Genomic DNA, 110,087 nt, shown 5'->3' with positions numbered 1-110,087 from the left:
TATTTAATTGGTGCCATCCTATTTGGCTCAGGCCTAAGATTAAAGGAAGCCCTAAAACTTAGGGTAAAAGATATTGACCTAACCACTAAATCTATCTTTGTGTACCGAGGAAAAGGGCAAAAAGATCGAGTTTGTATGCTTCCTAACGGATTGATTGATACTCTAAAGTCACAAATGAAACTGGTAAAAAAGCTCCACGAGACGGATTTGTCAGATGGCTTTGGACTTGCTTCATTGCCCATCTCTCTCATCAGAAAATATCGCAGTAATGCTTCTAAGTTTCATTGGCAACATATCTTTCCTGCTAGCCGCCGTTGCATGCACCCAAGTGACAACTACGTGTGCAGACACCATATTCATCCAACGGCTTTTTCACGAGCATTAAGGCAAGCTACCACTAACAGTGGTATAGATAAGCGCGTTACCGCCCATACTTTCCGCCATTCGTTTGCAACATCTTTATTACTCAAAGGCCATGACATTCGCACCATCCAGGAGTTATTGGGACACAGTGATGTCAAAACAACCGATATATATACCCATGTGATTGGTGGCCATCATACTGGGGTCATAAGTCCTCTTGATAGTCTTTAAGGCATACAACAAGACTAGCTACTAAAGCCATATCTTTTGCTTTCTGCATTAGTAAATATAAGGCAAACACAGAAACACAAAATTAGAATGAGTCATTGTTCTAAATGATAATGGGGCATAAATGAGCTACACACTCCTCTATCACTTTCGAACAAACACACCCGTTCATCAAATATCATATTCAAGTCGCTCAATGTATTTGAGTAATGCCCTAGCCTGAATATCCTTCCCATAGCGGCCGTAGGTGATGTTTGGGTTTGCGTGGCCAACTATCTGCGCCACAATATGCTCGCTGATATCCAACCGCTTAAACTCATCAATAAAAGTGTGTCGTAGACTATAAGCCGTTGGTCGTTGACTCGCTTTCATGCCAATGCAGGTTTGTAATATCGATAGGTGCTTACAATAGGTTTTTGACCAATCTTCCACTAACCCCACTGGTTTGTAATTAAACAACTGGGGATGTTTTTTACGTGTTTTTACAAATTCAATAAAGCCCTGCTCTATCAAGGTTTGGTGGATTGGAATACTGCGCCTTGCATTAGCATTCTTAATACGTTGCCCTTTGCCGCTGTCATCAACGTTAATGCAATGAATACCTTCGATTACGACGATGTCACTGGGCTTTAACTGACACGCCTCTGATGGCCTTAGGCCGCCATAAAGCATCAATCGGGTGACCCACTTAAAGTCCGCTGTTGAAGCTTTAAATTCGGCTGAATGTATCAGCCTTTTAAGTTCACTCGTATCCCAACGGTCTCTTTCTTGGTTGGCTTTAACTTTGGGCTTTTGCCCTACTGTCACGTTTTCAAAAGGGTTATGGCTGCAGTAGTTCATTAACTTGCACCACTTAAAAAACTGAAATACGGCCGCTAAGTATTCTTTATTACTTTTATAGCTTCTGCCCTGTGTAAGCAGTTCATCACGGTACTTCATCGCATCAGCCGAGGTAATATCGTTAGTGCAAATAGTTTGGGTGCTTTTTGGTGACCGGTTACCGATTGTTGGCAGTAACTTAATGAAGTGACAGGTTCGCTGTTCAAGTTGTTTAATAGAGAGTGGTCTAATGCCTGACTTCTCTTTTGAAGTAACAAAACCTGCTAGAGCATCATGTAACGTCACCACGGACATTGCTTGAGCTACAGCCGTGGTTTCACGGTGTTGTGACAGCTTAGTGTCTCTAATGGGGATGCTATAACTTGCTGGCTTTGTACTGATGGTTGACTTGTTTTTCTCAAATTCACTGCGAAGACTGTTAATCACTTCATCAACATAACGAATAAAGTCATTGATACAGGTTTGATGGTCTATGGTATTGATGATTTTTTTCAGCGTGCCTGCGACATCAATATTGCGAATAACCGCTTGTGCTCTGTCACGAGTCAACAAAGAAACTTTAATATCAAAAGGAAAGCCTTTATCGCGTAAAGATTTGGCTAAACAGATACGTGTGAAGTACACGCTATTAGGAGCTCTGCTAATGTAAAAGGCAGGTACATTGTCTGAGTCAATCCTCTCAGAAAGCCCCTCAAATGCCAGAAACAAAAAAGCCGTTGATAATCAACGGCTTTTCTATTATTTGATATGGCAAAGAGATAGCGTATTTCCGAAATAGGAACCCTTGGGTTCAAATGCTTTTAAAAGCAGATTAAACGAAAAAAGGCTCATCATTTCTGATGAGCCTTTCGTCTTAAATATGGCGGAGAGATAGGGATTTGAACCCAAGGTATTCGCCATAATAAAAGTTTAAAATACATTAAAATCAATAACTAATCGAGAAATCACATTTTAGGTAGTGAACATTCGTAGTCGATATATGACATTTAAGTATTTATTGCGTAGGTTGTCAATGATTAACGCTTTGCTAATCCTAAATTGTGTTGGCTTTGTGCAATCCGATTGAGCTACTTCTAGGATGAAGCCTAACGCCACTGTTAAAGTGGAAGGGTTAAAAAATTAACAGTTAAAATGCAGAACAAGAAAAGTATAAGGAGGTGCTAAGGTATTGATATTTTTTAGGTAACGAAATTAGCTGGCGATGCTAAGGGATCAATGCGTCTAGTGAAAAATGTTACTGCTCAACGCACACCGAAAAAGCGTAAGATCTTACGCCGTTATTTACACTATAAAGGTATCACTCGGGCTTGTTCAACAATCGGGATAAGGACGCGGCTGCGCGCGGCCTATCCTTATTTGTTATGTTTACTCTATGGGATATACCAGGTGCTCTTGAAAACATCGGGACTATCGTATAATGGCTGTGGCTTTATAGATTCATCTAGATATCGGCGAAGAACAACCTTGATGCCAAAATCTTGATATAACTCAAATCCAAGAGACACATAAAAAGTTACAAGATTTTCCTTAGTAACCTCACTACTTTCGTCAGGTAGTGCGATAATTTCTATGCAAGCTTGGTTACATTCTACTTGAATGTGTTCAATCGCAGTATTTAGTAAATCACGAGCTATCCCAGTTCTACGTAATTCAGGTAACACATCTATACGTTCGATTGAATAGAACATATTTTGATGGTCATCTTTTCTCCACATACAATAACAATCTTTAGGGTGTTCTTCGAGGTAGACAATGAAATCACCGTGAACCTCTTTGTATTTAATTGCCATAATTCTCTTCTCAAGACATCAGCTAGTTCTAGCTAACTTTTAGCAGATATCAATAAACATAACGCCTGCATAACACGTTTGCTACCATGCAGATTGAGACTAAATTTACCACTTAATACGGTAAACTCAAAGAAATCTAGAATGCCGAATGTAGTAAATCGTGTTGATGCATTTGTTAACTGCTATTCATGCGAAACAGGATATTGACTAATTTCAAATAGAATGGAATACCAGTGCACCCAATTATAGGTATACAAAGAAGTCTGAAATGAAAAAAAACACTGTAAAACCAAACACTAAAGAAATAACATTCACGCCAAAATTTAGTGGAAATTCAATTGTACAAAAAGTTGGTTCTTGTAAAGGATGCGGTGGAAAGATCACTTTTGCCATCAGTGTCGCATTAAGTTAATCCAGAGTTAAAGCTTATGTTGAAATTTACAAGCCGAAGCAATACAAAATATATTTATAATCAAGTAGATAACAATATATTTCCTATTTATGATAATTCAAGCTGGAAAACTATTACTAGTGAATTTAAGAAAGCATATCCTTCGACTAACATCAGCTTTATTGGGCCGGATAATAAACTATTTAATGAAGTAAAGTCAGAAGTACTTATTATAAACTTAACTGATAGTTGTAACTTACGCTGTACATATTGTGCATATTCAGAACACTATCCATTTGAGCGAAATCATAATAAAGCACAAATATCTTTTAATACCGCAAAAATAGCTATCGAGGAGTATTTATCTCGTTCTAATCATCTAATACGAAGACGCATCAACCTCTATGGTGGTGAGCCAACTATGGCTTCAAGTTTAGTTTATAAAATTATAAATTTTATAAACTCAAAAGCAGGAAATGTAGATTTTTCCATAAACACTAACGCCTACTCATTTACAAATGAATGGATTGATTTTGTTATAAAAATAACATTCAATTACAAATAAGCATAGATGGCGATCAATCTAGACATGATAAATATAGATTAAGTATCAATGGAAAAGGAACATTTAACAATATTTTTAAAAATTTAACTAGAATATATGATTCTTCTCGTGATTATTATGAAAACAATATTATTTTCCTTGCCACCCTATCTCCACCGTATCAATTATTGAATATTTACTCATTATTCAATTCCAATATATTATTTAAACAACCATGGGCTATAAATTATGTTCGGCCAATCGATACAACATTTATTACTAGTATCGATAAAGTAGATCAAATTTCAAAATATTCTGATCAGGAAATTATCATTGCAAATGATTTTATTGATGCTGCTATAAAAAATGAGGCTTCTACTCATTTTGGCCACTGGGTATTTAGCTCTGGCTTAAAAAAAATACATTTTAGAGATATGGTTCCAAATGCAAATGAATGGATAAATGGGTGTTGTACTCCTGGAGTTGACAAGTTTTTCGTTGATTCTACAGGCGAATATTATCCATGCGAACGCTCCGGAAAATTCATGAATATTGGTAATGTAAAATCTGGGTTAAATATACATAAAGTTACTAAAATAATTGAAGAGTACACTTCTGATTGCAATGATAATTGCAAGCTATGTCCAAACCTTCGATTTTGTGATACTTGTTATTTAGGTTCAAAGCGAGGTGTAGAACTTGAGCTTGAACGTAAATATGATTTTTGTTCTAAGCGTATTCAGAAGCTAAAACAAATGCTGTATATATATGTAAGTATTTTAGAAGAAAACCCATCATCATTAGATTATTTAAATATAAATGAATAAGTCTAACTAAGGCAGTTAACAGCTTATTGAAGGGCTTGCGCAGTAAAGTCAGCCCCTTAACTTATTAATTAATAATATCCTACATTTGCTATCTTATTGATGTAAAGCAATTAATTGTATCTAGCAGACACAAACAAACCGAGGTTGCGCGTAAAGTAAGATATGCCTTGATGGTAATAAAAATTAAAGATAACAAAATCAGAATATTACAATTTTTTAATTTTTAAACCGATACAACTAAAGCACTATTTTAAATCAATTTTTATCATAAATTGATGAAACACTATTATAACTGTACATAAAAACAGTGCAGACCATATAAAAGTGGTCATGCTGCTTTTGTCTTTAACGCTTTTGATTTTTTCACATGCGCAGCATGTGGCTGTTGGGTTCAAAGGGGTACTCCCCTTGCCCGTAGCTAGTATCCGACCTTTTTGGAACAAAAAGTGGGATACTAGCGTACCGGGTTACGCTGTTGTCCCACTTTCAAGTGGGCTAATCTTTCTCGCAGTCGAGGCTGCTGTGCCGCGCCTTTTACGCCCTCATTGAGTGCGTATTTAAGACGTTAGCTTTAATCTCTCATTAGATATAGTTAGCTCAAAGGCGATACTATCCACCACAGGCTTGAGCGTTTTCACATCAAACTTTTTGCCGTAACGGCCATAGGTGATATTTTGATACGCATGACCCACTATTTGTGCCACTAATGACTCTTCAACTTGCTGTTGTTTAAGCTCATCGATAAAGGTGTGTCTGAATGAATAAGCCGTTGGGCGCTTGCCTGCGATGTAGTTAAGGCTGTCCAGCAACTGGCCAAATTCACGACAAAAGGTTTGCGACCAATTGCCATCATGACTAGGTTTGTAGTTGAATATTGGTTTTGTTTTTGATGTCCGGTCAGCGCGTGTTTTTACAAAGTCCATAAATCCAAGTTCAATCAGTTGGTGGTGTATTGGTACTTTTCGCTTGGATTGCTCAGTCTTAACTTTTTGGCCTGCGATGGCGTTAGTGATAGTGATAGTGATAGTGATAGTGATAGTGATAGTGATAGTGATAGTGATAGTGATAGTGATAGTGATAGTCATCAATTTAAAGAACTTGAAGCATTTGTTTACACACTTTTTATTACTCAAAACTCTCAAAAACAAACATTATTTAATTTATTTTATATCAAATAAAGTTATATTTAACAGTAGCTTACGGCAAAAAAAGAATTGACAGCATGATAGGTTATCAGTAGATTACGAACGACACTAGATACTAATTTTTAGTAGTCGATTTATAAAGAAATGGAGATGATCACATGCTGTTAAAAAATTTCGATAAATCGCATCGATATATTTTCGATGTACCAAAGGAAACGTATTTTGATGTGCTTCGTGGTTATAATCGACCTGCAATGTATTTTGAAATTTCTCATGAAGCGAAAGTACTTCTATTGGACTTTATTGAGCGCAAAAGATACGGGCTCGTAATTAGTGAGTCACTACTTTCAAAAATTGAAGTGCAAACAGATTTTGTGAAAATGATAATTCAGCTGGCTGAGCATAAATATAACCACTCTGCAATTTGTGTTGGAAAATACACTGATGAAAACGGGCAGTTGGTTGACAACATTGTAGTCTTTGGTGAATCACGGTACAGAGCCGTAAAATTTCTACAGGAAAACGGACTTGATGACGTTGCACTTAGGGCTTTCAAACGTGAATTTAATTCAATATCAGATTTATTTAAAGAAAGGAAATCTGAAAACGAAGATCGCAACAACCTCTCTAACTGGAGTGAATGTGTTGCTGCTTATGACTCGATTGAACAGTACAAGTCCACGGGTTTATCTACAACCGATGCGAGATCTACTTTAATCAATAGCAACGTCAAGAATAGCAAACAGAAATTATCGAAACTGCTAACTTGCTATGAGTATTTAACAGCAGAGTGGATGGAGTCGCAGCAGACTTTTTCACTGTATGCATCTAAAAAAAACCTTTATGGTGCTGCTGCATTTATAAAAAAAGTAGATAAGTTATATAGAGAGCTTGAATGCGAACACTCAGGGCAAGATGCCAAGAAGCAACTGGCTGATTTTTTACAAAGATCGGGGTCAGTAGAGAACACGGACGGAGGAATTTCTAAATTCAACGCAAAAATAAAATCTTTCCTAGCTAAACTTGAATTACAGTTTTTTTCTGATAAGAGTACACCAAAGCCTGAATCAAAAAACTTTAATCTTCCGCACTCTATTGAAATCAAAAATTCAAAAGGTGAAATTAGAGAGTTAAAAATTGAAATTAGAGAGTTAAAAAAGAAACTAGCTAGCATTGAACAAAATAAAAAATGTCAATAAAAACAGAGGCTATATTAATTTTAGAATCAATGATCAATTTAGCTTTCAGCAGAAATCGTTAACTCAAAGTTGATTTTATCCACCACAGGTTGGAGCGTTTTGACATCAAACTTTTTGCCATATCGTCCGTACGTGATGTTTTGATACGCATGACCGACAATTTGTGCTACTAATGATTCTTCAACTTGCAGTTGTTTAAGCTCATCAATAAAGGTGTGCCTGAATGAGTAAGCCGTTGGGCGCTTGCCTGAGATAAAGTTAAGATTGTCCAACAATTTACCAAATTCACGACAAAATGCGAGCGACCAATTACCATCATGACTGGGTTTATAGTTGAATATCGGCTTTGTTTTTGATGTCCGGTCAGCGCGTGTTTTGACAAACTCCATAAACCCAAGTTCAATCAGTTGGTGGTGTATTGGTACTTTTCGCTTGGATTGCTCAGTCTTAACTTTTTGGCCTGCGATTGCGTTAGTGATAGTCATCACTGATATGCCGTCTTTGACTGCAATATCATGAGTATGAAGCTGGCACGCCTCTGCTGGGCGCAAACCGCCATACATCATCAATAGCGTTATCCATTTAAAGTCATGGCTTTTGTCAATAAAGGCGGTTGAATGCAATACCTGCTTTATCTGGCTCGGTTGCCAGCGCAGACGCGCTAAATCGTGCCCAGCCTGATTAGCCGGTTTAGTGAGTTTGACTTCATCAAACGGGTTTTCAGTGGTGTAGCGCATTAGCTTGCACCATTTAAAGAATTGCGACACAGCGGCTAAGTAGTCTTTGTTACTTTTATGGCTTCTGCCCTCCTCCAGTAAGCAGTCTTTGTATTCCATTGCTTCAGCGCTAGTCACAGCGCACACATCATCCAAATGAGTACGTTCAATAAAGTGACCAATACGTTGATTGAGCTGCTTTACCGTTAAGGCTGAGACAATCTGCTTTCGCTTAGAGGCGATAAACTTTGTTAGTGCACCATTTAATGTAATGTTATCTGCTGATTTAATTGACGTTTTATTGCCATCAGCCCTAGTTAGCTTTGGGTTTGAGCGATAGGGATGTGAGTCAATTGTCTCAGCCATTTGTGTGGGGCGAGTTGGGATAAACGAGGTCATTTCACGAACAGGTTTAGCCTGCTCATCTTGCGTTTCAGTTATGCCCATAAAGCCCTGTCGGGCATCATTAATCAGCCCATTGACCTTTGATTTAAACTCATCGGTATTAGATTGTGGGGTTAAACTACTGATTATAGGCCGCAATATACCCGCTATCACCAGGTTACGGCCAATAGCGATAGAACGTTGCTTAGTAAGGAGTGACACTTTGATGTCGGCAGAGAAGCCTTTATCACGTAGATAAACAGGCAATACCATGCGGGTATAGTAGGTGCAATTTGTGGCGCGAAATAAGTACATATGTCTCAGTCATCCGTTTTGGACCTGAAAACATGATTTCTCAAACGCTAGACAGCAAAAAAGCCATTGAAATTCAATGGCTTTTTTGCTTTAGAATATGGCGGAGAGATAGGGATTTGAACCCTAGATGGGCTACAAACCCATGCCGGTTTTCAAGACCGGTGCATTCGACCACTCTGCCATCTCTCCGAACGATCGAGATAATAGCTATCTCACTCGCTGCTGTAAAGCATAAATTTAAGATTCTTTACTGTTTGCTTAAGTTAGCATCAATCTGCGCTGTTTTTATTAGCGTGAAGTGCGATGCTAGCAGGATCTGGCTTTATGAAGTTATTTGTTACTGAAGCCCAACTATCATGCTTTGACAATAAATAGCCTAAGTAAGCAACAACAGCACTCAATACGATACCTAAACCGATAGTCACTTCATTATATTGTACGAACATCGCGACAATACTTGATGCGCCGAACGCCATACCAATCTGAAGGAAGTTTTGTAAACCTGCAGCTTTGGTGGCATTTTTACTGAACTGCTGTAAGGCATTGTTGACGACCAAAGGATAAGTCGCACCGTTAGCTGCAGCAAGTAATGAGAAGGTTACCAATAGCGGATAAATTGATTCCATTGGGATTACCAAAGTCGCTATTGCAATGGTTGCAACACAGAAGAAAAACAGTCCCAATAAATAATTAAGCGCCTGTGTGGTACCGAATTTTTTAACAAGTACTTTGCTCATGTAACCACCCACGATAAACATGATGGTTTGTGGAATAAAGCTCAAGCCAATGGCTTTAGCTTCATAACCAAATTTAATCATTACACTTGGCCATACCGTTAAATAACTAAAGAATGCTGCAGACAATGCACCAAATATAACCACGTTACCTAAAAACCGGGTGTTTTTTAAGATGGTTTTATAGCTGATGTTTTCTTGTGGTTCTGCTTGTTTGTTCTCTGGTGCAACTAACAGCTTGGTCATAACGATAAGCAAAACCGCAAGTATTGCTAAAGTAATGAAAACTGCTCTCCAGCCAAATGTATCAACAATTGATGCACCAATGAGAGGTGCAACAGCAGGTGATAGCGCAACTAAAGGCATGATGTTTGAAAACACTTTTTGCGCTTTTTCAGCATCATATTTTTCAACGACAATAGCTTGCCAAATTACACCAGCACTACAGGCACCTAACGCTTGGAAAAAACGTGCGATATTAAGCATAATAATCGAGTTACTGGCGACAATTAAGGCGCTGGCTGCTGCAAAGATAACTAAACCAATTATTAAGGCTTTTTGTTTGCCTACTTTTTCAACTAATGGACCATAAAGTAATTGGCCGATAGCTAAACCCGCTAAGAAAGACGTTAATGAAAAAGCGACGTTGTTTAAGCTGGTATCAAATGAGTCAGCTATGTTTTGAAATGCAGGTAAATACATGTCGGTGGCAATAAAGCCCAGCATACTTAACAGTGCTAAGTAGCCTAATAAAATAAAGTACTGCACATTGGCAGAGGTAGATGATGCTTTTTTCATAAAAAAAGTGTCCGAAAGTGGCTTAATTAAAAATCAGCGTGCAGTCTAATCACTTGCAAAAGCAATGTGAAACGTTTAGTTTTGATGACTGCATTCATAAATTTTCACAGCAAAGGATAGCAAGCTATGCTTTCAGAACAAGCATTGGAAATGATCGACATTGTCGCTCGCTTAGGTAGTTTCACGGCAGCAGCCAATCAATTACACAAAGTTCCTTCAGCAGTAAGTTATGCCGTAAAACAAATCGAAGATGAACTTGGTGTCATTTTGTTTGAAAGGCATCATCGCAGTGTCAGCTTAACGGAACCCGGTAAACATTTTGTCGCCCACGCAAGAGAGCTATTAGGTGACATGAATGACTTAAAGCGTAGCACTCAACGTGTCGCTAATGGCTGGCAACCCACCCTGTCTATCGCTTTAGACAATATTGTCCGCGCTGATCGTATTAGTGTACTAATTGCAGACTTTTATCGTCACTTTGACGATGTTGAACTCATCATCCGTATTGAGGTGTTTAATGGGGTCTGGGAAGCATTAGCAACAGGTCGCAGTGACATCGCCATAGGTGCAACCACAGCTATCCCTGTGGGCGGCGTATATCAGTATAAAGATATGCGCGAGATTCAATGGTCGTTTTTAGTCAGTCGTAACCACCCTCTAGCAGAAATTGATCGCCCATTAACAGACGATGAATTACGCATCTATCCCTCTATTTGTTTAGAAGATACTTCAAGGGAAATACCCAAACGCACAACTTGGTTGCTGGCCAATCAGCGGCGATTAGTGGTACCAGACTGGATAAGAGCGTTCAATTGTTTCCGTGATGGCTCAGGTATCGGCTATATGCCTAGAAACCTTGCAAAACCCTTTATCGACTCTGGGGTATTAATTGAAAAAACCTTAGAACATCCAAGAAATGCAAGCCCTTGCTGTTTAGCGTGGAATCAAGAAAAGATGTCACCTGCACTTGAGTGGGTTTTAGAATACTTAGGTGATACCGATAAGTTACATCAAGAGTGGCTCGCATAACCACAAAGCCAGCATCTTGATGACATTATTAACAAGTTGTAATGATAATTTAATGTTCAGTTCAGCTTTCTTAGTAAAAATGTTGTTTAGGACAATTTTTTATATGAACATGTGTCATTAAATAATAGTTAACATGACAGTGACACTTATATACCTTTAAGCTGTGTTAAAGCTAAGGTATTATAAATCTAAATAATTTAATAAATATCTTTTGTAGTGACTCTTATTGCGTCATTACAGTTTTTTTCGAGTCTATGGAGACTGTTATGAATCAACAAACTTTATCGGGCCATCAAGCTACAACGATGGAAACCAATAAACTGATCAAAAATACCTACATGCTATTGTCGATGACGCTTGCCTTTGCCGCTGTAATGGCTGGTGTAGCAATGATGATGAACATTGGCCCTTTCATGTCAATCGGACTATCACTTGGTAGTATCGTGGTGATGATGGTGACCCTGAAAAAAGCAGACAATGCTTCAGGGCTTGCATGGATTTTTGCCTTTACGGGTATGCAAGGTGCATCATTAGGATACATTTTAAACCACTACGCAGGTTTAGCTAACGGCCCTGAACTTATTATGCAAGCGTTTGGCTTAACCTCAGTTATCTTCATTTCTTTATCAGCTTATGCAATTAGCACTAAGAAAGATTTCAACTTCATGGGCGGCTTCCTTTTTGCTGGTCTGATTGTGGTTATCGGCGCATCACTGATCAACATGTTTGTTGGTAACAGTGTTGCATTTATGGCTATTCAAGCTGCTGTAGCAATGTTGATGGTAGGCTTAATCCTTTATGATACAAGCCGTATTGTAAATGGTGGCGAAACTAACTATATCCGTGCAACGATTTCGTTGTTCTTAAACTTCATCAACCTATTCATGGCGCTATTACACTTGATGGGCATGGGTAATGATGACTAGGCGTTAAGTTACTTGATTATTCATTTGGTTCTGACCTTGTGATTAATCGGCTTACTACGCTAAAATGGCTCCCTTACAGGAGCCATTTTTTATTGTTATGAATAAATTTATTATCCAAGTTAATGGCACGGTTTATGGCTCAACAGCGAGCTTTAGAGCGCTGCGCTTTACGACAAGTGTATTGTCATTAGGCCATCAAGTTACGCGTATTTTCTTTTATCAAGACGGCGTGACTAATAGTAGCCAATTAATCTGTCCTGCCTCTGATGAATATGACTTGCACCAAGCATGGAAAAACTTGGCAACTGAACACAATATTCAGTTGATAAATTGTGTGTCAGCAGCGCTGCGCCGCGGTGTGTTGTCACAGCAAGATGCCATCGAAAACACTAAATCACAGTTCAATTCTAGCGCCCCATTTGAAATGGGTGGTTTAGGTGAGCTGGTCACAGGTATTGAAACATCAGATCGATTAGTGTGCTTTTAATGCTGATTTTAAATTGCTTGGCAAGGTAACCACATGAAGCAAATTTGCGTTATTTTCAGACAAAGCCCGTTGGGCAATAGTTCCAGCCGTGAAGGCTTAGACTTTGCGTTACTCAGTGCCAGTTTTGAGCAACAAGTTAGCGTGGTTTTTACTGATGAAGCTGTGCTGCACCTGCTAGCAGATCAGCAGCCAGAATTAGTCGGCAGTAAAGATTACCTATCGACGTTTAAAGCTCTTAATATTTATGATATTGAAACCGTTTTAGTGTGTGAGCAGTCAGCAAAACAATTTGGCATCACTGAAGACAAGTTTAATTTTGAGGCGCAATTAGCTGATAGCAATGCCATTAAGCAATTATTAGCGCAAAGTGATGAAGTGGTGGTTTACTAATGATTTTACATCACATTCAAACCTCAGCCACCACTGACAACGCGCTAAATTGCTGCTTACGTTATATCGCTAGTGAAGACAGTATCATCCTTGCTGACGATGCGATTAATTGCTTATTACAAAGCCATTGGCAGCAAAAATTGCTAGATATACAGATTTATATATTATCTGAAGATATACAAGCTCGAGGCTTAACAGCACTTTTACCTAGCAGCGCTAATATCTCAATTATTGATTATGACCAGTTTGTACTGGCTACATTGAAACACACGAAGGTGATTACTTGGTAAATTCAATTGAATTTAATGGGCAACAAATAGAAGTTGATGCTCAAGGTTATTTAAAAAACGTTGCTGATTGGCAACCTGATATGGCAATTATTTTGGCTGCAGGTGAAGATATCGTATTAACCGAGCAACATTGGGAAGTGGTTAATTTTGTGCGTAACTTTTATCTTGAATACAAGACAAGCCCTGCTATCCGCGTGCTAGTGAAAGCCATAGGTCAGACGTTAGGGCCTGATAAAGGTAATTCAAAATACCTTTATACCCTCTTTCCTGTGGGCCCAGCTAAACAGGCGACTAAAATCGCAGGCTTACCAAAACCTGCTAAGTGCCTTTAACTATCATGTAACCAGACCTGCTAAATTTACGGCACAAAAAAACCAAACATGATGTTTGGTTTTTTTTAGGCTCAGATAACGCCTTAACGCTAGCGAAGACTTAGCCTATTTTTTCTAGGCCGCGCATATACGGACGTAATACGTCAGGCACGGTAATAGAGCCATCTGCATTTTGGTAGTTTTCAAGGATAGCAACTACTGTACGACCAACAGCAAGGCCTGAACCGTTTAAGGTATGAACCAAAGTTGGTTTCTTGTCATTAACACCACGGTAGCGTGCTTGCATACGACGTGCTTGGAAATCTTTCATGTTTGAACAAGAAGAGATTTCGCGGTAGGTGTTTTGCGCAGGTAACCACACTTCAATATCGTAAGTTTTCGAAGCGCCAAAACCCATGTCGCCAGTACATAAAATCACAGTACGATATGGAAGGCCTAGCCCTTCTAGTACTTTCTCAGCATGACCTGTTAGCTCTTCTAACGCATTCATTGAATCTTCAGGTTTAACAATTTGAACAAGTTCAACTTTATCAAACTGATGCTGACGAATTAGACCACGAGTATCACGGCCGTAAGAGCCCGCTTCACTTCGGAAACAAGACGTTAATGCCGTCATTTTAAGTGGTAAATCAGCTTCTTCAACGATAGTGTCACGTACTACATTGGTCAAAGGTACTTCAGCAGTTGGAATCAAGCTTAAGCCTTGGCCTTCTTCAGTGGCCGGTTTAGTGTGGAACAAATCTTCACCAAACTTAGGTAGCTGACCTGTGCCTAATAAGCTTTCTTCGTTAACCAGTAATGGCACATACATTTCTGAATAACCGTGATTTTCAGTATGTAGATCTAACATGTACTGACCCACAGCGCGGTTTAGGCGTGCGATTTGGCCTTTCATTACCACAAAGCGAGAACCGGTGATTTTAACGGCGTTTTTAAAATCTAACCCATCTAGATCTTCACCCAGTTTCACATGATCTTTTACTTCGAAATCAAATGTAGTTGGCTCGCCCCAAGTGCGGACTTCAACGTTATCATTTTCGTCAGCACCGGCTGGTACTGCGTCATCTGGTAAGTTAGGCATGCTCATAGCAATAGCATTTAACTCAGCTAACAATTCAGCTAGTTCAGATTTTTTCGCATCCAGTTGAGCACCTAAGTCCCCTACTTTAGCCATGATTTCACTGACATCTTCACCACGACCCTTTGCTTGACCAATGGACTTAGAAATTGCATTTCGGGATGCTTGCAATTCTTCTGTGGCCACTTGTAGCGACTTACGCTTTTCTTCTAAAGCGGTAAGGCGGCTAATATCAAGGATAAACCCACGCTTAGCTAACAGCTCAGCGGTGACTTCAAGTTCGTTACGCAAAAATTTTGGATCTAACATGTTTTATATTCTTAATAGTTAAATGCGAGAAAAAACTAGCTGCTGACCGACATATACCATGAAAATACACAGTACAACGTTCAACAACACGTTGAGAATAGCTTTTGCAAAAAGACCTTCTTGCATTAGCAATAATGTTTCATTGGAAAAAGTAGAAAAAGTCGTTAAGGCGCCTAACAATCCAACACCTATCATGGCTTTTAATTCAGGACTTAACTGGCTGGCTTGACCAATGGCATAAACCACACCCATCAAAAATGATCCCAATACATTTACCAACAGTGTACCAAAAGGGAAACTGCTTCCAAATAGCTGAAGCATGAAAATTGAGATTAGATAACGAAAAACAGCCCCAATTGAACCACCAAGGGCCACAAACATGATATTGCTCATGCTAATCATAGCGCTTTACCTCACTGGTTCGGTCTAGTTCTGCTAAATGGGCAAGTTTGTCTTTGATTCTTTTTTCAAAGCCGCGCTCGGTTGGATAATACAATTGGCTATCTTTTATTGACTCAGGGAAGTAATTCTCCCCATTTGCGTAGGCACCTGGTTCATCATGAGCATAGCGATACCCTGCCCCTAAACCTATATTTTTCATCAATTGAGTCGGTGCGTTACGTAAGTGATCTGGCACTGATTCATGACCTGTTTCGCTTGCAAGCATTCTTGCTGCTTTAAAGGCGGTGTAAACCGCATTACTTTTTGGCGCACTGGCCAAGTAAACAATCGCTTGGGCGATAGCACGCTCACCTTCAGCAGGACCAACGCGGTGATAACAATCCCAAGCATTAAGCGCAATATTCATTGCAGTAGGATCGGCGTTTCCTACATCTTCAGAGGCAATGGCTAATAGTCTACGTGCTACATAGAGAGGATCGCCGCCGCCTTCAAGTATTCGACAATACCAATACAAAGCAGCATCAGGAGCTGAGCCTCTCACGGACTTATGCACCGCAGAAATCAAATCATAAAATTGATCGCCATTTTTATCATAAGCGGCCATTTGATGCCCAGCGACTTGCGTCAGCATCTCTTGAGTAAATTCACCGTTATCAGCAACCAAGTCACTCATTAACTCGAGTAAATTTAATGCTTTGCGCGCATCACCATCACTAATTGAAGCTAACTGCTGCATTACTGTTTCAGGAATAGTAAAACCACGTTTACCAAAACCACGCTCAGTATCCATTAATGCTTGATTGATAATCGCGGCAATATCATCGCCATCTAAGCGATTGATTAAATAAACTCTGGCACGAGACAATAAGGCGTTATTGAGCTCAAAAGATGGGTTTTCAGTGGTCGCGCCAACAAAAATAACAGTACCGTCTTCGATAAAAGGTAAAAACGCATCTTGTTGGCTTTTATTAAAACGATGGACTTCGTCCACAAACAATAATGTACGCTGACCACGGCTTTGAGCTACCGCTTTAGCTTGCTCAATGGCGGCGCGAATTTCTTTAACCCCTGAGGTAACCGCCGAAATGCGCTCTACATGGGCATTGGCATAATGCGCCACCAATTCAGCTAAGGTGGTTTTACCTGTGCCAGGAGGGCCCCATAACAACATAGAGTGAGCTCGATTGGCCTCAAGTGCTTGGCGCAGTGGTTGCCCTTTACCGAGTAAATGCTGCTGCCCTACATACTCACTTATCTCCCTTGGGCGCATTCTTGCGGCTAAAGGACGAAAGTCTGGGGCAAAATCGAAACCTAAAGTAGACACTATAACCTACTGAGCTAGGCTTGAACGTTGATCGTCAATATCAACGTTTGCCGGTACGGTAAATTCAAATAAGCCGTTTTCGTCTGCCGCAACCTTGGTTTGATTTGTTAACGTGAACTGACTGTAATTGCCTTGCTCATCTAACAAATTAAAATCAGTAAGCTCTGCCTCATTGAAACACACAGTGACAGTCACCACACTTGAATCATCCGCTTTGGGCTTAATGGAATAACAGGCTTTAGCTGACTCTGGCTGAATTTGCTCAACACGATACTGAGACCAAGTTGTTTCATCGCGATGAACTAACAAAGCCATTGGAGATGCGTCAATAGCATCGGCAAAATCCATGACTGAAACTTCTTCAGCAAAAGGGTTATAAATCCATAAATCTTTACCGTCAGCCACAATGAGCGACTCATCAGGCTCAGTTAAATGCCAGTAAAATTTGTTTGGATAAGCAAGGGCAAATACCCCTTTACCTGACTGAATGACTTTATTGTTTATATCGGTAACTTGCTGGGTAAAATCAGCTTTTAATGAATCGGCTTTGGCTAAGCGATCACGCAATTGCGCTGATTCATCAGCTAACGCGTTGCCTGACAATAATAATGCTAAGGCTGTAACAACAGCAAAACGCTTGTTCATATAAATTCCTAATACTGTATTGCTAATTCTTAGCGATAAACTTTTAAGGCTAGTGGCTATGCTTTTTGTCACTAAGGCTTTTTCTTTATAAGGTTGATTATTAATGGCTTCATTATAACGGTTTATTTGGCCAAACTGGCTATAAGCGCAGTGATTGTTATGTTCGGTCCGAGGTTAGTTTCTCGGTGGCGGAGGAGCTAAAACCTCACGATTACCATTATGACCTTGTGTACTGACAATCCCCTGGGTTTCCATCATTTCGATAATCCGCGCCGCGCGGTTATAACCAATTTTAAACTTACGCTGCACACTTGAAATTGAACCTCTGCGGGTTTCAGTGACAAACGCAACCGCTTCATCATATAACTGATCAGTATCATCATCAGATTCTGCAGCTTCACCAGGCAGCAATACTTGCTCACCTTCACTGACGCCATTAAGGATTTCTTCAATATAACGTGGCTTACCACGAGCATGCCAGTCTGCAACGACTTTATGGACTTCATGATCGTCAATGAAAGCACCATGGACACGAATAGGTACGCTGGTACCTGGTGGCAAGTACAGCATATCACCCATACCGAGTAGTGTTTCTGCGCCTTGCTGATCTAAAATGGTTCTAGAGTCAATTCTTGATGACACTTGAAAAGCGATACGTGTTGGCACGTTTGCTTTAATCAAACCAGTAATGACATCCACTGAAGGTCTTTGGGTGGCTAAGATTAAGTGTATACCCGCTGCACGGGCCTTTTGCGCAATACGGGCAATCAGCTCTTCAACCTTTTTACCGACAATCATAATCATGTCAGCAAATTCATCGACCACTACCACAATAGAGGGTAATTTTTCTAACTCAGGGGCCTGTTCATCCATACTTTCAGATGACTTCCATAATGGGTCAACTATCGGTTCACCTGCTTCTATGGCTGATTTAATTTTAGCGTTATAACCTTTTAAATTACGTACGCCAAGCGCTGACATTAACTTGTAACGTCGCTCCATTTCACCAACACACCAACGTAGTGCATTAGCCGCTTCTTTCATATCGGTGACGACTTCACATAACAAATGTGGAATACCGCCATATACGGAAAGCTCCAACATTTTCGGATCAATCATGATAAAGCGCACATCATCAGGACCAGACTTATACAAGATACTGGTGATCATCACGTTGACGCCAACTGACTTACCCGAACCTGTAGTACCGGCAACTAATAAATGCGGCATTTTACCTAAATCAACCACCACGGGATCGCCAGCAATATCTTGTCCCAGCACCATGGATAAATCAGATTTACTTTCTTCAAAGGTTTTAGAGTCTAAAACATCGCGCATAAATACCGTTTCACGGAATTTATTAGGCAATTCAAGACCCACAAAGGCTTTACCTGGAATAACCTCAACAACGCGGACACTTTCTGCTAACAATGAACGGGCTAAATCTTTCGACAAATTAGTGATTTTTGAGGCTTTGACACCAGGGGCTAATTCAAGTTCAAATCGAGTCACCACAGGGCCTGGGAATACCCCAACAACATTAGCGACAATATTAAAGTCAGCCAGCTTAGTTTCAACCAACCTCGCGACAATATCTAGTTCTTCTTTGGTAATTGGGTTTTCTTTTCTATCAGGTACATCTAATAAGGTGATACTTGGCAGTGGCGGCATTTCAACTTTAGTTTGGCCATAAACTATTTGGGGTTCTTGGCCTGGCAACACCACAATTCCTTCAACAATACGCGCTTGCTCAACAGCTTTTGTAGTGGCAGGGTTTGGCTGCGAGGTCGCTGTTGCACCTGTGCTATTAGCTTGACTGAATGCTTCACCTAACGAGTCGCTATGACTAACATGAGCCTCAGACTGTTCACTTAAATGATGATTCGCTTGTGTGAAATCAGCTGCGGGGGCATCCCCTGATGCGATCCAAGCTGGGGTTAAATTATCATCGTCTTGGTGATCATTGCTGGCGTTTAATTTGGGTTCAAGTCTACCATTATGTGGCGTTAATTTAGCCTCATGGTCTATTTCAGCGCCAAAGCTTGGCTCTACATCTTGCTCTAAGTCACCTGCCAAATTAGTTTCTTCTTTGTCGCGACTGGGTTTCACTTTCGATTTAATACGGCTGAAAAGAGAGGGTTTTTCTTCTAATTCATCAGTTTCTATTGCTGCAGTAACTTCAGCCTCATTATGCGGCATACTAGTGAGATCAATTGCTGCAGCATCAAGCTCAGCTTTGTCATGCTTTACGTTGCCAGCATCGTCACCACGGTCCTGTTTAAATTTATCAACGACAGACATAAAGCCGCGGGTATCTTCGGTTTCGTTACTAGCTGATAAATAACTTGGGATACTAATGATCTTTTTAACACACCAAATAGTGGCTAGACCTGTACTTTCAATAACGGTTAGCCAGCTTATACCGGTAGTTAAAGTAAAGCCTGCGCCGATAAAACATAGCAGTAATAAAGTTGTTCCAAGGTTATTAAAGTAAGGCATCATTGCTTGGCTGATCACATCCCCTGCCACTCCGCCAGCAGAAAATACATACATGTCATCGGCATTCATACTCGCTAACGCTGCCAATGCAAATACCACCAGTAAAAAACCGATAATCCTTAAACCGACAGAAAAATAGTCGATTTCAAACAGCTTGTGAGTACGATTAAAAATGAACCAGCCAGAAGCAGCAATAATTATTGGTATGAGATAGGCTATGAAGCCGAAAAAATAAAATAGAACATCTGCTGTCCATGCGCCAACTGCGCCAGTTAGATTACTGATTTCACCTTGGAAATGCGACTGGCTCCAGCCGGGATCATTAGGATCGAAGCTGCTAAGTGCAATAAGAATATAAGTTGCAGTCATGCAACAAATGATCAACCCACCTTCCAAAAGACGCTGAAGGCCACTAAGTGTTTGAAGACTATTTCCCTGAGACAAACGAAAACACCCAAATAAGATTTAAAAAGAATGATAACAATAACAGAATATCAATGTGTATGCAGTGATTATGCAACGCGCGGATGCCAAGCTCAACCTAATGTTTTCAGATAGATGACTGTAGAAGATAAATAATTTTAATCTGGCTTAAGTTGGTTACTTTTAAGCCTAAGATTAAGCTTGCTGTAAATTTTTGGCAAAAAAATAAAGGGCAATGCCCTTTATTTTTATTGGTTATTAAATTTAGTAAGTATCAGCTAATAAATTTAAGGCAACTTTATTAGTTTGCTTAACTTCTTCCATAACCACGTAAGTACGAGTATCAGAAACTGATGGTAACTTAAGTAATGTCTCACCTAACAAACGACGATAAGCTGACATATCTGATACGCGGGTTTTTAGTAGGTAATCAAAATCGCCAGAAACCAAATGACATTCTTGAATATCATCTAACAACTGAACGGCTTTGTTAAAGCGTTCAAAAATATCAGGGGTATCTCGAGTTAAGGTGATTTCCACAAATACAAGTAACGATGCACCTAAGTAATGAGGATTAACTAATGCAGTGTAGCCATTAATGTATCCTTGTTTCTCAAGACGTTTAACTCGTTCTAAACATGGTGTTGGACTCAGGCCAACACGCTTAGATAACTCCACATTTGATATGCGACCATCAATCTGAAGTTCGTTGAGGATATTACGGTCAATCCGATCTAAATCTTTCACAGAATTTTTCTTATTATTTGCCATATTATTAACCTTGCTTTAGCACAAAAACAACATATTCATCTTTTAATGTGTAAAGTTTAGCAGCATAAACTGCGTCAGGGGCACTATACTAGACTTCCCTGAAATAAGCACGTTCAGGTCATCGAATATAATAACTACTGGCTCGTAAAAACGAGTAAAAATCAATTAGAGGCTCAAAATGATTATTGGTATCCCTACTGAAATCAAAAACCATGAATACCGTGTTGGTATGGTTCCTTCAAGCGTTCGTGAATTAACAATTAAAGGTCATGATGTATTTGTTCAATCAGATGCAGGTATTGGCATTGGATTTACTAACCAAGATTATATTGATGCCGGTGCAGAAATCTTAGCAACCGCAGCTGAAGTGTTTGCTCAATCAGATATGATAGTGAAGGTTAAAGAGCCACAAGCTATTGAGCGCGCCATGCTGCGTGAAGACCAAATTCTATTCACTTATTTACACCTTGCACCAGACTTACCACAGACTGAAGATTTGATAAAAAGTAAGGCTGTTTGTATCGCCTATGAAACCGTAACAGATGACCGTGGTGGCCTTCCTTTATTAGCGCCAATGTCAGAAGTTGCTGGGCGTATGTCGATTCAAGCAGGCGCGCGTGCACTTGAAAAATCACTAGGCGGCCGCGGTATGTTACTGGGCGGTGTTCCAGGTGTTGAACCAGCCAAAGTAGTTATTATTGGCGGCGGCATGGTCGGTACTAATGCTGCACAAATGGCTGTAGGCATGGGCGCTGACGTGGTTGTGCTTGATCGTAGCATCGATGCTCTACGTCGTTTAAATGTACAATTTGGTTCTGCAGTTAAAGCCATTTACTCTACTGCTGATGCCATTGAACGCCACGTATTAGAAGCAGACTTAGTCATTGGTGGTGTACTGGTTCCTGGCGCTGCTGCGCCAAAACTTGTGACCCGCGATATGATTACCCGTATGAAGCCTGGCAGCGCAATTGTTGATGTCGCAATTGACCAAGGTGGTTGTGTTGAAACATCTCATGCAACCACTCACCAAGAACCAACTTATATCGTTGATGATGTAGTTCATTATTGTGTTGCAAACATGCCTGGCGCTGTGGCTCGCACCTCTACTTTTGCATTAAACAATGCCACGCTGCCTTACATTATTAAGCTTGCAAACTTAGGTTATAAGTCTGCATTGCTTCAAGATAAGCACCTACTAAATGGCTTAAATGTCATCCACGGAAAGCTTGTTTGTAAAGAAGTTGCTGAAGCATTAGCACTTGAGTTTACCGAGCCAACAAGCCTGCTAAACTAATCAATATCTGATGGTTTAAGTACTAAAAAGCTGCTCAATGAGTAGCTTTTTTTATGGATTAAACAATTATGCAACAATTTGTATCTTAAGCTGTTTACAAACAATATCCATCCAGAATCGTTCACTTTATCAGCACCACTGAGCAAGCACTTTGCTAACTTAATAAAATGCGCAATTTTAGTTAGCGTTTATTAATTAAAACCAGTGAGCACCTCAAGCCAACACTCAGCAAGGGTTACAGTAATTACAATGGCTAATATGAGTCATTTTAGTCATACTTTATGCTTACAGTTCATTATCCTACTACAATGTTTAAAATTAGTGCTTTCTACTGTTGGTCAAATCGCTGAAATTCACTACAATTCATCATCAAAATAGCGATTAAAAGCAGACTTATATGTGGTACCAAAAACAAATATCATTAAAGCCAAAAGCTCGTGGCTTTCATTTAATTACTGAAGAGGTATTAACTCAATTACCCGAATTAGCAAGGTTTGATATTGGCTTAGTGCACATATTGCTGCAACACACCTCAGCTTCCATTACTGTAAACGAAAATGCAGATCCAACTGTTCGGCAAGACTTTGAAGCATACTTTAATAATGTGGCGCCAGAGAATGAACCATATTACATCCACACTTATGAAGGCAGTGACGATATGCCAGCCCATTTAAAATCAAGTTTACTGGGCTGTGAATTAACCCTACCCATCACCCATGGTCAATTAGCATTAGGAATGTGGCAAGGGCTGTATTTAGGTGAACATCGCAATCATGGCGGCAGCAGAAAACTACTTGTCACAATACAAGGAGAGTAGTTTTACTGTATTACTATTGCTGAATTTATTGTGCGAGTAATTCGATGAGCGCCTGTTTAGGCAAAGGCTTATAGAAATAGTAGCCTTGAATAGCATCAACATTGTTTTGCTTAACAAAATCCAGCTGTGCTTGGGTTTCAACACCTTCTGCAGTGACTGATAAATCAAGTGCATGGCTCATGGTCGTAATTGCTTCCACTAGCGCCTTATGTCTAGGACCCTGCTCAATTTTTTGAATAAAACTTTTATCGATTTTGATTTGATCTACCGGAAAGTTAGCTAAATAGGATAGAGAAGAATAGCCGGTGCCAAAGTCATCAACGGATATTTTGATACCCCAATTTCTTAATCGGCTTAGAAGTTGTTCAACATTCTCATGCTGCTCCATCATTACTGACTCAGTTATTTCTATGGTTAATAAATGAAATGGAAAGTTTGCTACGGATTTTTCCAGCAGATACTCTTCAAAAAAGCTAATGAATTGTTGTTGTAACTCTGCAGTGATAAATTCACTAGTAGAGACATTTACTGACAAGCTAATCGCACGTCCTTGTTGCCAATAGTCATAAATTAAATCTAGCGCTTGTCGCCTAATCCATTTACCGATTGGGACAATCAGCCCTGATTGTTCAGCAATAGGTATAAATTCTTCTGGCGAAATGAACTCACCATTAAGCGGCCAACGAAGTAACACTTCAGCGCTATCAACATGCGTCGATTTAGCCGACAAAATGGGCTGAAAATACAGTTCAAAAGCATCATGACTTAAGGCTTTGTTTAATTCCATGTTTAAAAAAGCGGTTCTTTCTGCATTTTTCTGCATGCTTTGATCAAAAAATTGATAACCATTTCGGCCTTTAAGCTTAGCATTATGCATTGCTTGGCTAGCGCAATTAATTAAAGCATCAACCTCAGTAGAATCTTCAGGATAACGTGAGATACCAATGCTCATAGAGGCTTGGATAGCTTTACGATCAAGCCAAAAAACAGCGCTTACAACTTGATTGATTTGTTTGGCAAGTTCAATGAGTTCGTCTGCAGACACTTTACCTTGTATGAACACGCCAAATTCATCACCTGCTATTCGGGCAAAAGTGCACATATCAGGAAACAGCGGGGCTAATCTTTTGGTTACCTCAATTAATAATCGATCACCACACTCATGACCTAAGCTGTCATTTATCAGTTTAAAATTATCAATATCCATCAATATGATTGAGCAACCTACCCCAGTTTGCTTGCTGCGCTCTTGCTGCCAAACATAATCATAGATTTTCTCAACAAAGTAACGTCGATTAGCCAAACGGGTTAACGCATCATTATTGGCCTGAAAATGAATAAGCTTGCTGGCATCTTTGTGTTCACTGATATCAGCAATTAGCCAAGAAAAACAATTTTGTTCACCGTGGTAATCCCTAAATGAGGTTACCGTTACTTCAGCATCAAAGGTCTTGCCATTACGTTTGCGGCCTGTTAACTCACCTTGCCAAGTTTTACCGATAGCAAGGTTTTTCATTAAAGACGTGATATTTTCTTGCTGAGAATGTTCGAAAAAGCGCTTTGGTTCAAAGCTCTCTGAGTCAACAGTAATATCGCCACAGATACTTTTAAACTCAGGGTTAATAAACAAAATGGTATTGTTTTCGTTAACGATCAATAAGCCCATAGGCAGTTTATTGAATATTTTACTGGTGAGTGTTTGTAGGTGTAGTCCTTGGCTTCGTTCAATGGCAAGACTTGCCAATCGAGCGGCTTCTTGAATCAGTTCTAGATCCAATGCTGATGGTGACTTTTGGGTATCGTAATACATGGCAAAAGTGCCCAATACGTTGCCAGTAGAGTCGATAATGGGTTCTGACCAGCAAGCTTTTAGCCCTGTCTTTAACGGCAATTCTTTATAAGGTGCCCAATTCGGGTGAGTGGCGATATCTTCAACAATAACTCTTTCGCCGGTGGCTGCTGCAGCGCCGCATGAACCGACTATCGGCCCAATTTCAATGCCATTAATAGCTTGGTTATATTGTTCCGGTAAACTGGGGGCCGCTCCGGTTAACAACCTTTTCTTGTCATTGCTCATTAATAGCACTGACGCTCTGGTGCCAATCTTTTGCGCTTCGATTGATAAGACTAATGAATGGAGAATTTCTCGTAATGGGGAACCCGCTAAGAGCATGGTAAGAATTTGGCTATAACGGTCATTATTAGAAGCACATGTTGTTAACACATCATAGTTTGCTGATTGTGATGCAAAAGTTTGCCCGCTATCCATAAAATTCCTTTTGAGAATAAACCATCTGGCTTTATTACTTACGGTTAATGCAGATTATTCACTCTTAAGGTTAATTGCAACACTAAGCGAGTAACTATCTGTTTATTATGAATCTCTTCGACTAGTCACTAACATTTATCACTAAAGCAATGCTACATTTATTGGCTATATATCGCAGGCATAAAAAACAGTGAAGTTATCTAACTGCACTGTTTTTATTCGGTATGATTTTATTTTAAAACAATAAATTTACACTTCGCTTATGCGTTCCATTCTTGCTAAATAAAAACCATCAAAACCATGCTCAGCAACCAAGATTAATTCATCATCTAATAATGTAAAATGTGGGTTTGCAGCTAAAAAGGCATCAACTTGATTTCTGTTTTCATCAGGCATGATTGAACAGGTAGCGTAGACTAATATACCGCCCACTTTTACCATTCGGCTATAGCTTTGCAAAATGTCTTTTTGTAGCTCAATTAATACCGGTAATCTTTCTGGCGTGTCACGCCATTTAGAATCTGGGTTACGTTTTAACACCCCTAAACCTGAACAAGGTACATCGAGTAGGACTCTGTCAGCAGTCAACTTCATCCGTTTAATGGTTTTGCTGCTAGCGATAATGCGGGTTTCAACATTATGCGCGCCTGCTCTTCTTGCTCTAATTTTGAGGTTATCAAGTTTCCATTGCTCAACATCCATAGCAAGTAAACGACCTTTACCTTGCATTTGTGCGGCAATGTGCAAAGTTTTACCACCAGCGCCGGCGCAAGCATCAACAACTCGCATACCTGGTTTTGCATCAACTGCAGCAGCAACGAGCTGCGAGCCGGCATCTTGTTGTTCAAAATAGCCTTGTTTAAAGGCTTCAGTTTTGAATAATGCAGAATCTGAACGTATCTCTAACGCACTTTCAACGCCTTCAACCTCTACAGTAGCGACCAACTCTTTAGTTAACCGTTGCTTTAATTCTTCACGGGTGCCTTTTAAGCTGTTAGCGCGAATATAGCGTTTTGGCGCTGTTGCTAAAGCCGCTCTTTCTGCAGGCCATTTTTCACCCAGTTGGGCGGCACCTAACTCGTCTAACCATTCAGGGCAACCATCCCATAAAGCCGGTTGCGCTTTTGCGAGTTCTAGACGCTCAGCAAACTGTGCGCTATCAACTTGTAATGCATATTCCATCTTTGGTAAATCAAGATCGTGGAATAAATGCCAGCCGTTTAATAATTTAGAACCGGTACGTTCAATATCTTCTACTTTGATATCAACCAAATAGCAGTAAAGGTTCAAACGACGCAAAATATCACCAGTAACGAGAGTAATTCTTGCTAGCTCCGCAGGTGGATATTGCATACCTGAAAAGTTATGTGAATAAGCGCGATCTAAAGGTTTACCTTCAGTTAGCACCATAGTTAACACATTAATGACCAGTTCAGATGAACTGCCTGAGAGCGGGTAAGTTAGCATTGGGGGATCTCAACGAGTTATAGAAATAAGATAAAACAGAAAAAGCGCATGGATCATAGGAGTTAACCGCCTTTTAAGCAAGTATTGATTCCTATTTATTGGCGGCGAAATAACAAAAAGGCAACCGTTAGGCTGCCTGATATAAAGCGTCAGCTTAAAGGTTACATTTTAGAGCCTTTCGCGCCGTAAAATATGATAAATGCATAACACACTACAGGAAGAATAAACGCCGGTTGTATGCCCATGGTATCAGCCATTACCCCTTGTAATAATGGGATGATTGCTCCACCAACAATCGCTAAACATAAAAAGCCACTGCCTTGCGAAGTATGTGGGCCTAAGTCTCTTAAAGCCAAACTAAAAATAGTTGGGAACATAATGGAGTTAAATAAGCCAACCGCTAAAATTGCCCACATGGCCACTTCACCACTGGTATTAATAGCAACTAATACTAAGGTCGCAGCCATTAAACCATTAAAGGCTAACATGGTGCCTGCAGGTATTTTTTGCATAAGCGCTGAACCAATAAAACGACCAATCATCGCCCCGCCCCAGTAATAGGTAATGTATTTTGCTGCATCAGCTTCTTGCAGCCCTACAATGTGCTCTTCACCTAAAAAGTTAACCAAAAAGCTGCCAATTGATACTTCAGCGCCAACATAAACAAAAATGCCCACCGCGCCCAATACTAAGTGAATGCTTTGCAACGCGCTGGTTTTACCTTTGTAAGTAACCTTACCATCTGTTTCAACTGCGGTATGAGATTGGATAATAGGCAACTTTAATTGTGAAAAAATCACAGCTAAAACTGCTAACGTGGCAGATAAAAATAGATATGGCATTTTTACCACGTCAGCTTCAGCTTGTGCATGGCTTAACTCACCGACGGTACCCGTTGCGACTGAAAGAATCAACACAGCGCCAAAATATGGGGCGACAGTGGTGCCTAATGCATTAAAGGCTTGGGTTAAGTTTAAACGACTTGAGGCTGTTTCTTCAGAGCCTAGTGCATTTACATAAGGATTAGCGGCTACTTGTAAAATGGTGATACCTGAAGCCAAAACAAACAATGCCCCTAAGAATAACGCGTAAGTTTCCAATGCTGCAGCAGGGTAAAATAAGGCACAACCGATACTAGCAATAACTAAACCGGACACAATGCCTTTTTGATAACCAATCTTTTTAACCAGACTGCCAGCAGGTAATGACACTAAGAAATAAGCGCCAAAAAAACAAAACTGAATCAGCATGGCTTCAGTGTAACTTAATGAAAATACCGCCTTTAGATGAGGGATTAGTATGTCATTAAGACAGGTAATGAATCCCCACATAAAAAATAGTGAGGTTAACGATACTAGTGCGAAACGGTAACTACCGTCGCCAGTACTGCTAACTGTTGTTGAACCCGTTGGAATAGCTGAAGCCATAATATGAACTCTCTTGTTATCGTTGTTATCACCAATTACTAGCATGTCTACTGGCAACTGAATCTTGTTATTAAAAACCTACAACACAAATAAAAACAGCAACCGATTAAGCTGCTGTTTTATCGTTACATTATTTAATTAATGCGAAGAAACTTCCAAATGCGTTTAATGTTAGTTTAGCATCAGCTTGCAAAGATGCAGACTCAAGACCGTGATCATCTTTAACTGCAACAATGTCATATGCAGAGGCATCAAATGTATTGGCACTATTATCTAAGTTAAATACTACCAGCATTTTTTGAGTTTCAAAGGTACGTACAAATACCAAAAGGTTAGAATCCACATCAATAAAGCTAATATCACCCATCACCAATACAGGATATTGCTTACGCCATTTTAAAAAGCGGCGATAAGCATGTAGATTGGATTGTGTATCTGCTTCTTGAACATCTGCAGCCATAGCTTTATGTGCAGCAGGAATAGGTAACCAAGGTTTACTGCTGTCAGAAAAACCCGCTTGTTGATGATCTTTCGACCACGGTATTGGGGTTCTGCAGCCATCACGGCCTTTAAACATTGGCCAGAAGGTAATCCCAAATGGATCTTGCAGCTCACTGAACTCAATAGGCGCTTCCGTTAAGCCTAATTCTTCACCTTGATAACTGCATACGCTGCCTCGCAGCGAAAACAACATCGCATTGAGCATTTTAACCATGGCGGGATTAGTTTCACCTTTGCCCCAGCGGGTCGCAACGCGTTGCACATCATGATTACCTATGGCCCAGCACGGCCAACCGTCACCAATACTGGCTTCCAGTTCTTCAACTGTTTGGCGAATATAAGCCGCGCTAAAATCATTGGTTAATAGCTCAAAACTATAGGCCATATGCAAACGATCATCGCCTTGGGTATATTCAGCCATGGTCGCTAAAGAATCTTCTGCTGACACTTCGCCTAAGGTCACGGCGCCTGGGTATTGATTAATAAGTGCGCGCAGCTCTTCAATAAAGCCGACAGTTTGTGGACGGGTATTATTGTAATAATGATATTGGTAGGCATAAGGGTTATCTTCACTAAAGCCACGACCTTGGCGTTGATCTTTGGGTTTAGCTGGATTATCACGCAGATGCTCATCGTGATAGCAAAAAGTAATCGCATCTAAGCGGAAACCATCAACGCCTTTTTTAAGCCAAAAATCGACATTTTCAAGCACTGCAGCGCGAACTTCAGGGTTATGGAAATTTAAATCAGGCTGACTTTTTAGGAAGTTATGCAAGTAATATTGCTGACGACGCGGCTCCCACTCCCAAGCACAACCACCAAAAATAGCTAACCAGTTATTAGGCGCGGTGCCATCTTCTTTAGGGTCGGCCCAAACATACCAATCAGATTTGTCGTTATCACGACTTAATTTACTTTGTTTAAACCAGGCATGCTCGTCAGATGTATGACTTAATACCTGATCGATGACTATTTTGATATTGAGCTTATGTGCCTTTTCAATCAGTTCGTCAAAGTCTTCCATTGTGCCGAACATAGGATCAACATCGAGATAATCACTGATGTCGTAACCAAAATCTTTCATTGGCGACTTAAAAAAGGGCGATATCCAGATTGCATCAACATTCAAACTAGCAATGTAATCAAGTTTGGTAATTATTCCTTGTAGATCACCGACTCCGTCGCCATTTGAATCCATTAAGCTTCGTGGATATACCTGATATATCACTCCGCCGCGCCACCATGATAACTGACTCATTACTCGCCCTCTGTAATAAAAGCATTAACCATATAGCTACCTCACCCATGGTTAACCCTATGTTGCGACCTAGTAACTGGTCGTCATTATTATTTAATTGCCTCGAGGATACGTGAATAGTGAAATCAGGTTCAATAGAGCTGCATACGTATGCAAAGAATTAATACAAATTTTAAAAATACAAACCAAGCACTTAAATGCTAAAATTCAACAACTTAACCAATACATAAACTATCTTTTGAATGTTAAAAAAAAGTAATAAAGTGGCCATTTAAAGTCTACAAAAGCTTTGAATACGTATGCATAACGTTGTCGATGAAAGAATGCTAGGAGTAGTATCTTTACTGTTCCGCAACAAAGTGGAAATAAACCTCAGCGCTTATGCAGTCATTTAAGCAAGCTGAAGTAAAAATACTATAAAGACTGTAATTATAAATAATAGAAATCTAGCAGCTCGACCTTATAAAAAGGGCTGCTGGCCATTCAGAAGGGGAAAGATGGATGTCGCTATTTAAACCAAGCTTACTAACGTTAGCAATGGTAGCTGCCAGTACAAGTATGTACGGTTACGCTGCTGAAGCAGAAGATGTTGCAACTGCTGATGAATCAATTGAAGTATTAAAAGTCACTGGTATTCGTCGTAGTTTAAAAGAATCACAATCATTAAAAATGTCTTCATCTTCAATCGTTGAAGCTATTTCTGCAGAAGATATCGGTAAATTACCTGATGTCAGTATCGCAGAATCACTTGCACGTCTACCAGGTGTTTCGGCTCAGCGCCTTGATGGCCGCGCAAACGTCATCTCAATCCGTGGCATGGGGCCGGATTTCACTACCGCGACACTTAATGGCCGCGAACAAGCGTCTGTTAACGATAACCGTGGTGTTGAATTTGACCAATACCCTTCTGAATTATTAAATCGTGTTGTGGTATACAAAACACCTGATGCAACCGTTATGGCTCAAGCTATTGGTGGCACGGTTGATATGCAAACAATCAGCCCGCTAACCCATGGTGAACAAACATTCGCTATTGGTTTACGTGGTGAAATGAATGACCTTGGTGCGTTAAATAGCGGTTCTGATGATACCGGTTACCGTGGCAGTATTTCTTATATTGACCAATTTGCTGATGACACTATTGGTATTGCATTAGGTTATGCTCGAATGATGTCACCTAACCAAGAAGAACGCTGGCAAGCATGGGGTTACCCTAACCTTGATTACGATGAGTCAAAACCATTTGTACTTGGTGGCGCAAAACCTTTTGTCCGTTCATCTGAATTAGAGCGCGATGGTTTCTTAGGTGTTATAGAATACGCTCCCAATGATGTATTTACCTCAAAATTAGACCTTTTTTATACCAAATTTACCGATGATCAACGTTTACGCGGTATTGAAATTCCAGGCCAATATGGTACCCCAAGTTGGAATACAGGAATAACGGAACTTGAAACCCAAAATGGTTTAATCACCAAAGGGGTCATTAATAATGCAGAAGTTATTGTCAGAAACGATGTAAATATGCGTGATGCAGAATCTGTATCATTTGGATGGAATAACCAATTTGCCGTTACAGATAATTGGATTGTTACTGCTGATTTAGGCTATTCTAAATCTGAACGAACCGACATAGGTATGGAAAGCTACAGTGGTACCGGTCGTGGTGCCGGAGTTGGAGCGCTCGATGATTTAGGTTTTACCTACAATGGCGATCAAGGTTATAACTTCAGTCACGATTTAGATTACTCAGACCCTAATGTTATCAAATTAGGTGATGCACTAGGATGGGGTAACCCACTGGGTGCTAACACTCAAGATGGTTTTATCAACAAACCAGAAATTGAAGATGAATTACAGTCTTTACGTTTAGCCGCTGAATACGTGTTTGATGACGGTGCTATTCGTAGCATTGAGTTTGGTGTTAATTACACTGAGCGTGAAAAATCAAAATTAGATAAAGGTTACTTCCTAACGCTTAAAGGCTTTGACGGCACCGATCCTAACTACCTAATGACAGTCCCTGACAAGTATTTATTAAGTCCTACCTCATTAGATTTCTTTGGCATGGGTGATGTACTAAGCTATGACTCTTTAGCTTTCTATAATGATGGCAACTACATTGAAACTGATGTCGCAGATGTAGATTCAACCCGTGCTGTAAACTCATGGGATGTTACAGAAGAAGTAACTACCGCTTTTGTTATGGCAACCATAGATACCGATGTTTACGACGTACCTTTAACAGGTAACTTTGGTATTCAAGCGGTTCAAACAGACCAAAGCTCTAATGGTACTGCGTCAACTTTACAGGATGGCGAACTGGTGACTAACGCTAACTACGACAGCGCATCTTATACTGAATGGTTGCCAAGCTTTAACTTAGGTTTTGAAGTTGCTGAAGGTCAAATGTTACGTGTATCTGCTGCACGTACCTTAACCCGTGCTCGTATGGACCAAATGAATTCCAACATTGGTTATAGCTATGAAGAAAAACCAACAACGGGTGTGAATTGGACTGGTGAGGCGGGTAACACGCAGTTACGTCCATGGTTAGCCCGTCAATACGATATTAGCTATGAAAACTATTTCAGTGACCAAGGCTATTTCGCTTTAGCAGTATTCTATAAAGACTTAGAAAACTACACTTACAAGCAAACATCGTTTATCGACTTTACTGATATTGTTCCACCACAAAACCCAGATACAGATAACCCTATCGGTTCTTTTGAGCAGTGGCAAAATGGTCAAGGTGGCTATGTTCAAGGCATTGAAGCGTCATTCTCTATGGACTTTGGCTTGCTAGCTGATGCGCTAGAAGGTTTCGGTACGGTATTAAGTGGTTCTTATAACGACAGTGAAGTTAAAGAAACCTCTGATAGCGAGCCAACAACTTTACCAGGTCTTTCAGAGAAAACTTTCAATGCGACGGTTTACTATGAAAACTCAGGCTTTGAAGCACGTGTTAGCTCTCGCTACCGTAGTGACTTCTTAGGTGAAGTAACCGCAATCAGCTTAACCCGTCAAAATGTTAATGTTAAAGCTGAGACTGTGGTTGATGCGCAAATCGGTTATGACTTCTCTGAAAGTGGTATTGATGCCTTATATGGTTTATCAGTGTTATTTCAGGTCAGTAACTTAACTAATGAGCCATTCACTTCATACACAGGTGATGATGCTCGTCATGTGCGTGATTACCAAAACTATGGTCGTAACTACATGTTAGGCGCGAACTACAAGTTCTAATCTGCATAAGACCAAAAAGCCTCTGTAACCTGTTACAGGGGCTTTTTTACTTTATATCAACCCATTATTTAATGAGGCGATTACTATGAATAACAACAAAATAAAACACATTGTAATTGTAGGGGGTGGTACGTCAGGCTGGATGACCGCCGCCATGTTAGTTAAGCTATTTAAACAGCAGCTCTACATCACCTTAATCGAGTCTGAAGATATCGGCACCATTGGTGTCGGTGAAGCTACTATTCCTCCACTGCAAATATTTAATAATGTATTAGGCATTAAAGAAGCAGATTTTATCAAACAAACCCAAGCCACTTTTAAGCTGGGCATTGAGTTTGAAAATTGGGGCAACCAGCAACAAAGCTACATGCATGCTTTTGGCAATATCGGTAAAGATATTGGCTTTACTCAGTTTCATCATTATTGGAAAAAATCTAACCCAACCGATGTCAATCAATTCTGGGATTTTTCATTAAATTACCAAGCAGCTAAAAATAATAAATTCTCCATAATGGATCGCGTTCAAGGCACGCCATTAGCTGGTATCACCCACGCTTATCACTTTGATGCCAGCCTCTACGCTAAGCTATTACGTGACTACAGTGAAAAGCTGTCAGTTAAACGTATCGAAGGCTTAATCACCTCCGCAACTCTTGCCAATGACGGCAGCATTGAATCCGTGTCATTAAAAGATGGCCAGATAATTAGCGCTGACTTTTTTATCGACTGCTCAGGCTTTGCTGCCTTGCTCATTGAAAAGCAATTAGATGTCGGTTATGAAAACTGGCAGCATTGGCTCCCCTGCGACAGTGCTTATGCCGTACCTTGTGAACGAACTGAAGCATTAACCCCCTATACTCGCTCTATCGCCCATGATGCAGGTTGGCAGTGGCGTATTCCTTTGCAACACCGTACTGGTAATGGCTTAGTTTATTGCAGTCAATATTTATCTGATGAGCAAGCCAAAGCGTTATTGCTTGAAAACCTCGATGGAAAACCGCTGGCAGAGCCCAGAAAAATCAATTTTAAAACCGGACGCCGTGAAAAGCAGTGGCATAAAAACTGTGTTGCCATTGGTTTATCAAGCGGCTTTTTAGAGCCACTTGAGTCCACCAGCTTACATTTAGTTCAATCAGCCATCATACGTCTGTCTAAGCTGTTCCCCCACAATGGCGTTCAGCAAGCTAATGTTGATGAGTTTAACCGCCAATCAAAACTTGAGTTTGAACAAATTCGTGACTTCATTATTTTGCACTATCACCTGAATCAAAAAGACTCACACCATGATTTATGGCAGCAATGCCGTGATATGGCGATACCTGACAGCCTTAAACAAAAAATTGAACTATTTAAAGCCACTGGCACTGTCAGTCGCTACCAAGATGAATTGTTTACAGAAGCTGCTTGGATACAGGTAATGCTCGGCCAAGGCATTATGCCTAATGACTATAACCCGTTAGCTAATAGTGTAAGTGATGCTGACTTACATGATTATCTGGGCAATATTAAGCAAATCATCAATAGGGCTGTTGCTGCTATGCCGTCTCATCAACAATTTATTGATAAATTGTAATTTCATCAAAGGTAAACTTATGACTATTAGAAAACTTGCTCCGCTAGCCTTGATGGTTAATGTATTAATGACTAGCGCTGCTGCTACTGCTGAAATCAATAATGTCACCGTTGAACCACAATCTTGGTGGGCTGATATGCAAAACAGTCAATTGCAGTTATTAGTCTATGGCGAAGGTATTAGCGCCTATGAGGTCAAACTTGTTGAATCTGCCAATGTGGCACTTAAAGCGGTTCATCAGTCAGCAAGTAACAATCATCTTTTTATCGATTTAGACTTAAAGGATGCAAAGCCGCAAACCCTTGAAATAGGTTTGTTTGATAACAATCAGCTAGTTCAAACCCTTGAATACCCTATTCAGGCCCGAGCGGCAGATTCACGGCAGCGTGAAGGGTTTTCTAACAAAGATGTTATTTACCTCATCACTCCTGATCGTTTTGTAAATGGTAATCCTGACAACGATAATCACCCAGACATGTTAGAAACAGCCAATCGTAACGATAAAGATGGCCGACATGGTGGTGATATTCTCGGTATTCGTCAGTCACTACCCTACTTCAAAGATCTAGGTATCACACAGTTATGGATAAACCCGCTGCTTGAAAATAACCAAGCCCAGTATTCATACCATGGTTACAACACCACTAATTTTTATAAAATTGACCCACGTTTTGGTAGCAACGAAGAATACAAATCCTTAGTAGAAGAAGCGAAGCAGTTTGGTATTGGTATTATTAAAGATGTGATTGTTAACCATATGGGTTCGGGGCATCGCTGGATGGCTGATTTTCCAACTTCAACTTGGATAAATGGCCAACAAAAATGGCAACAAAACCCTCAAGACATCATGTATACCAGCCATCGCAGAACCACAGTTCAAGATCCATACGCTATGCCATCTGATACTGCAGAATTCGAAAATGGCTGGTTTACTGACACCATGCCTGACATGAATCAAGGTGATCAGTTTATGGCAAAATACTTAATTCAAAACAGTATTTGGTGGATTGAATATGCCGGCCTCAGTGGTATTCGCGAAGACACCTACTCTTATGCAGATAAAGGCTTTTTAACCACTTGGTCAAAAGCCATTATGGATGAGTATCCCAACTTTAATATTGTTGGTGAGGAATGGAGCGATAACCCCATTACAGTAAGCTACTGGCAGGCGGGTAAACACAATGCTGATGGCTATGTCTCACATACCCCGAGCATGATGGACTTTCCACTTTATGAGGTGCTCATTAAAAGCTTAACTGATGAAGAAAGTTGGGGTAGCGGACTTATTAATCTATATGAAACGCTCGCCAATGATGTAGTTTATGCCAAGCCTACTGATTTAGTTTTATTTGAAGGTAACCATGACACTAACCGTTTATACAGTCTGATGAACAATGACCTAGCCCTGTATAAAATGGCCATGGCCTATGTGTTAACCAGTAACCGCATTCCGCAAATTTTCTACGGTACCGAAGTTTTGATGCAAAGTCCGACAAAAGATCGTAATGACGGTTTAGTTCGCAGTGACTTACCCGGCGGGTTTGCTGAAGATAAACTCAGTGTATTCAAGCCATCGTCTTTGTCCGCCCAACAACAAGATGCGCTTGCCTTTAATCGCGCGCTTTTAAACTATCGTAAAAACTCATTAGCGATACAACAAGGCAGCCTTAAACACTTTGCTCCTAAAGAGGGTGTTTACCTGCAAGCCCGTGAATATAATCAAGCAGGCAACAAAGAGAGTTTATTGATTATTTACAATAAAAATCAGCAAGAATACCAGCTTGATTTAAGCCGTTTCGCACCAGTGATTAAACAACATACTGTGGCTAAAGATATCATCACACAACAAACGTATTCATTAACTAAGCCGCTCACATTAAAAGAAAAAGGTGTCATTATTCTTAAGTTAATCAAATAACGGTTAAACTCTAGATCATAACTAAAGCTTGTTAATCTCCTTTAGTTAAATAATATAAATCTGCCACGAGAAGCATATGTATTTACAAAAATTCAGCGTAAGTTTACCGATAAAATTGGGCCTGGTATTAACGGGAGTCAGTATGGTTATTGCTGGTTGCGCCACAGATAAAGCCAGTATTAATGAGACGGTTAAACAGAGCGGTACTGAGCAGCTAAGTGCTGCTGCACAACCTTTAACCGGTAAGCCGGTGGTTTATCAGGTTTTTACCCGTCTTTATGGTAATACCAACACTACCAATAAGCCTTGGGGCACTATACAAGACAACGGTGTCGGCAAGTTTAGTGACTTTACCGATATAGCCCTGCAAGACATTAAGTCATTAGGGACAACCCATGTCTGGTATACCGGCGTACCCCATCACGCATTGATCAATAATTACACTGACATTGGGATCAGTAATGACGACCCAGATGTGGTAAAGGGCCGCGCTGGCTCACCTTATGCGGTAAAAGATTACTATAACGTTAACCCTGACTTAGCTAATGACCCGGCTAACAGATTAGCTGAATTTGAAGCGCTTATATCACGTACTCATCAAAACGGCATGCAGGTGATTATCGATATCGTGCCGAATCATGTAGCAAGAGATTACCAATCATTAGACGCAAATGATCCGACTCAAGCAGCCCTGTTACCTAAAAATCGTCAATTTGGCCAAAATGATAATACTCAAGTTGAATACGACAAAAACAATAACTTCTATTATATTGTCGGTGAGAGTTTCTCTGTTCCCGATGCCAAAGATAACTATCAGCCCTTAGGCGGTGAGTCTCATCCCCTCGCTGACGGTCAGTTTATTGAAACACCAGCTAAATGGACCGGTAATGGCTCACGTTTAGCCAAGCCAGACGCCAATGATTGGTATGAAACCGTTAAGGTTAACTATGGCGTTAAGCCTGATGGCAGCTACGACTTCCCTACTCTGCCAAGTGAATATGCCCAGATGTCTTCTGCGCAGCATTACCAATTTTGGCAGACTCAACCACTGAGCGATATCCCTGATTCTTGGGTTAAATTTAAACACATCACCGAATTCTGGCTAGCAAAAGGCGTTGATGGTTTCAGATATGATATGTCCGAAATGGTGCCAGTTGAATTTTGGAGTTATCTCAACAGTAATATCAAACACCTAAACCCCAATGCTTTTTTACTTGCTGAAGTGTATAACCCAAGTCTTTACCGTGATTATATTCATTTAGGAAAGATGGATTATCTGTACGATAAAGTCGATTTATACGACACATTAAAAGACATTATCCATGGTAAAAAGTCGACGGCTGAGATTGCAGCCGATCAAGCAAAAATTGCAGATATTGAGCAGCACATGCTCAACTTTTTAGAAAATCATGATGAGCAGCGAATTAATACTGGCGACTTTGCTGGCAGCGCCGAAGCCGCCTTGCCTGCGATGGTGGTGTCTACCACCATAAGTCGCTCTCCGACCTTGCTTTATTTCGGTCAAGATGTCGGTGAAAAAGCCGAGCAAGATGCCGGTTTTGGCCAAGCCAGCCGTACCAGTATTTTTGATTACGTTGGCGTACCGGCCCATCAACGTTGGATGAATAACGGCAAATTTGATGGCGGTCAATCAACGGATGCTGAAAAAGCACTGCGCAAATATTATCAAACCTTGGTTAACTTAAGTCACACGGCGCCAGCCCTGCAAGATGAGTACTTCGAGCTTGATACTATTAACCGTTCCGCTAGCCAAAAAACCAATCAACAAGGCTATAACGATAACACCTTTGCTTTTAGCCGTTATAACGACGAGCAGTTTATGCTGGTAGTCAGTAATTTTAGCGACAGCCAAGCTACGAGTATCAACTTACACCTACCTCGAGCATTAATCACTAAAGCCCAAATCAAGGATGGTAGCTATCAATTAGATGACTTGCTGACCATTGGTGCTAACGAAAATCATCCTATGAATGTGGTAAAGCAACAAGCTAGCATAGCGATTAATCTGCAACCACTAGAATCTCAAGTATTAGTTATTAACTGGTAATTAGTATTACTAATTCGTGCTGCTAATTCGTGCTGCTAATTCGTGCTGCTAATTCGTGCTAGCAAGATTTAAACCTGCCTAAGCGCCTTTAAACCTGCAATAATTAACCTTATTGCAGGTTTTTTCATCATCTTTGCTAGCATCTTTGATGCAAGCATGTCAGTTCAGCTTACTTGTACAATGTGACGGGCTTTAGCTCAAGCTCCTTGCTAAGTGTTAGCTCAGTTAACAATAGCTGGCATAACTGGGCTGAAACACCATAAAAGTGACTTGTACTATGCTCAATCACCAAGCTTAAAAAGCGGTCACTCCAGCTAAGTAAGTGCTGTTCTAATAGTTCTTTCACTCTTTGTTGACCGTCTTGCAAGTCAAGCTCTAAGCAATACACCAGTGCAACTAGCATTAAACCAAAATGATCCATTGGTTGATGTTGTGGTAAATTGAAGTTCAAGTGGTTTTTTTTACAAAAATCCATAAATAACAGGGTTGACTGGTCAAACAAACGATTATTATTGCTCAAATATACTGAGCCCCATGGATAAGCAAGTTTCCCTTTTGGCCTGATAAATAAGGCATTGTAATCCTGTTTAATGTCATCTAGCACCAAAGTTTGACTCAACTTTTTTAAGGCCTCTAATTTATCCCTAAAGTGATTATCTATATTGTTTTCTTTTGTTATAAATAAGGGTAACTCTAGTGTTGAAATAGTTTCCTTTAATTCATCACTTGGTTTTTGATAAAATACTTCAGCTAGAAAATTAAACATTCCTGCCATATTTTTAACGTATTCATCGTTGTTCATGTTTAAATTCCATTTGTTTAAATTATTTAATTCACATTATTTTATTTCAGGTTATTATAAATATCTGTGATAGGTTCCTATTTATCTAAACAATTATTATGACATTTTAATAAAAGTGACTTAGGTAAATATTCGGTCTATGAATATTGTGTAAGATAGATGTGTTACAGCTTATATAGGCAAAGTTATGTTACTGATGAATTTTAAAGAAAGATGGCGTGCTGCAGAACTCAGTAGTGCTATAGAAGTAAGCCTTAAGCCACACTCAGTATGGGTCAGTTCTTCATACCCAAGGAGCTCACTAGAAACCATTTGCAGAAAGATTTCCCTAATGGTTATTAATGACTTTAGACGCGTAGACAATCTACCTAAGCGTTTGAGTGAACAGGAATTAATGTCTATATTTTTCAATAGCTTCAGCATTTTGATCAACAACAGTCTTAATGGTGAAATATTAACGAAAGATGATTACATCATCATCGCGCTAGCCAGAGAGTTTTCTGCATTGGTAGATCAATCACATCAACAAGAACTCATTAATCATGCTGTATCAGTTATTCAATTATCCAATAACTGGGATAAACACATTATAAAATCAAATCAACGCGCCAATATTAGATTTACCGTTTAGCCCCTGCTTTATTAAATATAACTTAAATTTACCTATCATTTCATTAATAACACTTTTCATTATTGTTGTTACACTGCCAAATACATTTATCAACTTTGTTGTTTAAATAAAAATGCCAACCCTAGGGTTGGCATTTAAAATAAGTCTTTAGTCTTAGCTTCTTAATTTAATAAATACTGTTGTTGGCCCTGTACCTAAATCTTCATGGCCATCACCATTTAAACTTGCCCCAGGCAAACTTAATGCTTCAGATTGATCCATCACATCTAACACTTGCACAGGGCAACCGGTAACACAAAATGGTTTATCACCGACATCAAGCCTGTCTTTACACATGTCACATTTAGACAAGATACCACGCTTAGCGTCAAGTTTTGGCGCATCATAAGGACACACCATACGACATGCTCCGCAACCGACACATAGCGTTTCGTCAATATGGACAATGCCATCATCGCGTTTAACCATTGCGCCAACAGGACACTTTTCAACACAAATAGGCTCTTCACAGTGATGACAAGATTGCGATAAAAATACCGCAACTTGCTTACCTAAATGATTGGTTTTTTCACCTTGAGAGATATCTCTTACGGTGACAAATTCATTCGCTTGTCGGCCAGCCTGACATGCCACGGTACAAGCTTCACAGCCAACACAGTTTTCTTGGCGAAATACAAAAACTTTTTGTTCAGTCATTAGAAAGTTCCTTAATGATTATAATTACGCCAGTGCAATATCGACACGGGTTGAGTGGAAGGTAGAACAGTTGTTCATATCAGTTAAATCACAGTTTGCCAGCTGGTTAACTGCGGTATTACTTCCGTTATCATTAAGTTTTTTCCAGGCATTTTTCCAAACAAACAATGTGCCCACAGGTGTCATTGGTTCAACCCTTGCTACATATTGAATTTGTACACTCGGGTTACCATAGCGACTTGCAGTTAACGTCACTTGATCGCCTTCATTAATCCCTTTGCTGCCAGCATCTAAAGGATGAATATAAACAGTATGTTGAGGTAATGTCCCAGCAATATATTTAACATTGGCCCATTGAGAATTACTTAATTTAGGGTGCGCTGGTGATATTAATCTGAACTCACGCGCTTTTTCAGCATCGGTCATCCCTTTATTATCAGCAGCATCGCTTTCAGGGGTGCCGGTATCAATTACTGGATTGAATTTTTCAGGGTCAAAGTACTTGCCGCTGGTGTCTTTAAATTCAATCTTGCCGCTTGGCGTTGGGAAGTCGTAATCTTTACGGAATGGATACGGTACAATTGGGCTATCCCACTTTTGCTCTAATAGCGCATCGTAACTAATATTACCTTTCCAAGTATTACGTAAAATTTCATCAATCGACTCATTGAACTCTGCATCTTCAAAACCCATTGCTTTAGCAAGTTCATTAAAGATGACTGTGTCAGGTTTAGATTCATAAAGTGGCATAATGGCTTGCGCACTATGCTTAGAGTAATAACAATGATAACTATCAATGAGATTTGATTGCTCCATAAAACTAGACGTCGGTAGCAAGTAATCAACATAATCCATGGTATCGGTTTGGAATAAATCAATACCCACTAAGAACAAATCGTCACGCATCAAGCCTTTTTCAATTAGATCAGTGTTAGGGGCAATTGCCATTGGGTTACTTGAATATACAATCATTGCTTTAATTGGATCGCACGGCTCACCAAAAGCAAGTGGACCAATTTGACCGTCTTCATGTTGATAATCTTCAGGTAGTAACGACCTGCCAATCTCATTCATATTGACCGTGTCTCTTACTGCATCTTCAGGTGTTAGATGCGGCGCATTACAATAAGCCCAATCAAACATCCCACCAGCTTGAGTATTAAGATACACAACACCTGCACCCACTTTGCCGATATTACCGGTTAACGCTGCAAGCGTTGGAATGGCTTTAACCATTCGGCCACCATTCAAAGTACGTTGTAAACCATAACCAATGCGGATCATGGCACATTCAGCACCTGCATAAGCTCTTGCAAAGGCTTGATATTCGCTTCTCGAAACACCCGTTTCTTGCTCAATTTGTTCGTGGGTAAACTCTTCCAAACGGGCAACTAGCGCATCATAATCTTGGGTATGGGCTTCAATAAAGTTTGTATCATGCAAACCTTCTTCAATCAGCACTTTACTAATACCCACAACTAAGGTGGCATCGGTACCAGGAGTCGGCTGTAACCAGATATCAGCTTGAGAAGCTAAAGGTGTTCTAGCCGGGTTAACCACTAAAATTTTAGCGCCTTTATCACGGGCTTCATTAATAAATTTAAGGTGGTGAATATTGGTGGCTTGCTCATTGGTACCCCAAGAAACAAAACATTTGGTATTCACATAGTCTTCTGGACTTGGGCCTGAAAACTCACCCAATATAGAGCTCATTCCTGAATAACCGGCACTGGCACAAATATTACGCTCCAAGTTACGGCTACCAATACGGTTAAAGAACCGATTCGGACCCGAGCCTGCACTGATGCCACTATAGCCAGAATAAGAGTAAGGAATGATTGAATTACCACCATGGGTGTTAATAATCTCGTTTAAGCGGCCTGCAATGGCACTATAGGCCTCATCCCATGAAATAGGTTCGAAGCTTGCACCTGGGCCACGTGGTCCTACGCGTTTCATTGGTTGTTGAATACGGTCTGGGCTATACACAGACTGTAAATAGGCATGACCTTTAACACATGGGGTTCCCGCTGTTACAGGGTGTGTAGTATCACCTGTGATTGATATTGCCACATCATCTTTTGTGGTTACCATCAAGCTACATCTATCACCGCAGTTACGTGGACACGTTGTGTGATAAACACCATCTGGAATGCCTTCTTCAGGTGGTACTTCAATTGGTGGTTCTACTACTGGAGGTTCTTCAATATTCTCATCATCACTAGAACACCCCATAATACTGGCAGAAAATGCAAATGCACTACTCCCCTTAAGAAAACTACGTCTATTCATTGCCATGGTATTTCCCTTATTATTTTTTCAATAAAACCATAACAAACACAGCGCTAAGCAAGAACAAACATTGTTAAAAAAACACTTATTACTCAAACAATTAGTAAAATACTGACCTTCATCGCAATTGCAGATATCACAAATAACTATTGCGCATAACGACTAAATTGTTGCATATCAAACCAAGCCGCCTATTTATAAAACATCTAGATAACAGATGTATTTCAAATTGATTTTTTAGCGGGCGATATAGCATGTCTTTAGCGATACAAATATAAAAACCTCGATTAAATATCCGTTTTCTAGATATTGGCCAGTATCGGATAAAAAACAAACGCATTCTAAAAAATGCAATCAACGCATTTAAAATATTTGCCTTAAATAACGCCTCAATATTGAATACGTATGCAACAAATTGCAGCACTTGGTTTAACCGCTCTAGTATGTGAAAGGAAAATTCGAATAATAATATGGAGTCACCATGCTCGAAGTATCATCAAAATTAGTTGATTTACCGTCTATTACGGCATCAACAGCTGCTACCACACCTGTAACTGAAACTAAAACTAAAACTAAAACAAAATATCAGTCGGTTTTTAATCTCAGCGCACTTTCCATATTCATTAGCTGTGTCCTGTCAGGAATAACGCCAGGAGTTCAGGCAAAAACGGTGACAATCAGCTCTCCCAGTAACAACATTACCGTCAGCTTATCTGATGATGCTGATAGACCGGAATATAGCGTCACCTTTAACGGCGAACAGGTAGTAAACGCATCTCGAATGGGTTTGGTTTTTGAGTCTTTGGGAGAATTTGGCAGTGGTTTTAAGATCAGTAAATCTGCCACTGACAGCAATCAATCGCGCTGGCAACAACCTTGGGGCGAACGTGAATGGATTGAAGATCATCACAACAAACTTACCACCAGCTTTAGTAACGGCAATTACAATTTTATCGTAGAATTTAAAGTATTTGATGATGGTTTAGGCTTTAGATATCAAGTGCCAACACAAAAAGGCCTTGCCTCAAAATCCGCCTTAAACATTACCAATGAACTAACTGAGTTTTCAATTCCTGATGCCCATAATGCGACTGCTTGGTGGATACCGGGGCGCGGCTGGAATCGATACGAATACTTATATAACACCACCACGGTAAACAAAGTCGACCGTGCTCATACCCCCTTCACTTATAAACTCGCTTCAGGCACTCATTTAAGTATTCACGAAGCGGCGCTAACAGATTATGCCGCTATGGTATTAGATCAACGCCGTGATGGCACCTTAAAAGCCGACTTAACTCCATGGTCTGATGGCATCTTAGTCAAAACTAAACCTGGATTTACTACCCCATGGCGAACCATTCAAATTGCCGAAAAAGCCACTGGTTTACTCAATTCAGATTTAATCCTTAACTTAAACGAACCTAACAAGCTCGGTGATGTGTCGTGGGTTGAACCAGGTAAGTATGTTGGGATTTGGTGGGGAATGCATCTTAATGAAAATACTTGGGGTTCAGGTGATAAACATGGCGCAACGACCAGCGAAACCAAACGTTACATGGACTTTGCTGCTAAGTACGGCTTTGACGGCGTATTAGTTGAAGGCTGGAATGTCGGCTGGGATGGCAGTTGGTTCCATAATGGCGATGTGTTTAATTTTACCAAGCCATATGATGATTTTGATATTGATGCTGTCAGTGAATATGGCGCTAAACAAAACGTGCGCTTAATTGGTCACCATGAAACCTCAGGTTCTGTAACGAATTACCGTAATCAAATGAGTGATGCTTATGATTTATATAAAAAGCATGGCGTAACTCAAATCAAAACGGGTTATGTGGCAGATGGGGGTGACATCAAGCGTGTTGATGAAAACGGTATTACCCGCCATGAATGGCATGATGGCCAGTTTATGGTGAATGAATACCTGCACAGTATAACCGAAGCCGCAAAGCGTGGCATTAGTATTAATACTCACGAACCCGTTAAAGATACTGGCCTGCGCCGCACCTATCCAAACTGGATTGCCCGAGAAGGCGCCCGCGGCCAAGAATTTAACGCTTGGGGAACTCCGCCCAATAACCCAGAACATACTGCGATTCTGCCTTTTACTCGTATGCTGTCAGGGCCAATGGATTTCACCCCTGGGATATTTAATCTCGCACCAGAAGGCTTAGATGCAGTTAATCGGGTGCAAACAACATTAACTAAGCAATTAGCCTTGTATGTGGTGTTATACAGTCCAATTCAAATGGCGGCGGATTTACCACGTAATTATGTTGAACGCCTTGACGCCTTTCAGTTTATTCAAGATGTCCCCACCGACTGGAGTGAGAGTATTGCGGTTGCTGGTGAAGTCGGTGATTTTGTCGCGTTTGCGCGTAAAGACCGCCGCAGTGATGATTGGTATTTAGGTGCACTCACTGATGAACAAGCCCGCAGTTTTGATGTTGAATTATCATTTTTAGATAATAACCAACAATATGAAGCACAAATATATCGTGATGGCGCTAAAGCGAACTGGGAAACCAACCCATATGATTACGTCATTGAAACGAAAAAAGTAACGTCGAAAGACACCCTCTCACTAGTTTTAGCGAAAAGTGGTGGTACTGCGATTCGTTTTAAAGCCTTAAATTAAAGCCTTTTAAAGCGCTTTAAAGACAAAACACAACAATTTTCCCCCAATAAAACCTGATGTATTGCAATGTTCACTTTTTGTGTTCATTGCCATCAGGTTTTTGTTCATTTACATTGACCTACCAAATATCGGTTAATGCGCTATTTACCCCCTTCCTGTTACAAATATGATCAGCTTTCGTTGTGCATAAATGATGAATACGTATGTAATTGGTTGTGCCTAAATCCGACACAAGGCTAATATGAAACCTGCTAAATTTCTCCTCTGCTTGTGTGGATGAAATGGGCTAGGTCGTTACTGGCGCATCACCTTCATCGGATTGTGTCAGGTTTTAAGTACCTTTTTAACTTCAGCCTTTTTGGAGTTCAAACCAGGTCTTTGGCGAATACCCGTCTTAGGGAGATGTGTATTCGCCATTTTTTTACCTAGTACATTAGCAAACGTAATAATAAGAGTTCAGCCATGAAGTTGAACGACCTATAAAAAGGAAGATACATGTCTACCGATACGATTAGTCAAACATCGACAAATACTCAGCAGTGTCAGCAGCCAGAACTCAACTTTTGGCAAATCTTTAATATGTGCTTTGGATTTTTGGGGATCCAATTCGGTTTTGCACTGCAAAATGCCAATGTCAGCCGTATTTTCCAAACGCTAGGTGCTGAAATTGACGAAATTCCTATTCTTTGGATTGCTGCTCCGCTGACTGGACTCATAGTACAACCCATTATCGGTTATTTGAGTGACAACACCTGGAACGGGCTTGGCCGTCGTCGTCCTTATTTCTTAATTGGCGCAATTTGTACCACGCTGGCGTTATTTGTCATGCCGCACTCTCCTACGCTGTGGATTGCAGCGGGCATGTTGTGGATTATGGATGCATCAATCAATATCGCTATGGAACCGTTTCGTGCTTTCGTTGGTGATAACTTGCCTAAGAGTCAACGTACTCAAGGCTATGCCATGCAAAGCTTCTTTATCGGCATTGGCGCCGTTGTCGCTTCAGCACTACCTTATATCCTCACTAATTACTTTGATGTTGCCAATACAGCCCCAGCGGGTGAAATTGCCGACTCAGTTCGCTATGCCTTCTATTTTGGTGGCGCAGTATTATTCTTAGCTGTGGGTTGGACCATTGTTAGCACCAAAGAATATTCGCCAGAAGAAATCAGTGCCTTCCATGCACATGAACAAACCGCTAAGCAAGAAGACCGTATTGATGAAACTCGCAGCCGCACCGCTACGCAATATAAAACAGCAGCACTGGTTTGGATGACTATTGGTGCGATATTTACTGGGTTAGTTTATGGACTCGGTTGGGACAAACAGTTATTTATTCTTAGTATTGGCATCTTTGCTTTTGGCCCATTACAGCTTTATTGCGCTAAGGTACTTGCTGGGGTCAAGGGTAAAAAACGTGACTCTTTAGGTATGGTATTTAACGTCGTTGATGACTTATTTCATATGCCTAAAGCCATGCATCAACTGGCTATAGTACAATTTTTCTCATGGTTTGCACTCTTCGCCATGTGGATTTATACCACCTCAGCGGTGACCTCTTATCATTACGGCAGCTCTGATGTTGTTTCACAAGCTTATAACGACGGCGCTGACTGGGTCGGGATGTTATTCGCTTCATACAATGGCTTTGCCGCCCTTGCTGCTGTGATGATTCCTTTTTTAGCTAAAGCCGTCGGGATTAAATTTACTCACACCATCAACTTAACACTCGGTGGACTAGGGCTGATTAGCTTTTACTTTATTAAAGACCCACAAATGTTATGGATCCCAATGATTGGTGTCGGCATCGCTTGGGCCTCTATCTTATCCGTACCTTATGCCATGCTATCAGGCATATTACCGCCTAAAAAGATGGGTGTATTTATGGGTATTTTTAACTTCTTTATTGTTATTCCACAGTTACTTGCAGCAAGTGTTTTAGGTGTTATTTTAAATGGCTTATTCGATGGTGAACCCATTTTTGCGCTAATCACTGGTGGGGTATTTATGATTATTGCCGGTATTGCGGTGTTATTTGTCGATCAACCCAGCTCACAAGCTTAAACAGAAAATCAAAAACTCATTAAGTTATAAAAATTATTTAAAAATATTTGGGGAACGTTATTCATGAACGCAATGTTAAATATTAATAACTCACAAACAATTTGTTTTAAAAAGTCATTTGTCGCTAAGGCGATCAATACTGCTGTTGTAACGGGTTCATTACTGGCATTATCAGCCTGCTCTGACGCTGAAGTAGCACCAGAACAAACCATTGAAACAGCGGCTGAGATCACCACCATTAAGCAAGTCGCCCCCGGCGCTCCGGGTATCGATCCAACCTGGGCATTTTCTGGTAAGACTGGTATTGGCACCTCTTATGAGCCTTATGTAAACGGTCAATACCAAAGCACAGCAGACAACCCAGTCAGCAAAGTCTGGTTTTCCATAGCCCAAGGTGTGCTAACAGAAACCATGTATGGCTTGATCCACAATGCGCAGTTAAAAGAAATGCAGTTCATCATTACTGGTGATGGCTTTGTTGATACTGAAAAAGAAGACACCATCAGTAGCATCGAATATTTACATCAAGATGAACAAGGCCGCCCATTATCATTAGCCTATAAAGTGATCAATAAAGCTAAAAATGGTCAGTACCAAATTGAAAAGCATATCTTTACCGATCCAAACCGTGACAGCATGATGATGAAAGTTATCTTTACCGCTTTTGCTGATGGTATTACCCCACACTTATATGCCAATCCACATGTAGATAATAGTGGCGCCAATGATATCGCCAGTATTGAAAATGGCGCGTTAGTGGCATACACCAATAATGCTGACTCATCAGTAATGACCATAAAATCAGATGTCGCCTTCACTCAAGCCAGTGCCGGTTTTGTCGGGAAATCTGATGGATTAGTTGATCTAAAAGACAACGGTCAGCTCAATAACCTCTATAACACCACCAGCAGCGATAAGTCTGTGATTGGCAATGTTGCGCTTACAGCTCAATATCCGACCTTAAGCACAGCAGAAGATAACAATACCCTAGAAATGAACATCGCTATCGGTTTTGGTGATGATAAGCAAAGCAGTTTAGCCAATGTTGATGCCACTCTTGAATCTGGCAATGACAAGGTATTAAGTGCCTACCTTGGCGATGACAAACATGTCGGCTGGAAAGATTACTTAAGTTCGCTACCGGTATTAAACGACATGAGTGCTAATACCACTGATAACGGTCAATTGCTGTATACCAGCGCACTGGTGCTAAAAGCTCAAGAAGATAAAACCCATGCTGGGGCGCTTATAGCTTCATTGTCTAATCCTTGGGGTGACAGTGTATCAGCTAAGGTCGGTAGTACAGGTTATAAAGCGGTTTGGCCACGTGATTTTTATCAGTGCGCCATGGCATTTTTAGCCATGGGTGACACACAAACCCCAAAAGTGGCTTTTGAGTATTTAAAGAAAGTACAAGTCAGCCAACAAACACCTGAATATGTCGGTACACCTGGCTGGTTTTTACAAAAAACCCACGTCGATGGTGAAATTGAATGGGTTGGCGTCCAGCTTGATCAAACAGCAATGCCAATTATGCTTGGTTGGAAATTATGGCAAGCGGGCGTATTAACTGACGCTGAAATTAGTCAATGGTATAGCGACATGCTTAAACCCGCGGCAGATTTTTTAGTCACAGGTGGCAATGTAAAACTAGATTGGAATGACACCAGTATTACTCCGCCAAGTACGCAACAAGAACGCTGGGAAGAACAAGCGGGCTTCTCGCCTTCTACCACTGCCGCTGTGATTGCAGGGCTGGTCGCAGCAAGTGATTTAGCTAAGCTGGCCAAAGATGAAGATGCTGATAAATACCTACAACTGGCGCGTAAGCTAGAAGCCAGTCTTGAATCAACAATGGTGACGACAACGGGTGAGCTTACTCAGGACAATAAACCTTATTATGTTCGAATCAGCCCAAATGGTAACCCAAACAATGCCGACAAGTTATTAGATAACAATGGCAAACCCGGTCTTGATCAAAGAGTCATTCTTGATGGCGGTTTCTTAGAGCTAGTACGTTACGGCGTGAAAGTCGCTAATGACAGTGTGATTCAAAACAGCGTTATGCTAATTGATAACACAAGCCTTGAGCACAACCTAAGAGTTAAGTACGAATTTAAAGCCAAAGATGGCAGTTTAATTCCTGGCTTTAGACGCTATGGTAACGATGGTTATGGCGAAGATATCACTAGCGGTTTAAGTTATGCTGAAAAAGGGAATACTGAAGACCAACGTGGCCGCGTATGGCCTTTCTTTACCGGTGAGCGTGGTCATTATGAACTGGCGTTAGCTAAAGCCAATGACACTCTGACAACTGAAAGCCATCAAGCGCTTATAAACACCTATGTTCAAGGCATGGAAACCTTTGCCAATGAAGGCATGATGTTACCAGAACAAGCTTGGGACGGTGTGGGTAACCCGACGCGTTATAACTACGCGATGGGCGATGGCACCAACTCAGCGACACCACTTGCATGGACACACGCAGAATACGTGAAACTGGTTCGCTCTATGACAGATAAAGCCGTTTGGGACTATTACCCTATCGTGGCTGACAAACTGGCTAAATAACCGCAAAGGTTTACATACATTCAAAAGCCGCAAATAAAATTTGCGGCTTTTTTATGCACTTAGGCCAAAAAAACGTGCTTAATTGTTGGTATGTCTGACTAAAGTAGTTAATACTATTCTCGCAACAAATTGTTGCAAACCAAACAATAAACAAACAAGGTTAAGGAACAACCCATGGATTGGTATATTAAGGTTTTAAAACAATATTTTGATTTTTCAGGACGAGCAAGACGCAAAGAGTATTGGATGTTTGGTCTAATTAATTTAATTTTCTGCATCGTGTTGATGTTAGCGGATCAAGCTCTAGGCACGGTTTTTATATATTCACTATATTCTATCGCTGTTTTAATACCAGGAATTGCTGTTTCTGTAAGACGTCTTCATGATACAGATCGAACTGGTTGGTGGTTATTAATTGGTTTAATTCCACTAGTTGGTATTATCGCTCTTATTGTTTTCTTCTGCTTAGATAGTAAGGAAGACAATGATTATGGCGCCAATCCTAAAGCGGTTAACACTGACGCCTAATATCGAACAACGAGTATGATTACAAAGCTAAGTTAGTAAAAAAAAGCATATTGAATTTCAATATGCTTTTTTATTTGCCATATAGAAACCAAGCTCCTGAAGCTAACTCAATTGCTGTTTTAATTTTAAGCCAGCATTTATGAACAGCAAAGTGACACCACCAGCAATGAGTCCAAATAATGCGTTTAACAAGCTTGGCGTAATAGCTTGTAGTATCACGCCAACATAAGCTAACTCTCCCGCCATTACAGCGATATGGCTAATTTGTTCACCTACGATATGAATCCCATGGGTTAAAATGCCGCCACCCACCATAAACATCGCAATGGTGCCAATAATGGTTAAGCCCTTCATTAGATATGGCGCTGCTGCAAGTAGCAAAAAACCGATTTTGTGCCATATTTTTACTAATGTGCCCTCACCTTTTCTTTGGGTAAGGTAGAGGCCTAGATCATCAATTTTTACTATGCCAGCCACTAAGCCATACACCCCTACAGTCATAATTATTGCTATTATACTTAAGGTTAAAAACTGGCTCATTAAACTACTTTGAGAAACAACACCAAGGCTTATCGCTATAATTTCAGCAGACAGGACAAAGTCAGTTCTAATGGCACCTTGAACCTTCTTCTTTTCAAATGCGGCCAAATCTTGTTTTGATTTTTCAACAATTTGTTCATCTGCCACGGCCACTTTTTTATCTTTACGATGTACATAACTATGGTGCACCTTTTCAAAGCCTTCATAGCATAAAAAGATGCCGCCAAACATCAGTAAAGGGGTGATCGCCCAAGGAATAAAAGCGCTGATGAGTAAAGCGGCCGGGACTAGAATTAATTTGTTTCTAAAAGAGCCTTTGGCTACCGCCCATACCACCGGTAACTCACGCTCTGATGCAACACCAGAAACTTGTTGCGCATTAAGCGCTAAATCATCACCCAATACCCCTGCGGTTTTTCTTGCCGCGACTTTACTCATCGCGGCGACATCATCTAATATTGTTGCAATGTCATCGAGTAAAACTAATAAGCTTGCACCCGCCATAATGGCATCCTTGTCATTTCTACTAATCAGTTAAAAGGCAATTTGCCATAATAGACCAAAGGTATCGAAATCGTTACCTATACGGGTAATAACACCGGTACTGGCATACACTTTAATACTGTGTTGCTGATTTAAAGCCAATGAGTAAGTCAATCCAAAGCGCGAATTATCCTGACTATCATTCGCATCAATACCATTTTTATCCGTTTCACCACCAACAAAATAATTGCCGCTTAACGACAACCATTGGCCACGAGCAATACTGTAAATAATGTGACCTTGAAAAGTATATTGTGGGTCTTTTGAAAGTAAAACCTCATTATAAAATTCATCATTATCACTATAAAAACGAACAGAGCCCATGGCACTGTAATACCAATCGCCTACTTTATAAGAAATACCAATGCCCGGTCTAAATACCCATTGGTTGGCACCAGCATTAATCAGTTTGGTTTCATCATAAGAACCAACAGGAATGCTCAGCTGTAAGCTTGTCCCCATTACGAGTCCTTCACGATATTGCCCAAAGTCTTTTTTTTCAACGGCTGGAGCGCCGTAAAAGTTCCATGTTAGCCGTACATTAGGATCACTATAACCACAACGATCAGCTTCTACAAATTCGCCCAAGTAATTTGCACTGCCTTTCATACAAACTCGTGAAGCAGAAACGTCTAGTTTTGATGAACGGCCCGCAATAGCAAAGCTTGTGGCATAACCCACTACCGCGGCATCAAGTGTGAGCCGGGCATCTTTGAGAGGAACTGAAGGAGATGGCGATAATGCCCCTTCAGAGTGTAAATAACCAAGGGCAACAAAGTGCATGCCAATAGGAATATTGGTGTAACTTCTCGGTTCAAGGTCTTGGGCTTTAATTGATAGTGGAAATAGTAGCAGTACGATGAGTAAGAGGATGAGCAATAGCCAGCTTAATGGCCAGTAAAATAACTGGCGCCAGTAGTGTCGAGTCTCAATGACCAGCAAAAATACACCTTTAAATGTCACATTATTATCCATAATAATTTCAAACCAGTTATGAAATAATAGCTGGTCAAGTGTGAATCCGTCAGTATTTATCTGATTAGCTTTGATCTTGCTCTGCAGTACCACATGATTGACGCACCACTAAATTAGTCGGAATAAGTTGCGGCGCCACTTCTTTCCCTCGAATGAGTTTTAGCAGACTTTCTACCAGGATCTCGCCGGCTAATTTAGTATTTTGCCTAACCGTCGTCAGCGCCGGATTAGCAAAACTCGCCACTGGTATATCATCATAGCCAACCACAACAATATCTTCAGGTACCCTCACACACCGTTGCTTTAAAGCGCGTATCGCACCAATTGCAATTAAATCACTGGCGGCAAAAATAGCGTCAAATGGATGGCCACTATCCAATAAATTAATGGCCGCATCAAAACCTGAGCTTTCAGTGCTAATGGCATCAAACTGAATATTTTTATTGGCTTTAATGCCTACTTTTTTTAATGCATCAACATGGCCTAGATAACGGTCTCTAAATTCTGGGCTATGCTCAGATGCATCACCCAAAAAGGCAATGTTTTGTTTATTTAACGAGATAATATGCTCTGTGGCTATCACCCCACCTTGCTGGTTGTCACAGCCAATTGATAACACTTCTTTGTGGTTAGGCTCTGCGCCCCAAATGACAAAATGGGTATTTTGCTCCAGCAGCTTTTGTAGTTTGTGCCCATAATCCACATAATCGCCATAACCTAATAAAATAATGCCATCGGCTTTATTACTGTCTTCATAATCGGCATGCCAGTCGCTAGAAAGCTGCTGAAAAGATACCAGCAAATCATAACCTTGCTGCGCCGTAGCACGGGTTATAGAGCCTAGCATCGATAAGAAAAATGGATTGATTAACGATTCATCGTTAGTGGGATCTTCACAAATCAATAATGCCAGCGTGTAACTATTTTGAGTACGTAAATTACTGGCGTTTTTATCCACTTTATAGTTAAGTTCTTTCGCAATAGCTTGAATACGTTGCCTTGTTTCAAGATTGACTAAGGGACTATTTCTCAGCGCACGAGAAACAGTCGATTGAGATACACCTGCTTTGTAAGCAATATCAATTGAAGTAGCTTTAGATGTCATATTCGCATCACGCCTTTATTATAGTTTTTTAGGTACTCTGTTATTGTTTATACCTAAAATGACATTAACAATCACCGTTTAATTACTTTTATAAACCTAATTCACTTAACAGATCATCAGCTTCATTTGTAACAGCAACTGCAGCACTTGTTGCTGCCAAATAATCTGCCTGCTTGTTAACACGATTGCCATGGCTTTCAATTAAAGCATCAGGGTCTATATCTTCATCCATGGCAAACTCTTTAAGTTTAATAAACTCCGTTTTATCCATGGCAAATTCAAGATAAAAGATATGATTATCTGCCGTTCTAAAGGTAACTCTTCGAGATACGGCCTCATCTAAATTGGTATCGATTGATATAGTCAGCTCTTTATTGATAGTCAACATTTTAGGCTGGCTTTGACTGATAGAGGTTTGTAATTCCTTAGAAATGGTTTTAATGAAATTACCCAAAATTTGATTCATTAATTCGCCCATCACATTGGCAACATCATCAGATGTATGTGAAATGGCTAGTTCAGATTCAGGCATGCCCATGTTAAGCATGTAGCGACGGTAAATTTCTATAGCCGCTTCTTTGGTAAAATTGATCACCACTAAGCCAGAAAAACCACCATCAAATATAGAAAAACAGCCAAGATCAGGTTTTAAACAGGTGCGAGTGATGTTTTGCACCATACCGGCATGAGTCACTTGACTGTCGCTGGTGCTTGAGAGGACATGGGTTACTGAGTGACATAACTTGAGTAAAATATCATCAGTAGTAACGACTTGCAGAGAATTCATAACAATGTTTGCCTTGTTTTAAAATTGCTTCATTTTAGGCTTATCACTGAACAAATCAAAGCTAAAACATTTTATTAGCAAAAATAAATACCCGCACCAACAAATGCTCAATATAAGCAAATATTTTTAATGGTTTAGATCAATATAATTAAACCTTTCCCCACCTAAAAATGTATCATTTTGTACAAAACCGTTATTAGCTCACAAAAAACCACATAAATTGTTATTTATATAACAATTTATGACAATGTTTTACTCATAAATATTTACCTAAATACATAAGGTCAAAAATGATTTCCTTTTTACGGCAATTAACAATTTTAAAACGCCTTTTTATAATGCTAGGCCTAGCAGCTGTTGGTACTGTCATTTTTGCCAGCTTCTCGATTAATGAGCAGTACAACAATTTATTAAAGCAAAAACATCTACAACTTGATGCACAAGTTTCCACGGCGGTATCGATGCTTGATGCACTGAGCGCTAACAAGCTAACAGTTGATAATGACACTAATGATCATCAAAGATTAGCCGAGCAAGCACTCTCAATTATCAATGATATCCGCTACCTGACAGATGATGCCTATATTGTATTCAACCAAGAAGGCAGCGTAATCAGTTTTCCAGCTAACGAGTCAAATTTGGGCCGCAGCGCAAAGTCATTTATTGCAGCTGATGGCAGCCTGCCCTTTATTGAGTTAATCACTGAAGCTAAAACAAACACAACTGCCCATTTGGATTATCAAGGCAGTGAAGGATATTCGAGTAAAGTTACAACAATTTTGGCTGAAGCGCATTTTTATCCTCAATGGGGCTGGACCATTATCGCTCAAGCAAGCGCCGCTGATGTAAATGAGAGTATGGGCAGTGTGATTATTAATTACTTAATTATTATGTTCATAATCTCCATCCCAATTTTTGGCTTCTTTTTACTGCTTAATGTATCAATCACTTCACCTATTAATGCAGCCATTGCTGCTATGGAAGATATCGCAAAAGGTGAAGGTGATTTATCTAAGCGCTTAAACAACAGTGGTAATGACGAAGTGGCGAAAATGGCCGATGCCTTTAATGCATTCGTCGAAAAAATTTCAACTATGGTGGCCAACTTAAAACCACTAGGTACTGAACTTGATACCGATGCGCAGCAATTATTGGTGGCCGTGGAAGAATCCAACCAAAGCGCGGAGCTAATACACCGCGAAACCCAAAGTGTCGCCACTGCTGTTAACCAAATGTTAGCCACCACTAATGACATGGCACAAAACACCTATCAAGCTGCAGATGGTGCCAACAACGTTAAACAACAAGCGCAGCAGTCTCAGCAGTTTATGCAGCAAACAGTGCATGAAACCCAAATACTGGTGACTGAACTTAAAAATGCTGAAAGCGTTACTCATGATTTAGGTAAATCTTCAGTTGAAATCAGCAGCATTTTAGACACCATTGGCGCCATTGCAGATCAAACCAATTTATTAGCATTAAACGCTGCAATTGAAGCTGCGCGGGCCGGTGAAAATGGTCGCGGTTTTGCTGTAGTTGCCGATGAAGTTCGCGCCCTTGCCACCCGTACCCAAGCCTCTACCAATGAAATTAATAAAATTATTTCTCAGATCCACAATGGCGTTGAACATGTCATAAAAAGTAATACTGAAACCCAGTTGCAATCTGAGCAATTACAAACTAAAGCAATACAATCGCAACAAGCCATGACTGAAATCTTAACCGTGATTGCCAGTATCAGTGATATGAACACGCAACTTGCCAGTGCTACCGAAGAGCAATCACATGTAACCGCCGAAATTAGCCGTAATATCACCACGATTTCAGATCTCACTGAGGTAGCGGTTAAATCCAATGAAACTAATAGCCAAGCCGCGCAGTCATTACAGCACATCAGCCAACATGTGACTCAGACCTTGAGTCAGTTTAAAACATAATTTTTTTTAATTTAAAGCCTAAAAAATACGTAAACCCGCTACTTACATTAGCGGGTTTGCGTTATTATCATTTGTATTATTAATGCTAAGAACGTAACTTCAATGTCCGATAGAATCTATTATGAAAAAACCGTTACCATTATCGCTCCCCATGGCATTCATACGCGACCTGCAGCTTTATTAGTAAAAGCGGCAAAAACCTTTGACTGTGATGTCATTGTCGAATGTAATGGTAAACAGGCCAGTGCCAAAAGTTTGTTTAAATTACAAACCTTAGGATTATATTTAGGTCAATCAGTTAAGGTCTTTGCCGTAGGTGATAAAGCAGAAGAAGCCGTTGAGACAGTGTCTGAATTACTCATCACCTTAAGTTAGTAGGATAAAATTTACAGGAAGTCATATGGCGGTATCAGGTATTGTAGTGTCACCAGGAATAGCATTTGGTAAAGCTATTCATATTAATCTGCACCACTCAAAGGTGGACTACAGATTATTGCCTGTCGCACAAATCCCACAAGAATGTGAAAAAGCCACCAAGGCGATTATCTTCCTAAGTCAATATTTAACTGATTGCCAGCAACACCTTGCCGTAGACAGCGAACACTTTAGCCTGATAGATGCTGACATCATGTTACTGCAAGATGATGATTTGGCCTTAGAACTAAAAAAGTATATCACCCGCTTTCGTTTTTCAGCCGAAGTTTCCATTGAGCGGGTATTTGCTCAACATGCGGATGAACTGGCTCAGCTAGACGACCCTTATATGGCTAATCGCAGTAATGATGTTATTTGCTTAGGCAAAAGGTTGATGGCTGCCGTAAATGGTACCTTGCTGTGGGATGTTTCAAAGTTAACTGAAAATGCCATTTTGCTGGCTGAAGACCTCACCCCTGCTGAATTTGCCACTATTCCACTCAATAAAATTAAAGGCATAGTGCTCAAAACAGGTGGGCTTACCAGCCATACTGCTATTTTAGCCAAGGCGGCCGGTATTCCAGCACTGCTAAGTTGTCAGTTTGACAATTTCAATATAAATGATGGTAGCCCACTTATTTTAGATGGCATTAGTGGTGAATTACACATTAATCCCACTGAATCAATTACCCAGCAACTTCAGCTTAAATCAGCACAAGAAACTCAACGACGCCAAGCACTAAAACAGTATGTGGACCAAGACAGTATCACCCAAGATGGCCATCCTGTGTGCTTACTCGCTAATGTCAGTAGTTTAAATGATGTTAGCCAAATACAAGATGCGGGCGCAGCGGGGATCGGTTTATTCCGCACAGAGTTTTTACTCATGCAAGTGGATAGAGTACCTGATGAAAAACAACAGTTTCATTTATACTGCGATGCGCTGCACAGCTTAAATGGAAAGGTGCTGACCATACGTACCTTCGATATTGGTGCAGATAAAGAAATCCCCTGCCTAAGTCAAGATTATGAAGACAATCCGGCACTGGGCGTACGGGGGATCCGCTACAGTTTGCAACATAAATCGCTATTTAGTACTCAAATTAAAGCAGTGTTACGGGCCGCTAATCATGGCCGAGTTCGGCTATTATTTCCTATGGTCAATCAAATAGAAGAATTAGAGCAAGCATTTGAAATCATAGACTGGTGTAAGCAGCAATTAATTGAAGAGGAAAAAGGCTTTGGTGAGATTAATATCGGCATCATGGTTGAAACACCTGCTGCAATATTAAATTTACCCCACCTATTGCCTAAGTTAGACTTTATCAGTATTGGTAGTAATGATTTAACCCAATACACCCTTGCTGCAGATCGAGGTAACCCTGAGCTGGTTAAGGATTATCCCCCCGTATCACCTGCAATGATCAAATTTATCAAAATGGCGGTGGATGAGTGTAAAGCGCATCAAACCAAAGTCTGCTTATGCGGAGAATTGGCCAGCGAACCCAAACTCATTAGCCTACTGGTGGGTTTAGGCATTGATGAGTTAAGCGTTAACAGTGCCAGTTTATTGGATGTAAAAGCCACTATTTGTAACGGCAATTACGCCCAGTTTACTCAACAAGCTGAGCAAGCATTAACCTTAAGTCATATTAACCAGCTCAACGAATTGTTAAATTAATAACAGCGATAGCGATGTGTTATCGTTAACTATTTTAAACATCGAAATAATCATAATAAAAGAGGCTGCATGTAATGGGATTTTTAAGCCGTATACGCAGATTAATATCAGGGCAACCGACCTTAACTGGTGGGATCAAAGTCTACGCGCCAATTTCTGGCGAGCTAGTTGATATCGAGAAAGTACCGGATGTAGTTTTTGCCGAAAAAATTGTCGGCGATGGTCTTGCAATTAACCCAACAGGAAAATTCATCCTAGCGCCGATTGACGGCACCATAGGTAAAATTTTTGAAACAAACCACGCATTCAGTATTGAGTCACACCAAGGACTCGAGCTATTTGTGCATTTTGGAGTCGGCACGGTCGAATTGCGCGGTAATGGCTTTAAACGACTCGCAGAAGAAGGCCAACAAGTTAAAGTTGGCGAACCCATTTTAGAATTTGATTTAGACTATCTAACCGATCAAGTTGAAAGCCTGTTAACCCCTGTAGTGCTCGCTAACATGGAAGATGTGCAATATTTAGATAAAGCCCAAGGCGCAGTAATTGCTGGGAAAGACGTAATATTTACCGTTGAATTATAACGTTAGCAGCAACATAATGACTATCACACCACCATACTGGGAAATCAAACAAAAATGAGTAGTAGTGTTATTTTCGGAATAAAGAATTGCGATACCGTACGTAAAGCCCGTAAGTGGTTAGAAGCAGAAAACCAACCTTTTAGCTTTCACGATTTTAGAGAACAAGGTATCGATGCCAAAACCATTACTCAGTGGACTGAATTAACCGACTGGGAATTATTATTCAATAAACGCAGCACCAGTTTTCGCGCCTTAACTGATGCCCAAAAAGACGGCATAGATAAACAAAAGGCCATCAGCTTGATGGTTGAACACCCAACCTTGATTAAGCGTCCTGTCCTTATTCAAAATAATAAGATCCTTATTGGCTTTAAAGCTGCAGATTATCAAGCGTGGTTTAACTAATGACTCAAGACGTATTAGCATTAACCAAAGAGTTAATCTCACGCCCTTCTGTGACTCCATTAGATGAAGGTTGTCAAACCTTAATGGCTGAGCGCCTTGAAGCTGCTGGGTTTAACATTGAACCTATGGTATTTGAAGACACCACAAATATGTGGGCAAGACGGGGCACCGAAGCGCCTGTTTTTTGTTTTGCTGGTCACACTGATGTGGTGCCCGCGGGCGATTTAAATAAATGGCACACCCCGCCTTTTGAACCTACGGTTATAGATGACTATATTCATGGCCGCGGCGCCGCAGATATGAAAGGTTCACTGGCAGCGATGACTATTGCTACCGAACGTTTTGTGGCTAAGCATCCCGATCATAAAGGCTCTATTGCATTTTTAATCACCAGTGACGAAGAAGGCCCATTTATCAATGGCACCACTCGCGTTATTGATACCCTTGAAGCTCGCAATGAAAAAATCACCTGGTCATTGGTTGGCGAGCCTTCATCGACCCATAAGTTAGGTGATATTGTAAAAAATGGCCGTCGAGGCAGCTTAACCGGTAATCTTACCGTTCATGGCATTCAAGGCCATGTTGCCTACCCGCACCTTGCAGATAACCCAATCCATAAAGCCTCACCCGCATTAGCTGAGCTTGCGCAAATGCATTGGGATAATGGCAATGAGTTCTTTCCACCAACCAGCTTTCAAATAGCCAATATTAATGGTGGTACGGGTGCGTCCAATGTCATTCCAGGTGAACTAGAGGTGATGTTTAACTTCAGGTATTCAACAGAAGTCACTGCTGAGGAACTAATTAAACGCGTGCTCAACATCTTAGATGCCCATGGATTAAATTATGAAATTGACTGGGTGTTTAACGGCCTGCCTTTTCTAACCGGCGGCGGACCCTTGCTTGAAGCCACTAAAGCCGCGATTTTAGAAGTCACTGGTTATGAAACCGATCCTCAAACAACAGGTGGCACCTCTGATGGACGCTTTATTGCACCAACAGGCGCACAGGTTATCGAGTTAGGTCCGGTAAATGCGACCATTCATAAGGTCAATGAATGCGTGAAAGTCTCAGATTTAGAAGTCTTAGCCCTATGCTATGAGTCTATATTGGAAAAGCTTTTGTGCTAAATGTTGATATCAGCAATCCAGCCCTTTATGGGCTGGACGAATCACAACTTGTCACTGTACAAGGGCATTTACTGACTCAAAAAACCGCTGAGGCATTTGGCCAAATGCAGCAACACGCAGTCCTTGATGGTATTGCCATTGAGCTTTGTTCGGCTCACCGCAATTTTGCTAAACAAGCCGCAATTTGGAACGCGAAAGCCCAAGGGAAACGGATTCTTTTAGACCTCAACAACCAAGTATTGGATTGTCAAAACCTCACTGACGATCAACTTGTTGATGCGATTTTAAATTGGTCTGCCCTACCCGGCGCATCACGCCATCACTGGGGGACTGACATTGATGTCTATGATGGCAATAACATAAATCGGCAACAACTAAAATTAATTAGTGACGAATACTTGATTGATGGCCCTTGCGGCGCCCTTTCAGTATGGTTGCAACATCATGCTCAACAATATGGGTTTTATTTACCTTATCAAGCCGGGCGCAGCGGCGTGAGTCCAGAACCTTGGCATTTAAGCTATTTTCCTGAATCTAGCCTTTATTTAGCCCAATACGATCGCAAAAGCCTCAAACAACTGTTGTCTAATTCTAATATCTCATTAAAATCAGCGCTGATAAATCGACTCGATGAATTAGTTGACCGCTATGTGTATTTTATTGCAGATGCGCCGAAGTGATTTTAAGCCTGTTAAATCAGTATCAAACACTAGATCTGATGAATTTATCATAGTATCCGCAGATTATTTTTATATTGTTAACCTTTATTGAGACCATTCATGCCTAATCAAAGCCAGACCTTTGCTATTAATGAACAACCGCTACATTTTATTGATCAAGGCCAAGGTCCTGTCATCTTGTTTATCCACGGCTTCCTCAGTGATTGTCAACAATGGCAGCCGCAAATAGAATTATTTAGCCTATCTCATCGCTGTATTGCGGTTGATTTATGGGCTCACGGTCAATCAGGTGCACTACCTAGTGGCACCACATCTTTGGTCACTGTCGCTCAGCATTGCTTATCCTTATTAGCCCATTTAAATATTGATCAGTGTATGGTTATTGGTAATGGTTGCGGCAGCGCTATTGCAGCAGAAATGGTCTTAGCCCAACCTAAAACGATTTCAAAATTGGTCCTAGCCAACAGTTTTATTGGCTTTGAACCACAGGTTAATAGTGCCAAATACCAATTATGGATTGATGAGCTTTGCGCAGCTAAACAGTGCAGTGAAGCACTCGCCGATACGATAAGCAGCCAGTTTTTTGCTGCAACCGATGATTCTCAAACATTAATGGCTAACTTTAACCAACAGCTAATGGGGTTATCAGCTCAACGCATTGAACAACTTGCCTTGTTTGCGCCGTTAGTATTTTATAAACGTGACAGCTTAGAATTAGCAGAGCAATTCACCCTGCCATGTTTAATCCTCGTTGGCTCACAAAATAAACTGCGAACGCCGCTAGAAGCCTATTTAATGCAAGACTGTATTAGCGCCAGTAAACAGCTGCAGATCAGTAACGCTGGTCACATGTGTAATCAAGAACAGGCAGACGAATTCAACCAGCTTTTACACGCTTTTTTATAAAGCCTAAAACAACTAATGTTACTGCTAATAAGCTGCACGACTTGATTAAAAGTTATAATAATTACGCATTTTCATCACCTTATATAGATTAAACAGTACATTGCAATATACTGATATAATAATAAAAATTTATAGTGCAACCAGTACTCCTGTTTGTCCGAGTAAACTTAAAAACGGTTATAAAGCATAAATGAAATTATTAAAGCCTCTTTTTGACAATAATCGCCGCTGGGCTGAACGCATTAGTAAGGAAGATCCTGAATTTTTTGCCCAGCTTGCCCAACAGCAAAATCCTGAATATTTATGGATCGGTTGCTCTGATAGCCGCGTACCTTCAAATCAAATTATCGACTTGATGCCTGGCGAAGTATTTGTGCACCGTAATATTGCTAATATGGTGATCCATACCGACCTTAATTGCTTATCTGTCATTCAATACGCTGTGGAAGTGCTCAAAGTAAAACATATTATGGTTGTGGGGCATTATGGCTGTGGCGGTGTAAAAGCGGCTATGAGCAAAGAGCGTTTAGGCTTGATTGATAACTGGTTAGGTCATATTCGTGATATTTACCGCATACACAACAAAAACCTAGAACAACTTAGCCCACAACAACGTTTTGACCGCTTGTGCGAGCTAAACGTTATGGAACAAGTTGCCAATGTCACCAGCACAACGATTGTTCAAGATGCATGGGACAGAGGCCAAGAAATTGCCATTCACGGCTGGATATATGGCATTAATAACGGACTACTTACAGATTTAGATGTCACGGTAAATAGTGAGCATGCCAATAATGCGCTGTAAAAATGTTGATATGGCCAACGAACCATCTCTGCAGATCAGATAATCTTTACAGAGATTAAACTAAATAGGTAACAACCAAATGCTGACTAAGCTAATTGGTTGTATATAATAAAGCATAAGTTACATTCGGGCTCAGTAGCCCCTTTGTTTAGCGTTTCAGATAAGTAGGATATTGATGAAAGTTACTCTTTTAATCCCAGCAAGATATGGCTCAAGTCGTTTTCCAGGTAAACCACTGGCACACATTAACGGCAAACCAATGATACAGCATGTGTGTGAACGTGCGGCACTCGCTAAAGGGTTAGATAATATCTACGTTGCTACTGATGATGTTCGCATAAAAGACACGGTTGAGTCTTTTGGTGGTCAAGTAGTCATGACCAGCTCTGATGCGGCTTCTGGTACTGATCGCATCAATGAGGCCATTGATATACTTGGATTGGACGACAGTGATTTAGTGATTAATGTACAAGGGGATCAACCGTTAATTGACCCTATTTCAATTGAACAAATGATCAGCTTATTTGAACGCCACCCAGGCGAATTCGAAATGGCGACATTAGGTTATAAAATTGATAAAGACAAAGATATTGATGACCCTATGCAAGTAAAAGTGGTTTTTGATAACGAGTTTAATGCCCTGTACTTTTCACGTTCTCGTATTCCTTTTTGCCGTGATAATGACAGTGAGGATTACGCGGTATACAAGCATATCGGCATTTATGCTTACACCAGTAAATTTGTTAAAGCGTTTGCTAAATTGCCCCTCGGTCGCTTAGAGAACCTTGAAAAACTTGAACAGTTACGAGCCCTTGAATATGGCCATAAGATAAAAATCGCCATCAGCGCTTTCAACTCACCAGAAGTTGATACCCCTGAAGATATCCGTAAATGTGAACAACGCTTAGCTGTTGATTAATCAGCAACTTAATGGTCAAAACACCAGTTAAGGATTATCATGAACGATTTAGAAGTTTGGCTTATTATCATTTTAGTCGTCGGTATTATTGCCAGTAATTTAGCGGTATTAAAATATAGCGCTAAGTTTAAAATGCCGCAGTTTGGTGAGCCAAAAACTAAAACTGATAAAGCTGCTGAGGACGAATCAGTAAAAGATCTTAATACCGACCAAGCGCCAACGGATAAGGGTGATAACGACAAGTAACTCAAGTAATTCAAGTAACTACCGGCTTAAATACCTTATGATGCATCAGGTATGACTCATAGGCTTCAGCCCTGGTAAATTAGCCTGACTTGATCGAAAAAAATAAAAAAGCGAATGACACTGTTTATATGCAGTAGTCATTCGCTTTTTGTAGTTTTCTCTAAATTTATACAAACTATGCCAGTTGAATTAGAGCAGTAGCTTGGCTCAGTTTTAACAAGTTTTGAGTGTCTATTTAGGATTTTGAAACAGACGAAGTCTCTTTATCTAAAGCTAAACTGTTGTTTTGATTACTACTGTTAGGCCAAGCATTAATCACCGCTTTTACCAGTGACGCTAATGGAATTGCAAAGAATACCCCCCACACGCCCCATAAGCCGCCAAAAACCAACACCGCGGCAATAATCATCACTGGGTGTAAATCCACTGCATCAGAAAATAATATTGGCACCAACACATTACCATCAAGGGCTTGGATTATCCCGTAGCCAATCATCACATAACCAAATTCAGGGCTTACGCCCCACTGCACAAAGGCCACTAACGCTATGGGTAATGTCACCAGTGTCGCGCCAACATAGGGGATCAATACGGATAAACCCGTTAGCACCCCTAACAATGCTGAGTAACGCAGTCCCATAATGGCAAAAAATACGTAGCTCACAGTACCAATGATGACAATCTCAATCACTTTTCCGCGAATGTAATTGAAAATTTGTTGGTCCATTTCAAACCAAACTTTACGAGCTAAATCACGATTATTAGGAAAAAAACGTTTACTGCTTTTCAGTAACTGATCTTTATCTTTTAAGAAGAAAAACACCAATAACGGCACTAGAATCACGTATACCATCAATACCAGTAGCGAGGCAGAGTAACCTAAAAGTTGTTTGCCTATATCAAATAAATGCTGGGTATCAACTAACTTTTTTAGCTCTATTACCATGGCATCAATTTGTTCAATACTGACATATTGAGGGTAATCAACCGTTAATGCCTTAAGTGACTGCATCCCGGTATCAATCATTACCGGTAAGTCCGTGGCTAAGGCTACCCCTTGACGCCATAAACTGGGAACAAGCCCGAATGCGACCAAGACCATTATGCCGATAAACAACACTAAGATTAACGACGCGCCCACGGTGCGATTAATACCAAACTTAGCTATTTGTGCCACCGGCCATTCAAGTAAAAATGCCAAAATTAAGGCAACTAATAAGGGAGCAAGTAAGCCACCAGCAAAATAAATTAATAGCCCGATCCCTAATAATATAAATAATAATGTAATTGCATGTGGATCACTAAAGCGCGCTTTGTACCAATCACTTAAAAATGAAAGCATTTTGTTCCTTAAACAGTGTCACGGAAGACTTAATCATATTAAGAGTTAACCAATCTTAAGTCAGCCAAATTATTCAGTTAAATTGTTACCTTTCGTAACCATAAAAGACTGTGAATGGGGACTTTCATCAGTTATTTTAAGTTGATAGCCCATTTTTTTTATAAACTGCGGAACATCTCGACGTGAACCAGAGTCAGAGATACTGAAACATAGCGATTCACCTAGTTTAAGTTTCTTTAATGCCAACTTGATTTGTACCAAAGGATAAGGGCATTGATAAGCTGTTAAATCAATTAATTTCATTATGAACTTGCTTTAAATATTCTCTGGCCATTATCCTAGCAAGGATAGTAAAGTACAAGTAATTCGCTATAGCATATATCGCTTACCACCTATTGAAATAATTATAATAAAGGTTACATTTGCGCAAATTATCGTTTTCCCAATTCTCAAAAAGTGTTGTAACAACTGCTGTTGCTTTAATGCTCACAGCTGGTGTGGCAAAAAGCTTTGCCAGCAACAACCTACCCGATCTCGGTACTGCCGCAGTCAATACCTTTAGTTTAGAAAAAGAAATGGTCTATGGCGATGCCTATATGCGGGTCATTCGTTCATCAGCACCTATTGTTAGTGATCCTGTGCTGAATCAATATATGTCAGAACTTGGCAATAAACTGGTTGCCCACGCCACTGGAGTAAAAACACCCTTTTACTTTTTCTTATTAAAAAATGATGAAATTAACGCCTTTGCTTTTTTCGGGGGCCATGTAGGCGTACATACAGGCTTATTTCTTAATGCCGACACAGAAAGCGAATTAGCCTCTGTACTTGCCCATGAAATTACTCACGTAACGCAACGTCACTTAGCCCGTTCGTTAGAAGCACAAGAAAAAAGTTCTACTGCTACTATTGTGGGGATGTTAGGGGCGATTTTATTAACCATTGCTGCGCCACAAGCAGGTATGGCAGCGTTAGCTACAACCCAAGCGTTATCTACACAATCACGCATTAACTACACACGTTTACATGAAAGAGAAGCTGATAGAATTGGCATGCAAACGCTCGCAGCTGCGGGATTTGACCCCAATGGCGCCGCCGATTTTTTCTCTAAGCTTGCTATACGCTATCGCTTTACTACTACGCCACCGCAAATGCTACTGACTCACCCATTACCCGAGTCACGTATTACCGATGCCCGTAACCGCGCAACCCAGTTTCCTCATCGATATATCCCTGATCAGTTAAACTACCAACTTGCTAAAGCGCGTATTCAAGTGCGCTTTTCAAGTTACAGTGAACAAGCGGCTTTATCTATGTTTGAGCAGCAACTAAAAAAAGAAAGCTATAGCTTTAAAAGTGCTGCACTTTATGGGAAAGCATTGGCTCTATTTAGAGCGAAACGCTTTACTGAAGCAGAAGATATTATCGATGACTTGTTAGCAAATAAGCCAAACAATCTGTTTTATATTGATACTAAAACTGATTTGTTAGTTCAAAAGAAAGATTTTGACGGCGCCATTGAGATGTTATTGCATCACAATAAGCTTAAACCTATGTCGCAAGTAATTTCAGCTAACCTTGCCAACGTGTATGTGGAAGCTGAACAACCCGAAAAAGCCATTCCGCTATTAGAAGATCTTATATTTCTAGATAAGCAAAATATATTGCCTTATCAAATTTTAACTCAGGCCTATCGCAAAATGGGTAATAAGGCACTTGAATATTATACTAATGCTGAAGTCATGGCCTTAGCGGCCAATTATGATGGCGCGATTGATCAACTTAACTATGCCTATCGCCACTCAGAAGGCCAATCGTTACAAGTTGCCAGAATTGAGGCGAGGATCCGCCAATTTAGACAAGCTAAACGTGAGCTTGACGCTCTCAAATAATTACCGCTAAGCAATGGTGAGTTAAGTTATCAGATAGCTAACCATTGCTTAGATTTTTTGTTAATATGCCCCAAAATATAAAAAAGAAGCAATCTAATGACAACTGTTACCCTTTATCATAACCCTCGCTGTTCAAAAAGCCGCCAAACCCTTGCGTTACTAGAAGCACAAAATGTTCAAATAAACATTGTTGAATATTTAAAAAACGTTCCTTCTAGCGACGAAATTAGCGCTATTTTAGCCATGTTAGCAATCAGTCCAAGAGAGCTAATGCGCACTAAAGAAACCGAATACAAAGAACAAAACCTTGCGGATGTTAATTTAACCGATGAGCAATTAATCAACGCCATGATTAACACCCCTAAATTAATTGAGCGCCCTATTGCTATTGCAAACGGCAAAGCTGCAGTAGGTCGACCACCTGAAAATGTGTTAGCCATTTTGTGAGAATAACCATGACAACACATACCTTATTTCAACTATGCCGTGTGGGCTATGTCTCATTATTAATGCTGCTTACTGGCTGGTTTATCCAGCAAGGCATGACAGGTGAATATTCATTAGCCTTTAATTTGTTATGGATAGCCCCTTTGTTACTGCCCATTAAAGGGATATTAACGGGTAAGCCATACACTTATGCCTGGGCAAGTTTCATTTTATGCTTATACCTTTTACATGGACTAACCCTGCTGTATGTCACAGAAGATGCATTATATTTTGCGCTTATTGAATCTGTACTTATTAGCGCACTGTTAGTCGCTTTTCCTTTTTATGCCCGCCTACGTGGTAGAGAACTAGGCTTAGGTTTAAAGAAAAAGTCCAAAGACCAATAATATAAGCTTGCTACTTATAAACTAAATTACTTAAGCGCCTTTGGGCGCTTTTTTATTTAAAAACAGCAAATCACTTCGCCATAACCAAGCACCTAGTAAGTGACAAGTAGATAAAAAGATAAGTAAGTAACAAGTAAAGAAAAGGTTACCAAATAGTTTCACCGCTCTTTTTGCAAGCAAGACTCCATGCTATATTGATTTTTGATAACATTTTTAGATTAAAATGCAAAAGCAACGGAGATTGTGTATGAAAAATAACATGGCTATTACAGCTATACTCGCCTCAGTGACTTTTCTGTCAGCCTGTGGCGGTAGCTCTGACTCATCTTCGCCAGGAGACCCTGAAACCACATTGCCCATCAATGTCTGCGAAACCAGCTCCGGTTTAACAACCGTTAATAATGGCACAGAATTGAATTTTAATGTTGAACAGCAATATTACGTCAATCAATCCGCCAGTATTACTGTTGGGGTCAGTAACCAAAACAGCAACGACTACCAGTTTAACTGGCAACAAACTGCAGGACCCGCATTAGATATCAGCTCAGAAAACAGCCCAGTGCTGGCATTTTATATTCCTGAAGCTGCAGACTATAGCTTCACTGTCGAGGCAACCAGTGGCCAAATTTCTTACAGCGACAAAATTTCCATCAGTGCTGCGCAAATGTCGCAACAGTTAAATGTCTATAGCGATCATCAAGTTGTTGCAGGTAATGATGTCAGCCTGCGCCTTGGTCAGATCAACAACCAAGTGCCATCTAACATACAATGGTGTTATTTTTCAGACCAACAAATTAGCCTTGATTTAACCAATGCAGAAAGGCCACTATTTACCGCACCAGATAATATTGCAGAAGATACCTTTGTTGGCCTTAAAGTGACCGCAGACTTTGCCGGTGAAACCTTAACCGATGAAGTCTTTGTATTAGTGACGAAACAAAACGCCATCACCTCGCCCTACTTTGATAGCCCCATCGCTAAAACCTATGCCTATAACAGTGCATCACCTTATGCAATTAACGCGCAGCGGTGTGTTTACTCTAATCAATTAAACCAAACTTGCCAGCTAAATGACTTACCGTTAATTGGCCAACAACTAGACTCAGAAACCATTGCAGATGTCATGGATAGAGTGGTTGTTTCCCATGACTGGATGGGCCGAAACTTTGAGCAATTTTTAACTCAATCGGATCCTAACAGTGATTTTATCAAGTTATTACAATCAGTAAGCGCGGTTGTCATTAGCTATGATATTAGACCATCATTTTACTGGGTGGCTACGGGCGCTATTTACCTCGACCCTGAGTATTTGTGGTTAAGCCCGACGGAAAGAGACACCATCAATGAAGCACCTGATTATCGTAGTGACTTTGGTAACGATTTAAAATTTATTATGCCGTGGCGTTATGTGAAAAATAATGACTATGTATCTATTAGTTATGATCGGGCAATCCGTCAATCGCGCACTATTGCAGATCTTACACCGCGCTTAGCCAGTTTGATGTATCACGAATTAGCTCACGCTAATGACTTTTTCCCGCGTTCGACCCATAGCCAGTTACAAGGCCCGACTTTAATTGATGACTTCTATCGTAGAGCAAATAGCAATTCACTGGTATCTGATCAATTGCAGAATATTGAGCCATTAACCAGCGCTGAAATGTATGGTTTAGCCGCCGTCAGCTTTTTAGGTGAAACCGCTGACGCAACTCAAAAAGCCTATGTACCTAGTGATGTCACTAGCTTCTTTTTGACCGATTATGCTAATGATTTTTATAACTACTCGTCGACTCGTGAAGACGCCGCAATGTTGTTTGAAGAAGCCTTTATGAGTCATCGTTATCAAATTCAAAGGGATGTGGCAGTCACAGATACCGATAACTTAATCGTAGATTGGGGGCAGCGAGGCCGCATTGGCGCAGACGAACTCTCAACCCGAGCTGCATTTGTTATTAATCAAATGATGCCTGAAGTAGATGGTGAATCGTTATTAAATGGCTTACCTGCGCCAATAAACATGATTGCCGGCCAAGATTGGTTTGATAATGTCGATATATCACCCAGCCTGTCAAGAAACATGTCTAGAGCCAGCACAATGTCAAACATCAGTTCAGACGCTAACGCTGTGACATCAGATAATAGGCCTGCAATACAAGTGGGTCGTGAGCACAGAGATATGCCTATACCCTCGCGTTAACCAAATCAGAAATTAACCAATTTTTTGTGACTACCAATAAAAAACCACCTTAATCGGTGGTTTTTTATTTTAGATTGTAAGCTTTCATAAAAGCGTAAAACTCAATTATAAAAAATTGTCACTTACAATCGCAGCATTTCTTTAATGAAAGGAATCGTCAATTTACGTTGATGTACCATAGAAGCTTTATCTAGCTTATCAAGCACATCGAATAAGGTACGTAAGTCTCGAGCCATGCGAGTTAACAGAAAGCGCCCCACCTCATCAGAAAGCTGCAAACCACGCATCGCTGCACGCCGCTGTAATGCCACTAACTTTTCTTCGTCTGCCATGGGTTGTAATTGATATATCAAGCCCCACTGCATCCGTGAAATTAAATCAGGTAATGCAAAACCAGCTTCAGTTGGTGATGAGGTGCCACTTACAATCAAGCGACAATCTTGCTGCTCTTCAATACGATTGTATAAATGGAACAGCGCCTCTTCCCATATTGGGTGTCCTGCAATGGCATCAATATCATCGATACAAATTAGTTGTAACGACTCAATACCTTCAAATAGCTCAGGAGAAATACTGGCATGAATGCCAAGTGGGATATATAAAGTACGGCGCTCTAAATCGTTCGCGTGCGCACAAGCTGCGTGCATTAAGTGAGTACGGCCAGACTTTACCGGACCATATAAATACAAACTAGAAGCAAGGCTGCCTTCAGCGGCAGCCTGTAGCTTTTGGATTAACTCATCGTTACCTACTGCAGGGTAATAACTCTGAAATGTTTCATCATCAGGTAAATAAACTGGTAACGATAATTGTTTTGGTGAGTTTTGGGTCACTCAAAAATTCTCTAATAATTAATACAAGCGACAGTTAGTATAACACACTCAATCTAATGCCATTGATAGATTAATGACACTGTTGTTTCAGAATCTAGATTAGGATCAACATTATTGATACTGTTTTCTTGCCCAGCGTTTAAATTGGGTGGAACCACTGTGTTAACAGTATCAATTTGCGTCAGTCTTTTATTAATACTCAGTAATTTTTCTAAATCGCTGGCATCACCAAATAACGATAAGTTGTAAGTAACGGTATCAGCTTTAAACTGGCTTAAACTCACCGACTTAATCGCACTTAATTGGGTTAAGTAAGCTTCAATGTCAACTAATTGCGCCATAGTTTGAACCCCTACTAAGGTTAACTTAGTTTGGGCGCTGTTTCCTGAGTCAGCGAAGGCATATTGGCTAACAAAATATCCCGCTAACCTTGATAAGATTTCATCTGTTGCTTGCTCGTAATCCGCGACTTCTGCTTGGTGGTTAATTAAAGGCTGCATAACACCGCTAGCATTGCCTTTATCAAATAAAGCTACATTAAAGCGCACAAAACCGCCCACTTGATCAATATCGGCCATGGCAAAATAGTCCGCTTGGTAGCGTTTTGATGCATTGGCAACCACATCGGCAAACATGCCTCGTACATCAGAGACATTAACTTGCATCACATCGTCTAAATCCATCACAGGTAACAGGATTGGAATGCCTTTATTATTGGCATCTAAATCGATTTGCGTTCTAATATCAGATTCAGCTGCATCCGCTAAAATAGCTCTATCGCCAGCATTTTCGATAGACATCCATAACAAAGTTGATGGGCGTTGGCGGCCCCACACTGGTAATTCTGCTTCACGAAGGGTCGAAATAATACGTTTATGATCAAAGTTTGCCTTTAACACTAACTCATCATCCACTTGGCTGTAGCCGTATTGAGTCAGTAAGGATTCAGGCTTGTTAATATGACTTTTAATCAATGGGTGTTCAAGCACTGAAGTTAAGCCCGAATTCTTTATAAATACAGTGGATAGCGCTTGTTTTAAGGCAACTTGTCGTTCATTTGTGGCTCGAGAAGTTACCACAACATCAGCTTCATCGAGTAAAGCGATTTCAGCAGCAATAACAGCAAAGCTGTTTAGGGCAAACACACAACCAATAACAATGAACTGAATTAAAAGTTTTAACATGGCAAAGTAAACGCAATCTAAGAAAAGTGTTCGAAGTGTAGCATATTAATTTTACTTCTAAAATTACATTACAGTGCTGTAATTTGCAGCAAAAGGCTGTTAAAGATGATCTAAAATACAGACATTATTAGCAATTTCACTTATCTTAAATTCGAAACTCTCATTTATAATAAACATAGGATTTATATGAAACGCTTGTTCATACCCTTACAGGGCGCACAAATGCTGTTTGTTGCATTTGGTGCCTTAGTATTAATGCCATTGTTAAGTGGGCTTGATACAAGTGTCGCCCTATTCACTGCCGGATTTGGCACATTGTTATTTCAAATCATCACTAAGCGCCAAGTGCCTATTTTTTTAGCCTCATCATTCGCGTTTATAGCGCCAATTATGTATGGGGTACAAACATGGGGCATTCCCGCCACAATGGGTGGACTCATGGTGGCAGGTTTCGTTTATGTGCTGTTAGGTTTGATGGTCAAGGTCAAAGGGAGTGGCTTTATTCATAAGCTTTTACCTCCGGTTGTTGTTGGGCCTGTCATTATCATTATCGGTTTGGGCCTTGCGCCTATGGCCGTTAACATGGCGCTGGGTAAAACAGGTGACGGTAGTAGCGTTATTGTAGAACAAGAAATTGCACTATTTATCGCGCTAATGTCATTAGCGACCACTGTGTTAATTGCCGTTTTTGCCAAAGGTGTGCTTAAGCTAATGCCGATCCTTGCCGGTATTTTGGTGGGTTACGGCTTTAGCTTGGCGTTCGGTATTGTTGATTTTAGTCCAGTTGCGCAGGCAAGTTGGCTTTCTGTTCCCAAATTTGTTGCCCCTGAATTTCACTGGCAAGCGATACTGTTTATGATCCCCGTAGCCATAGCGCCAGCCGTTGAGCATATTGGCGACTTATTAGCGATTTCAAATGTGACAGGTAAGGATTACTTTAAAAAGCCTGGGCTACACCGTACGTTAACGGGTGATGGCGTGGCCACCATTGCGGCCTCAGCACTAGGCGGACCACCAAACACTACCTACAGTGAAGTCACTGGCGCAGTAACACTGACAAAAAACTTTGACCCGCGAATAATGACTTGGACTGCTATCACGGCAATCACGTTAGCGTTTATTGGTAAATTAGGCGCATTGATGCAAACAATTCCGTTACCCGTTATGGGCGGCATTATGTGTTTATTATTTGGCTCCATCGCCGCAGTTGGCTTAAATACCTTAATTAGAAATCAGGTAGATTTAAATGAGCCACGTAATCTCAGCATTGTTGGGGTGACTTTAGTGTTCGGTATTGGGGGAATGGCTTTTGGTATTGGTGAGTTTAGCCTGACAGGCATTAGCCTATGTGGCTTAGTGGCGATTGTAATGAATTTAGTCTTACCTATGCCAAAAGAGCCTCAAGCCGATTAAGTTTTAATTCCATATTACTATTGTAGGCAACAAATTATTGGCAACAAAAAACCCTTAATTTAAGCAAATTAAGGGTTTTTACTTTAAAAGTTCATCTACTTTGCGTTTAAGCTTTGAAAAATTCGAAGCTAACGCTTACAGGCGCAACAAAAAATGACTTATTCAGCGTCTTCTTCAGTGCGGAACTTATCAGCTGTTGCGGTGATCATTGGCTGTAACTCACCTTTTTGGTACATCTCAGTGATGATATCGCAACCACCGATAAGCTCACCTTCAATCCACAACTGTGGGAATGTCGGCCAATTAGCGAATTTTGGTAATTCAGCACGGATATCTGGATGCTGTAAAATGTCTACGAAAGCAAACTGCTCACCACAGTTGATCATCACTTGCGCGACTTGAGATGAAAAACCACAGCTTGGTAATTTTGGAGAGCCTTTCATATAAACAATGATAGGGTTTTCACTAATTTGCTGCTTAATTTTGTCTACTGTTTCCATTTTTATTCCTAAGTGCTACTTAATAATCTAAGGCTATTGTACGCCAGCTTTCATCATAACAAAATCCCACAGTTTGTAGGGTTTTGTTAGAAAATGATTTTTTCGATTGACTGTATCGACATATTTCATCAAACAATGATTCACATCACAAAAATTTTAAGTACAATGTCAGGGTGAGTATGTCATACCAAAAGGTATATAAAACGATAACCTAAGTCCATGGAGAGATACTAATGGCTTTCGAATTACCAGCATTACCATATGCTAAGAACGCACTTGTACCACATATTTCTGAAGAAACTATCGAATTCCATTACGGTAAGCATCACAACACTTATGTTGTTAAGCTTAATGGTCTTGTTGCAGGTACTGAATTTGAAAACAAAACCTTAGAAGAAGTTGTAAAAACTTCAACTGGTGGCGTATTCAACAATGCAGCTCAGATTTGGAACCACACTTTTTACTGGAACTGTCTAGCGCCTAATGCTGGCGGTGCTCCAACGGGTGCTATCGCTGAAGCAATTAATGCAGCTTTCGGCTCATTTGAAGAATTCAAAGCGAAATTTACTGATTCTGCAGTAAACAACTTTGGTAGTGCTTGGACTTGGTTAGTTAAAAATGCTGACGGTTCTGTGGCTATTGTTAACACAAGCAATGCTGCGACTCCTTTAACTGACGAGTCAGTAACACCATTGATGACTGTTGATGTTTGGGAACACGCTTATTACATCGATTACCGTAACGTTCGCCCTAACTACCTAGCTGCTTTCTGGGAATTAGTTAACTGGGAATTCGTTAACGCAAACTTCGCTGGCTAAATGCTAACAAGTTTACAATGAGATGAATAAAAGGAGCTAATTAGCTCCTTTTTTATTGGTTCATGTTTAGTGTTTCTGTTTTATCGTTACTGCTCAAACCGACCAACTACATTTGCAACAGTTGCATTTGCAACGTTTTATCTTTGTTTTTATTAGAATTTTTTACAATTCCCTATTCGCTAATCTCAAATCCCTGACCTAGACTTTATCTAACGGCCATTAAAAAGCACTACTATTTTGTTTAAATTAAAATCGGCTTAACACCATAAATGCGCTGTCACTCAAGTACTTTCACCTTAGTTTAAAGGGGTTTCTTATGGGCATATTCGAACATTACCAACAACGTTATGAGCAAAAACTAGACGAAGAATACTCACTGCAGCAGTTTCTTGAAATCTGTAAGGAAGACAGAAGTGCTTATGTGTCGGCGGCCGAACGGATGTTAATGGCCATCGGTGAATCTAAAACCATCGATACTTCAAAAGATCCTAAACTCAGTAGAATTTTTTCAAATAGATTAATTTCTTACTATCCAAGCTTTACTGATTTTTATGGCATGGAAGAGTCCATTGAACAAATTGTCTCTTACCTTAAACATTCTGCCCAAGGTCTAGAGGAATCAAAACAAATCCTCTATCTGTTAGGACCAGTAGGTGGTGGTAAATCATCATTAGCAGAAAAACTCAAAGCCTTAATGCAAAAGGTGCCTATTTACATCTTAAGTGCCAATGGCGTTCGCAGCCCCGTTAACGATCACCCTTTATGCTTATTTGATCCCGATGAAGATGCTGAGCTGCTAACTAACGAGTATGCGATTCCACCACGTTATATTAAAACCATCATGTCACCATGGGCAGTAAAACGTTTACATGAATTTGGTGGGGACATTACTAAATTTAAAGTAGTTAAGGTTTACCCTTCGATCTTAGATCAAACCGCTATCGCTAAAACCGAACCCGGTGATGAGAATAACCAAGATATTTCAGCATTGGTGGGTAAAGTTGATATTCGTCAGTTAGAGCATTTTTCACAAGATGACGCTGACGCTTATGCCTACTCGGGCGCATTATGCCGTGCGAACCAAGGGGTGATGGAGTTTGTGGAAATGTTTAAGGCTCCAATTAAGGTGTTGCATCCACTGCTTACAGCCACACAAGAAGGTAATTACAACGGTACAGAGGGCTTATCTGCCTTGCCATATAACGGTATGATTTTAGCTCACTCCAATGAGTCTGAGTGGACCACTTTTAGAAATAATAAAAACAATGAGGCATTTTTAGACCGAGTTTACATCGTAAAAGTGCCCTACTGTTTACGGGTCTCTGAAGAGATGGAAATTTATCAAAAATTACTGTCAAACTCAGAACTATCCAAAGCGCCTTGTGCCCCTGGCACCCTAGAAACTTTAGCTCAGTTCAGTATTCTGTCACGCTTAAAAGTACCTGAGAACTCCTCTATTTACTCCAAAATGCGCGTCTACAATGGTGAAACGTTAAAAGATACTGACCCTAAAGCCAAGTCGTACCAAGAGTATCGTGATTATGCCGGTGTCGATGAAGGAATGCAGGGGTTATCAACTCGTTTTGCATTCAAGATATTATCTAGAGTGTTTAACTTTGACGATACTGAAATTGCTGCAAACCCAGTACATCTATTTTATGTACTTGAAAAGCAAATCGAACAGGAACAATTCCCTGCAGAGTTAAGTGAAAAGTACCTCGAGTTTTTAAAAGGTTATCTCATTCCTAAGTATGTTGAATTTATCGGTAAAGAAATCCAAACCGCATACTTAGAGTCTTATTCAGAATATGGTCAGAACATCTTTGATAGATACGTCACTTATGCAGACTTTTGGATTCAAGATCAGGAGTTTAGAGATCCAGAAACTGGCCAATTATTTGACCGCTCAGCGCTAAATGCTGAATTAGAAAAAATCGAAAAACCAGCTGGTATCAGTAACCCTAAGGATTTTCGTAATGAGATCGTCAACTTTGTATTACGTGCTAGAGCCAATAATGACGGTAATAATCCACTGTGGACCAGTTACGAAAAGCTCAGAGTGGTGATTGAGAAAAAAATGTTCTCCAATACCGAAGATTTATTACCGGTTATTTCTTTTAACGCGAAAACCTCAGCAGATGATCAACGTAAACACGATGACTTTATCAATCGCATGATGGAAAAAGGCTATACCCAAAAACAAGTCAGATTACTTTCAGAGTGGTACTTGAGGGTACGTAAATCGTCATAAGTATTGCTAACTTTGCCCTTACCTTTATGCGCTAAAAACCGTTAAGGGCAAAGTCCATTAGGAGTTGTGTATGGCAAATTTTATTGATAGACGCCTCAATGCAAAAGGTAAAAGTACCGTCAACAGGCAACGTTTTATTGAACGCTACAAAAAGCAAATCAAAAAATCAGTCAGTGAAGCCGTAACCAGAAGAAGTGTTACTGATATCGATAAAGGCGAGAAAATCAGTATCCCAACACGTGACATCAGCGAACCGACATTTCATCAAGGACAAGGCGGTGTGAGAGAGCGTGTCCACCCAGGTAACGATCAGTTTAATAAAGGTGATCAAATTGAGCGCCCCAAAGGCGGCGCAGCCGGACAAGGTAGTGGCGAAGGTGAAGCCTCTAATAGCGGCGAAGGTAAAGATGAATTCTTGTTTGAAATCTCAAATGATGAATATTTAGAGCTGTTATTTGAAGATTTGGCGTTACCGGATTTACAGCAAACTAACGCCAAGCAAATGGTTGAGTTTGAAACATACCGCGCTGGTTACACTAATGTCGGCGTACCAGCCAATATCAATATTGTCCGCTCACTGCGATCTTCATTGGCTAGACGCATTGCCATGACTGCAGGTAAAAAGAAATTACTCGCCGAGCTTATTAAGCAGCTTCACGAGCTTGAAAATACCCCCGGCACCCAAGCTGAGTTGATCATGGATTTAAAACAGCAAATTGAAGATCTTAAAAAGCGTATCGATAGCGTGCCTTTTATAGACAGTTTCGATTTACGTTTTAATAATTTTTCCAAACGTGAAAAACCATCTAGCCAAGCAGTCATGTTTTGCCTAATGGATGTTTCAGGTTCAATGGATCAAGCCACCAAAGATATGGCAAAACGATTTTATATTTTACTGTATTTATTTTTAACCCAGACCTATAAAAATCTTGAAGTGGTCTACATCCGGCATCACACCCAAGCAAAAGAAGTAGACGAACATGAATTTTTCTACTCACAAGAAACAGGCGGTACCATTGTTTCTAGTGCCTTAAATTTAATGCATGAAATTCAGCAAAAACGTTACCCTGCTGATGAGTGGAATATTTATGCCGCACAAGCCTCTGATGGCGATAATTGGGCTGATGACTCACCAGCTTGTAGGCAACTCCTTGCTGAGAAAATATTACCGGTATCTCGCTATTTTAGTTACATCGAAATAACCCGTAGAGCGCATCAAACGCTTTGGCGTGAATATGAAACCTTACAAGCACAATTTGGCAATATCGCCGTACAACACATCAAAGAAGTAGACGATATTTATCCAGTGTTCCGTGAATTATTCAAAAAGCAGCCTAGCTAAGGAGTCACAATGACAAAACCGACTACTGACGACAAAAGTGCTGGCATTGAAGAGCTACAAAACACGGCACAATCAGCCAATATTGCCGAAAAATCACAGCCTAAAGCCCATGGTAAACAGCCTTTAGATGATGGCCCTGATTGGACCTTTGACCTACTCGAAACCTACATGGCAGAAATTGAAAAAGTAGCGGCTTTTTACAAATTAGAAAGTTATCCCAATCAAATTGAAGTGATCACCGCAGAACAAATGATGGATGCCTATGCAGGTATCGGTATGCCTATTGGTTACACCCATTGGTCATTTGGCAAACGTTTTATTGAAACGGAGCAAGGTTACCGTCGCGGTCAAATGGGATTAGCCTACGAAATTGTGATTAATTCCGATCCGTGTATTGCTTATCTAATGGAAGAAAATACCATTACCATGCAGGCCCTTGTGATGGCTCACGCCTGTTTTGGCCATAATAGTTTCTTTAAAAATAATTACTTATTTAAAACATGGACCGATGCTAGCTCGATTATTGATTACTTGGTGTTTGCTAAAAACTACATCCGAGAATGCGAATTAACTTACGGTGTTGAGCAAGTTGAGCTAACCCTCGACTCTTGTCACGCATTAATGAATTATGGTGTTGACCGTTATAAACGCCCTGCTGAAATATCGTTTAAAGAAGAAAAAATGCGCCAAAAAGACCGTGAGAGTTACTTACAGAGTCAGGTTAACGACCTGTGGCGAACCGTACCAGTTAACCCTGATAACATAAAACCGGAAAATGAAATTAAATTTCCTGAAGAACCACAGGAAAATATCTTATATTTTATCGAAAAGAACGCCCCATTACTTGAACCTTGGCAACGTGAAATCGTTCGAATTGTGCGGAAAATGGCGCAATATTTTTATCCGCAAAAACAAACCCAAGTAATGAACGAAGGTTGGGCCACCTTTTGGCATTACACCATTTTGAATCATATGTTTGATCAAGGCACTGTGACAGATAGATTTATGTTGGAGTTTCTACAAAGTCATACTGCTGTGGTCGCTCAGCCAGCTTACAATAGCCCACATTATAGTGGCATAAACCCCTATGCTTTGGGCTTTAACATGTTTGTTGATATCAGGCGTATATGTGAGCACCCTACTGAAGAAGACAAACGTTGGTTTCCTGAGATAGCCGGAAGCGACTGGTTAACGACGGTTACATTTGCAATGGAAAACTTTAAAGACGAAAGCTTTATAAGCCAATACCTGTCGCCAAAAGTTATGCGAGATTTTAAGCTCTTTAGTGTTTTAGATGATGATAGTTGTAACCGTTTATCTATTTCAGCTATTCATGATGATAGTGGTTACCACTTAATCAGAGAAAAATTATCACAGCAATATAACTTGTCAAATCTAGAGCCAAATATCCAAGTGCAACAAGTAAAAGTTAATGGTGATCGATCATTAACATTACGCTACATCCCCAATAAACGTATTCCACTGAGCCACAGCCACGAAGAAGTGCTAAAGCATTTACACCGTTTATGGGGCTTTGATGTCAGCATTGAGCAACTTGAAGAGTCTGGTAATGTAACTAAGTTGTCGCAATGCCCCCCAGCTAAAGCAGAAACTAAGATGACTACCATGTAATCACTGCTATTGAGTTCCATTAAACTTAAGCCATAAAAAAACCAACCTCGCGGTTGGTTTTTTACTGTATTAATTAGCTACTATTTATTACTGATAGCAATCTCTGCAGGCATATCATCACGTAACTTTTGCCACATAACGCCGCTGTTAATGCCATTTGATTTCATCAACCCATTAACGTCATTGTATTTGTGCTCAATGGCTAAAACTTCAAGCTTTTTGTAAAAATCTAGTGAGATCGCTCGCGCCTCTTCACTCGAGAAATAATAGCGACCTACTCTGCTATACAATCCCTTGAAACCATTAAGAATAAGAACATAGAGCGGGTTTCCTGAAGAAAACGCTAACGCATGATGTAATTCATAATCATAATCAGCATAAGCTTCAGCAGTGTCTTCTAACTGATGAATTTTTGCTAATACCGCTTGAGCTTTTTCTGGGTTATTTCTAATGGCGCCGCGAAAATAAATAATACTCACATTGGCTCGCGCTGAAAGCAGCTGATCAACCAATAACGGGAATCCCTCAGGGTTTAAATCAGCAATAGTTTCTAAAATATTTAAGCCAGAGGTTTCCCAAAAATTATTCACTTGGGTTGGTTTGCCATGTTGAATTTTGAGCCAACCATCACGCGCTAATCGTTGTAACACTTCTCTTAATGTTGTTCTTGTTACGCCAATTAATTCTGATAGTTCACGCTCTGCGGGTAATATCGACCCCGGTGGAAACTTATTTTCCCAGATGGAACGTACAATCCATTTTTCTGCAAAACTTGCAGGACCCTTTGCATTGATAATTGTCAACTTTAACATCCCGTGGTTAACCAATAGACAGATCATACCAGAGGAAATATAAATACACACCATACATAGCAGTTAAAGCCTAGATCCAACCTTGTTACCGGTTACTTTTTCACCAATCGCAGATAAGTTTGTGACGTAGCAGTTATATTCGTTGGCTATTTGTCGAATGATAGATTTTCTTGGATTACAATCAATGAAGTTTGCGCTAAAATACCGCGTCAAACAAAAGGATGTAAGTTAGCGATACAGCTAACGAATTTTGAAACTAACAAATATAATGCGTTTAAATGACTGATAAAAAAGGCTATGACGAAAAATTGTTTACTGAGCAAGATAGTTTAGAAACAATGTAATTCGTCTTATTCAAAGTCAGCTGTAAATACGTCGCTCTATTTGTCACGAAATTCCTTCCAGTAAATTTCACTATCACAAAATCACAACTGGAGAGGCTATTATGCCGTCAACTGCTGGTAATGCATTTTTTCATAACTTCTTGGGTAATTCACCAAGATGGTATAAATATGCAATATTGTTGTTCCTCGTTATAAATCCATTATTATTTTTCTATGTCAGCCCATTCATCGCAGGTTGGGTACTGGTAGTAGAATTTATTTTTACCCTTGCAATGGCACTAAAATGCTATCCATTACAGCCTGGCGGCTTACTCGCCATACAAGCTGTAATTATAGGCATGACCTCCCCCACACAAGTTCTACATGAAATAGAAGCTAACCTAGAAGTATTATTATTATTAATCTTCATGGTTGCTGGTATTTACTTCATGAAGCAATTGCTACTTTTTGTATTCACTAAAATGATCACTAAAGTACGTTCAAAAATTGTTGTTTCATTGATGTTTTGTACCGCTTCTGCTTTTCTGTCGGCCTTTTTAGATGCCCTAACAGTTATCGCGGTTATCATCGCTGTAGCCGTTGGTTTCTACTCGATTTATCACAAGGTGGCATCAGGTAAAGACTTTAGTTCAGATCATGACCACACTAAAGAAGATCGTGAACAGTTATGCGATGAAGAGTTAGAGGCTTTTCGTGGTTTCTTAAGAAACTTACTAATGCACTCTGGTGTAGGTACTGCTCTTGGCGGTGTTTGTACTATGGTCGGTGAACCACAAAACTTAATCATTGCAGCCCAAGCTCATTGGCAATTTGGTGAATTCTTTATTCGTATGTCACCTGTTACCATGCCAGTATTAATCGCGGGTGTAGCCACTTGCTTCATTGTTGAAAAATTTAAATGGTTTGGCTATGGCGCACAACTGCCAGATGCGGTTCATAAAATTTTAAGCGATTATGCTGCCTATGAAGATGCAAACAGAACCACTGCCGATAAGATGAAACTGGTTGTTCAGGCTCTTGTAGGTATTTGGTTGGTCGTAGGTTTAGCCTTCCATTTAGCCTCTGTTGGTTTGATTGGTTTATCCGTTATCATCTTAACCACGGCATTTAATGGCGTGACAGATGAACATGCGATTGGTAAAGCATTTGAAGAGGCCTTACCTTTCACAGCCTTACTTGCGGTATTTTTTGCCGTGGTTGGTGTGATTATTGATCAACATTTATTCGCCCCTGTTATTCAATGGGCACTAAGCTTTGAAGGTAACGCCCAGTTAGTGGTGTTCTATATTGCTAATGGCTTATTGTCGATGGTGAGCGATAACGTGTTTGTGGGTACTGTCTATATAAATGAAGTAAAAGCAGCATTAATCAGTGGCCAAATCACCCGTGACCAATTTGATTTATTAGCTGTGGCGATTAACACAGGTACTAACCTGCCTTCTGTTGCGACCCCTAACGGTCAAGCTGCATTCTTATTCTTACTGACCTCTGCTTTAGCACCATTAGTAAGACTGTCCTATGGCCGTATGGTTTGGATGGCACTGCCTTATACGATTGTACTGTCAATTGTCGGTGTTGTTACTATTGAATCTGGCTTCTTAACCGATATGACCCAGTATTTTTATGATAGTCACATCATTATTCATCATACTGCGAAAGACGTTATTGGCGCTGCAAGCGGGCATTAATGTTTAATAATTTGAACATTATCAATTAAGCACCCTCTAATGAGGGTGCTTTTTTATATCCCGTTGAGTTTTCATACTAATAATAAATATAAGATCGAAAGGAGTTTGATTTGAATCGTTTACAGAGTTTCACTCGTTCACGTAGCGCTTGGTTAATATTACTTATGTCAGCAATTGGCCTAGAGGCTGCTGCGCTATTTTTCCAATACGTGATGAATTTAGCCCCATGTGTCATGTGCATTTATGTCAGAGTGGCGGTTTTAGGATTAATTATTGCCGCTATGGTGGGGCTGATGGCACCAAAATTCTGGTTAACCAGAATAATAGCTATCGGAGCTTGGGGAGTCAGTGCTGCCTGGGGATTAAAGTTATCACTTGAACTTAATAAACTACAGGTCGACCCATCGCCTTTCTCCACCTGCTCATTTTTCCCTGAATTTCCAACATGGATGCCACTGGATAAATGGCTCCCAGCAGTGTTTTCCCCTACTGGCATGTGCAGTGACTCGCCTTGGACATTCTTATCAGTAAGCATGGCGCAATGGATGGTTGTCACTTTTATCGTTTATTTAGTCGTACTGGCAGTAATAATCATTCCTGCAGTAAAACCAGCTAAATAAAAAATGACTATTCAACGTCTTTTAATGGCCAAAGTACGATATAGTCTTCTAGCTCACGTACTTTGGTTTCATTAATGGTTTTACCCTTCACCGATATGCCAGCTTCATGCATGGCCTCTTTAGAACCTGTCAGTAAAGGATGCCAGCTGGGAAGCGTTTTGCCTTGGTATAAACGCTTATAAGCACAAGAATCTGGTAGCCATGTTAATTCAGCTACATTATCTGCAGTAATGGCCGTACAGGCTGGAACATATTTGAAGCGTTCAGGATAACGTCGACAACCGCCAGATTCATCATCTAACAAATGACAAGCTGCATTGGTGTAATACAACTCTTCTGTTTCATCATCGATTAATTTGTTTAAGCAGCATTTTCCACAACCATCGCACAGTGATTCCCACTGCACGATACTCATTTCTTCGAGTTTTTTTTCATTCCAAAAAGACATAGTTCAATAGTAATAAAATAACATTGCCGCTATTGTACCACTAATTGATTGGCGGATTTTTGATTCGTTCAGAAAGGTAAGTCACAGTTAATAAAAAATGTTCGCTGTTAGACCATTTTTGAAGCAGTTTGAAATTATTATACACCAGATATTGGCGACCTTTTTCACCGTCAGGCATTAACAAAGCAACTTGCATATCATCACGCTTGGGCAAATCATTACCGTTATAGCGACGTACACCAAGCGCTTGCCATTCATTAAACGTTTTAGCATTGTCTATACCGGTATCTTCCACGGCTAATGCTTCAATTGAGCTAACTTGACGCCCCCAGGTTTCATCATTACGCCAACCGGATGCCTGCAGCATTGATGCTGCAGTTGCAAAGGCATCGTACTGATTATTCCAAATATCTTTATTGCCATCGCCATTACCATCTTGCGAAAAAGCTAAGTACTGTGACGGCATTAATTGTAGGTGGCCCATAGCGCCAGTTGATGAACCGATTAATTGCTCGTATTGAACATCATTAGATTCAATGATGCGTAAAGCAGCAATAAATTCATCAATGTAAAATTGCTCACGATTGCCAGAATAAGCATTGGATGCGGTGACAGATAAAATCGGAAAATTACCTTGTTGCTCACCAAACTCTGAGGTTAATCCCCATAGCGCAACTAAAAAACGTGGCTGAACACCATAACGATCGCCAATAGCAACGATAGCGTCTTGTTGCTCTTTGAGCATAGCTCTTGCGGTAACGACGGTTATTTCAGGTACATTTTTAGGTATGTAACTTTCTAGATTCAAACTGGTTTCAGAGCCCTTTACTGTGGCTCTTTTAAACACTTTGATTTTTGAGAAATGTTCATCGATCGTGTTTGAGGAAATACCCGCAGCGATAGCTTTATCTTTAAGTGAGTCTAAATAATCATCAAAACTAATATCTTGCTGCGCAAAAACCAAATTCACAGCCAATAAATAAACTATTACAGATGAAATGATCTTCCAAATCATAAATTGTCCTAAATTAACTCAGCATTGCTATTCTTATTTTTATTAACTAAACGTTAACACGTTTTAGCAGGCACCGGAATAGTAAAATATATAATTATATCATAAACAAACTATAACTATTTTAAAAAATATCGCTAGTCATTTAAACCTAAACTTCTACGATGCTCTGCCAGTAAATTAACAACAGGGGGCGGTATTTGTAAATAGTAGCCTTTGTCAGCAAGCTCAGCTTTTACTTTTTCAATGTCGGCCATGGCAAGTTCAGTTCTTTTTAATAAAGGCACCATCATCACCAGTTTGGGGACGCCAAACATTTTCATTAAAGCCTCAGGAACGGCATCGAAATTGTCACGCTTCTCGACAAATAAATAGGTATCAACTTTTCGACTACTTTTATATACAGTACAAATCATCTTGGGGTTAAATTCCTCTGTTTCTTGCTTGATAGTAAACAACGCACACTATAACATGGACAATGATTAAATTAATTGTAATTCAGTTCTTAGACTGACATTTTTTGGAGAGTAAAGCCTGGATGGCCACACAAAGTCTCGAGTTAAAAGCTACCTCTTTCACGCTTTCAGTACTCCATATCAACACCCATGATTTCAACGCTATTGCAGCTGACTTAGAAAGTAAATTATCCCAAGCGCCACAGTTTTTTATTGGTGCACCGTTAATCTTAAATTTAAGTGCAATTGAGCAAGAAAACATTAATTTAGCCGCATTAAAACAACTTCTTACTGATAACCAACTCATTATAGTGGGTGTAACATCAGCAAATGAAAGCATTAGTAGCCAAGCCAAACTATTAGGCCTTGCAGTGGTTAAATCAGGCAAACAAGCTAAAAGTATGCCTGCGCCATTAAAAGAAACCAAAATAGTTAAGCAAAATATCCGTTCAGGACAACAAATTTACGCAAAAAATGCTGATTTAGTCATTTTTGGTGCGGTTGGCAATGGCGCAGAAGTCATTGCAGATGGTAGCATTCATATATACGGTGCATTACGTGGCAAAGCAATGGCCGGGGCGTCTGGCGATGTTAATAGTATTATTATTGCCAATGCATTAGACCCCGAACTCGTTTCTATTGCTGGGCAGTATTGGTTAGCTGAGCATTTGCAACAAAACTGCAGTGACCAACGCGGCTGCATTCGCTTAAATGGCGAAACACTCATGGTTGAATCATTGCCACAGTAAGTGGCAACTTAAAAGGATATATAACAACATGGCACAGATTATTGTTGTCACATCAGGAAAAGGCGGTGTTGGTAAAACAACCTCAAGCGCAGCAATAGCGACTGGCTTAGCCTTGAAAGGAAAGAAAACAGTCGTCATTGATTTTGATATCGGTTTACGAAACCTCGATTTAATTATGGGTTGTGAGCGACGAGTCGTTTACGACTTTGTCAATGTTATCAATGGTGAAGCCAATCTTAATCAAGCATTAATCAAAGATAAGCGTTGTGACAAACTGTTTATTTTACCCGCGTCACAAACACGTGATAAAGATGCCCTGACTAAAGAAGGCGTTGGCGGTGTATTAGAAGAGCTAAGCAAAGATTTCGATTATATTGTTTGTGACTCACCGGCAGGAATCGAGCAAGGCGCAATGATGGCATTGTATTTTGCTGATATTGCTATTGTTACCACCAACCCAGAAGTCAGTTCAGTACGAGATTCTGACCGTATTTTGGGAATGTTGCAAAGCCGTTCACGTCGAGCTGAACAAAATTTAGAACCTATTCAAGAGTTTCTATTACTAACACGTTATTCTCCTGCTAGAGTTAAAACAGGTGAAATGCTCAGTGTTGAAGATGTGAATGAGATTTTGGCAATTAAATTACTTGGGGTCATTCCTGAGTCACAAGCAGTGCTAAAAGCTTCAAACTCTGGTGTGCCAGTAATTATCGATGACGAAAGTGATGCAGGTCTTGCTTATGCTGATACTGTACAACGTTTACTTGGTGAAGAAGTACCATTTAGATTTCTGACAGAAGAGAAAAAAGGATTCCTAAAAAGGATATTTGGTAGCTAACTATGTCTATACTCGACTACTTTAAAAGTAACAAAAAAACCAACACAGCGGTCACAGCTAAAGAGCGTTTACAAATTATTGTTGCGCACCAACGTGGTGAACGTGACGCGCCAGATTATTTTCCGAAAATGAAACAAGAGATCCTTGAAGTCATTAGAAAATATGTACATATCTCTGAAGATCAGGTATCGGTTCAATTAGAACAAAATGATGAAAACCTATCTGTATTAGAACTAAATGTGACCTTACCTGAAGGTAAATAAGCCTGAGTTTGTACCTGAGCTTGTAAAAAATACTCTCTAGTCACAGAGCGTAAAGAAAAGCCAAGAGTTTACTCTTGGCTTTTTTGTAGCAGCAATTTTTACACTTGATGTGTCTATTTAGCTAAACTTGATTGCAACTAGGGCATCTTTTACTAGCTTGGCGCGCCAGCCTTTTAATAACAATGGTTTTTCTGCAGGTTGCTTATTGTACAACCACATTAAAAACTCATGAATTAAACGTTTAGAACCGATAAACTCAATAGCAACGTCATGTTGTTCAGCCACCTGAATAAGAATATTTTTCACTTCTTTAAATGAGGCTTTGTAACCATTTTTCAGAGCGATTACATCTACTGCTTCAGGCAGATTGTTTAAGTCAGCAGTTTGTAACACTTTAATCAGTTCTTTACCGTGAAAGCGTTTTTCATGCTCTGTTAGATCATTTAGCTGATTAAGCTCAATCACTGTCTTAGGTTGTTTTTTAGCTAATGCAATTAAGGCATGATCTTTAATGATAAACCCAAGGGCTGAGTCTTTTTTCAACGCTTTTTGTAAGCGCCAAGTAGCTAATACTTTTAAGTAAGCGAGCTGCTGTGGAAATAGTTGAAACGCATTTTTCACTTTTAAATAAGCAAGCTCTTCATCAGGCGGAGTTAAACGCCCTTCTGTCATGCGCTCACCTTCTTCAAGTAGCCAATCCATACGGTTAGATTGTTGTATTTTCGCTAACAATTGCGGGTAAAGCTTGTAAAGGTAAAACACATCATTTGCAGCGTATTGCAGTTGTGCATCAGTCAGTGGACGTTTCATCCAGTCGGTGCGTGATTCACCTTTATCTATTTCGATATCTAAAAAGGTATTAACCAGTTTCGCGTAACCTAAACCATGCCCTAGGCCTGTAAAGGTCGCTGCAATTTGACTATCAAATAAGGGACTTGGCTGACATTGACCATAGCGCGCGAACACTTCTAAGTCTTCACTGCATGAATGAACAAGTTTAGTGATCTTCGTATCTGACAATAACTGCCAAAATGCTGATAAATCAGCTAAGGCAACGGGATCAATCAACGCTAGCGTCTTACCATCATAGGCTTGAATAAGCCCTAACTTTGCGTAATAAGTTCGTGTTCTAACAAATTCGGTATCAAGCACAAGTAATTCACTTTGCTGATACTGTGCTACTAATTTCGCTAAACTTTCTGGGTCGCTGATATATTCAAACGATAACAAAATACGCTCCAATTTTATCTTTTTAACCAATATAAAGCTAATAAAAAGCCGGCTATTGCCGGCTTTACTTTACGCTGATTTAACTTCGTCTCGAAGTTCTCGTCGTAAAATCTTACCTACATTGGATTTGGGTAACTCATCTCTGAATTCTACCAGTTTTGGTACCTTATATCCTGTTAAATGTTGGCGACAATGCTTAATGAGATCGCGTTCAGTCACAGTGTTATCTTTTGCAACGACAAAAATCTTAACTAATTCCCCGCTTGCATCATTTGGAACACCAACAGCAGCAACTTCAACCACTTTTGGGTGCAATGCCACCACGTCTTCCACTTCGTTAGGGAAAACATTAAAGCCAGAAACTAAAATCATGTCTTTTTTACGGTCAACAATAAAAAAGAAGCCTTGCTCATCCATGTAACCAATATCACCCGTGGCTAACCAACCATCTTTATCAATCACTTTGGCAGTTTCTTCTGGGCGTTGCCAGTAGCCTTTCATTACCTGAGGGCCTTTAGCAAATAACTCACCTGTTTCACCTTGGGCTAATACCTTACCGTCATCATCTCGGACTTGAATGAAAGTCGAAGGAGCAGGAAAACCAATTGAGCCATTGTAACCTTCGAGGTTATAAGGACAACAGGTCACTAGTGGTGATGCCTCGGTTAAACCATAACCTTCTAACAGGCGCGTTTTGGTAATGGCCTGCCATTTATCAGCCACCGCTTTTTGTACCGCCATGCCACCGCCAATTGAGAACTTTAAGCGGCTAAAATCTAAATTTTTAAAATCTTCGTTATTCACTAAGGCATTAAATAAGGTATTAACCCCAGTTAAGGCTGTGAATGGATATTTCTTAAGTTCACCAATAAATGCTGGCAAATCTCTTGGGTTAGTAATAAGTAAGTTTTTACTGCCCTTGTGTAAAAACAATAGGCAATTAACAGTTAATGCAAATATGTGATAAAGCGGTAAAGCGGTAACCACAAACTCTGAGCCATTTTTTAAGGCTGGCGAATAGGCACCATTAGCTTGCAAGACATTACTGACCACATTGCCGTGAGTTAGCATTGCGCCTTTAGAAACACCTGTGGTACCACCGGTGTACTGTAAAAATGATAAGTCATCAGTGGTTATCTCAGGCTTGATATATTGTAAACGGCGACCTTTGGTAAGCGACTGTCTGAAAGATAATGCATGTGGCAAATCATATTTAGGCACCATCTTTTTGATATATTTAACAATAAAGTTAACTAGGGTGCGTTTAGGTGCACTAAGCTGATCACCAAGCCCGGTGATAATCACAGATTCTACCGGTGTTTCTGCAACGACTTCTTCAAGGGTGCGGGCAAAATTAGATACCACCACAATAGCCTTAGCGCCAGAGTCGACTAACTGATGTTTAAGTTCTCTTGGGGTATAAAGTGGATTGACGTTTACCACTACCATCCCTGCACGTAAAATACCAAACAGTGCAATAGGGTATTGCAACAGGTTTGGCATCATTAACGCGACTCTATCGCCTTTTTCAAGCTTGAGTTCGTTTTGTAAATAGGCAGCAAATGCACGACTTCTTTCTTCTAACTTACGATAGGTTAATGTCGCCCCCATGTTGATAAAAGCAGGCTGATCAGCATATTTAGACACTGCTGTTTCAAACATGTCTACCAAAGAGGTAAATTGTTCAGAGTCAATTTCTGCTGGTACATTTTCTGGTAAATTATTAATCCAAGGATGGTCCACAATTTTCTCCTATTTAATTAGCCCATTGCTATGAAGGAGCCCTTCAATATTGGCAAGGTCTAAAAATCACTGCTCTTTAAAACTAGCGTAAAATTTTATTATTGTTAGTCGCAGCAAAGTTGTTTGCGTTAATTTTTATTGTTTAGCCATAAAATCATACGGCCGTTTAAATTCGGACCATAATCACATAAATGAAATAAAAATCCTAGTGATTTCACCACAACAAGATACTAACTTAGAATAAAAGTTCTAATTTTATCGGACACAAGCTTTGCACTACCCATATGTAGGTGGTGATCACCTTCAATTTGTATATGGGATAGGCGACTAAACCATGATAATGCTTGAGGTAAAGCTAATTTTAACTGCTTAAAGCCCTGCTCGCCTAATATTAATAAACACTGGGTATCGCTCATGCTCATTAATGCGTCAACCTGTTCAAAGGTTAAACGATAAGGTGAGTCTAGCTTAAGGCGGGGATCACTTTTCCAACATAATTGCTGATGTTTAATTTCAACATTACGTTTAATGATTAACTCACACCATACTTTATCAAGGCCAGTTAACTGATGACGGGCATTAACCGCCCTGTCGAGGGTAAAGCTTTGCTTAACTATTGCTATGTTTGCCATCGATGATTTAGCGCCATTAAAACGATTATGCTGTTGAAAGCTATTAATCAACCGCTTTTGGGCATGGGTTGGCTTTTCATATAACGGTGCTAATGCTTCAATCAAAATGAGCTTATCGACTTTGTGTGCAAAGCAAGCATTATAAGCCGCAGCAATAATACCACCTAAAGAGTGTCCAATGATGTTGAGGGGGGATGAAGGGCTTATTTGATTGATTAATTCATCCAAGTCATAAATATAATCAAGCCAATGAAGTGGATAACTACCAGGTCTATGTTGTGAATTACCGTGACCTGGCCAATCAATAGCGAGTAGTTGAAATTGGCTTAATATACCCTGAGTATGTAACGCTTTAGCTAAAGGTTCAAAGCTATCAGCATTATCTAACCAGCCATGTAAAGCCAATAAAATAGGCTTATTTTTACAGCCATAGCGTTTGGCGCTTAAACGAATATGAGCCAATTGAAAATCGACTTCTTCAACTGGCAGCGATTGTTCAATTGACTCATTCATAAGCACGTAATTGACTCTTTTTATCTGAATGTCTAACTTAAGATTACTTAGCTTTTTTGATGAATTTTAGCGTCATCCGATCGCTTTCACCAATAGCAATGTATTTTTCTTTATCTACATCTTCTAACGCTAAACGCGGTGGTAAAGTCCAAACCCCTTTCTCATAATCTTTGGTGTCTTTAGGGTTAGCATTAATTTCAGAGGTTGCCGCTAGCGTGAAACCCACTTTTTCAGCTAGAGTAATCATTTCAGCTTGATCCATATAACCGCTTTCAAATGACATTCCAGGGTTTGATCTGTGCTCTACTACACCAAACACACCACCCTCTTTTAACACTTTATAAGATGCAGTGAAGGCATTTTCTAATTGCGCTTGCCCAGCCCAATTATGTAGGTTTCTGAAAGTCAGTACATAATCAACACTGTTATCATCCCCTAAAGCTAATGATGCTGGCGGCTGGAATGTAACTGTTGAAGCATTGCCTAATACCGCTTTGTTTTCAGCAAGCCAAGCTTCAAACTTTTTACCGGCTTTAGCGTAATACTGGGTTCTTTTAGTGTCTTCTTTTGGGTTGGTCTCAAAAATCGCACCAATATAATGGCCTTTATCAGCTAGGTATGGTGCTAAAATTTGCGCATACCAGCCACCGCCAGGCCATAATTCAATCACGGTATCATCAGGTTGAATACCTAAAAATGTTAAAGTTTCTGATGGGTTACGGTATTTATCCCGTGCGCTACTTTTCTCGGTTCTGAAATCACTGGCGACGGCTGCCGCCAGTTGCGGGTTAACCTTAACAGCCTGTGTATTTTCAGCCATGCCATGGTTATGAGCTATTGCTGTGTTAGTGACAGCAGACAAGCCTAAAACGCTAAGCCCAATAGCGGTAGATAATAATAACGTACGTTTCATTGTCTTCTCCCTGAAGAAATTGTCTCGAAAATATCAGCAACTGGTACGGCAAAGGTTGCTAAGTCGATCACTTTAGCCGATTGGCAGCTTTTTGTCGTCAACTCTTTTCCAACACATCCATAACATAAAACAACTGAATATCAGCCACATAATCACCCATATCCATGCAGGAATCCAAGTCAGTTGCGACAGTTTAGCTGCATCCCCTTGGCCTACGACTCGAAATAGTACCGTAGGGCTCGCCATGGCATTTAAGACAATCATCAATCCCATGACCCTTAATAGGCTATTAAGTAAAGCATTATGATCAAATTTAAGAGGTAATAAGAATACCACCGCAAGTGAAATTAATATGCCGATGGTGAGTAGATCCCGTGCCCACAGGATTAATGAACCAATAACGGTTATTCCTAAAATGCCTAAGGTAAAGCGGATCCCTGCACGCCAAGTGGCTAGCAAGAAAATCATATAGCCCCACAAGGCAGCACCGGGGTAGCCAGAAAAAGTAATCAATGGCGCAAAACCGCCTTGAGTAAAACAAAGGCCTGCACCATTGGGAAACAACTGGATTTTAGTGACTATGCCGCCAGATAAGATGGCTGCTATGCCATGAGATATTTCATGGAAATAACTTTCAAACCATTTGAATGGAATACTAATGAAAGGCAGTTTGGTAATTAAAAAGGCAAATAATAGTTCGAGAAAAAAGCGACCTTTTGAAGGGATAGCGGATAACTTGTTAGGTCGCGCATCATGCATATAAATCTATTCCTACCATTTGTTGAATATGTTCTCGTTGCGCAGAATGTTGGTTTATTAAATATTCTTGTATCGCACCAGCACTGGCCAATGTCTGACAATGGTCTTTGAATGGCTTATCTCTTGTCGCTGACGTCATGTCATTGTCGTATTGCAATTTAGCATCAAGCTTGGAATCAAATTCTGCGCTAGTTAGCGCCGGTAACTGTTTGCTGTCATCTTTAACGGCATCAAGCGTATCTGTTTGATTAGTTAGTTGAGTTTGATTTTGTAATGCAGAAAGCTTAACAACAGCGTTAGTTGAGATAGCTGAAACGTTTTTATGCCCATTAATATTGCTGGGATTATAGGAGGATAAAGGCTGAACTGAAGTATGTAAAAAAGCATTCATTGTTATCACTCCTATTATAAAAAGCCATTATGGCGCATTTGACAATGGCAACCCAATCGGCCTTATCTGTTACATCAGTGATAGCTGACAATAGCTCCCTATCACTGCTGTAAACTCATGGTGTTATTTATTCACGACCAGGTAATTTTTTCCAGGTGACTTTGTCACGTAAATACACAGGTGCAAGTTCATCCACTGAGGTCGCAAGTCCTTGCTCATGAGCTTTTATAGCTAACTTAATCATAGCTGATGCGTCGGGTAATGTTATCTGGGTCGCCTGTTTTTTCGCTACATCATTTAATAAATCTGGATAGGCTACAAAACCAGTGCCACAAATATGCATTGGCTTTTGCTTATCTAAAATAACGTCAACTGAATCAGGGCTAGAAACATGCTCAGCCCCCACTAGCGTTGCAATGCCGTCGACATTAATAAATTGTCCCCAATAAATTTCACTCATACGGGCATCAATGGCACAAAATATCTGTTCAGCTTGTTCGGTTTCGATGGCCATTTGCGCCATTGCAGCCAAGGTTGATACTCCAATCACGGGAATATCATGACCAAGCGCGAGGCCTTGAGTCATACTGGTACAAATACGAATACCGGTAAAGCTGCCAGGTCCACGACCATAGGCTATTAAATTTACATTTGAAATTTTAATGCCGGCTTCGGTTAGCACCTCATCAACCATAGGTAATATACGTTGGCTATGCTCTCTTGGTGCATCAAACACGCGATTATACTGTTTGTTGTCATGTAACAAAGCCGCTGAACAAGATTCAGTGCAAGTATCTAATGCGAGAATCGTTAAATCTGTATGAAGTTGAGTCATGTAAAAACGTGTTTACCTTACCATTAACTATGGAAAAAATGCTGGGCTAACTAATGCTGAGTATGGTGATTTAGCTAAATAACCTAAAGCCTGCAAGGCATTGTATCGGCACTGAGTCAGCTAAATCATCAACTGCAGTATAATAACTTATGGGATGCTTTTTAAAAAGCTTAACGCTTTATCTAAATCTCGGGTGCGATGCATTGGCGGTAACGAGTTAATAAAAGCTTCACCATAAGCTTTGTTTACGATGCGATTGTCGCACAATATTAACACCCCGCGATCTTTCTCATCTCGAATTAACCGTCCTACGCCCTGCTTTAAACTGATCACCGCTTGGGGCAAAGATATACTGGCAAAGGGATCTTTATTACTGCGTTCAGCATTAGCTGCACGGGCGCGGTACAAGGTATCATCAGGTGAAACAAACGGCAGCTTATCAATAATCACACAGCTAAGTAGCCGCCCTCTTACATCGACACCTTCCCAAAAACTGCTGGTGCCAAGTAATACCCCATTACCGAGTTGCCTGAACTTGTTTAACAGACTTTGTTTACTGGCTGAGCCTTGCACTAACAAGGGGTATTGCACTCGCCTTTGTAATGCGATAGCCACTTGCTGCAACATCTGGTGACTGGTAAATAAAATAAACGTTCGCCCTTGGGCCGCATTAATGGCTTGAATACAAACATCCACCAGCTGATTAACATTAGCTGCAGACTGGCCTGATTTCGCTAAATGGCGCGGCACGCAAAACATGGCTTGATTGGGGTAATCAAATGGGCTATCTAAAATCATTTGCTTGGCTTTCGATAAACCCATTTCATCGGCAAAATGCGTTAACTGGCGATTAACCTGCAAGGTCGCCGAGGTAAAGATCCACTGGGTTTGCTTATCAAATAATTGCTGACATTGTTTAGCAATATTAATCGGCGAGATCCGTAGCATAGTATGCTGCCCGCTGGGCTCAACACTATAAGCTGCATTACTGTCATTGCATTCAAAGTAACTATAAAGATTAGCCACCAGTGTCGATAACTTCACTACAATGTCATCTAAAGATTCACTTCGTCCGACGTGTTCGGTAATAACCTGTGTTAATAAATTGAATTCTTTCAACAATTCCCAAGATGAACTCGCAAGTGATTTATTGGAAATAACCTGTCGCCAGTCAGAAACATCAGCATCAATCAAATCATTTTGCCACGAAGCCAATTTGATTAAACAACGTTGACTTAATTGCTCAAGCTGAATGGTATCGCGCAGCTCGTTGCGATAGACCTCAATGATACGATGAAGTAATCTGTCTAGCTCTCTGGTTGGAATTTGTTGGCCGAAATAATTAATACAAACATCAGGCACCAAATGTGCCTCATCAAAAACGACCACATCAGCATCGGGCAATAACTCGGCAAAGCCAGTGTCTTTTAATAAACGATCGGCAAAAAACAAGTGATGATTCACCACCACAACTTTGGCATCTTGTGCTTTTATTTTGGCTTTACGATTGAAACAATCATCATAAAAACTGCAACGTTTACCGGTACAAGTTTCTTTGGTGCTGGTTACTGTGGCAATGGTGGCTGAGTTTTCAGCCACAGCGGTCAAGTTACCAATATCACCATCTTTGGTCACACTGGCCCATTGATTAATTTTAATCAGTTCATCAACCACTTTCGGTGGCATCTGGCTAATTTGTTGTAAGTTTTTGTCCAATTTTAATTGGCATAAGTAATTACTACGGCCTTTTAATAAGGCGGTTTTGGGCGCTACTGAAAACATCTTCAGTAATAAAGGTAAGTCTTTAAAAAATAACTGCTCTTGAAGGTTTTTACTGCCAGTGCTGATGATAATTTGTTTGCCACTTAATAACGCCGGGATCAGATAGGCGTATGTTTTACCCACCCCAGTACCAGCCTCAAGGATCACATTATGCTTTTGATCTATAGCATCGCTCACCGCCAGCGCCATATCGTATTGGCTTTGTCTTGGGCGATAGGAATGGATCCCTCTCGCTAATGCGCCAGTTGGCGAAAAAGCCAGTTGTACTTCTTTTTGTAATCGAGTGGTCACATTTGACTCTTTCAGCATTGATAGTAAGCAACTTATATGTGGCTTATTATCTATTTTAATCGCTTGGGTAACAATCTTTGCCTATCAATTTATCAATTTAAAGTTGCTATTCGAACAGTAATCTAGGCTCACTATTATACAGCCCTTTTTAAATATCGATAAAATCCTTAGCTTTACATAAACTAATGTTTATCATTAACTTGTATATACAAACTGGACAAATAAACGCCTAAAAACCATGTAATCATCAGCCTGATATAAGATATATTTTTTATTTCAAAAAAATACAAAATATGTGTTTATTCTGTATTGCAAACAAACTTAAAAGCGGTTAACGTGTTTGTACACAAATTACAGTCTGTCGCAAAATAGGTTGTAAAAAAATTACATACGTTAATTTAAAGAGAATTTATTATGTTCATCCGAATCAATACAAATCATCATCATCACCATATGCGGTAGCCTTCGGATGCTAACTGCCGAAGGACTATTTCCTTCAGGCGGTGGACAAAATACCCAAACCCCTGAAAGAAATTTCAGGGGTTTTTTAGTTTTAGGTTTTAAATATTTGTTTTTTATATCAATTTATTAGAGGCTTCATTATGAGCGAAAATAACAGACTACGTATCGCAATCCAAAAATCTGGCCGACTTTCAAAAGAGTCTCAAAAGCTATTAAAAAGCTGTGGCGTTAAATTCAATGTTAATGAGCAGCGCTTGATTGTGCACGCTGACAACATGCCAATCGATTTATTAAGGGTACGTGATGATGATATTCCGGGTCTAGTTATGGATGGTGTGGTTGATTTAGGGATTATTGGCGAGAATGTTCTAGAAGAAGAACAAATAGAGCGTCAATCACTGGGTAAACCATCAGATTGCGTTAAATTACGCGAACTTGATTTTGGTGCTTGTCGTTTATCACTGGCGGTGCCTAATGAATTTAGCTACCAAGATGCCACTTCTTTAGAAGGTTTACGTATTGCCACTTCTTATCCCAACCTGCTACGTCGTTATATGCAAGAAAAAGGCATTAATTACAGTGACTGTATGCTTAAAGGTTCAGTTGAAGTCGCACCACGTGCAGGCCTTTCTGACGGGATCTGTGACTTGGTTTCAACTGGTGCCACCCTTGAAGCCAACGGCTTATACGAAACTGACGTTATCTACCGTTCAATGGCTTGTATTATCCAATCAGCACAAGAGCAAGTGCCTGCTAAACAAGCACTTATCGATAAAATATTATCACGCATGAATGGTGTGGTTCGCGCTCGCGAAAGTAAATATATCCTGCTACACGCGCCAACTGAAACATTAGATCAAATTGTGGCTTTATTACCGGGCGCTGAAAACCCAACTGTGCTGCCATTAAACGATGATAGCAATCGAGTTGCTGTTCACGCTGTCAGCACTGAAGATTTATTCTGGGACACGATGGAAGAATTAACTGCCTTAGGGGCAAGTTCAATTCTAGTTATGCCAATTGAAAAAATGGCGGGGTAGCCTTTATGGCAAATGTGAAGCAGCAAATGCAAATTCTTCAATGGACCAAGCTTGATGCTAAGGCGCAGCAACAAGCCTTAGCTCGCTCGCCATTAATTGGTGATGATAGTGTTGAGCAAACCGTGCGCGACATAATTAATGCTGTGGTTAAAGACGGCGATCAAGCGTTAACGCTCTTTAATCAAAAGTTTGATGGCGTTGAAGTCGACACCTTAGGGTTAACTGAGCAGCAAGTTAATGCCGCCTGCGCCCGCGTATCTGATGAGGTGAAGCAAGCCATTGCCGTGGCCTCAGAAAATATTGAACGCTTTCATCAGGCACAAACCTTTAGCCCTATTGATGTTGAAACTCAGCCAGGGATCCGCTGCGAGCTTCGCTCTGAAGCTATTGAAAATGTGGGTTTGTATATTCCAGGCGGCAGTGCGCCGTTGATTTCCACTGTAATGATGCTAGCGCTGCCGGCAAAAATTGCTGGATGCCAACAACGGGTTTTAGTTAGCCCGCCACCAATTAATGATGCCATTGTTTACGCAGCAAAAGTATGCGGCATCACTGAGATTTATCAAGTTGGCGGCGCACAAGCAATTGCCGCCCTCGCCTTTGGCACTGAAAGTATTCCTCAAGTAGACAAAATCTTCGGCCCTGGTAATCGCTTTGTGACTGAAGCAAAACGTTTAGTATCCCAAGATGGTCGCTGCAGTGTATCTATTGATATGCCAGCAGGTCCATCAGAGGTATTAGTGATTGCTGACAAAGACGCTGAGCCTGCGTTTGTTGCGGCAGATTTATTATCACAAGCTGAACACGGCCCTGATTCACAAGTTATGTTAGTTACTGAGTCTATGGCGTTAGCTGAAAAAGTTAATATGGCGCTTGAGTCTCAATTAAAGACCTTATCGCGCAGTGATATAGCAGCTCAAGCACTGAGCTGTAGTCGCAGTATTATTGTGAATGATATTGAGCAAGCGGCTTTAGTGTCTAATTTATATGGGCCGGAGCATTTAATCATTCAAACCAACAACCCACGTGCAGTTCTAAAACAAGTTCGCGGCGCAGGTAGCGTGTTTCTGGGTGCTTATACCCCTGAATCTGTTGGTGATTATGCTAGCGGCACTAACCATGTACTGCCGACATACGGTTATAGCCGCTCTGTATCAAGCTTATCCCTTGCAGATTTTAGCCGCCGCTTTACCGTACAAGAACTGAGCGCCCAAGGATTACAAAGCTTGGGTGAGACAGTGATGGTATTGGCTGAAAATGAATTACTCGATGCCCATAAGCAAGCCGTTGCCATACGTTTAAACAGCCTGTGAAATAAAAGTGAAGTGAGATTAGGATGATGACTGATTCGATGAATACGCCAATAGCAGCCAGACTTGCACGACCAGAACTGCTTGAGTTAACGCCTTACGAAAGTGCAAGGCGTATTGGCGGTCAAGGTGATGTATGGATAAACGCTAACGAGTCGCCATTTAACAATAATGAACTTGATAAGCTCAACCGTTACCCTGAATGCCAGCCAGCAAGTTTGATTAATGCTTATGCTGAATACTCAAAAGTGAGCGCAGATAAAATTGTCACTTGCCGCGGGGCTGATGAAGCTATCGAATTATTAATAAGAGCATTTTGTGTTCCTGCGGTTGATCGTATTGCGTGCTTTGGCCCCACTTATGGCATGTATGCCATCAGTGCTAAAACATTCAATATTGGCATCACCAACTTATCGCTGACCAAAGATTATCAGTTACCTGATGCTTTTGACCAGCAAGTCGAGAATGCCAAACTGGTGTTTATTTGTAATCCGAATAACCCCACTGGCACCATCATGGATAAAGACACCATTGAAGCCGCTATTGCTGCTATGCCTAATGCCATTGTGGTGATTGACGAAGCCTACATTGAATTTTCAGCCCAATATTCTGTTGCAGACCTGCTCCCTAAGTACCCTAATTTAGTGGTGTTAAGAACATTATCAAAAGCCTTTGCACTGGCTGGCGCACGTTGTGGGTTCTTAATGGCAAATACCGACATCATTGATTTAATCATGCGAGTCATCGCGCCCTATCCGGTGCCTTTACCTGTTCAACAAGTGGCAGAAAAAGCCTTATCCGCAAATGGTATCTCCTTGATGCAACAACAGGTTGAAGCACTAAAAGTGCAAGGTAATAGATTATCCGCAACCTTAACTGAGTTTGGCGCCAAGGTATTACCTGCCAATGGCAATTTCATCTTAGCGGAATTTGAGGATGTAGAACGGGTCGCCGTCGCACTAAAACAAGCGGGCATTGTCGCAAGAGCCTACAAAGACAACAGACTTGCTTCGCGTATTCGTTTTAGTTTTAGCTCACCAGCCGATACCGATAGATTAATCACTATGTTCAGAACGCTAAAAACTCACTCTTAAACTAAATACAAAAAACGCTCAACCCCTATTAAAAATATAATCGCTGGATAAATAGCTACTCATAACGCATTAAATTAAGACGTTAACGTCCTACGAAACAGAATGATAAAAATTGAAGGAAGTAAGATGAAACAGAAAATACTCTTTATCGACCGAGACGGTACTTTAGTTGAAGAACCAGCAGTAGATAAACAGCTCGATCGTTTAGACAAATTGGTGTTTGAGCCACAGGTTATCCCTTCTCTGCTTAAGCTACAAAAAGCGGGCTATCGCTTAGTCATGGTGTCTAATCAAGATGGTTTAGGCACAGACTCATTTCCACAAGCTGATTTTGATGCACCACATAACATGATGATGGACATTTTTTCGAGCCAAGGGGTGATATTTGATGATGTGGTTATCTGTCCTCATTTTGATGCTGACAATTGCAGTTGTCGTAAACCCAAGCTTGGCTTAGTCAAAGATTACTTAACCCAAGGTAAAGTGGACTTTACGACCTCTGCTGTTATTGGCGATCGCCACACAGATATTGAACTGGCTAATGCCATGGGTATTGCCAGCTTTCAATATCAGCGCGATGGCTTAGATTGGTTAGCTATTACCGATGCACTGCTCAATAAAGGCCGCACATCAGAAGTGGTTAGAACCACCAAAGAAACTGACATTAGAGTCAATGTGAACCTAGATGACACCAGTAAAGGCGTTATCAACACCGGCATTGGCTTTTTTGACCACATGCTTGATCAAATACAAACCCACGGTAATTTCAAAATGGACGTCACTGTTGATGGCGATTTAGAAATTGATGATCACCACAGCGTAGAAGACACCGCCCTTGCCATTGGCGATGCACTGCGCCAAGCATTAGGTGATAAGCGTGGTATAGCCCGTTTTGGTTTCAGTCTGCCTATGGATGAAGCCAGTGGTGAGTGTTTAATGGATATATCAGGTCGTCCTTTTATCAAATTCAATGCTGATTTTGAGCGTGAAATGGTCGGTGAGATGGCCACAGAAATGGTACCGCATTTCTTCCGCTCATTTGCTGATGGCCTTCGATGCACCTTGCATATCAGCACCACGGGCGACAATGATCACCACAAAGTGGAAGCTTTATTTAAAGTGCTGGGCCGCACCCTTCGTCAAGCCGTGAAAGTTGAAGGTGATATTTTGCCATCAAGTAAAGGCGTCCTGTAAGGAGTGAGTATGAATACTGACACTACTGTGATTTTAGACACTGGCTGCGCCAATTTAAGCTCGGTGCGCTTTGCCTTTGAACGCTTAAATGCCGACGTTATCGTGTCACGTGATCATGAGGTTATCAAAGCTGCCACCAGAGTAGTACTGCCTGGCGTAGGAACAGCTGGCGCTGCTATGGATGCCCTCAATAATCGTGATTTAACTGAGGTTATTAAACAGCTCAAGCAACCGGTTATGGGTGTTTGTCTTGGCATGCAAATGATGGCTGACAAGTCTATCGAACACGGTGGCCGCTCAGAAGCAGGCCGCAGTGACAATGATATTACTTGCCTTGGTTTAATCCCAACACAAATTGATCATCTTGATAGTAAAGGACTACCACTACCTCATATGGGCTGGAACCAAATAAGCGTGTCAGATCATCCGCTATTTGAAGGGATAGAAGATGGCAGTTACGTGTACTTTGTCCATAGCTTTAAGGCACCGATAAATAAATACACCATCGCGACATCAGAATACGGTGAAAAGTTTAGCGCCGCCATTGGTAAAGATAATTTCTTTGGGGTCCAGTTTCACCCAGAAAAAAGCGCCAATGTCGGCGCCAAAATATTACAAAATTTCCTAAATATGGGGAAACCAGCATGATCATTCCAGCAATCGATTTAATTGATGGCCAAGTAGTGCGTTTGTACCAAGGTGACTATGCCCAGCAAACCACTTTTAATTTAAGCCCATTAGCACAATTACAGTCATACCAAGACCAAGGCGCAAAGCTATTACACATTGTTGATTTAACTGGTGCGAAAGACCCTGAAAAACGCCAAATAGCACTCATTGGTGAATTAGTAGCGGGCCTGAGCACCGACATACAAGTTGGCGGCGGTATTCGCAGCGAACAGCAAGTTAAAGAGCTGCTTGAGCTAGGAGTTAAACGAGTCGTTATTGGCTCTCTCGCAGTTAAAGAACCAGCATTAGTTAAAAGCTGGTTGCTAAAATATGGTAGCGAAGCCATTTGTTTAGCACTTGATGTCAATATTAACCAGCAAGGCGAGAAAATTGTTGCAGTCTCTGGTTGGCAAACTGGTGGCGGGAAATCACTTGAATCCTTAGTCAGTGAATTTAAAACCGTTGGCCTTAAACATGCTTTAGTCACTGATATTAGCCGTGATGGTACCCTTCAAGGTGCTAACAATGAGCTTTATCAAGAGCTAGCAACCACCTACCCTGACATCAACTGGCAAGCATCAGGTGGCATTGCCTCACTTGATGATGTTGCCGCCGTAAGAGACAGTAACGCCGATGGTATTATCATAGGTAAAGCACTACTTATTCAAAACTTTACCGTTGAGGAGGCAATAACATGTTGGCCAAACGCCTAGTACCTTGCCTTGATGTGCGCGATGGCCAAGTGGTCAAAGGAGTGCAATTTCGTAATCATGAAATTATCGGTGATATTGAGCCCCTTGCTGCGCGTTACGCCCAAGAAGGCGCCGATGAATTAGTCTTTTACGATATTACCGCCAGTGCCCATGAACGGGTCATAGATAAATCCTGGGTTAGCCGGGTTGCTGCGCAAATTGATATTCCGTTTTGCGTCGCTGGCGGCATTAAAACCATTGAGCAAGCTCGGCAAATGCTGGCCTATGGCGCAGATAAAATCTCCATCAACTCGCCAGCGCTTACAGATCCTAGCTTGATATCAAGGCTTCAAGATGAGTTTGGCCGTCAATGTATTGTGATTGGCATTGATTCATTTTATGACGCCGACTCAAACAGCTATAAAGTAAAGCAATTTACTGGTGATGAAGCCGCCACTAAAGACACCCAATGGTACACCCAAGATTGGGTTGAAGAAGTCCAAAAACGCGGCTGTGGTGAAATTGTTTTAAATGTAATGAACCAAGATGGTGTGCGCGGTGGTTACGACATTACACAACTGAGCATCGTCAGAGCCATATGTGATGTACCATTAATAGCATCCGGCGGTGCTGGCACCATGGCACATTTCAAAGAGGTGTTTGAACAAGCGAATGTCGATGCCGCCCTTGCAGCGAGTGTGTTTCATAAAGGCATTATTGATATCAATGAATTAAAACAATACCTAGCCCAGCACAAGATCGCGATCAGGCTATAACTTACAAAACAACAGAGAACACTATGACAACACAAATTACCTTTGATGGCAGTAAGTTAGATTGGGAAAAACAACAAAACTTAATTCCTGCTGTAGTGCAAAACCACCTTACCGGTAAAGTCTTGATGCTAGGTTATATGGACCCAGCAGCACTGGCTAAAACCCTTGAAACAGGCAAAGTCACCTTTTTTAGTCGCTCAAAACAGCGCTTGTGGACAAAAGGTGAAACCTCAGGCAATACCCTAGATTTAGTCGCCATCGATCAAGATTGCGATAATGACAGCTTGCTTGTGCAAGTCATCCCTAATGGCCCAACTTGTCATACCGGCACAGAAAGCTGCTGGGAAGATGGTAATGCCCATAGCTTTATCGATAACTTAACCAATGTGATTATTTCTCGCAAAGGCCAAAGCGCCGAATCAAGTTATACCGCATCTTTATTTGAGCGTGGCACCAAACGAATTGCCCAAAAAGTCGGTGAAGAAGGTTTAGAAACAGCACTAGCGGCAGCCACTAATGATAAAGAAGAATTGATCAATGAAGCTTCAGATCTAATGTATCACTTAATCGTGTTACTTGAAGATCAAAAGCTATCAATGGCACAGGTAAACCAAAACCTAATGCAGCGTCATCTAAATAGTAAGTAGTAGATAAGCCACTTTCTATAGCGTGAATTATTTACTGCAGATTAGGCAACAAAAAAGGCACTATTAAGTGCCTTTGTTATTTTTATTGAAAACAGCTAATTACGGCGTTTTCAAATATAGCTGCTAGGCTTGATCAGCCCAAAGTTTTTCATCACCATGCATCTTATAAAGACTTTCAGCACGAGACACTAATAAGTTAGCAAACTTCAATTGAGTTTCATCTCGGGTCACCCCTGACTTATGTAGGTTTTCTGCTTTAAGTTGCCACATCATTGAAAAATGACGAATCGCATCGCGGGCAGTTGCAGCAACTTTAACATCAACATAATCAGACGGTAAATCACCAGACATCACCCAAAATGTTTGCTTAGTTGGCTGCTTGGACTCCATTTTCCAAATCGCTAAATAAGGCACTAAATAACGGCTTTCATCAGCAATGACTTTTGATGGTATTACACCTTTTTCAGCGAGAAATCGGTTCGCTTTTTGAAATTGTGTTTTTACCCATTCCTGTCTTAATTGCTCAGGATCTTGTTGCGCAGTTGTCGGCTCAGCCACTGATTCACTCATACTACCTTCCTATTTTATTGTTATTTGTTGTCATCATTAATTCAACAATTGCACTCATTTTTAGCTCAAAATGTTACGAAACGATTAAAAAGTTTACGTTTACGTAAAGTGGCAAGCAAAATTGCCACGTAGATCACAAAATTAAATGAATCTAACTTTGTTGAGAGTATCGCTAAATGCTATCGTTCTGCAATAAATATCATAAGCCGTCGTTAATCAGCAGTGGTTGACGACTAATAAATCGCACAGCGGAGATCACAAGTGGCTCTATTTAATCATGTCTCGTTTGATGAACACGAACAGGTCGTGTTTTGTAACGACAAAGAAAGTGGCTTAAAAGCAATTATTGCCATTCACAATACTAACCTTGGGCCAGCAGTTGGCGGGTGTCGTATGTGGAACTACGATTCAGATGATGAAGCACTGACTGACGTATTACGTCTTTCACGTGGTATGACTTATAAAAATGCACTTGCTGGATTAACCATGGGTGGCGGTAAGTCAGTGATCCTTGCCGATCCTAAAACTACAGATCGTGAAGCGTTATTCCGCGCTTTTGGCCGCTGTATTCATACACTTGGCGGTAAATATTTTTCAGCGGAAGATGTTGGCGTAACCACAGCCGATATCATGATTGCTCATGAAGAAACCCCATACATGGCAGGCCTTGAAGGTAAAAGTGGTGATCCTTCACCTTATACTGCTTTAGGTACCTACCTTGGCATTAAAGCAGCGGTAAAACACCAACGTGGTCTTGATAGCTTAAAAGGCCTTAAAATTTCAGTTCAAGGTGTGGGTCATGTGGGATATTACTTATGTAAACACCTGCATGAAGAAGGCGCTGAATTAATCGTAACTGATATTCATCAAGCATCACTTGATAAAGTGGCGACTGAATTTGGCGCGACAGTGGTTGCTCCACAAGACATTTATACTCAAGATGTTGATGTGTATGCGCCATGTGCTTTAGGTGCCACTATCAATGACACGACTATCCCGTTATTAAAAGCAACGATTGTTGCTGGTTGTGCCAATAACCAATTAGCAGAAGTACGCCATGGTGAAACATTAAAAGACATGGGTATTTTATACGCCCCTGACTATGTCATTAATGCTGGCGGTATCATTAATGTTTCGTTTGAAAGTGACTATGATGCAGCTAAATCAACTCAAAAAGTTGAAGAAATCTACAACACGCTACTAAAAATATTTAGCCAAGCTGATGCAGAAAACCGCACCACAGGCGATGTTGCTGATGATATGGCACGTGCCATTATCAATGGCGCAAAGTAACTGTTAGCGCAGTTGATTTAATAGCAGCCGATTAAGTAAAAATACTTAAACGCACATTAATTGCTAAAGAGCACCTATTTAAGGTGCTCTTTTTGTTTCCGACTTCTGACAGGTCAATAAATTAACTTTATACCCATCTTGAATCAATTTTAAATTTATCTTTCAATTCCTGTTTAAACTCAGCTGTTAACTCAGCGATAACTCAGAAATAAGCTTTGAAAGCTTTGAACTGTACACCTCAAAGTAGCTGAATTTAACCTCATAAACTGTATCTTAATTTGATATTTGTTGTCGCTGCAATTGTCTGATATAACTTAATAAAGGAATGGGAGGAAGCGATGAAAACAATTGAACATGTAATGAGTCCTCGAGTTGTCACTGTTGAAATGGATGACAGAATAACTATCGCTAAAAACATTTTTGATAATATGCCATTTCATCATTTAGTGGTGAAGGATGAGCATAATCAAGTTGCAGGTGTTTTATCACGAAAAGATTTATTTAACGCCATAAGTCCCAATTTAGGCACAGCTGCCGAGTTAACCCGCGACATTGATACACTGCAAAAACGAGTTCATCAGGTAATGTCACACCATCCGATCACCATAGGGCCAGAGATAACAATTGAACAAGCCTCACATATATTACTAACTGAAGGTATAACTTGTTTACCAGTACTTAAAAACCAACAGCTTATTGGAATCGTAAGCTGGCGAGATCTGCTATCTCATTATTGTCATTTAGGCTGCAGCGCCGCTTAAAAAGGCATCTAGTGATTGCAGGTATATCACTCTCCACTTATTCGCCCCTTGAGCTTAAAATCATTGCCAATCTCAAGTGTGGCCCCCTGTATTACGCCGAATATACAAGTATTGTCAGCTTTTGAAATAAAAAATATTTTCCTTATCTCAACAAGTACATAGTCTAAGATTCAAAAATAGTTCATCTGATAAACTGGAAAACGTCATATTTGTCTGCTTATCTTAAGGTAGCTTTAGCAGCCAAGGAGTAGGTCATGACAAGTTTTACATATCAGCTGAATCAAGAGAAAATTGAGTTGCATGCCAGTGACTGGAGTGGTGTTGAGCGAGTATTAGTTAACGACAAAGTGGTTTCAAGCAAAATTAACTTTGGTCAGCGTAGTACTCACCAAATTAAGCTACAAAATGGCAAACCTTGCATGTTGCAGTTGCTTATTGATCCCCAAACTGAACAGCTTACCTGTCGGGTGTACAAGCAAAACGAATTGATTGCCAATTTGAAAGAAGGTAAAACCAAGCTGTTAAGCAGTAAAATTATTTTTGAAGCCAGTGTATTACTCGCCTGTTTAGCAAGCTTAGGGCTTTACTGGATGAGTTAGAGGCTTATTGGCTAGTGTGCCTTTGACTTGTTAAATTAACAAGGCTGCTAAAATCTATCTCTCCACACAATAAAAGCCACTTTAAGTGGCTTTTTGGTTATTTATTCATTCATTGAATACAACATAGGAATAAAGGCCGTAAATGCCCTATTAGCATAATGACAAGCTGTCATTATTGATACAAACCAGCTGCGTGTTTTCATAATTACCGCTACCTGCAGTTACTGTGGTAATGGTTATTTTGCGAAGCGGTTCAGACTCAATAGCCACCGACAATATGGTGCCATCTCGGGCAATAATCAGCCCATCAATAAAATCTCCCACATTTAAGTCAGCATATAATTTAATGCTCATAGTACCAATTGATCGTGGTTCAAGCCGCCCTTCTGCAATCACGACCGTTTGATTATTATCCAGTGGATACGCTTTAATAAAGGTGCCGCTAGTTGAGGTGGATATCTGATAACCATCCTTAGCATAGGAAGGACTAGCAAGGAACAAAAGCACAGCGCTTATTAACATCATTAATTTTAACTTCATCATGTCACCTATATATCAGTCAGTAAACTTAACTATAGCAGTTGTTTAGACTTCTTAGAGCAAGATCTCTTTCAAGCTAGATAGTAACTTTCTAACTTACTTTTGATGGCAGATATTAGCTTGCTAAAGCGTTTATGCCCCATAGCCATTTTGAATAAATCAACGTCGCGGTACTGAGTTCACAGCAGATTTATAACGCTGGATTTCACTTAATTTCCAAACTCCGTTTGGATTAACGTCGTGGCGCTTCGCCCCTTCTTTTGCAAAGAGCAGAGTCAAGGGGGAAAGCGCACACATTTTACAAAAGAAGCCCTTAACAATCCCTCAGCACCCCAACGAAAAATGCTGAAAAACGCATGATTTTCGACGGGGATTGATCCAGCTTCTGACTTCGTTTGTAGACTGCTTCGGTCTTATTCAAAAATGCTAGCGCTTCCGATGGTGCATCCATGCACCGCGAAAGCTAGCTTGGCATCCATGTCAAGCTCACGGCTTTTCTCGATGACCTCAATTCATATTGAGTCTTTTAGCTGATTAGATTCTTGGTATTTTTAGCTTTTTAATTGCAACAAATAAAGTCAAATCGAAGAGAGAATAATTCCAGTGTAGATGCAGCAGCGAGCTTCTGACTGCCAAGGATGGAGGGAATGTCATTATTTGTAGGGAACAAATATGACCAAAACATGGCGAAGTTTCACAGTGTGAAACGCTCTAAGCGAGAGGCATGGATGCCGAACTGGCCGTTTAACATGGATGTTATTTGTTTTCGCAGAGCCCACAGGGATGTGTTCACGGCGTGTCTTGGATGCATCTGCACATAAGCCTGCGGCAGGCAATGGATTAGACTGGAGTAATGGCCTGCTGTAACTGAGCCAATTTAAATGAAGTATAAAGTTAGTGATCGTAACACATTTATGCCCCGATATGTGTTTGAAATGGATATCTCTCGAGGTTTAGTCATTTGTATTTACCCTCAATAATCTAAT

98 protein-coding genes and 1 tRNA gene are annotated in these 110,087 nt (G+C 40.4%); 57 read left to right on the top strand and 42 right to left on the bottom strand.

What is annotated here, in order from left to right; all coding sequences use genetic code 11:
- The coding region (locus Q4557_RS12910) for an integron integrase (protein ID WP_303413176.1) at window positions 1–594 on the top strand (594 nt) is incomplete at its 5' end.
- Between the two features lie 168 nt (window positions 595–762).
- Here the strand turns inward: Q4557_RS12910 and Q4557_RS12905 are convergent.
- Window positions 763–2,055 carry a tyrosine-type recombinase/integrase gene (locus Q4557_RS12905; protein ID WP_303413174.1) on the bottom strand — a complete coding sequence of 431 codons (1,293 nt, stop codon included), beginning with the start codon at window positions 2,053–2,055 and terminating at the stop codon, window positions 763–765.
- A 746-nt stretch (window positions 2,056–2,801) separates the two neighbouring features.
- Window positions 2,802–3,221: an N-acetyltransferase gene (locus Q4557_RS12900; protein ID WP_303413172.1), complete on the bottom strand. Its 420-nt coding sequence runs from the start codon at window positions 3,219–3,221 to the stop codon at window positions 2,802–2,804.
- A gap of 428 nt (window positions 3,222–3,649) precedes the next feature.
- On the opposite strand from Q4557_RS12900, the gene Q4557_RS12895 reads away from it, so the two are divergent.
- Window positions 3,650–4,177, top strand: coding sequence for a radical SAM protein (locus Q4557_RS12895; protein WP_303413170.1), 528 nt, complete (start codon window positions 3,650–3,652; stop codon window positions 4,175–4,177).
- A 167-nt stretch (window positions 4,178–4,344) separates the two neighbouring features.
- The gene (locus Q4557_RS12890; RefSeq protein ID WP_303413168.1) at window positions 4,345–4,983 is read left to right on the top strand and encodes a hypothetical protein; all 639 of its coding nucleotides are present in this window, start codon (window positions 4,345–4,347) and stop codon (window positions 4,981–4,983) included.
- A gap of 557 nt (window positions 4,984–5,540) precedes the next feature.
- Here the strand turns inward: Q4557_RS12890 and Q4557_RS12885 are convergent.
- On the bottom strand, window positions 5,541–6,068 hold the full coding sequence (locus Q4557_RS12885; protein ID WP_303413166.1) for a tyrosine-type recombinase/integrase: 528 nt from the start codon (window positions 6,066–6,068) through the stop codon (window positions 5,541–5,543).
- Window positions 6,069–6,286: 218 nt separating this feature from the next.
- Here Q4557_RS12885 and Q4557_RS12880 point away from each other — a divergent pair, with 218 nt between their 5' ends.
- Window positions 6,287–7,327, top strand: a complete 1,041-nt coding sequence (locus Q4557_RS12880) for a hypothetical protein (RefSeq protein ID WP_303413163.1) — start codon at window positions 6,287–6,289, stop codon at window positions 7,325–7,327.
- Between the two features lie 38 nt (window positions 7,328–7,365).
- On the opposite strand, the gene Q4557_RS12875 is transcribed toward Q4557_RS12880, so the two are convergent.
- The 3 genes from Q4557_RS12875 to punC all read right to left on the bottom strand — a co-directional run bounded on the left by Q4557_RS12875 (window position 7,366) and on the right by punC (window position 10,274).
- Window positions 7,366–8,742 (bottom strand): site-specific integrase, encoded by a 1,377-nt coding sequence (locus Q4557_RS12875; RefSeq protein WP_303413161.1) that lies wholly within the window; start codon window positions 8,740–8,742, stop codon window positions 7,366–7,368.
- A 98-nt stretch (window positions 8,743–8,840) separates the two neighbouring features.
- Window positions 8,841–8,931: transfer RNA gene (locus Q4557_RS12870), tRNA-Ser, on the bottom strand.
- Between the two features lie 80 nt (window positions 8,932–9,011).
- Complete coding sequence (punC, locus tag Q4557_RS12865; protein ID WP_303413159.1) at window positions 9,012–10,274, bottom strand: purine nucleoside transporter PunC; 1,263 nt, start codon at window positions 10,272–10,274, stop codon at window positions 9,012–9,014.
- Window positions 10,275–10,400: 126 nt separating this feature from the next.
- Here punC and punR point away from each other — a divergent pair, with 126 nt between their 5' ends.
- From punR to Q4557_RS12835, 6 genes are all read left to right on the top strand, one after another.
- Window positions 10,401–11,303 (top strand): DNA-binding transcriptional activator PunR, encoded by a 903-nt coding sequence (gene punR / locus Q4557_RS12860; protein WP_102437403.1) that lies wholly within the window; start codon window positions 10,401–10,403, stop codon window positions 11,301–11,303.
- Window positions 11,304–11,569: 266 nt separating this feature from the next.
- Window positions 11,570–12,229 (top strand): Bax inhibitor-1/YccA family protein, encoded by a 660-nt coding sequence (locus Q4557_RS12855; RefSeq protein WP_102437401.1) that lies wholly within the window; start codon window positions 11,570–11,572, stop codon window positions 12,227–12,229.
- 97 nt (window positions 12,230–12,326) lie between these two features.
- Window positions 12,327–12,716 carry a sulfurtransferase complex subunit TusD gene (gene tusD / locus Q4557_RS12850; protein ID WP_102437399.1) on the top strand — a complete coding sequence of 130 codons (390 nt, stop codon included), beginning with the start codon at window positions 12,327–12,329 and terminating at the stop codon, window positions 12,714–12,716.
- Between the two features lie 33 nt (window positions 12,717–12,749).
- A complete protein-coding gene (tusC, locus tag Q4557_RS12845) occupies window positions 12,750–13,106 on the top strand; it encodes a sulfurtransferase complex subunit TusC (RefSeq protein WP_102437397.1) in 357 nt (118 codons plus the stop codon).
- The gene (gene tusB / locus Q4557_RS12840) at window positions 13,106–13,396 is read left to right on the top strand and encodes a sulfurtransferase complex subunit TusB (RefSeq protein WP_102437395.1); all 291 of its coding nucleotides are present in this window, start codon (window positions 13,106–13,108) and stop codon (window positions 13,394–13,396) included. Before tusC ends, tusB begins: the two co-directional genes overlap by 1 nt.
- The gene (locus Q4557_RS12835) at window positions 13,390–13,728 is read left to right on the top strand and encodes a TusE/DsrC/DsvC family sulfur relay protein (protein ID WP_102437393.1); all 339 of its coding nucleotides are present in this window, start codon (window positions 13,390–13,392) and stop codon (window positions 13,726–13,728) included. The genes tusB and Q4557_RS12835 overlap by 7 nt, the downstream gene beginning before the upstream one ends.
- A 100-nt stretch (window positions 13,729–13,828) precedes the next feature.
- On the opposite strand, the gene serS is transcribed toward Q4557_RS12835, so the two are convergent.
- From serS to lrp, 6 genes are all read right to left on the bottom strand, one after another.
- A complete protein-coding gene (gene serS, locus Q4557_RS12830) occupies window positions 13,829–15,115 on the bottom strand; it encodes a serine--tRNA ligase (protein WP_102437391.1) in 1,287 nt (428 codons plus the stop codon).
- Between the two features lie 18 nt (window positions 15,116–15,133).
- Complete coding sequence (gene crcB / locus Q4557_RS12825) at window positions 15,134–15,508, bottom strand: fluoride efflux transporter CrcB (RefSeq protein ID WP_076537957.1); 375 nt, start codon at window positions 15,506–15,508, stop codon at window positions 15,134–15,136.
- Between the two features lies 1 nt (window position 15,509).
- Window positions 15,510–16,841, bottom strand: coding sequence for a replication-associated recombination protein A (locus Q4557_RS12820; RefSeq protein ID WP_303413152.1), 1,332 nt, complete (start codon window positions 16,839–16,841; stop codon window positions 15,510–15,512).
- A gap of 6 nt (window positions 16,842–16,847) precedes the next feature.
- Complete coding sequence (gene lolA, locus Q4557_RS12815) at window positions 16,848–17,486, bottom strand: outer membrane lipoprotein chaperone LolA (protein ID WP_303413150.1); 639 nt, start codon at window positions 17,484–17,486, stop codon at window positions 16,848–16,850.
- A gap of 174 nt (window positions 17,487–17,660) precedes the next feature.
- Complete coding sequence (locus Q4557_RS12810) at window positions 17,661–20,429, bottom strand: DNA translocase FtsK (RefSeq protein WP_102531551.1); 2,769 nt, start codon at window positions 20,427–20,429, stop codon at window positions 17,661–17,663.
- A gap of 243 nt (window positions 20,430–20,672) precedes the next feature.
- Window positions 20,673–21,179, bottom strand: a complete 507-nt coding sequence (gene lrp, locus Q4557_RS12805) for a leucine-responsive transcriptional regulator Lrp (protein ID WP_076537850.1) — start codon at window positions 21,177–21,179, stop codon at window positions 20,673–20,675.
- A gap of 178 nt (window positions 21,180–21,357) precedes the next feature.
- Here lrp and ald point away from each other — a divergent pair, with 178 nt between their 5' ends.
- Together ald and Q4557_RS12795 are read left to right on the top strand one after the other, a co-directional pair.
- On the top strand, window positions 21,358–22,473 hold the full coding sequence (gene ald, locus Q4557_RS12800) for an alanine dehydrogenase (RefSeq protein WP_303413146.1): 1,116 nt from the start codon (window positions 21,358–21,360) through the stop codon (window positions 22,471–22,473).
- 397 nt (window positions 22,474–22,870) lie between these two features.
- Entirely contained in the window at window positions 22,871–23,290 is a 420-nt protein-coding gene (locus tag Q4557_RS12795) for a secondary thiamine-phosphate synthase enzyme YjbQ (protein WP_102519571.1), read from the top strand.
- Window positions 23,291–23,315: 25 nt separating this feature from the next.
- Here Q4557_RS12795 and Q4557_RS12790 read toward each other — a convergent pair whose 3' ends face one another.
- From Q4557_RS12790 to Q4557_RS12775, 4 genes are all read right to left on the bottom strand, one after another.
- Window positions 23,316–25,559, bottom strand: a complete 2,244-nt coding sequence (locus tag Q4557_RS12790; protein WP_303413144.1) for an EAL domain-containing protein — start codon at window positions 25,557–25,559, stop codon at window positions 23,316–23,318.
- 249 nt (window positions 25,560–25,808) lie between these two features.
- Window positions 25,809–27,026 carry an RsmB/NOP family class I SAM-dependent RNA methyltransferase gene (locus Q4557_RS12785; protein WP_303413142.1) on the bottom strand — a complete coding sequence of 406 codons (1,218 nt, stop codon included), beginning with the start codon at window positions 27,024–27,026 and terminating at the stop codon, window positions 25,809–25,811.
- A 161-nt stretch (window positions 27,027–27,187) separates the two neighbouring features.
- Window positions 27,188–28,453 carry a sugar MFS transporter gene (locus Q4557_RS12780; RefSeq protein WP_303413140.1) on the bottom strand — a complete coding sequence of 422 codons (1,266 nt, stop codon included), beginning with the start codon at window positions 28,451–28,453 and terminating at the stop codon, window positions 27,188–27,190.
- 130 nt (window positions 28,454–28,583) lie between these two features.
- On the bottom strand, window positions 28,584–30,212 hold the full coding sequence (locus tag Q4557_RS12775; protein ID WP_303413138.1) for an alpha-glucosidase: 1,629 nt from the start codon (window positions 30,210–30,212) through the stop codon (window positions 28,584–28,586).
- 501 nt (window positions 30,213–30,713) lie between these two features.
- Here Q4557_RS12775 and Q4557_RS12770 point away from each other — a divergent pair.
- The 4 genes from Q4557_RS12770 to Q4557_RS12755 all read left to right on the top strand — a co-directional run bounded on the left by Q4557_RS12770 (window position 30,714) and on the right by Q4557_RS12755 (window position 39,017).
- Window positions 30,714–33,458 (top strand): TonB-dependent receptor, encoded by a 2,745-nt coding sequence (locus tag Q4557_RS12770; protein WP_303413136.1) that lies wholly within the window; start codon window positions 30,714–30,716, stop codon window positions 33,456–33,458.
- Between the two features lie 85 nt (window positions 33,459–33,543).
- Window positions 33,544–35,031 carry a tryptophan halogenase family protein gene (locus Q4557_RS12765; protein WP_303413134.1) on the top strand — a complete coding sequence of 496 codons (1,488 nt, stop codon included), beginning with the start codon at window positions 33,544–33,546 and terminating at the stop codon, window positions 35,029–35,031.
- Between the two features lie 19 nt (window positions 35,032–35,050).
- On the top strand, window positions 35,051–36,949 hold the full coding sequence (locus Q4557_RS12760; protein WP_303413132.1) for a glycoside hydrolase family 13 protein: 1,899 nt from the start codon (window positions 35,051–35,053) through the stop codon (window positions 36,947–36,949).
- A gap of 76 nt (window positions 36,950–37,025) precedes the next feature.
- Complete coding sequence (locus tag Q4557_RS12755) at window positions 37,026–39,017, top strand: alpha-amylase family glycosyl hydrolase (RefSeq protein WP_303413130.1); 1,992 nt, start codon at window positions 37,026–37,028, stop codon at window positions 39,015–39,017.
- 169 nt (window positions 39,018–39,186) lie between these two features.
- On the opposite strand, the gene Q4557_RS12750 is transcribed toward Q4557_RS12755, so the two are convergent.
- Window positions 39,187–39,819: a molecular chaperone gene (locus tag Q4557_RS12750; protein WP_303413127.1), complete on the bottom strand. Its 633-nt coding sequence runs from the start codon at window positions 39,817–39,819 to the stop codon at window positions 39,187–39,189.
- 187 nt (window positions 39,820–40,006) lie between these two features.
- On the opposite strand from Q4557_RS12750, the gene Q4557_RS12745 reads away from it, so the two are divergent.
- Window positions 40,007–40,450 carry a hypothetical protein gene (locus Q4557_RS12745; RefSeq protein WP_303413125.1) on the top strand — a complete coding sequence of 148 codons (444 nt, stop codon included), beginning with the start codon at window positions 40,007–40,009 and terminating at the stop codon, window positions 40,448–40,450.
- 153 nt (window positions 40,451–40,603) lie between these two features.
- Here Q4557_RS12745 and Q4557_RS12740 read toward each other — a convergent pair whose 3' ends face one another.
- Window positions 40,604–41,146, bottom strand: a complete 543-nt coding sequence (locus tag Q4557_RS12740; RefSeq protein WP_303413124.1) for a 4Fe-4S dicluster domain-containing protein — start codon at window positions 41,144–41,146, stop codon at window positions 40,604–40,606.
- Between the two features lie 24 nt (window positions 41,147–41,170).
- Window positions 41,171–43,444 (bottom strand): molybdopterin-dependent oxidoreductase, encoded by a 2,274-nt coding sequence (locus Q4557_RS12735; protein ID WP_303413123.1) that lies wholly within the window; start codon window positions 43,442–43,444, stop codon window positions 41,171–41,173.
- Window positions 43,445–43,919: 475 nt separating this feature from the next.
- On the opposite strand from Q4557_RS12735, the gene Q4557_RS12730 reads away from it, so the two are divergent.
- The 4 genes from Q4557_RS12730 to Q4557_RS12715 all read left to right on the top strand — a co-directional run bounded on the left by Q4557_RS12730 (window position 43,920) and on the right by Q4557_RS12715 (window position 51,242).
- Window positions 43,920–46,079 carry a glycoside hydrolase family 97 protein gene (locus Q4557_RS12730; RefSeq protein WP_303413122.1) on the top strand — a complete coding sequence of 720 codons (2,160 nt, stop codon included), beginning with the start codon at window positions 43,920–43,922 and terminating at the stop codon, window positions 46,077–46,079.
- A gap of 495 nt (window positions 46,080–46,574) precedes the next feature.
- Window positions 46,575–48,143, top strand: a complete 1,569-nt coding sequence (locus tag Q4557_RS12725) for an MFS transporter (RefSeq protein WP_303413121.1) — start codon at window positions 46,575–46,577, stop codon at window positions 48,141–48,143.
- A 72-nt stretch (window positions 48,144–48,215) separates the two neighbouring features.
- Window positions 48,216–50,714: a glycoside hydrolase family 15 protein gene (locus Q4557_RS12720; protein ID WP_303413183.1), complete on the top strand. Its 2,499-nt coding sequence runs from the start codon at window positions 48,216–48,218 to the stop codon at window positions 50,712–50,714.
- Between the two features lie 174 nt (window positions 50,715–50,888).
- Window positions 50,889–51,242 carry a DUF805 domain-containing protein gene (locus Q4557_RS12715; RefSeq protein ID WP_102437350.1) on the top strand — a complete coding sequence of 118 codons (354 nt, stop codon included), beginning with the start codon at window positions 50,889–50,891 and terminating at the stop codon, window positions 51,240–51,242.
- A gap of 102 nt (window positions 51,243–51,344) precedes the next feature.
- Here Q4557_RS12715 and Q4557_RS12710 read toward each other — a convergent pair whose 3' ends face one another.
- From Q4557_RS12710 to Q4557_RS12695, 4 genes are all read right to left on the bottom strand, one after another.
- Window positions 51,345–52,286 (bottom strand): DUF808 domain-containing protein, encoded by a 942-nt coding sequence (locus tag Q4557_RS12710; protein WP_303413119.1) that lies wholly within the window; start codon window positions 52,284–52,286, stop codon window positions 51,345–51,347.
- A gap of 30 nt (window positions 52,287–52,316) precedes the next feature.
- Window positions 52,317–53,288, bottom strand: a complete 972-nt coding sequence (locus Q4557_RS12705; RefSeq protein ID WP_303413117.1) for a transporter — start codon at window positions 53,286–53,288, stop codon at window positions 52,317–52,319.
- A 76-nt stretch (window positions 53,289–53,364) separates the two neighbouring features.
- Window positions 53,365–54,405: a LacI family DNA-binding transcriptional regulator gene (locus tag Q4557_RS12700; RefSeq protein ID WP_102476632.1), complete on the bottom strand. Its 1,041-nt coding sequence runs from the start codon at window positions 54,403–54,405 to the stop codon at window positions 53,365–53,367.
- Between the two features lie 88 nt (window positions 54,406–54,493).
- Window positions 54,494–55,192 (bottom strand): DUF3334 family protein, encoded by a 699-nt coding sequence (locus tag Q4557_RS12695; RefSeq protein ID WP_102437345.1) that lies wholly within the window; start codon window positions 55,190–55,192, stop codon window positions 54,494–54,496.
- A gap of 290 nt (window positions 55,193–55,482) precedes the next feature.
- Between Q4557_RS12695 and Q4557_RS12690 the strand changes: the two genes are divergently transcribed.
- The 11 genes from Q4557_RS12690 (at window position 55,483) to Q4557_RS12640 (ending at window position 64,899) form a co-directional block, all read left to right on the top strand.
- On the top strand, window positions 55,483–57,129 hold the full coding sequence (locus Q4557_RS12690; protein ID WP_303413113.1) for a methyl-accepting chemotaxis protein: 1,647 nt from the start codon (window positions 55,483–55,485) through the stop codon (window positions 57,127–57,129).
- A gap of 102 nt (window positions 57,130–57,231) precedes the next feature.
- Complete coding sequence (locus Q4557_RS12685) at window positions 57,232–57,504, top strand: HPr family phosphocarrier protein (protein WP_102437341.1); 273 nt, start codon at window positions 57,232–57,234, stop codon at window positions 57,502–57,504.
- 25 nt (window positions 57,505–57,529) lie between these two features.
- On the top strand, window positions 57,530–59,224 hold the full coding sequence (gene ptsP / locus Q4557_RS12680; protein ID WP_303413109.1) for a phosphoenolpyruvate--protein phosphotransferase: 1,695 nt from the start codon (window positions 57,530–57,532) through the stop codon (window positions 59,222–59,224).
- Between the two features lie 74 nt (window positions 59,225–59,298).
- On the top strand, window positions 59,299–59,808 hold the full coding sequence (gene crr, locus Q4557_RS12675; RefSeq protein ID WP_102437337.1) for a PTS glucose transporter subunit IIA: 510 nt from the start codon (window positions 59,299–59,301) through the stop codon (window positions 59,806–59,808).
- Between the two features lie 54 nt (window positions 59,809–59,862).
- On the top strand, window positions 59,863–60,213 hold the full coding sequence (locus Q4557_RS12670) for an arsenate reductase (RefSeq protein WP_102437335.1): 351 nt from the start codon (window positions 59,863–59,865) through the stop codon (window positions 60,211–60,213).
- Window positions 60,213–61,343, top strand: a complete 1,131-nt coding sequence (gene dapE, locus Q4557_RS12665) for a succinyl-diaminopimelate desuccinylase (RefSeq protein WP_102437333.1) — start codon at window positions 60,213–60,215, stop codon at window positions 61,341–61,343. Before Q4557_RS12670 ends, dapE begins: the two co-directional genes overlap by 1 nt.
- Window positions 61,337–62,023, top strand: coding sequence for a M15 family metallopeptidase (locus tag Q4557_RS12660; protein WP_303413103.1), 687 nt, complete (start codon window positions 61,337–61,339; stop codon window positions 62,021–62,023). Before dapE ends, Q4557_RS12660 begins: the two co-directional genes overlap by 7 nt.
- A gap of 99 nt (window positions 62,024–62,122) precedes the next feature.
- A complete protein-coding gene (locus tag Q4557_RS12655; RefSeq protein WP_303413101.1) occupies window positions 62,123–62,929 on the top strand; it encodes an alpha/beta fold hydrolase in 807 nt (268 codons plus the stop codon).
- A gap of 190 nt (window positions 62,930–63,119) precedes the next feature.
- Window positions 63,120–63,734, top strand: coding sequence for a carbonate dehydratase (gene can / locus Q4557_RS12650; protein WP_102437329.1), 615 nt, complete (start codon window positions 63,120–63,122; stop codon window positions 63,732–63,734).
- Between the two features lie 175 nt (window positions 63,735–63,909).
- Window positions 63,910–64,653, top strand: coding sequence for a 3-deoxy-manno-octulosonate cytidylyltransferase (kdsB, locus tag Q4557_RS12645; RefSeq protein WP_102437327.1), 744 nt, complete (start codon window positions 63,910–63,912; stop codon window positions 64,651–64,653).
- 39 nt (window positions 64,654–64,692) lie between these two features.
- Entirely contained in the window at window positions 64,693–64,899 is a 207-nt protein-coding gene (locus Q4557_RS12640; protein ID WP_102437325.1) for a DUF2897 family protein, read from the top strand.
- Window positions 64,900–65,134: 235 nt separating this feature from the next.
- Here Q4557_RS12640 and Q4557_RS12635 read toward each other — a convergent pair whose 3' ends face one another.
- A complete protein-coding gene (locus Q4557_RS12635) occupies window positions 65,135–66,241 on the bottom strand; it encodes an AI-2E family transporter (RefSeq protein ID WP_303413100.1) in 1,107 nt (368 codons plus the stop codon).
- Between the two features lie 69 nt (window positions 66,242–66,310).
- Window positions 66,311–66,544: a sulfurtransferase TusA family protein gene (locus tag Q4557_RS12630; RefSeq protein WP_303413099.1), complete on the bottom strand. Its 234-nt coding sequence runs from the start codon at window positions 66,542–66,544 to the stop codon at window positions 66,311–66,313.
- Between the two features lie 179 nt (window positions 66,545–66,723).
- On the opposite strand from Q4557_RS12630, the gene Q4557_RS12625 reads away from it, so the two are divergent.
- The 4 genes from Q4557_RS12625 (at window position 66,724) to Q4557_RS12610 (ending at window position 71,163) form a co-directional block, all read left to right on the top strand.
- Window positions 66,724–68,133 (top strand): M48 family metalloprotease, encoded by a 1,410-nt coding sequence (locus tag Q4557_RS12625; RefSeq protein ID WP_102476650.1) that lies wholly within the window; start codon window positions 66,724–66,726, stop codon window positions 68,131–68,133.
- A gap of 96 nt (window positions 68,134–68,229) precedes the next feature.
- Window positions 68,230–68,580 carry an arsenate reductase (glutaredoxin) gene (gene arsC / locus Q4557_RS12620; RefSeq protein WP_102520231.1) on the top strand — a complete coding sequence of 117 codons (351 nt, stop codon included), beginning with the start codon at window positions 68,230–68,232 and terminating at the stop codon, window positions 68,578–68,580.
- Window positions 68,581–68,588: 8 nt separating this feature from the next.
- A complete protein-coding gene (locus Q4557_RS12615; RefSeq protein ID WP_102437317.1) occupies window positions 68,589–68,966 on the top strand; it encodes a DUF2069 domain-containing protein in 378 nt (125 codons plus the stop codon).
- A gap of 247 nt (window positions 68,967–69,213) precedes the next feature.
- Window positions 69,214–71,163: a hypothetical protein gene (locus tag Q4557_RS12610; RefSeq protein ID WP_303413097.1), complete on the top strand. Its 1,950-nt coding sequence runs from the start codon at window positions 69,214–69,216 to the stop codon at window positions 71,161–71,163.
- A gap of 122 nt (window positions 71,164–71,285) precedes the next feature.
- Here Q4557_RS12610 and hda read toward each other — a convergent pair whose 3' ends face one another.
- Together hda and Q4557_RS12600 are read right to left on the bottom strand one after the other, a co-directional pair.
- The gene (gene hda / locus Q4557_RS12605; protein WP_076537757.1) at window positions 71,286–71,996 is read right to left on the bottom strand and encodes a DnaA inactivator Hda; all 711 of its coding nucleotides are present in this window, start codon (window positions 71,994–71,996) and stop codon (window positions 71,286–71,288) included.
- A gap of 53 nt (window positions 71,997–72,049) precedes the next feature.
- Window positions 72,050–73,180, bottom strand: coding sequence for a DUF2066 domain-containing protein (locus Q4557_RS12600; protein ID WP_303413094.1), 1,131 nt, complete (start codon window positions 73,178–73,180; stop codon window positions 72,050–72,052).
- A gap of 186 nt (window positions 73,181–73,366) precedes the next feature.
- On the opposite strand from Q4557_RS12600, the gene Q4557_RS12595 reads away from it, so the two are divergent.
- Window positions 73,367–74,593 carry a uracil-xanthine permease family protein gene (locus Q4557_RS12595; protein WP_102437312.1) on the top strand — a complete coding sequence of 409 codons (1,227 nt, stop codon included), beginning with the start codon at window positions 73,367–73,369 and terminating at the stop codon, window positions 74,591–74,593.
- A 158-nt stretch (window positions 74,594–74,751) separates the two neighbouring features.
- Here Q4557_RS12595 and grxD read toward each other — a convergent pair whose 3' ends face one another.
- Entirely contained in the window at window positions 74,752–75,093 is a 342-nt protein-coding gene (gene grxD, locus Q4557_RS12590; RefSeq protein ID WP_076537750.1) for a Grx4 family monothiol glutaredoxin, read from the bottom strand.
- 233 nt (window positions 75,094–75,326) lie between these two features.
- Here grxD and sodB point away from each other — a divergent pair, with 233 nt between their 5' ends.
- From sodB to Q4557_RS12570, 4 genes are all read left to right on the top strand, one after another.
- Window positions 75,327–75,911, top strand: a complete 585-nt coding sequence (gene sodB / locus Q4557_RS12585) for a superoxide dismutase [Fe] (RefSeq protein ID WP_102437310.1) — start codon at window positions 75,327–75,329, stop codon at window positions 75,909–75,911.
- A 316-nt stretch (window positions 75,912–76,227) separates the two neighbouring features.
- Window positions 76,228–78,162, top strand: a complete 1,935-nt coding sequence (locus Q4557_RS12580; RefSeq protein WP_102437308.1) for a PrkA family serine protein kinase — start codon at window positions 76,228–76,230, stop codon at window positions 78,160–78,162.
- A gap of 70 nt (window positions 78,163–78,232) precedes the next feature.
- Window positions 78,233–79,504, top strand: a complete 1,272-nt coding sequence (locus Q4557_RS12575) for a YeaH/YhbH family protein (RefSeq protein WP_102437306.1) — start codon at window positions 78,233–78,235, stop codon at window positions 79,502–79,504.
- Window positions 79,505–79,513: 9 nt separating this feature from the next.
- Complete coding sequence (locus Q4557_RS12570; RefSeq protein ID WP_303413089.1) at window positions 79,514–81,136, top strand: SpoVR family protein; 1,623 nt, start codon at window positions 79,514–79,516, stop codon at window positions 81,134–81,136.
- Window positions 81,137–81,216: 80 nt separating this feature from the next.
- Here Q4557_RS12570 and fadR read toward each other — a convergent pair whose 3' ends face one another.
- The gene (gene fadR / locus Q4557_RS12565) at window positions 81,217–81,948 is read right to left on the bottom strand and encodes a fatty acid metabolism transcriptional regulator FadR (RefSeq protein ID WP_102437303.1); all 732 of its coding nucleotides are present in this window, start codon (window positions 81,946–81,948) and stop codon (window positions 81,217–81,219) included.
- A gap of 445 nt (window positions 81,949–82,393) precedes the next feature.
- Here fadR and nhaB point away from each other — a divergent pair, with 445 nt between their 5' ends.
- Together nhaB and dsbB are read left to right on the top strand one after the other, a co-directional pair.
- A complete protein-coding gene (nhaB, locus tag Q4557_RS12560; RefSeq protein ID WP_102437301.1) occupies window positions 82,394–83,980 on the top strand; it encodes a sodium/proton antiporter NhaB in 1,587 nt (528 codons plus the stop codon).
- Between the two features lie 110 nt (window positions 83,981–84,090).
- A complete protein-coding gene (gene dsbB, locus Q4557_RS12555) occupies window positions 84,091–84,600 on the top strand; it encodes a disulfide bond formation protein DsbB (RefSeq protein ID WP_303413086.1) in 510 nt (169 codons plus the stop codon).
- Between the two features lie 7 nt (window positions 84,601–84,607).
- Here the strand turns inward: dsbB and Q4557_RS12550 are convergent, their stop codons facing one another.
- The 3 genes from Q4557_RS12550 to Q4557_RS12540 all read right to left on the bottom strand — a co-directional run bounded on the left by Q4557_RS12550 (window position 84,608) and on the right by Q4557_RS12540 (window position 86,476).
- Window positions 84,608–85,048: a YcgN family cysteine cluster protein gene (locus Q4557_RS12550; protein ID WP_102476623.1), complete on the bottom strand. Its 441-nt coding sequence runs from the start codon at window positions 85,046–85,048 to the stop codon at window positions 84,608–84,610.
- Window positions 85,049–85,088: 40 nt separating this feature from the next.
- Window positions 85,089–86,063 carry a lytic transglycosylase domain-containing protein gene (locus tag Q4557_RS12545; protein WP_102437295.1) on the bottom strand — a complete coding sequence of 325 codons (975 nt, stop codon included), beginning with the start codon at window positions 86,061–86,063 and terminating at the stop codon, window positions 85,089–85,091.
- A gap of 134 nt (window positions 86,064–86,197) precedes the next feature.
- Window positions 86,198–86,476 (bottom strand): YcgL domain-containing protein, encoded by a 279-nt coding sequence (locus Q4557_RS12540; protein ID WP_102437293.1) that lies wholly within the window; start codon window positions 86,474–86,476, stop codon window positions 86,198–86,200.
- Between the two features lie 122 nt (window positions 86,477–86,598).
- On the opposite strand from Q4557_RS12540, the gene minC reads away from it, so the two are divergent.
- The 3 genes from minC to minE are packed head-to-tail and all read left to right on the top strand — an operon-like array spanning window position 86,599 to window position 88,365.
- Window positions 86,599–87,264, top strand: coding sequence for a septum site-determining protein MinC (gene minC / locus Q4557_RS12535; protein WP_076537727.1), 666 nt, complete (start codon window positions 86,599–86,601; stop codon window positions 87,262–87,264).
- A 28-nt stretch (window positions 87,265–87,292) separates the two neighbouring features.
- On the top strand, window positions 87,293–88,102 hold the full coding sequence (gene minD, locus Q4557_RS12530) for a septum site-determining protein MinD (RefSeq protein ID WP_076537724.1): 810 nt from the start codon (window positions 87,293–87,295) through the stop codon (window positions 88,100–88,102).
- A gap of 2 nt (window positions 88,103–88,104) precedes the next feature.
- Window positions 88,105–88,365, top strand: a complete 261-nt coding sequence (gene minE / locus Q4557_RS12525; protein ID WP_076537720.1) for a cell division topological specificity factor MinE — start codon at window positions 88,105–88,107, stop codon at window positions 88,363–88,365.
- Between the two features lie 117 nt (window positions 88,366–88,482).
- Here minE and rnd read toward each other — a convergent pair whose 3' ends face one another.
- From rnd to Q4557_RS12485, 8 genes are all read right to left on the bottom strand, one after another.
- On the bottom strand, window positions 88,483–89,595 hold the full coding sequence (gene rnd / locus Q4557_RS12520; protein WP_102476621.1) for a ribonuclease D: 1,113 nt from the start codon (window positions 89,593–89,595) through the stop codon (window positions 88,483–88,485).
- A 69-nt stretch (window positions 89,596–89,664) separates the two neighbouring features.
- Window positions 89,665–91,338 carry a long-chain-fatty-acid--CoA ligase FadD gene (gene fadD, locus Q4557_RS12515; protein ID WP_102437289.1) on the bottom strand — a complete coding sequence of 558 codons (1,674 nt, stop codon included), beginning with the start codon at window positions 91,336–91,338 and terminating at the stop codon, window positions 89,665–89,667.
- Between the two features lie 230 nt (window positions 91,339–91,568).
- Window positions 91,569–92,483, bottom strand: a complete 915-nt coding sequence (locus tag Q4557_RS12510) for an alpha/beta hydrolase (protein ID WP_102437287.1) — start codon at window positions 92,481–92,483, stop codon at window positions 91,569–91,571.
- A gap of 43 nt (window positions 92,484–92,526) precedes the next feature.
- Window positions 92,527–93,303, bottom strand: a complete 777-nt coding sequence (locus tag Q4557_RS12505) for a class I SAM-dependent methyltransferase (protein WP_303413180.1) — start codon at window positions 93,301–93,303, stop codon at window positions 92,527–92,529.
- 165 nt (window positions 93,304–93,468) lie between these two features.
- Window positions 93,469–94,155: a M50 family metallopeptidase gene (locus Q4557_RS12500; protein ID WP_102476618.1), complete on the bottom strand. Its 687-nt coding sequence runs from the start codon at window positions 94,153–94,155 to the stop codon at window positions 93,469–93,471.
- The gene (locus Q4557_RS12495; RefSeq protein ID WP_303413079.1) at window positions 94,148–94,546 is read right to left on the bottom strand and encodes a hypothetical protein; all 399 of its coding nucleotides are present in this window, start codon (window positions 94,544–94,546) and stop codon (window positions 94,148–94,150) included. Before Q4557_RS12495 ends, Q4557_RS12500 begins: the two co-directional genes overlap by 8 nt.
- Before the next feature lie 127 nt (window positions 94,547–94,673).
- On the bottom strand, window positions 94,674–95,381 hold the full coding sequence (tsaB, locus tag Q4557_RS12490) for a tRNA (adenosine(37)-N6)-threonylcarbamoyltransferase complex dimerization subunit type 1 TsaB (RefSeq protein ID WP_102437279.1): 708 nt from the start codon (window positions 95,379–95,381) through the stop codon (window positions 94,674–94,676).
- A 147-nt stretch (window positions 95,382–95,528) separates the two neighbouring features.
- Complete coding sequence (locus Q4557_RS12485) at window positions 95,529–97,472, bottom strand: ATP-dependent DNA helicase (RefSeq protein ID WP_303413076.1); 1,944 nt, start codon at window positions 97,470–97,472, stop codon at window positions 95,529–95,531.
- A 584-nt stretch (window positions 97,473–98,056) separates the two neighbouring features.
- Here Q4557_RS12485 and hisG point away from each other — a divergent pair.
- From hisG to hisIE, 8 genes are all read left to right on the top strand, one after another.
- On the top strand, window positions 98,057–98,956 hold the full coding sequence (gene hisG, locus Q4557_RS12480; RefSeq protein ID WP_102437275.1) for an ATP phosphoribosyltransferase: 900 nt from the start codon (window positions 98,057–98,059) through the stop codon (window positions 98,954–98,956).
- 26 nt (window positions 98,957–98,982) lie between these two features.
- Entirely contained in the window at window positions 98,983–100,269 is a 1,287-nt protein-coding gene (hisD, locus tag Q4557_RS12475; RefSeq protein ID WP_303413178.1) for a histidinol dehydrogenase, read from the top strand.
- A gap of 23 nt (window positions 100,270–100,292) precedes the next feature.
- Entirely contained in the window at window positions 100,293–101,360 is a 1,068-nt protein-coding gene (hisC, locus tag Q4557_RS12470) for a histidinol-phosphate transaminase (protein WP_303413073.1), read from the top strand.
- A 126-nt stretch (window positions 101,361–101,486) separates the two neighbouring features.
- Entirely contained in the window at window positions 101,487–102,554 is a 1,068-nt protein-coding gene (hisB, locus tag Q4557_RS12465) for a bifunctional histidinol-phosphatase/imidazoleglycerol-phosphate dehydratase HisB (protein ID WP_102437271.1), read from the top strand.
- 9 nt (window positions 102,555–102,563) lie between these two features.
- Window positions 102,564–103,202: an imidazole glycerol phosphate synthase subunit HisH gene (gene hisH / locus Q4557_RS12460; protein ID WP_102437269.1), complete on the top strand. Its 639-nt coding sequence runs from the start codon at window positions 102,564–102,566 to the stop codon at window positions 103,200–103,202.
- Window positions 103,199–103,936, top strand: a complete 738-nt coding sequence (gene hisA / locus Q4557_RS12455; protein WP_102437267.1) for a 1-(5-phosphoribosyl)-5-[(5-phosphoribosylamino)methylideneamino]imidazole-4-carboxamide isomerase — start codon at window positions 103,199–103,201, stop codon at window positions 103,934–103,936. Before hisH ends, hisA begins: the two co-directional genes overlap by 4 nt.
- Window positions 103,918–104,691 carry an imidazole glycerol phosphate synthase subunit HisF gene (gene hisF, locus Q4557_RS12450; RefSeq protein WP_102437265.1) on the top strand — a complete coding sequence of 258 codons (774 nt, stop codon included), beginning with the start codon at window positions 103,918–103,920 and terminating at the stop codon, window positions 104,689–104,691. The genes hisA and hisF overlap by 19 nt, the downstream gene beginning before the upstream one ends.
- A 23-nt stretch (window positions 104,692–104,714) precedes the next feature.
- Window positions 104,715–105,338: a bifunctional phosphoribosyl-AMP cyclohydrolase/phosphoribosyl-ATP diphosphatase HisIE gene (gene hisIE, locus Q4557_RS12445; RefSeq protein ID WP_102437263.1), complete on the top strand. Its 624-nt coding sequence runs from the start codon at window positions 104,715–104,717 to the stop codon at window positions 105,336–105,338.
- A 123-nt stretch (window positions 105,339–105,461) separates the two neighbouring features.
- Here hisIE and Q4557_RS12440 read toward each other — a convergent pair whose 3' ends face one another.
- Entirely contained in the window at window positions 105,462–105,908 is a 447-nt protein-coding gene (locus Q4557_RS12440) for a DUF4826 family protein (RefSeq protein ID WP_102437261.1), read from the bottom strand.
- A gap of 261 nt (window positions 105,909–106,169) precedes the next feature.
- Between Q4557_RS12440 and Q4557_RS12435 the strand changes: the two genes are divergently transcribed.
- The 3 genes from Q4557_RS12435 (at window position 106,170) to Q4557_RS12425 (ending at window position 108,561) form a co-directional block, all read left to right on the top strand.
- On the top strand, window positions 106,170–107,201 hold the full coding sequence (locus Q4557_RS12435; RefSeq protein WP_076537679.1) for a Glu/Leu/Phe/Val dehydrogenase: 1,032 nt from the start codon (window positions 106,170–106,172) through the stop codon (window positions 107,199–107,201).
- 338 nt (window positions 107,202–107,539) lie between these two features.
- The gene (locus tag Q4557_RS12430) at window positions 107,540–107,962 is read left to right on the top strand and encodes a CBS domain-containing protein (protein ID WP_102437259.1); all 423 of its coding nucleotides are present in this window, start codon (window positions 107,540–107,542) and stop codon (window positions 107,960–107,962) included.
- Between the two features lie 254 nt (window positions 107,963–108,216).
- Window positions 108,217–108,561, top strand: coding sequence for a hypothetical protein (locus tag Q4557_RS12425; RefSeq protein WP_102437257.1), 345 nt, complete (start codon window positions 108,217–108,219; stop codon window positions 108,559–108,561).
- Window positions 108,562–108,711: 150 nt separating this feature from the next.
- Here the strand turns inward: Q4557_RS12425 and Q4557_RS12420 are convergent, their stop codons facing one another.
- Window positions 108,712–109,104, bottom strand: a complete 393-nt coding sequence (locus tag Q4557_RS12420; RefSeq protein WP_102437255.1) for a PliI family lysozyme inhibitor of I-type lysozyme — start codon at window positions 109,102–109,104, stop codon at window positions 108,712–108,714.
- Window positions 109,105–110,087 lie beyond the last annotated feature (983 nt).

The organism is Shewanella sp. 5_MG-2023, from assembly GCF_030547465.1.
Classification (GTDB): domain Bacteria; phylum Pseudomonadota; class Gammaproteobacteria; order Enterobacterales; family Shewanellaceae; genus Shewanella.
The sequence above is the reverse complement of the archived record's forward strand: the minus strand, read 5'-3'. Positions and strand labels throughout refer to the sequence as shown.

Bases quoted from the DNA above. Each gene is read 5' to 3' on its own strand.
- Q4557_RS12900 (WP_303413172.1), bottom strand. From the start codon at position 3,221: ATGGCAATTAAATACAAAGAGGTTCACGGTGATTTCATTGTCTACCTC.
- Q4557_RS12895 (WP_303413170.1), top strand. From the start codon at position 3,650: ATGTTGAAATTTACAAGCCGAAGCAATACAAAATATATTTATAATCAA.
- Q4557_RS12885 (WP_303413166.1), bottom strand. From the start codon at position 6,068: ATGACTATCACTATCACTATCACTATCACTATCACTATCACTATCACT.
- Q4557_RS12880 (WP_303413163.1), top strand. From the start codon at position 6,287: ATGCTGTTAAAAAATTTCGATAAATCGCATCGATATATTTTCGATGTA.
- Q4557_RS12875 (WP_303413161.1), bottom strand. From the start codon at position 8,742: ATGTACTTATTTCGCGCCACAAATTGCACCTACTATACCCGCATGGTA.
- punC (WP_303413159.1), bottom strand. From the start codon at position 10,274: ATGAAAAAAGCATCATCTACCTCTGCCAATGTGCAGTACTTTATTTTA.
- punR (WP_102437403.1), top strand. From the start codon at position 10,401: ATGCTTTCAGAACAAGCATTGGAAATGATCGACATTGTCGCTCGCTTA.
- Q4557_RS12855 (WP_102437401.1), top strand. From the start codon at position 11,570: ATGAATCAACAAACTTTATCGGGCCATCAAGCTACAACGATGGAAACC.
- tusD (WP_102437399.1), top strand. From the start codon at position 12,327: ATGAATAAATTTATTATCCAAGTTAATGGCACGGTTTATGGCTCAACA.
- tusC (WP_102437397.1), top strand. From the start codon at position 12,750: ATGAAGCAAATTTGCGTTATTTTCAGACAAAGCCCGTTGGGCAATAGT.
- tusB (WP_102437395.1), top strand. From the start codon at position 13,106: ATGATTTTACATCACATTCAAACCTCAGCCACCACTGACAACGCGCTA.
- serS (WP_102437391.1), bottom strand. From the start codon at position 15,115: ATGTTAGATCCAAAATTTTTGCGTAACGAACTTGAAGTCACCGCTGAG.
- crcB (WP_076537957.1), bottom strand. From the start codon at position 15,508: ATGAGCAATATCATGTTTGTGGCCCTTGGTGGTTCAATTGGGGCTGTT.
- lolA (WP_303413150.1), bottom strand. From the start codon at position 17,486: ATGAACAAGCGTTTTGCTGTTGTTACAGCCTTAGCATTATTATTGTCA.
- lrp (WP_076537850.1), bottom strand. From the start codon at position 21,179: ATGGCAAATAATAAGAAAAATTCTGTGAAAGATTTAGATCGGATTGAC.
- ald (WP_303413146.1), top strand. From the start codon at position 21,358: ATGATTATTGGTATCCCTACTGAAATCAAAAACCATGAATACCGTGTT.
- Q4557_RS12795 (WP_102519571.1), top strand. From the start codon at position 22,871: ATGTGGTACCAAAAACAAATATCATTAAAGCCAAAAGCTCGTGGCTTT.
- Q4557_RS12790 (WP_303413144.1), bottom strand. From the start codon at position 25,559: ATGGATAGCGGGCAAACTTTTGCATCACAATCAGCAAACTATGATGTG.
- Q4557_RS12785 (WP_303413142.1), bottom strand. From the start codon at position 27,026: ATGCTAACTTACCCGCTCTCAGGCAGTTCATCTGAACTGGTCATTAAT.
- Q4557_RS12780 (WP_303413140.1), bottom strand. From the start codon at position 28,453: ATGGCTTCAGCTATTCCAACGGGTTCAACAACAGTTAGCAGTACTGGC.
- Q4557_RS12775 (WP_303413138.1), bottom strand. From the start codon at position 30,212: ATGAGTCAGTTATCATGGTGGCGCGGCGGAGTGATATATCAGGTATAT.
- Q4557_RS12770 (WP_303413136.1), top strand. From the start codon at position 30,714: ATGTCGCTATTTAAACCAAGCTTACTAACGTTAGCAATGGTAGCTGCC.
- Q4557_RS12765 (WP_303413134.1), top strand. From the start codon at position 33,544: ATGAATAACAACAAAATAAAACACATTGTAATTGTAGGGGGTGGTACG.
- Q4557_RS12760 (WP_303413132.1), top strand. From the start codon at position 35,051: ATGACTATTAGAAAACTTGCTCCGCTAGCCTTGATGGTTAATGTATTA.
- Q4557_RS12755 (WP_303413130.1), top strand. From the start codon at position 37,026: ATGTATTTACAAAAATTCAGCGTAAGTTTACCGATAAAATTGGGCCTG.
- Q4557_RS12750 (WP_303413127.1), bottom strand. From the start codon at position 39,819: ATGAACAACGATGAATACGTTAAAAATATGGCAGGAATGTTTAATTTT.
- Q4557_RS12745 (WP_303413125.1), top strand. From the start codon at position 40,007: ATGTTACTGATGAATTTTAAAGAAAGATGGCGTGCTGCAGAACTCAGT.
- Q4557_RS12740 (WP_303413124.1), bottom strand. From the start codon at position 41,146: ATGACTGAACAAAAAGTTTTTGTATTTCGCCAAGAAAACTGTGTTGGC.
- Q4557_RS12735 (WP_303413123.1), bottom strand. From the start codon at position 43,444: ATGGCAATGAATAGACGTAGTTTTCTTAAGGGGAGTAGTGCATTTGCA.
- Q4557_RS12730 (WP_303413122.1), top strand. From the start codon at position 43,920: ATGCTCGAAGTATCATCAAAATTAGTTGATTTACCGTCTATTACGGCA.
- Q4557_RS12725 (WP_303413121.1), top strand. From the start codon at position 46,575: ATGTCTACCGATACGATTAGTCAAACATCGACAAATACTCAGCAGTGT.
- Q4557_RS12720 (WP_303413183.1), top strand. From the start codon at position 48,216: ATGTTAAATATTAATAACTCACAAACAATTTGTTTTAAAAAGTCATTT.
- Q4557_RS12715 (WP_102437350.1), top strand. From the start codon at position 50,889: ATGGATTGGTATATTAAGGTTTTAAAACAATATTTTGATTTTTCAGGA.
- Q4557_RS12710 (WP_303413119.1), bottom strand. From the start codon at position 52,286: ATGGCGGGTGCAAGCTTATTAGTTTTACTCGATGACATTGCAACAATA.
- Q4557_RS12700 (WP_102476632.1), bottom strand. From the start codon at position 54,405: ATGACATCTAAAGCTACTTCAATTGATATTGCTTACAAAGCAGGTGTA.
- Q4557_RS12695 (WP_102437345.1), bottom strand. From the start codon at position 55,192: ATGAATTCTCTGCAAGTCGTTACTACTGATGATATTTTACTCAAGTTA.
- Q4557_RS12690 (WP_303413113.1), top strand. From the start codon at position 55,483: ATGATTTCCTTTTTACGGCAATTAACAATTTTAAAACGCCTTTTTATA.
- Q4557_RS12685 (WP_102437341.1), top strand. From the start codon at position 57,232: ATGTCCGATAGAATCTATTATGAAAAAACCGTTACCATTATCGCTCCC.
- ptsP (WP_303413109.1), top strand. From the start codon at position 57,530: ATGGCGGTATCAGGTATTGTAGTGTCACCAGGAATAGCATTTGGTAAA.
- crr (WP_102437337.1), top strand. From the start codon at position 59,299: ATGGGATTTTTAAGCCGTATACGCAGATTAATATCAGGGCAACCGACC.
- Q4557_RS12670 (WP_102437335.1), top strand. From the start codon at position 59,863: ATGAGTAGTAGTGTTATTTTCGGAATAAAGAATTGCGATACCGTACGT.
- dapE (WP_102437333.1), top strand. From the start codon at position 60,213: ATGACTCAAGACGTATTAGCATTAACCAAAGAGTTAATCTCACGCCCT.
- Q4557_RS12655 (WP_303413101.1), top strand. From the start codon at position 62,123: ATGCCTAATCAAAGCCAGACCTTTGCTATTAATGAACAACCGCTACAT.
- can (WP_102437329.1), top strand. From the start codon at position 63,120: ATGAAATTATTAAAGCCTCTTTTTGACAATAATCGCCGCTGGGCTGAA.
- kdsB (WP_102437327.1), top strand. From the start codon at position 63,910: ATGAAAGTTACTCTTTTAATCCCAGCAAGATATGGCTCAAGTCGTTTT.
- Q4557_RS12640 (WP_102437325.1), top strand. From the start codon at position 64,693: ATGAACGATTTAGAAGTTTGGCTTATTATCATTTTAGTCGTCGGTATT.
- Q4557_RS12635 (WP_303413100.1), bottom strand. From the start codon at position 66,241: ATGCTTTCATTTTTAAGTGATTGGTACAAAGCGCGCTTTAGTGATCCA.
- Q4557_RS12630 (WP_303413099.1), bottom strand. From the start codon at position 66,544: ATGAAATTAATTGATTTAACAGCTTATCAATGCCCTTATCCTTTGGTA.
- Q4557_RS12625 (WP_102476650.1), top strand. From the start codon at position 66,724: ATGCTCACAGCTGGTGTGGCAAAAAGCTTTGCCAGCAACAACCTACCC.
- arsC (WP_102520231.1), top strand. From the start codon at position 68,230: ATGACAACTGTTACCCTTTATCATAACCCTCGCTGTTCAAAAAGCCGC.
- Q4557_RS12615 (WP_102437317.1), top strand. From the start codon at position 68,589: ATGACAACACATACCTTATTTCAACTATGCCGTGTGGGCTATGTCTCA.
- Q4557_RS12610 (WP_303413097.1), top strand. From the start codon at position 69,214: ATGAAAAATAACATGGCTATTACAGCTATACTCGCCTCAGTGACTTTT.
- Q4557_RS12600 (WP_303413094.1), bottom strand. From the start codon at position 73,180: ATGTTAAAACTTTTAATTCAGTTCATTGTTATTGGTTGTGTGTTTGCC.
- Q4557_RS12595 (WP_102437312.1), top strand. From the start codon at position 73,367: ATGAAACGCTTGTTCATACCCTTACAGGGCGCACAAATGCTGTTTGTT.
- grxD (WP_076537750.1), bottom strand. From the start codon at position 75,093: ATGGAAACAGTAGACAAAATTAAGCAGCAAATTAGTGAAAACCCTATC.
- sodB (WP_102437310.1), top strand. From the start codon at position 75,327: ATGGCTTTCGAATTACCAGCATTACCATATGCTAAGAACGCACTTGTA.
- Q4557_RS12580 (WP_102437308.1), top strand. From the start codon at position 76,228: ATGGGCATATTCGAACATTACCAACAACGTTATGAGCAAAAACTAGAC.
- Q4557_RS12575 (WP_102437306.1), top strand. From the start codon at position 78,233: ATGGCAAATTTTATTGATAGACGCCTCAATGCAAAAGGTAAAAGTACC.
- Q4557_RS12570 (WP_303413089.1), top strand. From the start codon at position 79,514: ATGACAAAACCGACTACTGACGACAAAAGTGCTGGCATTGAAGAGCTA.
- fadR (WP_102437303.1), bottom strand. From the start codon at position 81,948: ATGTTAAAGTTGACAATTATCAATGCAAAGGGTCCTGCAAGTTTTGCA.
- nhaB (WP_102437301.1), top strand. From the start codon at position 82,394: ATGCCGTCAACTGCTGGTAATGCATTTTTTCATAACTTCTTGGGTAAT.
- Q4557_RS12550 (WP_102476623.1), bottom strand. From the start codon at position 85,048: ATGTCTTTTTGGAATGAAAAAAAACTCGAAGAAATGAGTATCGTGCAG.
- Q4557_RS12545 (WP_102437295.1), bottom strand. From the start codon at position 86,063: ATGATTTGGAAGATCATTTCATCTGTAATAGTTTATTTATTGGCTGTG.
- Q4557_RS12540 (WP_102437293.1), bottom strand. From the start codon at position 86,476: ATGATTTGTACTGTATATAAAAGTAGTCGAAAAGTTGATACCTATTTA.
- minC (WP_076537727.1), top strand. From the start codon at position 86,599: ATGGCCACACAAAGTCTCGAGTTAAAAGCTACCTCTTTCACGCTTTCA.
- minD (WP_076537724.1), top strand. From the start codon at position 87,293: ATGGCACAGATTATTGTTGTCACATCAGGAAAAGGCGGTGTTGGTAAA.
- minE (WP_076537720.1), top strand. From the start codon at position 88,105: ATGTCTATACTCGACTACTTTAAAAGTAACAAAAAAACCAACACAGCG.
- Q4557_RS12510 (WP_102437287.1), bottom strand. From the start codon at position 92,483: ATGAATGAGTCAATTGAACAATCGCTGCCAGTTGAAGAAGTCGATTTT.
- Q4557_RS12505 (WP_303413180.1), bottom strand. From the start codon at position 93,303: ATGGCTGAAAATACACAGGCTGTTAAGGTTAACCCGCAACTGGCGGCA.
- Q4557_RS12500 (WP_102476618.1), bottom strand. From the start codon at position 94,155: ATGCATGATGCGCGACCTAACAAGTTATCCGCTATCCCTTCAAAAGGT.
- Q4557_RS12495 (WP_303413079.1), bottom strand. From the start codon at position 94,546: ATGAATGCTTTTTTACATACTTCAGTTCAGCCTTTATCCTCCTATAAT.
- tsaB (WP_102437279.1), bottom strand. From the start codon at position 95,381: ATGACTCAACTTCATACAGATTTAACGATTCTCGCATTAGATACTTGC.
- Q4557_RS12485 (WP_303413076.1), bottom strand. From the start codon at position 97,472: ATGCTGAAAGAGTCAAATGTGACCACTCGATTACAAAAAGAAGTACAA.
- hisG (WP_102437275.1), top strand. From the start codon at position 98,057: ATGAGCGAAAATAACAGACTACGTATCGCAATCCAAAAATCTGGCCGA.
- hisD (WP_303413178.1), top strand. From the start codon at position 98,983: ATGCAAATTCTTCAATGGACCAAGCTTGATGCTAAGGCGCAGCAACAA.
- hisC (WP_303413073.1), top strand. From the start codon at position 100,293: ATGATGACTGATTCGATGAATACGCCAATAGCAGCCAGACTTGCACGA.
- hisB (WP_102437271.1), top strand. From the start codon at position 101,487: ATGAAACAGAAAATACTCTTTATCGACCGAGACGGTACTTTAGTTGAA.
- hisH (WP_102437269.1), top strand. From the start codon at position 102,564: ATGAATACTGACACTACTGTGATTTTAGACACTGGCTGCGCCAATTTA.
- hisA (WP_102437267.1), top strand. From the start codon at position 103,199: ATGATCATTCCAGCAATCGATTTAATTGATGGCCAAGTAGTGCGTTTG.
- hisF (WP_102437265.1), top strand. From the start codon at position 103,918: ATGTTGGCCAAACGCCTAGTACCTTGCCTTGATGTGCGCGATGGCCAA.
- hisIE (WP_102437263.1), top strand. From the start codon at position 104,715: ATGACAACACAAATTACCTTTGATGGCAGTAAGTTAGATTGGGAAAAA.
- Q4557_RS12440 (WP_102437261.1), bottom strand. From the start codon at position 105,908: ATGAGTGAATCAGTGGCTGAGCCGACAACTGCGCAACAAGATCCTGAG.
- Q4557_RS12430 (WP_102437259.1), top strand. From the start codon at position 107,540: ATGAAAACAATTGAACATGTAATGAGTCCTCGAGTTGTCACTGTTGAA.
- Q4557_RS12425 (WP_102437257.1), top strand. From the start codon at position 108,217: ATGACAAGTTTTACATATCAGCTGAATCAAGAGAAAATTGAGTTGCAT.
- Q4557_RS12420 (WP_102437255.1), bottom strand. From the start codon at position 109,104: ATGATGAAGTTAAAATTAATGATGTTAATAAGCGCTGTGCTTTTGTTC.